Origin of the sequence: Streptomyces asoensis (genome assembly GCF_013085465.1) — a bacterium.
GTDB classification, from domain to species: domain Bacteria; phylum Actinomycetota; class Actinomycetes; order Streptomycetales; family Streptomycetaceae; genus Streptomyces; species Streptomyces cacaoi_A.
Window position 1 is genome coordinate 4,344,005 of the sequence record NZ_CP049838.1, and the last position, 115,035, is coordinate 4,459,039.

Genomic DNA, 115,035 nt, shown 5'->3' on the forward strand with positions numbered 1-115,035 from the left:
GCACCACGCTGGCGACCGACGAGGACGCGGTCGTCCTCCAGGTCCTGGCCGCCCAGGCGGAGGAGGCCCCGGCGGAGTCCGCCGAGGCCGAGGGCACCGAGGCCTGATTTCCCGGCACCTCATCCCGTCGGCCGCCGCTCCCCTCGGGGAGCGGCGGCCTGCGCGTATCAAGGAGACATGGACGTGACGACCGACGCCAATGCCCCCTGGCTGATCGTGGGTCTCGGCAATCCCGGCCCCGAGTACGCCATGAACCGGCACAACGTCGGTTTCATGGTGGCCGATCTGCTGGCCGAGCGGATCGGGGGGAGGTTCAAGCGCGCGGGCAAGGCGCAGGCCCAGGTCGTCGAGGGGCGGCTGGGTCCGCCGGGTACGGGCAGCCGGCGGGTGGTGCTGGCGAAGCCGATGTCGTTCATGAACGTGTCGGGCGGGCCGGTGAACGCGTTGCGGGACTTCTACAAGGTGCCGGTGGCGAACATCGTCGCGGTGCACGACGAGCTGGACATCGACTACGGCGTGCTGCGGCTGAAGCTCGGTGGTGGGGACAACGGGCACAACGGTCTGAAGTCGATGACGAAGGTGATGGGCGCGGACTATCACCGGGTGCGGTTCGGGATCGGGCGGCCGCCGGGGCGGATGCAGGTGGCGGACTTCGTGCTGAAGGACTTCTCCTCGGCCGAGCGCAAGGAGCTGGACTACTTCGTGGACCGCGCGGCGGACGCGGCGGCGGCCCTGGTGCTGGAAGGGCTGGAGCGGGCGCAAAGCACGTACAACTCCTGACTTGTCACCCACCCAGGTTGACGGGCCGTTCAGGCATGGCCAATGATCCCGGCCATGCCTGCCACCGCAGCCTCGTCCCACCGCCGCCGGGGTCACTCCCGCAAGAGCTCGGCCAAGAGCCCGGCCGGAGGCGCGGTCCCGGCCAAGGGCTCCGCCAAGGGTTCGGCCAAGAGCCCGGCCAAGGGCTCCGCCAGGAGCTCGGCTTCGGGGACCGCGTTGCGGTTCGGGCGGCTCGTGGCGATGGGTGCGGTCGCCGTGCTCATCCTGTTGGCGGGGGTGTGGGGTTCCTGGGGGTCCGCGCAGCACGTGATGCTGACGAAGGGCCGGGAGCAGGGCACGGTCGAGGTGACGCGGTGCGGTGAGGACACGTGTGCGGGGCCGTACACGCCGCTGTCCGCCGGGTCGACGGCACGCGCGCGCGTGGAGATCGAGAAGTCGGTGGCGGTGCGCAAGGGCGGGATCTACACCGTGGTGATCAAGCCGGGCAGTGACGAGGTGGTGCGGTCCGGTCCGGCCGGGGTCCTGTACGCGTGGGTGCCGTTGGGCGGGGCGCTGCTGCTGGCGTCGGTGGTGGTCGCGGGTGGTCTGGGGCGGGTGCGGGTGGGTTGGGTGCTGGCGGGGTCGGGCGTCGCGTTGCTGACGGCGGCGTTCCTCGCGGTGTGAGTGAGCGGCGTGCGTACGCGCACGAAGAGGCGCCCCGGTCCGCACGGACCGGGGCGCCTCTTCGTGCTGGGTGTGCGGGTCAGCCGGTGTTGCGCAGGCCCGCGGCGACGCCGTTGACGGTGAGGAGCAGGGCGCGGGCGAGGAGCGGGTCGGGCTCGGCTCCCGCGGCCGCGGCGTCACGCTGGCGCTTGAGCAGGGTGACCTGGAGGTAGGAGATGGGGTCCAGGTAGGCGTCGCGGATGGTGAAGGTCTGCTTGAGCACCGGGGTGGCGTCGAGCAGTTCCGGTTCGCCGGTGATCTTCAGTACCTCGGCGACGGTCAGGGCGTGTTCGGCCTTGATCCGGTCGAAGACGTGCTTGAGGTCGTCGGGGACGAGGGTGTCGACGTAGTGCTGGGCGATGCGCAGATCGGTCTTCGCGAGGGTCATCTCGACGTTGGAGATGAAGTTCTGGAAGAAGTGCCACTGTTCGCGCATCTCGTCCAGGACGGTGTCGAGGCCGGCGTCGCGCAGCGCCTTGAGCCCGGAGCCGACGCCGAACCAGCCGGGGACGATCTGGCGGGACTGGGTCCAGCCGAACACCCACGGGATGGCGCGCAGGCCGTCGAGCCCGGCACCGGAGTCGGGCCTGCGGGACGGGCGCGATCCGAGGTGCAGGTCGGCGAGCTGGTCGACCGGGGTGGAGGCGAAGAAGTAGGGCGGGAGGTCGGGGTCCTCGACGAGGGCGCGGTAGGCGTCGTGGGCGGCGTCCGAGACGACGTCCATGGCGGCGTCCCAGCGGGCGAGGGCCTCGTCGGACTGGCGGGGGGCGGTGTGCAGGGCGGAGGCCTGGAGAGTCGCGGCGACCGTCAGTTCCAGGTTCTCCCTGGCCAGGGAGGGGATGAGGTACTTGTCGGAGATGACCTCGCCCTGTTCGGTGACCTTGATCTCGCCCTCCAGGGTGCCCCAGGGCTGGGCGAGGATGGCGTCGTGGGAGGGGCCGCCGCCGCGGCCGACGGTGCCGCCGCGGCCGTGGAACAGCCTCAGCCGGACGCCGTAGCGGTGGGCGACGTCACGCAGCCGGCGCTGGGCGCGGTGGATCTCCCACTGGCTGGTGGTGATGCCGCCGAACTTGGAGGAGTCCGAGTAGCCGAGCATGACCTCCTGGACGTCTCCGCGCAGCGCGACCAGGCGCCGGTAGGAGGGGTCGGAGAGCATGTCCTCGAGGATGGTGTCGGCGGCCTTCAGCTCGTCCGTGGTCTCCAGGAGCGGCACGATGCCGATCTTCGCCCAGCCGGCGTGCAGGTCGACGAGACCGGCCTCGCGGGCCAGCACCGCCGCCGCGAACACGTCGTCGGCGCCCTGGCACATGGAGATGATGTACGACTCGATGACCTCGGGTCCGAAGACGGCGAGGGCCCGCTTGACCGTCCCGAAGACACCGAGGGTCTTCTCGCCGGCGGCGTCGACGGGCGCCGGGGTGGGGGCGAGCGGCCGGCGGGAGCGCAGTTCCTTGGCGAGGAGCTTCGTGCGGTACTCGCGGGGCATGTCGGCGTAGCGCCAGGACTCCTCGCCGAGGCGGTCGAAGAGCTGACCGAGGGCGTGGTGGTGGGCGTCGGCGTGCTCACGGACGTCCATGGTGGCGAGCTGGAGGCCGAACGCGGCGAGGGTGCGGATGGTGCGGTTCATCCGGCCGTCGGCGAACAGCCCGCCGCGGTGCTCGCGCAGGGACGTCTGGATGAGGGTGAGGTCCGCGAGGAGCTCGCTGGTGCCGAGGTAGTCGCGCCCGGTCTCGTGGGGGATGCCCTTGGCGAGGCGCAGCTTGGTGTTCTCGAGCTTCTGCCGGATGCAGGTGGCCTTGAGGCGGTAGGGCTCTTCGGCGTTGAGTCGCTTGTAGCGGGGGCTGATCTCGGGCAGCCGTTCGAGGTCGCCCTTCAGCGACTCCAGGAGTTCCTCGGTGGCACCGGTGTAGCGGATGGAGTTGGAGAGGAAGCCGCGGAGCTCGTCGATCATCTCCAGCGCGTCGTTGATGCCGTGTTCGTGCTGGAGGATGAGGACGTCCCAGGTCACCTGGGGGGTGACGTTGGGGTTGCCGTCGCGGTCGCCGCCGATCCAGGTGCCGAAGGTGAGCGGGCGGGTGTTCTCGGGGAGCTTGACGCCGACCCGCTCCAGTTCGGCGGTGAGGTCCTCCAGGACGTCGCCGACGGCGCCCGCGTGGAGTTCGTCGAGGTAGTAGATGGCGTTGCGGGCCTCGTCGGCGGGCTCGGGGCGTACGACCCGGAGCTCGTCGGTCTGCCAGACGAGGTCGATGTTCTCGGCCAGGCGGGTGTCGTAGCGGCGGCGGTCGGCCTCGATGACGGGGGTCTCGAGGAGCGCGGCGATGCGCCGGAGCTTGTTGAGTACCGACCGGCGCGCGGCTTCGGTGGGATGCGCCGTGAACACGGGGCGAACGTTGAGGTGGCGGACCGTCTGCTGGACGTGCTCGGGGTCGACGTCCTTGAGGCGGTCGGCGGTGCGGGCGAGCAGGCCGCCCTCGGCGGCACGGCGCTCGCGCAGTTCGCGGCCGCGGTGGACCTGCTCGGTGACGTTGGCGAGGTGGAAGTAGGTGGAGAAGGCGCGGACCAGCTTCGCCGCGGTCTCCAGTTCGATGCCACGCAGCAGTTCGGCGGCGGCTTCGCCGTCCTCGCGGGTGAGGCGGCGGACCTTCTCGACCAGGTCGAGGAGCTCCGGACCCTCCTGCCGGACGAGGGTCTCGCCGAGGAGATCACCCAGTCGGCGGATGTCGGCGCGCAGCTCGGTGCTGGTCGTTGTGGTGGCCTGGCCAAGGTCGTCGGCACTGCTCACAGGTGCGGCTCCTTGCAGTGTTGAAGCTCGTCCGGGAGGGAACCCGGACTCCGGCCCCGCGGCGGGCGTCGCATAGGGGCCGGACATCCGGGAAGAAAACAGAGCGGACCGCGCTGTCCGACTGTCTCCAAGGATAGGTGTCCATGGGGACGCGCAGGTTGGCGGGCTCTTGCCGCCGGCCAGGGCACTGCCATACTTACGATGCCGTAGGTTACGGAACCGTAGGGAGCGTGGCATTGGTTCGCTGCATGACCTTCCGCGGTGTGCGGGACAACGGCACCTCCCTCAATCCAAGACCCCCCAGGGGACGCGCATGACCACAGGCAGCTCCAACGTGATCGATGACCCTTTGAAGGCGCCCGACGGTACCCCCACGCCCTCCGCCACGCTCGGTGGCGAGCAGAAGCGTTCGATCGAGCAGATCATGCTGCTGATCTTCATCGTCGTTCCGTTCCTGGCGGTGCTGGCAGCGGTGCCGCTGGCGTGGGGCTGGGGGGTGAGCTGGCTGGACCTCGGTCTGCTGGTCTTCATGTACTTCCTCGGTTGCCACGGCATCACGATCGGTTTCCACCGCTACTTCACGCACGGTTCGTTCAAGGCCAAGCGGCCGCTGCGGATCGCGTTGGCGGTCATGGGGTCGATGGCGGTGGAGGGCCCGCTCGTGCGCTGGGTGGCCGATCACCGCAAGCACCACAAGTTCTCCGACGCGGACGGCGACCCGCATTCGCCGTGGCGGTTCGGCGAGACGCTCCCGGCCCTGATGAAGGGCCTGTGGTGGGCCCACATCGCATGGATGTTCGACGAGGAGCAGACCTCGCAGGAGAAGTACGCGCCGGATCTGATCAAGGACCCGGCGATCCGCGCGATCTCCCGGCAGTTCGTCTACTGGACGATCCTGTCGCTGGCGCTGCCGCCGCTGGTGGGCGGACTGGTGACGATGTCCTGGTGGGGCGCGTTCACGGCGTTCTTCTGGGGCTCGCTGGTGCGGGTGGCGATGCTGCACCACGTGACGTGGTCGATCAACTCGATCTGCCACGCGGTGGGCAAGCGCCCCTTCAAGTCGCGGGACCGCTCCGGCAACGTCTGGTGGCTGGCGATCCTGTCCTGCGGCGAGTCCTGGCACAACCTGCACCACGCGGACCCGACCTCGGCGCGGCACGGCGTGATGCGCGGCCAGCTGGACTCCTCGGCGCGGTTCATCCGGTGGTTCGAGATGCTCGGGTGGGCCTACGACGTGCGCTGGCCGTCACGCTCGCGTATCGATTCGCGTCGTAACACGGGTGAGGACGGTTCCCGACGGGGGAAGGCCACCGCCGAGGCGGCATGATTGACGGCGTGGCGACCGATCCCAGCAGCACCCCCAGTAACGAAGCGAAGCCGCGGCGCGCCCGGCGCACCCGTATGACGGGTGCGGAAAGGCGCCAGCAGCTGCTCGAGATCGGTCGCACCCTGTTCGCGGCGAAGGGTTTCGAGGGCACCTCGGTGGAGGAGATCGCGGCGAAGGCCGGGGTCTCCAAGCCGGTGGTGTACGAGCACTTCGGCGGCAAGGAGGGGCTCTACGCGGTCGTGGTGGACCGGGAGATGCGCCGGCTGCTGGACATGGTCACGTCCTCGCTGACGGCGGGCCACCCCCGTGAGCTGCTCGAACAGGCGGCGTTCGCGCTCCTCGACTACATCGAGGAGTACACGGACGGGTTCCGGATCCTGGTCCGGGACTCCCCCATCCCCCAGTCGACCGGGTCGTTCGCGTCCCTGATCTCCGATATCGCGACCCAGGTGGAGGACATCCTGGGCCGCGAGTTCAAGAGCCGCGGCTTCGACCCGAAACTGGCCCCGCTGTACGCCCAGGCCCTGGTCGGCATGGTCGCCCTGACCGGCCAGTGGTGGCTGGACGTACGCCGCCCGAAGAAGGCGGAGGTGGCGGCCCACCTGGTGAACCTGTCCTGGCACGGGCTGGACGGGCTGGAGGCCAAGCCGCACCTGATAGGACGCCGGAAGGCCTGACCGGCGCCGACGCCGTACACCCACTACGCGGGACACATGCGGGCGGGGCCCCGACCTTCGTGGTCGGGGCCCCGCCCGCATGTGTGCCGTCGGCGCCGCGGCGCATCAGTGCCACGTCACGCCCGCCTCGTCACGCCCTCAGTGCTTGAAGACGTCCTTGGTCTTCTCCTTGGCCTGACGGGCGTCGCCCTTCGCCTGCTCGGCACGCCCCTCGGCCTCCATCCGCTCGTTGCCCACGGTGCGGCCGATCGCTTCCTTCGCCTTGCCCTTGGCCTGTTCCATCTTCGCCTTGGACTTCTGCTCGCCTGCCACTGTCCATCACTCCCAGTCAGGTCTGCGTGTGGTCTCAACACTGCGAGTGACCCGTCCGGAGCCCCTCAAACCTCGCTGACAGGCTCCAGGAACTCCAGCCGGTTGCCGACGGGGTCCCGGGCGTAGAAGCGGCGGTGGCCCGGCAGGTCCGCGTCCCAGGTGACCGGTGTGCCGTGGGCCTCCAGCCGGGCGGCGTACGCGTCGATGCCGGTGACCCGCAGCCCGGGGTGGGCCTTCGCGGACGCTCTGAAGCCTGTCTCGATCCCCAGGTGCAGGTGTACGGCTCCCGCCCGGAACCAGCATCCTCCCTTCGCCGCGAGCACCGGCGGCTTGGGGATCTCGGTCATGCCGAGGGTGCCGGTGTAGAAGCGGCGCAGCAGGTCCTCGGAGCCGGGCGGGGCGGCGAGCTGCACATGGTCGACGGCGGCCAGCACGTCAGGCCCCCTTCACGGCCACCGCGAACAGGCGGCGGAACGGCAGGACGGTGCCGTACTCCGCGCTCGGGTAGGCCTCGCGGAGCAGGTCGCGGTATTCGGCGACGAAGGCGTCGCGGGCCTCGGGGTCGTCGGCGAGGGCGTCGAGGGCGGGGCGCAGGCCGGTGCCCTTGACCCAGTCGAGTACGGGGTCGTCGCCCTGGAGCACATGGAGGTAGGTGGTCGTCCAGACATCGGTGGCGCAGCCGAGACGGGCCAGCCGGTCGAGGTAGACGCCGGGGGCGTGGACGGAGTCCTCGTGGCGCAGGACATGACCGAGGCGGCCCTTCCAGCGGACGCTGTTGCCGAGCTCGCGCATGAGGGCGTGCAGGGGCGCGTCGATGTTGTGGGGGACCTGGAAGGCGAAGGTGCCGCCGGGGGCGAGGCCGTCCAGCCAGCCGGCGAAGGCGTCGAGGTGGCCGGGCACCCACTGGAGGGCGGCGTTCGAGACGAGCAGGTCGTACGTCTCCTGCGGCGCCCAGGTGGCGAGGTCGGCGTGGGCGAAGTCGAGGCGCGCGCCCGCGTGCGCGGCCGCGTCGGCGAGCATCTGCGGCGAGTTGTCGTAGCCGGTGACGCGGGCGGTGGTCCAGCGGTCGGCGAGGACGGCGGTGAGGTTGCCGGGGCCGCAGCCGAGGTCGGCGATGCGCGGCGGGTCGCCGGGCAGGCCGGGGACGCGGGCGAGGAGGTCGCCGAAGGGCCGGGCGCGGTGGCCCGCGTGACGCAGGTACTGGGCGGGGTCCCAGGAGGGGTTGGTCGTCATGTCTGGTTACTTTCCCCCCTCATTTATCTTGATGTCAAGAGACTCGACATCAAGAGACTTCACGTCGACACAACCACTACACTGATCGTCATGGAGGACGAGGTCGATCGGCTGGTCGCAGCGTGGCGCCGGGAGCGCCCGGACCTCGACGTGGAGCCGCTGGAAGTACTCAGCCGGGTGAGCAGACTGGCCCGGCACCTGGACCGCGCACGCCGTCTGGCGTTCTCCGAGCACCAGCTGGAGCCCTGGGAGTTCGACGTCCTGACGGCGCTCCGGCGCGCGGGGGCGCCCTACCAGCTCTCGCCGGGCCAACTGCTGACGCAGACGCTGGTGACCTCGGGCACGATGACGAACCGTATCGACCGGCTCGCGAAGAAGGGCCTGGTGGAGCGACTGCCGGACCCGAGCGACCGCCGGGGCGTACTCGTCCGCCTCACCGACGACGGCAAGGACCGCGCCGACCAGGCCCTCGCCGGCCTGCTCGACCAGGAACGAGCGATCCTGGCCGAGCTCTCGCACGCCCAGCGCGGCGAACTGGCGAGCCTGCTACGCCAGCTGACCGCCCCGTTCGACAACATCCCCGGCTAGGTCCACGGGTCCCACGCCCGCCCTCCGTGCGAGGGCGACAGCGGCGAGGGTGGAGTGCACGCCCAGCTTGCCGAGGACGTTCTGCATATGGGTGCGGACGGTGTGCGGGGAGAGGAACAGCCGGTCGGCGACCGCCTTCCTGCCCAGTCCGGCGACCATGCAGCGCAGCACTTCCCGCTCCCTCGGGGTGAGCGACTCGACGAGCCGCTCGCTCTCGGTGCGGTGCTTGCGGGCGGCCGTCAACTCCCGCAGGACGCCCGTGAGGAGCGCGGGCGGGAGGTGCGTCTCCTCGCGCAGCACGCCCCGGATGACGGTCAGCAGACGGGACAGCGAGCAGTCCTTCGCCACCCAGCCGGACGCCCCGGCCTGAAGGGCGAGGGCCGCGCGGCGTGGATCGTCCTTCTCGGCGAGGACGACGATCCGGACATGGGGCTGCGTGGCCCGGACCCCCACGACCAGCGAGATCCCGTCGACCAGCCCGTCCTCCCCCACCTCCTGCACGGGCACGGCAGGCCGTATGCCCGGCAGCGCGGCGCCCAGGTCGGCGTCGACGAGCAGCACGTCGTACCGGCGCCCCTCGGCGGCCGCGCGCTCCAGGCTGCGCAGTGCCGCCGGGCCGCTGCCGGCCGCGGACACGTCGACGTCGGGCTCGGCGGCCAGTGCCGCGGCGAGCGACTCGGCGAAGATACGGTGGTCGTCGACGACCAGTACACGAATGCGAACCACGAAACCCCCTCCCCCAAGCTCCTTGACAGAGCAGGGGATACCCCAAGGTCCGGAGACGGAGAACGACGACCAAGCGGATACGACGCCCGGAGGGGATGCCGCTACCGCAACGGCCGCCGCCGTGCAGAGACTGCTACCCCCACCGCGGGCGCCGTACCCGACTGTCTCGCCCCCTGATCAGCACCGGCCCCCACCGGCACTGTTCACAGGGTAGGGCCGCGGGCGTACAGCGGAAGGCAAATTGCAGGATTGGTTCGGCCACCGCGTTTATGGTGTGCCGCATGTTTCGTCTTGAGACAGAAGTCGACAGGACTCGCCGCGATCTTCTCCGTTCGCGGCTTCTCGCCACCAACACCGAGGCCTCCCCGGTCCTGCGCGCACTGCGCGGCACACCCGCGGAACGCGAGTCGGCGCTGCACGTCTGGGCCTCGGACCCCGGCGGCGATCTGGCCGGCGGCCTGGTGGGCCACACCTGGACGACCTGGCTGCACGTCACCTACCTCTGGGTCGACGCCCGGCACCGGGGCACGGGCCTGGGCAGCGCCCTCCTCGCCGAGGCGGAGCGCATCGCCCGCGAGCAGCGCGGCTGCGACCGCGTACGCCTGGAGACCTGGGACTTCCAGGCCCCGGAGTTCTACAGACGCCAGGGCTACGAGGTGGTGTGCACGATCGAGGACTACCCCCCGGGCCTGACGGAGTTCACCCTGACGAAGAGACTCGGGTAACTCAGCCCGTCCGGCGTTTGAGGACGAGGCCCTTTCGGGGCCGAAAGGGGGGTCTGGGGGCGGCAGCCCCCAGGGTCGGGAACGGGAAGGGGCGGCGGGGGCGAGATCCACTCGGCCACCCCCACCGCCCCGACGAGAAACCTCAGTTCAGCCGACGCGCCCCCGCCGCGGGCACCGCCTCGAACACCCGCGGAGCCTTGTACCCCGCGGCCGCGAACGCCTCTTCGACGGCCTTGGTGAGCGTCTCGACATCGGTGGCCTCGGCCAGCACGATCGCCGACCCCCCGAAACCCCCGCCGGTCATCCGCGCCCCGAGCGCCCCGTTGGCGAGGGCGGTGTCGACGACGAGATCCAGCTCGGGGCAGGAGACCCGGAAGTCGTCCCGGAGCGAGGCGTGCCCCGCCGTCAGGACCGGCCCGACCGCGCGGGTGTCGCCGCCCGACTCCAGGAGGGCGACGACCTGCTCCACACGCTGGTCCTCCGTCACCACATGACGGACCAGGCGGCGGACCTCCTCCTCGTCGCCGAGCCGGGCGAGGGCCGCGTCCAGGTCGTCGTACGCGATGTCGCGCAGCGCGTCGACGCCGAGGAGGGCGGCGCCCTTCTCGCAGCCGGCCCGCCGCCTGCCGTACTCACCACCGCTGTGGGCGTGCGTGACCTGCGTGTCGACGACCAGCAGGCGCAGGCCCTCGGCGGCCAGGTCGAGGGGGATCTGCTTCTGCGAGAGGTCGCGGGTGTCGAGGAACAGCGCGTGGCCGGCCTCGCAGCACGCGGACGCCGTCTGGTCCATGATGCCGGTGGGCGCGCCGACGTAGACGTTCTCGGCGCGCTGGCACAGGCGGGCGAGCTGCCAGCCCTGGAGCCCGAGGTCGTAGAGGTCGTTCAGCGCCAGGGCCACGACGACCTCGATGGCCGCGGACGACGACAGGCCCGCGCCCGACGGGACTGTCGAGGACAGGTGGATGTCGGCGCCGGTCACCGCATGGCCGGCCTCGCGCAGGGCCCACACGACTCCGGCCGGGTACGCCGTCCAGGCGTCGTCGGACTCGGGCGTCAGCTCGTCGAGCCGCAGCTCGGCGACGCCGCTGTCGAGGTCGGCCGAGTGCAGCCGCAGCACGCCGTCCGTACGCCGGGCGACCGCCGCGACCGCGATGTGCGGCAGCGCGAAGGGCATCACGAAGCCGTCGTTGTAGTCGGTGTGCTCACCGATGAGGTTGACCCGGCCGGGCGCCGCCCAGACGCCCTCGGGCTCGGTCCCGTACAGCCGGACGAAACCCTCGCGAACTTCCTGTGCCCCCACTACGACTCCCTTGCGCTGCTTGCGATGTGCTGCGCGAACTCCCACGCGTCCGCGACGATACCCGCGAGGTCCGCGCGGGACGGGTTCCAGCCCAACTGCTCACGGGCGGTGGCCGCCGAGGCGACCAGGACGGCCGGGTCGCCTCCGCGACGAGGGGCCACGACCTCGGGGATCGGGTGGCCGGTGACCTCGCGGACCGTCTCGATGACCTCGCGCACGGAGAAGCCGTTGCCGTTGCCGAGGTTGCAGATGAGGTGCTCGCCGGGCTTGGCGGCGGCGACGGCGAGGAGGTGGGCCTCGGCGAGGTCGGCGACGTGGATGTAGTCGCGGACGCAGGTGCCGTCGGGGGTCGGGTAGTCGTCGCCGAAGACGGAGATGGCCTCGCGGCGGCCCTGCGCGACCTGGAGGACGAGCGGGATGAGGTGCGACTCGGGGTCGTGGCGCTCACCCTGCTCGCCGTACGCGCCGGCCACGTTGAAGTACCGCAGGGAGACGGCGCCGAGCCCGTGGGCGGCGGCCTCGCCGCTGATCATGTGGTCGACGGCGAGCTTGGAGGCGCCGTAGGGGTTCGTGGGCTGCGTCGGCGCGCTCTCCACGATCGGGACCTGCTGCGGCTCGCCGTACGTCGCCGCCGTGGACGAGAAGACCAGCTTGCGCACGCCGGCCTCGCGCATGGCGCCGAGCAGGGCCATGGTGCCGCCGACGTTGTTGTCCCAGTACTTCTCGGGCTTGACGACGGACTCGCCGACCTGCGAGAACGCGGCGAAGTGGAGCACGGCGTCGAAGGAGGCGTCGAGCCACTTGGCGGCGTCGCGGATGTCGCCCTCGATGAACGAGGCACCCGCCGGGACACCCTCGCGGAAACCGGTGGAGAGGTTGTCGAGGACGACGACCTCGTGGCCGGCCTCCAGCAGGTGCTGGGCGACCACGCTGCCGACGTAGCCCGCGCCACCCGTGACCAGATACTTGCCGCTCGTGCCGGTGGTGCCGCTCATGAACTCGCTACCTCTCGCAGTCGCTGGGCCGCGAACTCCGGCGGCACGTCGTTGATGAAGACGTTCATGCCTGATTCGGAGCCCGCGAGGAACTTCAGCTTGCCGGAAGTGCGTCGAATGGTGAAAAGCTCGAGATGGAGCGCGAAGTCGTCCCGGTTGACACCCTCGAACTCCTCCAGCGCGCCGAACGGCGCCTGGTGCCAGGCGGAGATGTACGGCGTGGGCGGTTCACCTTCGCCGAAGATCCGGTCGAAGCGCCTCAAGAGTTCCAGATACACCTTGGGGAACTCTGTGCGCGCCTCCTCGTCGAGGCCCAGCAGGTCCGGCACCCGGCGCTTCGGGTAGAGGTGCACCTCGTAGGGCCAGTGCGCCGCGTACGGCACGAACGCGACCCAGTGTTCACCCTCCAGGACGACCCGCTCGTCGGCGAGTTCGCGCTCCAGGACGGCGTCGAAGAGGTTCTCCCCGCCGGTCGCCTCCTTGTGCGCGGCGACCGAACGCAGCATCAGGGCAGTGCGCGGAGTGGTGAACGGGTAGGCGTAGATCTGCCCGTGCGGGTGACCCAGAGTCACACCGATCTCGGCGCCGCGGTTCTCGAAGCAGAACACCTGTTCCACGGAGGGCAGATGAGACAGCTCGGACGTCCGGTCCGTCCATGCCTCGAGGACCAGTCGTGCCTGCTCCTCGGTGAGGTCGGCGAAGGACGCGTTGTGGTCGGAGGTGAAGCAGACCACCTCGCAGCGCCCGGAGTCGCCGGCCAGCGAGGGGAAACGGTTCTCGAAGACGACGGCGTCGTACGACGAGTCCGGGATCTCGCTGAGCCGGTCGCCCTGGGAGGGGCAGAGCGGGCACTCGTCGGCCGGGGGGTGGTAGGTGCGCCCCTGCCGGTGCGAGGCCACGGCGATGGAATCGCCGAGCAGGGGGTCCCGCCGTACCTCCGAAGTGGTGACCGTGGGGTCCAGCGGACGCCTGTCCACCGCGTCGCGCACCGAGTCGTCCCGCTGGTCGTAGTAGATCAGCTCACGACCGTCGGCCAAGCGGGTCGAGGTCTTCTTCACCGCGACTCTCCATCCGTACCTCTGGGTCCGCAGACCTAGATCCGTACACCTAGCGAAGCTTCCAACAGAACCAAACACATAAAACCATAAACCCCCACGCGAGTCACCACCACAACCAAACAAAGAACACCAAACGAAGTGAGCAGGGCATGCGAACCCCCACAGACCCGGCCTACACGGCAGTACAGCTGGCGGCAGAGCTGCGACTGCCGACGAACTGGCTCGACTACACGATCCTCGGCATCTACTTCGTCGTGGTCCTGGGCATCGGCTTCGCCGCTCGCAGATCGGTGAAGACCAGCCTCGACTTCTTCCTCTCCGGACGCTCCCTGCCCGCCTGGATCACGGGCCTCGCGTTCGTCTCGGCCAACCTGGCCGCCACCGAGATCCTGGGCATGGCCGCGAACAGCGCACAGTACGGCGCGTACACCGTCCACTGGTACTGGATCGGCGCCATCCCGGCGATGGTGTTCCTGGGCCTGGTGATGATGCCGTTCTACTACGGCAGCAAGGTCCGCTCCGTCCCCGAGTTCCTGCTGCTGCGCTTCGACCGAGGCGCCCACCTGCTGAGCTCGGCCCTGTTCGCCTTCGCGGCGATCCTGATCTCCGGCGTGAACCTGTACGCCCTCGCGATCGTCGTCGAGGCGCTGCTGGGCTGGCCGCAGTGGGTGGCGATCGTGGTCGCCGGCGCCTTCGTACTGGCCTACATCACGCTCGGCGGCCTCTCCTCGGCGATCTACAACGAGGTCCTCCAGTTCTTCGTGATCCTGGCCGCGCTCATCCCGCTGTCGGTGCTGGGCCTGAAGAAGGTGGGCGGCTGGGACGGTCTGACGGACTCCCTGACACAGGCCCACGGGGACGACTTCGTCACCGCCTGGGGCGGCACGGGCATCGGCAGCGACAACCCGCTCGGCGCGAACTGGCTGACCATCGTGCTGGGCCTCGGCTTCGTCCTGTCCTTCGGCTACTGGACGACGAACTTCGCCGAGGTGCAGCGCGCCCTGTCGGCGAAGAACCTGTCGGCGGCCCAGCGCACCCCGCTCATCGCCGCGTTCCCGAAGATCTTCATCGTCTTCCTGGTGATGATCCCGGGCCTGGTGGCGGCGGTCCTGGTCCCGAAGATCGGCACGTCCGACTCCGATCTCCAGTACAACGACGCGATCCCGTACCTCATGCAGGAACTGCTGCCGAACGGCGTACTGGGCATCGCGGTGACGGGTCTGCTGGCGGCGTTCATGGCGGGCATGGCGGCGAACGTCTCGTCCTTCAACACGGTGTTCACGACCGACATCTGGGCGAAGTACGTGGTGCGCGGGCGCGAGGACGCGTACTACGTCCGGTTCGGCCGCCTCATCACGGCCATCGGTGTGGCCGCGTCGGTGGGCACGGCGTTCCTGGCGTCGTCGTTCTCGAACATCATGAGCTACCTCCAGACGCTGTTCAGCTTCTTCAACGTGCCGATGTTCGTCGTCTTCATCGTCGGCATGTTCTGGAAGCGGGCGTCGAAGAAGTCGGGCTTCTGGGGCCTGCTCGCGGGCACGACGGCGGCGATGGTCAACTACTTCGTCCTCTACAAGCAGGACATCATCGGCATCCCCACCGACCAGGGCGCCAACTTCGTCTCCGCGATCGCGGGCTTCGTGGCGGGCGCGGTCGTGATGGTGGCGGTGTCGCTGTTCACGGCCCCGAAGACGGCCGAGGAGCTCCAGGGCCTGGTCTACGGCACCGTCTCCCCCGGCATGGCCGAGCCGCCGGCGGCGGGCGACGACGCGTGGTACCGGCGCCCGGCCCTGCTGGGCTGGAGCGCGATCATCCTGGCCGCCCTCTGCTACATCCCGTTCTCGTTCTGAGCCCGGTCGCGAATACCGCGGGAGACTGGAGAGACCATGTCCGAGCAATTCGAACCGTCCGAACGCGCCGAGGCTGCCGAGCGGCTGCGGCGGGCGGGGTACTCCGAGGCCGACCTCCAGCGGGAGGTGACGGAACTCGAGGAGAAGTCCACGACCGCGGCCCGCATCTTCGACCTGCGCCGCATCATCGGCGGCCTGTTCGTCGTCTACGGCGTGATCGTCACGATCGCCGGGATCACGGACGGCGACGCGGAGATCGACAAGGCCCAAGGGATCAATATCAACCTGTGGACCGGCCTGGCCATGCTGGCCCTGGGCATCTTCTTCCTGGCCTGGCTGAAGCTGCGTCCCGTGGCACCGGTCACCCCGACGCTGCCGCCGGAGGCGCTGGACGGGAAGCCCCGGGAGTCCCCGCGGGACGAGTAGCGGCGGAGGCGAGCAGCGGCGGCCGGAGGCGCGAGCGCAGGCGAAGGCGCAGGTCATGAAGCCGAGCCGGCTCCGGGATCCGAGGCATCGGATCCCGGAGCCGGCTCGCTTCGACTAGTCCTCGCGGTTGGCGACGTTCGCGTTGATGGCGTCGTCCCCGTTGTTGCAGATCTGCTGGGTCGCGTCCTGGTTGGACGAGAAGCCGAGCAGCGGGAGGTTCAGGTTCGGGATGTTGATGAGACCGAACGAGATGTTCTCCACCTGGTTGGAGCACTCCCTGGAGTCCCCGTCCGAGCCGTAGACGGCGGCGGAGGCGAATCCGGCGCCGGCCATGCCGAGGCTCCCGATCATGGCGGCCACGAGAGCGGTGTTGCGGAGCTTGCGCATTGCATACCCTTTTCCGTCTGGATGGCGTGCCTCGCTACAGAGCGAGACGTTACGGTTACGCACCGTATGTCGTGATTATCCGCTTTGCATCACAGACTGAGCCTTATGCCACCGCCAGCTCACACCACACGAGCTTGCCCCGGTGGCCCATCCGGGTCAGCGGCTGCCAGTGCCAGAGGTCCGAGCAGGCCCGGACGAGGGCCATCCCGCGGCCGTTCTCAGCGTCGGCGAGCCCCTCCAGCCGTCCCGGGGGCTCGGGCGGTTCGGGGTCCGCGTCCCAGGCGCCGATCTGGAGGACGCCGTCCCGGAAGCGGAGGCGCAGGCAGGCGGGGCCCTTGGTGTGCAGTACGGCGTTGGAGACCAGCTCCGAGGCGAGCAGCTCCGCGGTGTCCACGAGGTGGATCAGGCCGTGCAGGGTGAGGATCAGGCGCAGGGTGCGGCGGCAGACCGTCACGGCGCGTGGGTCGCAGGGGATGTAGAGGGAGTACTCCCAGGGATCGGACATGCGTCGACTCCGAGTGGCGTGAGGGGATTTACGCGCGGTGGCATTGCCGCAGCCGTCGCGGCCGGACGGAGCGGTGCACTTCCGCAGCGCGTGCGGTGCGTCACTGACGGTAAGGCAATAATTTTCGCCTCCGCAACCCACTGCCGTAATCTGACACTCGAACGAGGCACAACAACAAGGACGTTGGGGAACACATGGCGGCGAGGGCCCAACCCACCGCGCGACAGGCACGCCTGGGTACGGAACTGCGCAGACTGCGGGAGGCCGCAGGACTCAAGGCCCGCGAGGCGGCAGCGTTCCTGAACTCGACCTCGGCCCAGATGAGTCAGGTGGAGGCGGGCATCGCGGCCGTCAGCGCGGAGCGCATCCGCCGCCTCGCCGACTACTACGCCTGCACGGACGAGGCATTCATCGACGCACTCGCAGCCATGGCGGGCGACCGCTCACGCGGTTGGTGGGACGAGTACCGCGAGGTCCTGCCCCAGGTGAACCTGGACGTGGCCGAGGCCGAGCATCATGCGGCTTTCCTGCGCGAGATCGTCATCAACCGCGTCCCCGGACTCCTCCAGACCCCGGACTACGCCCGAGCGGTCTTCAGGTACATGCGCCCGGAACTGACCGAGAGCGAACTTGCGCCCCGGGTCGAGTACCGAACGAGGAGGCGCTGCGTCATCGAAGGCGAAGCGAGCACCCCGTACGAGACGATCGTCCATGAGTTCGCCCTGCGCATCAGAGTGGCGGACCGTCAGGTCTGCCACTCTCAACTCCGTTGGATTCTGGACCAGATCGAGCAGGGTCACGTCACCGTGCGGGTCATCCCCACCGATCAGGACGGCTTCGCCGGTGCCGGAGCCTCGATGGTGTACGCGGGCGGCCCGCTGCCCCGGCTGGACACAGGTCTACGGGACGCCCCGACCGGAGTCGTGTTCATTGATGAGGAAACGCAGTTGGAACGGCTCCGAACACTCCTTCGTAGAGTGGAGGACGCGTCGCTGGACCCGGTGGCGTCGCGGGACTTCATTCACCGCCTGACGAAGGAGCTGTGAGGCACCTCATGAACCACACCCTGAGCTGGCAGAAGTCGACGTTCTCCGACGGCGGCGAAGGAGACACCTGCGTCGAACTCGCCGCCTCCCCCGCCCCCATGACCCTCCACCTCCGCGAGAGCGACACCCCGGACACGGCCCTCAGGACCACGCCCGTCGCCCTCGCTCACCTCCTGGCAGGGATACGCACCGGCTCCCTGACCTCCTCCCCAGCGTGAAGTCAGCCCAAATCACTGCCAGAAGATCTCTTCCGCGACGACCTGAGGATCCTGGACACGCGGGATGAACGTGTACCGCAGCCAGCCGGGCTGTGACCAGTTCGGATGTGCTCCTTTGTACTCCTTTGGCGCGCCGTGCCTACGACGATAGCCCGCGACTGCGGAGGAAACGCGAGCAGCTCCTCGAAGCCGGCACCGACAAGAAGGCACTCCCACTCGACCACAGCTTCTTCGGGATCGAAGTTGCCGAAGGAAAGCGACTCGAACAGGCGTCCCGGCCCAGTCCGAAGCGCCGAAGCCGCTGACGTGTCCTCCGGCGCCAAGAAGAATTTGACGATGATGCTCACCAGACCACCCTGCGCCTCCGCGGGACCCGGACCTCACACCTCAGCGGACGACGTCGAAGACGTTCTTCTGAAGGCCGTTGGCGTAGGCCTCGTGCTCGACGAGCTTCAGCTTCTGGGTGTCCTTGTCCGCGGCGCTGAAGAGCCGCTTGCCCGCACCGAGCAGGAGCGGGAAGACGAGCAGGTGGTAGCGGTCGATCAGGCCGGCGTCCGAGAGGGCCTGGTTCAGGGTGGCGCTGCCGTGAACGATGATCGGGCCGCCCTCGGTCTCCTTCAGCGCGGTGACGTCGTCGAGTGAGCGCAGGATCGTCGTCTCGCCCCAGTTCGACACCAGGTCGTGCTCGGTGAGGGTGGTGGAGACGACGTACTTCGGCATCACCTTGTAGTCGGCGAAGTCCTCCATGTCGGGCCACACGGGGCTGAACGCCTCGTAGCTGGTCCGGCCCAGCAGCATCGCGGTGGCTTCGGTCTGCTCCCGGCCCTTGATCTCGAAGGCTTCGGGGAGGAACTCGATGTCCTTGAAGGTCCATCCGGCGTTCCGGTAGCCGGGCTCACCGCCCGGAGCCTCCACGACGCCGTCGAGCGAGATGAAAGCGGTGCTGATCAGGGTGCGCATCTGGGGTTCCTCAGGGTATTGGGGCCGGTTCGGTCATGAGCTCTGACCCCGGATCGCGGAGAAACTCATCGCCGCCCGTCAGTGATCGGTGCCGCACCCGGCGATGTCGCCGCTGCGGGCCGCCGCCACCAGGGCGATGACCAGGGTCGCCGACCAGGTGAGGAGGTGGATCGACGGCGGGTAGCTCGCGAGGGTGTAGCCGTCCCCGGTCAGGGCGGCGACGGAGAGTGCCGCGACCGGCAGGCCGGCCGTGAGTGCCGCCAGCAGGGCGCGCAGCGGGGCGCGAGCGAGCAGGCGGCGGGGCGCGAGCGCCAGGGCGAGGCCGGTGGCCGTGCCCAGGGTGACGCCCACCGCCATGCTGGCCAACACGGCGAAGGCGCCCGCGGATGTCAGCGCCCGAGCGGTGCCGTCGTGACCGCCGGTCAGGAAGACGAAAGCCGCGACCAGGCACAGGGCACCGGCGATGCCCGCGGGCCACGCGCCGATCAGCGCACCGAGGCGCATGCCCCGCCAGACCACCGTTCGTGCTCTCATGCGTTCCGCCCCCGTCGCGCTCGCCCACCCCTGGCAAACATACGCACCGGCGGGGTCAGCCGCGGAGTATTACCAGTTGGGCGTCCAGGACCGTGGTCGGGATCGACGGGGTGCCGCTGAGGCAGGCGATCGTGTTGCCCGAGCGGAGGATCACGGCCTTGGCCGGGGTCTTCTTGCCGGCCCGTTCCACCGTCGCCCTCAGGCCCATCGGCTGGTCCGTGCCCTCGGGGGCCAGTTCCGGAGCGACCTTGCCGACCTTGCGCTCGTCGTCGTCGACCGTTGCCGTGAAGCCGGCCGCGCACTCGTCTGCCGAGGTGAACCCCGCGGTACGGGGCCGGAGTTCGTCAGAACTCCGGCCCCGTACCCGTTTGCGTGTCCCGGGACATGTGCGGCAGCGCGCCCGCGCGGTCCAGCAGACCCGTGCGGGCCGCGAGTGCCGCCGCTTCCAGACGGGAGCCGACGCCCAGTTTCATCAGGACCCGCTGGACGTGCGTGCGCGCCGTGGACGGGGCGATGCCCATGCCGGCGGCGATCAGGCGGGTGTCCTCGCCGTCCGCGACCCGGACCAGGACCTCCACCTCGCGGGGCGTGAGCATCTGGAGCAGCCGCTGGCCCTCGTCGTCCGGCTGGGCCGCCGGGTTCAGGAGTTCGCTGAACGCGCCTTGCAGCAGCTGCGGAGCCACCGCCGCCTCACCCGCCCGCGCCTTCATGATGGCCCGCTCCACGCCCTCTATGCGCTCGTCGTGGCGTACGTAGCCGGAGGCGCCCGCGGCGAAGGCCGCCGCGATGCCGCGGGGGCTCGGTACCGGGCCGAGGACCAGGACCGCCACCTGTGGCCGCTCCCGCTTGATGCGGACCACCGGGTCGAAGATGCCCGGCTCGGCCGGGACCGCCGTGCCCAGCAGGCACACCTCCGGGGCGCGGGTGATCACCAGTTCCGCCGCGCCCGCGGCCGGTGCCGCCGCGGCGAGCACCCGGTGCCCCCGCAGTTTGAGCGCCGAGGCCAGCGCCTCGGCGAGCAGTCGGTGGTCGTCGACCACCATCAGCCGCACTCCCATCGAGCAACCCCCCAGTCCCCCCATGGATGCCCACACGGGCTCACACGGACCCACACGGACCAACAAAGGGTGCCCCCCGGCACCCCGTTCTTCATGCCCCCGGAAGCTACACGCTTGTTCGACGTTGCGCTCCCCCTACCGGTGAGAAGTGCCCGGATCGCCGAAATTCCTCACATTCGAGGGTCATGGGCGGTAAGTGCACGGCCCCGCCCCTGAGCAGGGACGGGGCCGTCACGGCGATTAAGACGATCAGCTGCCCGCGCCGTACGCGACCGCGAGGTACTGCGGGTCACCGCTGGAGAGCGAGCCGTCGTCGGCGTACACCTCGGACATGAACAGGCGTCCCTGGGAGAAGAGGACCTCGGAGTACTCCGGGGACATGCTGGTCTCCAGGTCGTGCACCGCGTCCGTGGCCGGGTTCTCCAGCAGCGTGGTCTCCTTGAAGGAGCCCCCGGCGATGCTGACGACCTGGCCACCCTTGTCGTACGGCGGCCGCTTGTAGGCGATCAGGTTGCTGCCGTCCATGCGCAGCGGGTAGATCGTGTAGCCGTCGCCGGCGTCCGCGCGCTGGCCGGTCTGCTTGCCGGTGGCCAGGTCGAAGGCGATGACCTCGTTGGTCCGGCTGTAGTCGCCGGTGCCGTCGTGCTCCTCGGTCGGGACGTAGATCCGGCCGTTGCCGACGGCCAGACCCGTGCAGGCCTCGACCTTGGTGATGCCGTCGCAGTCGGCCGCGTAGTCGTCGCCCGGGACCGAGATACGGGTGAGCAGCTTGCCGGTCTTGTTGTCGATGGAGAAGAAGTCCGAGATGCCGCTGCCGTCACCGGCGCTGTCGCCGACGTCGGCGGCCACCACCAGGGGGTCGCTGGACACGATGGACGCGTAGTCGATGCCCGTGGCCAGCTTGTACTCGGAGATCACCTTCCCGGACACCGGGTCGATGGTCTGGATGTGCAGCTCGGGGTTGTCGTACGCGCCGCACTTGCGCACGGCCACCAGCTTCGGGCCGCCGCCGTAGCCGGCGTCGTAGCAGGTGTCGGCCGGCTTCGGCGACCACAGCACCTTGCCGGAGCCGATGTCGAAGGCGGCGCCGCCGTTGGTGCTGCCGAGGGCGACCGTGTTCGCGCTGACCGTGACGTTATTGAAACTGATCGGGTAGTCACCGGAGTTGACGGTCTTCTTCCACAGCTGCTTGCCCGCGGCGAGGTCGATCGCCGCGACCTGGTCGCAGGCGGCCGTATCGGCGGCGCTCGCCTGGAAGGTGACCGCCGTGCGGTAGTCGTCGGTGGCGAACTTGCTGGCCTCGCACACCGGGCCGGGCAGCGGGACCGACCAGAGCTTGGTGCCCTTGTCCAGGTCGTAGCCGGCGACCTCGTTGACGCCCGTCTTCACGTACGCCTTGTCGGTCAGCCAGGAGCCCTTGACGCCGACGCTGTCGTCCTTCTTGATCACGGGCATCGGGATCTTGAAGAGCACGTCCGAGGCGGGGTCGGCCGGCACCTTCTCCTTGCCGCCGGAGGACGTGCCGCCGGTGCCTCCCGTGCCACCGGTGTCGCCACCGCCGCCGGTCGGACCGGCGGGGCCCGCCTCTTCCTTCTTCCCACCGTCGCCGGACTTCGCGTACCAGACGCCGCCGCCGACTATCAGCGCGATCGCGACGACCGCCCCGACGATGATCGCCACCTGCGCGTTGAACTTCTTGCCGACGCCGGCGCCCGGTCCCTGTCCGGGGCCGCCGGCCTGCGGGTGCATGGGCATGGTGGGCTGCCCCGGGTAGCCGTAACCCGGCTGAGCGGCCGGATACCCCGGCTGACCCGGCTGACCCGGGTAGCCGTAACCGGGCTGCTGGCCGTACGGGGGCGTCGGCTGGCCGTAGGGGCCCGGCTGCTGGGGCTGGCCGTAGGCGGAGGGCGCGGGCGTGCCCGGCTGGGCCGGGTAGCCGTAACCGGCGGCGGCGGCCGGGGGCGCCGGCTGTCCCGGGGCCTGCGGGTAGCCGTACCCCGGCTGGGGCTGCTGCGGGGGCCCGGACGGGGCCGGGGGCGGAGGCGTCTGCGGAGGCTGCGGAGCCTGGGGGTGCTGAGCCGCCTGGGCCGGAGCCTGGGGCACCTGGCCCGGCTGGGGTGCCTGCGGGTAGCCGTAGCCCGGCTCCGGGGTCTTCGCCAGGTCGGGGGCGGGAGGCTGCGGCGCGGCGTCCTGCGGGGCCGCGTCCTTGGGCACGGCGTCCTGCGGCGGCGTGTCCTGCGGCGGCTGCGGCGGGCCGAAACCGCCCTGCTGCGGCGGCTGCGGGGGCTGGTTCGGCGGCGGGGGCGGCGGCTGGGTCATGGTGTGGATACCTCGGGAGAACGCTCGGAAAGCTCGGGCGGACGGGCGGGGACGTCGACGGGGCGGGGAAGGCGGTGGGTCGCCTCACTTGCCGTAGGCGAGCATCAGCTTCTCCTTCGTGTCGTCGTTGCCCGTCAGCCGGGTGGAGGAGAGGTAGAGGCGCCCGTCGACCCAGGCGAGGTCACGCGAGTAGAAGCCGTCCTCGATCTCGGCCGTGCTCTCGGGCAGCTGCATCAGCGTCGTCGGCGTGTGGGCGGACCCGGCCGTCGGGATGCCCACCACCCGGCCGGCCGCGTCGTACGACGGCTCGACGTAGGCGACGAGGTTGCCGCCCTCGACCTTCACCGGGAGCATCGACTCGTCGGTCGGGGACTTCACGCGCCACTTCTCCTTGCCGGTGGAGAGGTCGATCGCCACGATCTCGTTGGGACCGCTGCTCGACTCGGTCGGCAGGTAGAGCGTGTTCGCGTCGGCGGCGGTGCCCGTGCAGCCCGTGAGGTTGCGCTGGAGGAAGCCGGAGTCGCAGTCGGGCGCGAAGTCCTCGTCGAAGCCGACCTGCGAGCGGTAGGAGCCGTCCGGCTTGAACGTCGCGATGTTCCAGGTGTTCTTGTCCTCGTTGGTGCTGTAGACCACCAGCGGGTCGACGGAGTACGTCTTCGCGACCGACCAGCCCTTGTCGAACTTCTGGGTCCACCTGGCCTTGCCGGTCGCCGGGTCCAGCTCCTGGATCTCGTCGTGCTCGTTGGCCTCGGTCGCGTCGCAGGACGCCACCGCGATCAGCCGGGTGCCGCCCGCGAACGCCGTCGGGAAGCAGGCGTCGCCGTACTTCTGCTTGTCGTACAGCTTCTTGCCGGTGCGGACGTCGTACGCCGTGCCGGACTGCGAGCGGCCCACCATCAGCGTGTTGCCGGCCAGCGACAGCTCGATGCTGATGGCGCTGTCGAACAGCGCGCCGTCCGCGACCACACCCGTCCAGCCCTTGGCTCCGGTGTTGAGGTCGATCTGCTGGAGCTGGTTGCACTTGGCGCGGTCGCTGGTGCCGCTCATGTACGCCACGACGACCTTGTCGTCCGCCGTCTTCTGCGGGGTGACCGCGCAGATCTTCTGCGGAAGGGCGATGGTGTCCCAGGTGGGCTTGCCGTCGCCGATGTTGTACGCGACGACCTCCTTGTACGCCGCCTTCACGGCCGTCTTGGAGGTGATCCACATGCCCGGGGCGTCGGCGCCGGAGGCGGGCGCGTCGGGCGCCTCCTTGTACCAGAGCACCTTCGCCTCGCCGGCCTTGCGGTCCGCGTTGAAGTCCTCGGTGTCCTCGCCGCCGTCGCCGCTGCCGTCACCGGGGTTGACCGGTGCGCCGCTCGACGTGGCCTTGCCGTCGTCGCTGGGTCCGGCGACCGGCTTCTTTCCGCCCTCGTCGTCGCCGTTCGTGACCGCGAACACCGTCCCGCCGATCACCAGCAGCGCCGCCACCGCGGCCCCGACCACCAGCGCGGGCCGCCCCTTGAAGGGGTTGCGCCCGCCCGGCGGCGTACCGGGAGCGCCGGGCGCGCCGGGGAACTGGGGCGGCTGCGGATAGCCGTAACCGGGCTGCTGACCGTAGGGCCCGCTCGGCTGGGCGTAGGGCCCCGGCTGGGCATAGGGGCCGGACTGTCCGGGCTGGCCGGGCTGGCCGTAGGGGCCCGGCTGCTGGGGCTGACCGTAGGGACCGGGCTGCGGCGGCTGACCGTACGGGCCGGGCTGCGGCGGCTGTTGCTGCGGATAGCCGTAACCGGGCTGCGGCGGCTGGGCGGGCGGGCCCTGGGGCGGCTGCGGCGGCATCTGGGGTGCGCCGAAGCCACCCTGTGGCGGCTGCGGCGCCTGTGGCTGTTGCGGCTGGTCCTGCGGTGCTCCGAAACCACCCTGCTGCGGCGGCTGATTGGGCGGCTGAGCCATCAGCGTGTTCCCCCTATGTCACTGGTTTTTAGCCACGCCCCCAGGTCAGTGACCCGCCCGGAGCCGTCCTCAGAAAGTTCTCAGACGGCTCTTTCTATCACCCGTGACGGACGGCTCCCGGGGGCGATCCACCCCTGTTCCCAAGGGAGGACCGGCCCGTGATGCCGTCGTTATGCGCCTTCACGCACCCTTCACGCGTCCTCGGCGAGTTCCAGCCACCGCAGTTCCAGTTCCTCGCGCTCGCCCACCAATTCCCGCAGCTCGGCGTCGAGTTCGGCGACCTTCCCGAAGTCGGTGGCGTTGTCCGCGATCCGGGCGTGCAGCTTGGACTCCTTCTCGGAGACCTTGTCCAACTGCCGCTCGATCTTCTGGAGTTCCTTCTTGGCGGCGCGCTGGTCGGCGGCGCTCTTCTCGGTCGCGGGCTTCGCGACGGCCGCCGGAGCCGAGGCGGCCGCGGTCTCCTCCATGCGCTGCCGGCGCTCGATGTACTCGTCGATGCCGCGCGGGAGCATCCGCAGGGCGGCGTCGCCGAGGAGGGCGAAGACCCGGTCCGTGGTCCGCTCGACGAAGAAGCGGTCGTGGGAGATGACGATCATCGAGCCCGGCCAGCCGTCGAGGAGGTCCTCGAGCTGGGTGAGGGTCTCGATGTCGAGGTCGTTGGTGGGCTCGTCGAGGAAGAGGACGTTGGGCTCGTCCATGAGGAGGCGCAGGATCTGGAGGCGGCGGCGCTCACCGCCCGACAGGTCCCCGACCGGCGTCCACTGCTTGTCCTTGTTGAAGCCGAACGTCTCGCACAGCTGCCCCGCGGTCAGTTCGCGCCCCTTGCCCAGGTCGACGCGCTCACGCACCTGCTGGACGGCCTCCAGGACCCGCAGACCGGGGTCGAGCTCGCCGACCTCCTGGGAGAGATAGGCGAGCTTGACGGTCTTGCCGACGACGACACGGCCGGCCACCGGCTGCACCTCGCCGCCGGTGCGGGCGGCCTCGGCCAGGGCCCGCAGCAGCGAGGTCTTGCCGGCGCCGTTGACGCCGACCAGGCCGATGCGGTCACCGGGACCGAGGTGCCAGGTGATGTGCTTGAGCAGCACCTTGGGACCGGCCTGGACGGTGACGTCCTCGAGGTCGAAGACCGTCCTGCCGAGGCGTGAGGACGCGAACTTCATCAGCTCGCTGCTGTCGCGGGGCGGCGGCACGTCCTTGATGAGCTCGTTGGCCGCCTCGACGCGGAACCGCGGCTTGGACGTCCGCGCGGGCGCGCCGCGGCGCAGCCAGGCGAGCTCCTTGCGGACCAGGTTCTGCCGCTTGACCTCCTCGGTCGCGGCGATGCGCTCACGCTCCGCGCGCGCGAAGACGTAGTCGGAGTAGCCGCCCTCGTACTCGTGGACGTCGCCGCGCTGCACGTCCCACATGCGGGTGCAGACCTGGTCGAGGAACCAGCGGTCGTGGGTGACGCAGACGAGCGCGGAGCGGCGCTCGCGCAGATGCCGGGCCAGCCAGGAGATGCCCTCGACGTCGAGGTGGTTGGTCGGCTCGTCCAGGACGATCAGGTCCTGCTCCTCGATCAGCAGCTTGGCGAGCGCGATCCGACGGCGCTCACCGCCGGAGAGCGGACCGATGACGGTGTCCAGGCCCTGCGGGAACCCGGGCAGGTCGAGCCCGCCGAAGAGCCCGGTGAGCACGTCCCTGACCTTGGCGTTGCCGGCCCACTCGTGGTCGGCCATGTCCCGGATGACCTCGTGCCGGACGGTCGCGGCCGAGTCGAGCGAGTCGTGCTGGGTGAGTACGCCCAGGCGTACCCCGCCGGAGTGCGTGACCCGGCCGGAGTCCGTCTCCTCCAGCTTGGCGAGCATGCGGATCAGCGTGGTCTTCCCGTCGCCGTTGCGGCCGACGACGCCGATCCGGTCCCCTTCGGACACGCCGAGCGAGATGCCGTCGAGGAGGGTACGGGTTCCGTACACCTTGCTGACGTTCTCGACATTGACCAGATTGACGGCCATTTCTCTCCTGCCACGGGGGATGCTCGACCCTCCAGGGTAGTCGGCGCGACCGACACCCTCGGGTGCCCGGCTTCTTTCGCGGTCATGAGGGCGTCAGCGGCTTCCGGCAGAGCGCGCGATCGTCGTGCGCGCCGTCCACGAACGGCGCGTGCGCGAGCTGCTCACGCCCCCGGCTGTCGGCGTACGGACGCTGCCTCCGGCCGCGCGACGAACGGTTGCGCGCGCCGGGCGGACACCGCCTCGCGCACGCCGGAGCGGACCGGGGCGCGGGCCGGGGCGCGGGGCACGGACCGGGGCGCGGACCGGACACAGGCGCGGACACAAGCGCGGGCGCGCCAGGCCGCCGGACGGGATCGTCTCCCCGGCTCGGAAAGGTCCTACTCGGAAGGATCCGACTCGGAAAGCTCCGGCTCGGAGGCCCTCGGTCCGGAGACACTCGGTCCGGAAAGCCTCGGCTCGGAGACCTCCGGGTGGTTCTCCTCGTAGCGCCATATCGCCCGCACAAGGCCGGAATCCGGCCAGCCGTCGGCGTCGAGGGGCCGCAGCCCGCGCTCGGCGGCCACACAGCGCGGGTCATCGCGCTGCGCGAGCCCGTAGGCGGCGTGCACCCGGGTGTCCCGCAGCTCGTCGTCGAGGAGTCCGGCGAGCACGTCGGTGACGCCGGGCGCCTCCGCGGGGCAGTGCGCCAGCCAGTGGACCGCGCGCTCGCGCACCCTGGGGTCGGCATCGCGCGCCAGCGCGTACAGGACGTCGAGCTTCTCGCGCTGCACGCGCGCGCATGCGGCTTCCGGTCTCAGGGTGTCGGGCACCTCCAGGCGTACGCGCGGGTCGGGATGACCGGCGTACGACAGACCGACGGGCTCGATGATCTCCCCGTTCCCGTCCGAGTCGCCCTCCTCGCTCAGCCCGGACAGCACCAGGGCGAGCACCTCGGGGTCCGGTTCCTCCAGGGCCCAGGGCAGGAACACCGCGGGCGCGGGTTTGTCGACCTCGGCCGACGGCCGCGCGAACAGGCTGCCGAACCCGATGACGAGGCACCGCAGCACATCCGCGGCGAAGAGGCGGCGCAGCCGGTCGGGATGCGCGCTCAGCGCCTGGGCGGCGGCCCAGGTCTCCTCGTCCCGCCGGCCGGCGAGGAGGACGACGGAATCGGACCAGACGTTGTGCTCCCGGTCCGGGCGGGTGAGCGCCCGCGCGAGCAGCTCGTCGAACGACGTACGGATCCGGAAGCGCTCCTCCAGCATGGTGAGGACGCCCAGGTGACCGTCCCACACGGTCTGCCCGCCGAGCGAGTGGCGCTCGTGCTCGGAGGACCAGGATTCGACCCGCACCGTGCCCCGCTCGACCGGCCCGGCCAGTCCGGTCCTGCGCCGCAGCTCGGTCTCGATGTCCGCCTCGGCCCAGTACCGCGCGCGTGCCAGCAGGTCGGCCCGCGCGTCGGCGTCGAGGCGGACGAGTTCGGGCAGCAGCCGGGCGGCCATCCAGGAGCAGCCGCCGTCCACCGCCCGGGTCAGCGCGCTGTCGCCGCCGGGCAGCCCGGGATCCCCTCCCGGGGCCCCGTCCGGCGAACGCAACGCGTCGGCGCCGGCCCTGATCAGCTCCTCGGCGACCGGTTCGTCGTAGGCCGCCACGGCCACGCAGAGCAGGGGAACGCCGTCGGCCGGGTCGCGGGCGTTCGGATCCTCCCCGCCGTCCAGCAGTTCATGAACGGCTTCGACGTCCCCCCGCCGAACGGCCGCGACCAGTTCCGCCGACCCCATGCGCATGCCTCCCCCACCCCGGCCTCCTGGTGGAACCGGCCGAGGGAGCCTAGAGGGCGCCGGTCGCCCGGGGCAGCCGAATTAAACGGGCGGGGCAGTCGAACCACAGCCTGGACAGGCGCCCTACGACCGGGGCAGCCGTGTCACGGCCGGTCCCCGACCACCGTCGCGCCCGGTGCCGGTCCCGCCGCCACCCGCACGCTCCGGCAGGTGCCCGACGTGCGCAGCGCCTCCGCGATCTTCGCCGCGGCGGCGGTGTCCCGGGCGAGGAAGGCGGTGGTCGGGCCCGAGCCCGAGACGAGGGTGGCGAGGGCACCGGCCGCGTGGCCCGCGGCGAGGGTGTCGGCGAGTTCGGGGAAGAGCGACAGCGCGGCCGGCTGGAGGTCGTTGGAGACGGTGGCCGCGAGAGCGTCGGGGTCACCCTCGGCCAGGGCGTCGAGGAGGTGCCGGGAGGCCACCGGTTCGGGGATGTCCCGGCCCTGCGCCAGCCGGTCGAACTCCCGGAACACCGACGGTGTCGACAGCCCCCGTTCGGCCATCGCGAACACCCAGTGGAACGTGCCGCCGACCTCCAGCGCCGTCAGCTTCTCGCCGCGCCCGGTGCCGAGGGCCGCCCCGCCGACCAGGCTGAACGGCACATCGCTGCCCAACTCGGCGCAGATCTCGAGGAGTTCGTCACGGGTGGCGCCGGTGCCCCACAGCGCGTCGCAGGCCAGCAGCGCGCCCGCGCCGTCCGCGCTGCCGCCCGCCATGCCCCCGGCGACGGGGATGTCCTTGGCGATGTGGAGGTGCACGTCGGGCGTACGGCCGTACCGCTCGGCCAGCGCGATCGCGGCCCGTGCCGCCAGGTTCGTACGGTCCAGGGGGACCTGGCCGGCGTCCGGGCCCTCGCAGGTGACGCGGAGTCCGTCGGCCGGGGTCACCGTGACCTCGTCGTACAGACCGACCGCGAGGAAGACGTTCGCCAGGTCGTGGAAGCCGTCCGCGCGGGCGGCGCCCACCGCGAGCTGCACGTTGACCTTGGCGGGCACCCGCACGGTGACGCTCACTCGGAGTCCTTCTGCTGCGGGGATTCGAGGGACGCCGGGGACTCGAGGGACGCCGGGGACTCGACGGACGCCGGCGGTTCGGCGGGCGTCTCCCGGTCCGGCGCGGCCTCGGCGATGCGGGCGAACTCCTCGACCGTGAGGGCCTCGCCGCGCGCCTGCGGCGAGACGCCGGCCGCCACGAGGGCCTCCTCCGCACGGGCCGCGGACCCCGCCCATCCGGCGAGCGCGGCCCGCAGGGTCTTGCGGCGCTGGGCGAACGCCGCGTCGACGACGGCGAAGACCTCGCGCCGCGACGCCGTGGTCTTGATCGGCTCGGTCCGCCGCACCAGCGACACCAGCCCGCTGTCCACGTTCGGCGCGGGCCAGAAGACCTTGCGCCCGATGGCGCCGGCCCGCTTGACCTCGGCGTACCAGTTGGCCTTGACCGACGGCACGCCGTACACCTTCGAGCCGGGCCCGGCGGCGAGCCGGTCGGCGACCTCCGACTGGACCATGACGAGGGTGCGCTCGATGCTCGGGAAGGTCTCCAGCATGTGCAGCAGCACGGGCACGGCCACGTTGTACGGCAGGTTCGCGACCAGCGCGGTCGGGGCGGGGCCGGGCAGTTCGGTCACCCGCATCGCGTCGGAGTGCACCAGCGCGAACCGCTCGGCGCGCTCCGGCATGCGCGCCGCGATCGTCGCGGGCAGCGCGCCGGCCAGGACGTCGTCGATCTCGACGGCCGTGACCCGGTCGGCGGTCTCCAGCAGCGCCAGGGTGAGGGAGCCGAGCCCCGGGCCGACCTCGACGACCACGTCGTCGGGCCGGACCTCCGCGGTACGGACGATACGGCGGACCGTGTTCGCGTCGATCACGAAGTTCTGGCCGCGCTGCTTGGTGGGCCGCACGCCGAGGACCGCCGCCAGCTCACGGATGTCGGCGGGGCCCAGGAGGGCGTCGGGGGCGGGGCTGGTACTCACGGGACAAGGGTACGGGGGCGCACGGACACCGTCCGCCGCCGCACCTCTCACCCGTGCAGCCGCGTCCCGCAGTGCGGCCAGGGACTCGCCCCGCGTCGCACGTACAGCTTCTTCGCGCGGAGCGTCTGTTCCGCCGCCGGGGCGTCCTGGGGCCGTCCGCTGCCGCCGAGGCTGTGCCAGGTGCGGGTGTCGAACTGGTACAGCCCGCCGTACGTGCCCGAGGGGTCGACCGCGTTCGGCCGGCCGCCCGACTCGCAGACCGCGAGGCCGTGCCAGTCCAGGCCGTCGGCGCCCCGCACGGAGGCCGGCAGCGGCTTCGTCCCGACCTTGACCACCTGATCGCGCGGTTCGCGCACGATCTCGTCGCGGATCCGCCGCGGTGTCTGCCGTACGCCGTTGACGGTGCGCAGGGAGTACGTGATCCGGCGCAGGCCGGGCTGTCCGGCCCGCTCCACCACCTCCGTGCCCTTGAACAGCGAGGAGTCGTCGGTGCGGTGCACACCGAACGGGATCGCCTCCTCCCGCACCTCCTTGGTGCCGGTGATCCGCAGCACGGTGACCGTCTGCCCGTCGCGCGGGAAGCTGCCGGACGCGACGGACGTGGTGTCCTGGCCGCGCAGGGTGATCCCGGCCGCCGCCACCGCCTCGCCCACGGTCGCCGCGTTGGTGCGGATGGTGCGGGCCCGGCCGTCGGCCATGACCGTGACCGAGCGCTCGGTGCGTACGTCCAGCGCGAGCCCCGCGCGTCCGATCGGCTGGGAGCGCGGGACGGACATGTACGCGCCCTCCGAGCGCACCCCGAGCTGCTGGAGCGCCTCCTGCACGGTGTGCGCCGTCGTCCACACCTCGTGCCGGTGTCCGTCCAGGGTGAGCCGGACGGGCCGCCCGTAGTGCACCGCGATCTCGTCGCCGCTGGTGAGGGCGGTGCCGGGGGCGGGCGCCACCACGTCGTGCGCGCCCACCCGCACGCCTTCCTCCGCGAGGAGCTCGGTCACGTCGTCGGCGAAGGTGTGCAGCGTGCGCGGCTTGCCGTCGACGGTCAGCTCGACCGCCTTGTCCTCGGCGACGAAGGCGGTGGTGCCGCCGGCCAGGAAGGCGACGACGAGTGCCTGCGGGACCAGCCGGCGGATCGTGGACTCCGGACGCTCGGCGGAGCGCGTCCTGCGCCGCCGCGCGGCCCGCCCCGCGTCCTGCCGCGGCAGCTGGGGCAGCACCGGTCCGGAGAGATGCACCGTCTCGGCGTACGGGGCGGTCCCGGTGAGCTGGACCGTCTCGGCGTACGGGGCGGTCCCCGTGAGCTGGACCGTCTCGGCGTACGGAGCGGTCTCGGTGAGCTGGACCGGCTCGGGGAGCTGGAGGGTCTCGGGAGGCTGGGGCGGTGCTTCGTACGTCTCGTACGCGGGCCGGTACGTGTCGTCGTACGTCCCGGGCGCCGCGTACACGCCGTACGCGATCGTCTCGGCGTTGTGCAGGTCGACGTACGACCCGCCGCCGCCGTACGGCTCGTACTCGGAGTACTGCGAGTTGCTCACGCCGACACTCCAGGGGAGGGGTCCGGATCGGGCCCCCAGAACCTAGCGGAGCGACGGTCACTCTCCAAAGTGGCGCGGCTACCGAGAGTTGTGTTCGACGGGTGTCGGGCGCGCTCAGTAGGCGAACGCGCGTGCGGTGTTGGCGGCGAGCGCGGTGGCCAGGGTGTCCTCGTCGATGTCCCGCACGGCGGCCATGGCACGCACCGTGACCGGGATCAGATACGGGGCGTTGGGCCGTCCGCGGTAGGGCGCCGGGGTCAGGAAGGGGGCATCGGTCTCCACCAGGAGCAGCTCCAGCGGGGCCACGGCGACGGCGTCCCGGAGGTTCTGGGCGTTCTTGAAGGTGACGTTGCCGGCGAAGGACATGAAGTATCCGGCGCGGGCGCAGATCTCGGCCATCTCGGCGTCGCCGGAGTAGCAGTGGAAGACGGTGCGCTCGGGGGCGCCCTCCTCCTTCAGGACGCGCAGGACGTCGGCGTGGGCGTCGCGGTCGTGGATGACCAGCGCCTTGCCGTGCCGCTTGGCCATCTCGATGTGGGCGCGGAAGGAGTTCTCCTGTGCTTCCTTGCCCTCGGGGCCGGTGCGGAAGTAGTCGAGTCCCGTCTCGCCGACGCCCTTGACGTGCGCAAGCGCGGCCAGGCGGTCGATCTCGGCGAGCGCCTCGTCGAGCGCCTGCGCGCCGCCCGGGGTCCGCGCGCCCTGGCGGGACCAGCCGTCGGGGTCGCCGTGCACGATGCGCGGCGCCTCGTTCGGGTGCAGGGCGACCGTCGCGTGGACACCGGCGTGGGCCGCCGCCGTCTCGGCCGCCCACCGGGAGCCCCGTACGTCGCAGCCGACCTGGACGACCGTCGTCACACCGACCGACGCGGCTTTCGCGAGGGCCTCCTCCACCGTGCCCGACTGCATGTCGAGGTGGGTGTGGGAGTCGGCGACCGGCACCCCGAGGGGGGCCGGAAGCGGCGGCGCGGCGCTCTTGTCGGCGTTCTTGTCGGCGTTCGAAGGCATGCCCCGATCCTACGGAAGGGGCACGCCCTCCTCGGCCGGCGGCGATCGGCCCGGCTAGCTCGCCTTGCGGAACGGGTGCAGAAGGTCGGACAGATGCCAGTGGTGCTGCGGCGGCACCTTGGACTGCGCGTCGGACTGGGCGTCGGACTGCGCGTCGAGCTGCTCCTCGGCCGCCGAGACCGGCGCCTGGACCGGTCCGGCCGGGGTCGCCTTGTGCTGACGGGCCGCGCTGAGCACCGACGAGACCTGCCCCGCCCGCATGATGCGCACGACGTGCCCGTCGCAGTTCTGGCACGCGGGGCGGCTCAGCGGCGAGGGCACGACCCGACCGTTCGCCACGTAGAGGACGAACTCGTGGCCGTCGGCGTCGGTGTGGTGCTCTATCTCGAAGGCCTGCTCCCAGCCGTGCCCGCAGCGCATGCAGGCGAAGGAGTACGACTCGTTGACGACGGCGCTCGCGCCGCCGCGGAGGCCGGTCTGCCCTGTGATCTCACTCATGACCGCTCCTGTTGGTCCGCTGGTGGAACCGCTCAAGTCCCGTCATCCAGTGGACGCCTCGCCCGGAGCGAATGCACCCGACCTGTGCACTGTTGAAGCCGATTTGGGCGTCCCTTGCCACAACGCCCGGCGTCCTTTGCCCGCACATGGGGCGCACGCTCAGACGACATGCGCCCTGCTCAGAGGGGGTGTGAGCCCCTTCACAACACCCGGGCAACAGCCGTCACAGATTCCCGCCGACGACCGTCACAGATTCCCGCCGACGACCGTGACGGAGCCCCGCCGACGACCCGTCACAGAGCCCCGGCGTTCTTCGCCGCCACCACCGCGTCGAACACGTCGCGCTTCGGCAGCCCCGCCTCCGCCGCCACCGCCGCGATGGCCTCCTTACGGCGCTCGCCCGCCTCCTCGCGCACCCGCACCCGCCGCACCAGCTCCGTCGCGTCGAGCTCCTCGGGCCCGCGCTCGGGCGCCCCGGTGACGACGACGGTGATCTCGCCCCGCACGCCCTCGGCCGCCCACTCCGCCAGCTCGCCGAGCGGACCGCGCTTCACCTCTTCGTACGTCTTGGTCAGCTCCCGGCACACGGCGGCCCGTCGGTCCGTGCCGAACACCTCGGCCATCGCGGCGAGGGTGTCGTCGAGCCGGTGCGGGGCCTCGAAGTACACGAGGGTCCTGCGTTCCTCCGCGACCTCCCGCAGCCGGGACAGCCGCTCCCCCGCCTTCCTCGGCAGGAACCCCTCGAAGCAGAACCGGTCGACGGGCAGCCCGGAAAGGGCCAGCGCGGTGAGCACCGCGGACGGGCCGGGGACGGCGGTGACGCGGATGTCCTGCTCGACGGCCGCGGCGACCAGCCGGTACCCGGGGTCGGAGACCGACGGCATCCCCGCGTCGGTGACGAGCAGCACCCGTGCGCCGCCCACCAGATCCGCGACCAGCTCGGGAGTACGGGCGGACTCGTTGCCCTCGAAGTAGGACACGACACGCCCCTTGGGCGTCACGCCCAGCGCCTGGGTCAGCCGCCGCAGTCGGCGGGTGTCCTCGGCGGCGATCACGTCGGCGCCGGTCAGCTCCTCGGCGAGACGGGGCGGGGCGTCGGAGACGTCACCGATGGGAGTACCGGCGAGAACGAGGATTCCGGGCGTAGCTGTCACGTTTCCATCCTCGCAGGGCCGAGCAGGGCCCATGCACGGGACTCACACAGACCTGTTCCCTACGATGGCGCGGTGACCAGTACCGCGTCCTCCATGGACTCCACGGACTACCGGCAGGGCCGGACGCCGCCCGACCAGCGGCCGTCGTGGCAGCAACGGCTGCGCCGCTTCGGATACACCGCGGAGCCGTCCGCCGACGTCCGGGAGCGGCTGGTGCCGCCGTTCGCGCAGCCCAGCCCGCGGTTGTGGCGGGCGCTGGGCCTTCCACCGCTGTGGACGGACCGGATCGCGCGCTGGTCGTCCTGGGGCGGTCCGCTGCTGGTCACACTGCTGGCGGGCGTGCTCCGGTTCTGGCACCTGGGCAGCCCCAAGGCGGTGATATTCGACGAGACGTACTACGCCAAGGACGCGTGGGCGGTCGTCCACCGCGGGTTCGAGGTCAACTGGGACAAGAACGCCAACGACGTCATCCTCTCCTCCGGCGGGCACGTCACGATCCCGACGGACGCGGCGTACGTCGTGCATCCGCCGGTCGGCAAGTACGTGATCGGGCTGGGCGAACTGCTCTTCGGGTTCGACCCGTTCGGCTGGCGGTTCATGACGGCGGTGCTCGGCACGCTCAGTGTCCTGCTGCTGTGCCGGATCGGCCGCCGGATCTTCCGCTCCACCTTCCTGGGCTGCCTGGCGGGCGCGCTGATGGCGGTCGACGGGCTCGCCTTCGTGATGAGCCGCACCTCGCTGCTCGACGGCGTGCTGATGTTCTTCGTGCTGGCGGCGTTCGGCTGCCTGGTGGTCGACCGGGACAAGGCACGCGAGAAACTCGCCGCCGCGCTCCCGCTCGACGCGGACGGCCGCTGCCGCCCCGACCCGCACATCGCGGAGACCACCCGCCTGGGCCGGCGGCCCTGGCGCTGGGGCGCGGGCCTGATGCTGGGCCTGGCCATCGGCACGAAGTGGAACGGCCTGTACATCCTGGTGGCGTTCTGCCTGATGGCCGTGTTGTGGGACGTCGGCTCGCGCAAGGTGGCGGGCGCCCGCCGCCCGTACCTGGCGGTGCTGAAGCGCGACACGGGCTTCGCGTTCCTGGCCACGGTCCCGGTCGCGCTGGTCACCTACCTGGTGTCGTGGACGGGCTGGATCCTGTCCGCCACCGACGGCAAGGGCGGCTACTACCGCAACTGGGCGGCCACCGACGGCAAGGGCGGCAACTGGACCTGGCTGTTCCCCGACTGGTGGCGCAGCCTGTGGCACTACGAGCACGAGGTCTACGAGTTCCACACCCACCTCACCTCGCCGCACACGTACCAGTCGAACCCGTGGAGCTGGCTCGTCCTCGGCCGCCCGGTCTCGTACTTCTACGAGTCCCCCACCCCGGGCCAGGACGGCTGTCCGACCGACGCGGGCGAGAAGTGCGCCCGCGAGGTCCTCGCGATCGGCACACCGCTGCTGTGGTGGGCGGCCTGCTTCGCGGTCCTCTACGTCCTGTGGCGCTGGCTCTTCCGCCGCGACTGGCGCGCCGGCGCGATCGTCTGCGGCATCGCGGCCGGCTATCTGCCGTGGTTCATGTACCAGGAACGCACGATCTTCCTCTTCTACGCCGTCGTCTTCCTGCCCTTCCTGTGCCTGGCGGTGGCGATGATGATCGGCGCGCTCGTCGGCCCCCCGGGTTCCAGCGACACCCGCCGCGTGGCAGGCGCCACCGGCGCAGGCGTCCTCGTCCTGCTCATCGCCTGGAACTTCATCTACTTCTGGCCCCTGTACACGGGGCAGGCGATCCCGATCGACGACTGGCGTTCACGTATGTGGCTGGATACGTGGGTCTAACGATTGCGGAAACTCTCGCCCCACACACCCCCCTTTCCGCTTACTGTGAGCCTGAGGGATTTTTCTGAACGCGTTCAGAAACGCCCGCGAGGGTGGGCGACGGGGACAACGGGGAGGGCGTACATGCGCAAGGGGGCCAAGGCAGCGATAGTCGGCTCGGTCTTCGCGGTGATGGTGGGCGGGGCCGGGTACGGGGCCTTCAACATCGTGAACGCGCTGAACGGGGGCGGGAGCGGGGCCGACGGGTCGGGGGGCAGCGAGCCGGTGGTCGTGAAGACCGGGCCGCCCAGCGGGTCCGAGGTGAAGGACACCAGCACCAAGTTCTTCGCGGCCTGGGAGAAGGGGCAGGCCGTGGCGGCCGCCGATCTCACCAACAACGCGGCGAAGGCCGAGCCCCTGCTGACCTCCTACAGCCAGTCGGCGCACATCACCGGCGTGAAGATCACACCGGGCGCGGCGGTGGGCGACAGCGTGCCCTTCACGGTCAAGGCGACGGTGTCGTACGAGGGGAAGTCCAAGCCGCTCACCTACAAGAGCGAGCTGACGGTCGTACGGGGCGTCACCACCGGTAAGGCGCTGGTGGACTGGGCGCCGTCGGTCGTCCACCCCGAGCTGAAGGCCATGGACGACACCCTGGTCACGGGCTCGTCGGCGGCGCCGTCGATCGAGGCCGTGGACCGTGACGGCAAGGTGCTCACGAAGGAGAAGTACCCCTCCCTGGGGCCGATCCTGGACCAGCTGCGCGCCAAGTACGGGGACAAGGCGGGCGGGACGGCCGGCGTCGAGCTGGCGATCAGACACGCCACCCCGGACACCGCCGACACCCCGCTGCTGACCCTCGCCGAGGGCAAGACGGGCAAGGTGCCCACCACCCTCAGCGCCGACGTGCAGGCGGCCGCGGAGAAGGCGGTGCAGAAGTACGACCAGTCCTCGGTGGTGGCCGTCAAGCCGAGCACCGGTGAGGTGCTGGCGGTCGCCAACAACCGGACGGACGGCTGGAACGCCGCGTTCCTGGGCGAGGTCGCGCCCGGCTCCACCATGAAGATCATCAGCGCGGCCACCCTCATCGACAACGGGCTCACCACCGCGAACGGCCCCGCGCCCTGTCCGCCCTCGGCCGTCTCCGAGAGCCAGACCTTCCAGAACATCACCGGCATGAAGCCGAACGAGAACGCGACCCTCGCCGAGAGCTTCGCCCGCTCCTGCAACACGGCGTTCGTGAAGTTCGCGGACGAGGTGAAGGTCGACTCGCTGACGAACGAGGCCCGGGACCGCTTCGGGATCGGCCTCGACTGGCAGACCGGCATCCCGTCCTTCGACGGCTCGGTCCCGGCCGCCGGCGGCCCGGACACCGCGGCCGGACTGATCGGCCAGGGCCAGGTCCAGATGAACCCGCTGAACATGGCGTCGGTCACGGCGACCGCGATGACGGGCACCTTCCGGCAGCCGGTGATCGTGCCGCTCGGCCTCGACGGCCGTGAACCGGCACACGCGCGTGGCCTGTCGTCGGGCACCGTGCAGCAACTGCGCTCCATGATGAACCGCACCGCGACCAGCGGCACCGCGGCCGAGGTGATGGCCGGGCTGAGCGGCCGGATCGGTGCGAAGACCGGTTCCGCCGAGGTCGACGGGCAGAACAAGTCCGACAGCTGGTTCACCGGGTACCGGGGCGATGTCGCGGCCGCCGCGATGACCCAGGACGGCGGTCACGGCGTCGACGCGTCCGGCCCGATCGTCGTGGACGTGCTGCGGGCGGGCTGAACCGGCTGGACGGTGGCTGACGTCACATGTGACGTCACCTCACAGGACGGGACTCTAGGGTGGTAACCGTCGTTGGGGTCAGTGAGGGCAACGAGGGCAGCGGGCTGGGGGGAGGCCCCTGGGGATCCGGAGGATCTGGCAGTGGGCAAGAGAAGGCGCGTCGAAGAGGGGCACAGGAAGCGGCGGCCCGCCGTCGTCGGCGGCATGATCGCCGTCGTGGTCGGCGGGGCGGGCATCGGCGTCTACGCGCTGTACGGGGGCGGAGCGGCGGCCGACGAGGGTTCGGCCGCGGCGGCCAACGGCAAGCAGGTGCCGCGGGTCAGGGCCGACGCGCCGTCGGCGACCGAGGCGAAGGCCACGGCCACCCGGTTCCTGACGGCCTGGCAGCAGGGCAAGGTGTCCGGGGCGGCCGCCGCCACGGACGACTCCGCGGCCGCCACCGCCCTCCTGACCGGCTACACCAAGGACGCTCACGTCACGGGCGTCACCCTCACCGCCGGCAAGGCCAGCGGCACCAAGGTCCCGTTCTCCGTGAAGGGCACGGTGAAGTACAAGGGCGTCAGCAAGGCGCTCACGTACGACAGCGCCCTCACCGTCGTCCGCAACCCCACGAACGGCAAGGCGCAGGTCGACTGGCACGCGTCCGTCGTCCACCCGGACCTCCAGGACGGCGACAAGCTCGTCACCGGCGAGTCCGGCACCCCGCCGGTCAAGGCCGTCGACAGTGCGGGCGGCGAGCTCACCGTCGCCAAGTACCCCTCCCTGGAGCCGGTCCTGGACGGGCTGCGGGAGAAGTACGGCAAGAAGGCGGGCGGCAAGGCGGGCGTGGAGCTCCAGGTCGTCCGCGGCAAGGCGTCGAAGGCGAAGAAGGCCTCCGACAAGACGCTGCTGGAACTCAGCAAGGGCACTCCGGGCACCGTGAAGACCACGCTGAGCCCGACCCTCCAGGCGGCCGCCGAGCAGCAGGTGGCGAAGACCGCGCGCTCGTCGGTCGTCGTGATGCGCCCCTCCACGGGCGAGATCCTCGCGGTGGCCAACGCGAGCCACGGCTTCAACACCGCGTTCAACGGCTCGCTCGCGCCCGGCTCCACGATGAAGGTCATCACCTCGTCGCTGCTCATCGAGAAGGACCTGGCGTCGGCGGACAAGGTGCACCCCTGCCCGAAGACGTTCACCTACGGCGGCTGGAAGTTCCACAACGACGACGACTTCCAGATCACCGGCGGCACCTTCAAGGCGAGCTTCGCGCGCTCCTGCAACACCGCCTTCATCAGCCAGGCGCCCGACCTGGACAACGACAGCCTGACCAAGCAGGCGCAGCAGGTCTTCGGCCTGTCGATGAACAACTGGGCGATCGGCGTCCCGTCCTTCGACGGCTCGGTGCCGGTGCAGTCGGCGGCCCAGATGGCGGCGTCGCTGATCGGTCAGGGCGGGGTCCGGATGAACCCGCTGAACATGGCGTCGGTCGCCTCCACCGTGAAGGCGGGCACCTTCCACCAGCCGTATCTGGTCGCCCCGTCCGTGGACGACCGCACGCTGGCGACGGCCTCGCGCACGATGTCGTCGTCCACGGTGTCGCAGCTGCGGGAGCTGATGAACTACACCGCCGCGGCCGGCACCGCCGCCGAGGCGATGTCCGGTCTGGGCCCCGACTACGGCGCCAAGACGGGCTCGGCCGAGGTCGACAACCAGGACAAGCCCAACGGCTGGTTCACCGCCTACCGCGGTGACCTGGCGGCCGCGGGCGTCGTGCAGGCGGGCGGCCACGGCGGCGACACGGCCGGACCGATCGTGGCGTCACTGCTGCGCCTGGGCGGCTGAGCCCCCGAACACCCACCGGGCCGGTCCCCGGCTAGTGCGTGACGGGCTGCTGCGCCGTGGCCATGTAGGTGCGGCGCAGGAACCGCAGCAGCGTCTTCGACTCGAACTGGACGACCGAGACGCCGTGCGGGGAGTGGAACTCGACGACGGCCTGGACGCGGCCGCACGGCCACACCCGTACCTCGCCGGTACCGGCCGGGGCGCGCAGCCCCTGTTCGAGGAGGGTGCGGGAGAACGTCCACTCGCGCCGGTCGGGAAGCCCGACGCGGACCGATCGGGGTTCCTCGGAGTCGTACCGCAGGACGACGGGTACGGCCGTGCGTTCTTCCTCGGCCTGGTCGGCGTCGGTGACGATGTGGGCTCGCGCGTACTGTTCGACTACGGACATCGGCCGACCCTCTCACGCAGCGTGACCTGTGCGGAAGCTGTGCGTCCACTCCCCTTCCAATGTCGCATATTTTGCGGATTGCGCTCCTCCGCGCAGGCATATCTCACATGTGCGATACGCGGGCCTGGCGCGAACCACGGCATCGGGCTGCCGCGAGACCGAAGAGACAAGCGACTCGCTCTTGCGAACCGTTCGCATTAAGCCACTATCATCGTCGGGTGCACGTACCCGACGGATTCATCAACGCCCCGACCTCCGCCGTGACCGGAGTCGTCGCCGCCGGCGCCATCGCCGTGAGCCTGCGCGGCGCGCGCCGCGAGCTCGACGACCGGACCGCGCCGCTGGCCGGCCTGGTGGCGGCGTTCATCTTCGCCGTGCAGATGCTGAACTTCCCCGTCGCGGCGGGGACCAGCGGCCATCTGCTCGGCGGCGCGCTCGCCGCGATACTCGTGGGCCCCTACACAGGGGTCCTGTGCGTGTCCGTGGTCCTGCTGATGCAGGGCATCCTCTTCGCCGACGGCGGTCTGACCGCGCTCGGCGTGAACATCACCGACATGGCGATCGTGACGACCGTCGTGGCGTACGCCGTCTTCCGCGGCCTGGTGAAGGTGCTGCCCCGCGGCCGCCGGTCCATCACCGTCGCGTCCTTCGTCGCCGCCGTGCTGTCCGTGCCCGCCGCCGCCGTCGCCTTCACGCTCATCTACTGGATCGGCGGCACCACCGACGTGTCGATCGGCAAGGTGGCGACCGCGATGATCGGCGTGCATGTGCTGATCGGCATCGGCGAGGCCGTGATCACCGCGCTGACCGTGGGCGCCGTCGTCGCCGTACGGCCGGATCTCGTCTACGGCGCGCGCGATCTGCGGCAGAAGCTCCGGCTGCGGGTGCACGGCGAGCTCGTCGACGCCCCGGCGGCCGAGGAGGCGCCGGCCGGCGCCCGCACGCCCGTGGCGGCGCGCACCTCGCGGCGCACGCTGTGGGTGACGGGCTTGGTCACCTCCCTCGTCCTGGCCGGCTTCGTCAGCTTCTACGCCTCCGCGAACCCCGACGGCCTGGAGAAGGTCGCCGCCGACAAGGGCATCGACAAGAAGGCCGAGGAGCACGCGTCCGCCGACTCCCCGCTCGCCGACTACGGCGTCAAGGACGTGACGAACGCCCGTCTGTCCGGCGGTCTCGCGGGCGTGATCGGGGTCGGCACGACCGTCGTCGCGGGCAGCGCGGTGTTCTGGGCGGTGCGCAGGCGCCGGACGGGCGACGACGTGTCACCGACGGCCGTAGAGAACGTCTGACGTCATGGGCGCAGGACACGCGCACCGGCTCTACCGGCACGGGCACTCGCCCGTGCACGGCCTGCCGCCGCACACCAAGCTCGCCGCCGTCTTCGCCTTCGTGGTGGTCGTGGTGTCGACGCCGCGGGAGGCGATGTGGGCGTTCGGCCTGTACGCGGTCCTGCTGGCCTTCGTCGCACGCCACGCGCGCGTGCCCGCCGGTTTCCTGCTCAAACGGCTGCTGATCGAGGTGCCTTTCGTCGCGTTCGCGGTGCTGATGCCGTTCGTGGCGGAGGGAGAGCGGGTGGACGTCCTCGGCCTGTCGCTCAGCGTCAACGGCCTGTGGGGCGCCTGGAACGTCCTCGCGAAGGGCACCCTGGGCGTCGCCGCCTCCGTACTGCTCGCGTCCACCACGGAGCTGCGTGAACTGCTCCTCGGCCTCCAGCGTCTGCGGCTGCCCCCGCTGCTCGTGCAGATCGCGTCCTTCATGATCCGCTACGGCGACGTCATCACGGACGAGATGCGGCGCATGCGGATCGCCCGGGAGTCTCGCGGGTTCGAGGCGCGGGGCGTACGGCACTGGGGGGTGCTCGCGAAGTCGGCGGGCGCGCTCTTCATCCGCTCCTACGAGCGCGGCGAGCGCGTGCATCTGGCCATGGTCAGCCGGGGCTACGCCGGTTCGATGCCGGTGATCGACGAGGTGACCGCGTCACGGGCGCAGTGGTCGTACGCGCTGACCCTGCCGTTCGCCGCCCTCCTGGTCTGCGTGTTGGGATGGTCCCTGTGACTGACGCTGTGACGCCTTCCGTGACGCCCTCGCCCTCCCTGGAAGTGGCCGGTCTGGCCTTCGCCTACCCCGACGGCCACCAGGCCCTGTTCGGCGTGGACTTCTCCGTCGCGCGCGGCGAGCGGGTCGCGCTGCTCGGCCCCAACGGCGCCGGCAAGACGACCCTCGTGCTGCACCTCAACGGCATCCTGACCGGCGGCGCGGGCACCGTGACGGTGGCCGGGCTGCCCGTCGGCAAGCAGCACATGGCCGAGATCCGCCGCAAGGTCGGCATCGTCTTCCAGGACCCGGACGACCAGCTGTTCATGCCGACGGTCCGCGAGGACGTGGCGTTCGGACCGGCCGCGGCCGGGCTGAAGGGGGCCGCCCTGGAGGCGCGGGTCGACCACGCGCTCGAGCAGGTCGGCATGGCGGAGTTCAAGAACCGTCCGCCGCACCACCTCTCCTTCGGCCAGCGGCGCCGGGTGGCCGTCGCCACGGTGCTCGCTATGGAGCCGGAGATCCTCGTCCTGGACGAGCCGTCCTCCAACCTCGACCCCGCCTCGCGCCGTGAACTGGCCGACATCCTGCGGTCGTTGGACGTCACCGCGCTCATGGTCACGCACGACCTGCCGTACGCCCTGGAGCTGTGCCCGCGCTCCCTCGTCCTGAGCGAGGGCGTGATCGTCGCGGACGGCCGGACCGGCGATCTGCTCGCCGACGACGCCCTCATGCGCGCGCATCGCCTGGAGTTGCCCTTCGGGTTCGACCCGCGCTCCGCAACAATGGGCGCGTGACGAACGAGGCACCTACCGTCGACGGCACGCTGCTCCTCGACGAGCAGCTGTGTTTCGCGCTGTACGCGGCCCAGCGCGCGGTGACCGCCGCGTACCGGCCGCTCCTGGACGAACTGGGGCTCACCTACCCCCAGTACCTCGTGCTGCTGGTTCTGTGGGAGCGCGGTGAGACGACCGTCAAGGAGCTGGCGTCGGCCCTGCGCCTCGACTACGGCACGATGTCGCCGCTGCTGAAGCGGCTGGAGGCGGCGGGGCTGGTGCGCCGGGAGCGCTCGGCGCGGGACGAGCGCTCGGTGCTCGTCGCGTGCACCGGGCGCGGTGAGGAGCTGAAGGGGCGCGCGGAGCGCGTACCCGGCACCCTGCTCGCGACGACGGGGCTCGGGACGGCGGAGGTCACGCGGTTGCGCGAGGAACTGTGGGGGCTCGCGGAACGGGCACAGGGCGCGGCGGACCGCACCCGCTGAAGCACCCCCCGTCGACCCCCTCTCAAGTTACCCACGGTTACTACCCCCTGGTAGGCGATCACCTCCCTACCGGCCGGTACCTTGTGCACAATGTAATTGGGCAAGTTCCCGGGGGAGGTCCCGCCGTGACCGAAGGCAGCGCCGTCGACACCGTCAGCACCGTCGACACCCGTCCGACGAAGATCACATATGTCGCCGAGGCCACCGCGCACGGCGGCCGCGACGGGTACGTGACCAGCCAGGACGGCCAGATCGAGCTGAAGGTGGCGATGCCGCCGGAGCTGGGCGGCGATGGCAACGGCACCAACCCGGAGCAGCTCTTCGCGGCCGGGTACAGCTCCTGCTTCCACAACGCGCTGATCCTCGTCGGCAACCGCGCGGGCTTCGACCTCACCGGGTCCACGGTGGCGGCGAAGGTCGGGATCGGCCCCAACAGGACCAAGGGCTACGGGCTCGCCGTCGCGCTCAGCGTCTCGCTCCCCGTCCTCGACCCGGAACTCGCCGGGAAGCTGGTGGACGCGGCGCACCAGGTGTGCCCGTACTCGAACGCCACCCGCGGCAACATCGATGTAACGATCATTCTCGGCTAGCGAAACGAAGGAATCGCAGGCTCGACGGGGGTGTTCCCCCGGGAGTTGAAGGCGATCTCCGAGAGGGCGTGCGGGCGTGAACGTGAGCGGTGCGGTGGCCGAGGGCTTCGAGCCGGTCCGGGAGGCGTTCGTACGGAACTTCGAGGTGCTCGGGGACCGGGGCGCGGCGGTGACCGTCTACCGGGACGGGCACAGGGTCGTCGACCTGTGGGCCGGGACGCGGGACGTGGACGGTGCGGCCGGCGAGGCCGCCCCCTGGGAGCAGGGCACCGCGCAGATCGTGCGGTCGGCGACCAAGGGCGTCGCCGCCGCCGCACTCCTGCTGCTGCACCAGCGCGGGCAACTGGACCTGGACGCTCCCGTGGGCACGTACTGGCCGGAGTACAAGGCCGCGGGCAAGGAGCGGACGCTCGTGCGGCACCTGCTCGCGCACCGCGCGGGCGTACCCGTGCTGGACCGGCCGCTGACACCCGCCGAGGCCACCGACCCCGACCTCGGTGCGGCGGCGGTCGCGGCGCAGGCGCCGGCCTGGGAGCCCGGGACGGACCACGGGTACCACGCGCAGACGTACAGCTGGCTGACCGGCGAGCTGGTGCGGCGGATCACCGGGCGGACCATCGGCGAGTGGATCGCCGACGAGATCGCCGGCCCGGTGGGGGCCGACCTGTGGCTCGGGCTGCCGCGGGCGCAGCGCGCGCGAGTGGGACGGGTGGGGCAGGTGGACGCGCCCGCGCAGAGCGGGGCGCTGAAGACCCGGCCCAAGCCCGCCGTCACCGCCGCCTACGCCGATCCCGCCTCCCTCACCCGCCGCGCCTTCGCCGCGATCACCCCGCTGCCCGACGAGAACGACCCCGCATACCGGGCCGCGGCGCTCCCCGCCTCCAACGGCATCGCCACCGCCGACGGCCTGGCCCGCTTCTACGCGTCACTGATCGGCGAGGTGGCGGGCGGGGTGCGGCTGCTGCGCCCGGAGACGCTGGAACTGGCGCGCGGCGAGCAGTCCTCGGGCCCCGACCGGGTGCTCGTCGTGAACACCCGGTTCGGCCTGGGCCACATGCTGCACGGAGCCGCGTCCCCGCTGCTGTCCCCCACCTCCTTCGGCCACCCGGGCCGCGGGGGCGCGCTCGGCCTCGCCGACCCCGAGTCGGGGATCGCCTTCGGCTATGTCACCAACGGCTTCCGGACGAGCGTGACGGCCGACCCGCGCGCGCAGGCGCTGCTGCGGGCGGTGCGGACGGCCCTGGCTGGCGGGCGCTGACGCTCACACGTTGATCGAGTGCGACCTGCGGCCCGAGTCGTCGTCGATCTCCACATGGGCCTTGGTCAGCAGTTGCATGGCGATCTCGTTGAGGGCCCGGGCGCCGGCGATCTCCTCGCCGACCCGCGGCTGGTTGATGTCCACGTTGTGCCGGGTGGCATGCCCCTGGGTCCTGATCTCGGTCCCGTCGGGCAGGCGTACCAGCGCGACCGCGCGCGTGTGCCGGCCGTCCTCCTCGAACTCCAGCTCGACATGCCATCCGACAGTGGTGTGCATAGTGGTCATGAGGTCACCTCCGGAAGTCCTCCTTCCAGGGTGCTCCTGAGAGCGGACGGACGCACCCAGTCGGGCTCAGGCCAGCAGCCGCGTTCCGTCCGGTACGGCGATGCCGAACTCCTCGTCGAGGACTCGGCGCGCCTCCGTCTCGTCGGTGAGCTCGCGCTGCTTGACGGTGCCGTCGGGGTGGGTCTCGATGAGCAGCGGACCGTTGAGGAGGAGGTGGCGGTCGGCAGTGCTGCGCTGGACGTAGACGCGGCTGCTGAACGGTGAGCGCGGGTTGGTGGCGATGTGCCAGTTGATCACCTCGAAGTCGGGCCGCTCGAAGGGTTCGAGAGTGAAGGCGTACTGCGCCTGCCAGACGCCCTCGCCGGACGCCCCGGAGGTCCCGGCCGCCCCGCTATCTCCGCTCGCCCCGCTCGCCGCGTGTGCCTGGAGCACCCACAGCTCCAGCGGGCCGCGGTGCGGGGCGTGGACGAGGCGATGGCGGCGGCCCGCGTCGTGGAACTCGACGTCCGCGGTGAGCGGGACGGCTTCCAGCAGCGCTCCCGGGGCGCCGAAACCGACGTCGGCGAGGTACGGCCGTGGGTCGCCCGGAACCTCGACGAGGAGCGCCATATGGGTGCGGGGCCGGTCCTCGACCCGCCGCGCGCCCACGACGACCCGCGCCGTCAGCAGGGTCACCCCGAAGCCCAGCGCCTCCAGAACACCCGCGAGCAGCATGTTGTGCTCGTAGCAGTAGCCGCCGCGCCGACCGCCCCGGACCAGCTTGGCGATCAGGTCCGCGGGGACGAGCGAGGGGACCGTGCCGCGCAGCGGGTCCAGGTTCTCGAAGGGGATGGCGCGAGTGTGGGCCAGATGCACACCCCGCAGGGTCGCCGCGTCGGCCCGGCGTTCCCCCTCCCAGCCGATCCTCCTCAGGTAGGAGTCGAGATCGTCAGGGCCGAACGCTGTTGTCTCGGGCATGACTTCACCCTAGCCAGCCGAACGTCGGACGAGCAGAGGAGGGGGTCAGCCGGTGTGCAGCATCAGGCCGATACCGACGACGAGGAGCCCGGCGGCGACGAGCCGCGGCGCGCCGAACCGCTCCTTGAAGAACAGGGCGCCGATGGCCGCTCCGACGATGATCGACGATTCCCGCAGCGCGGCGATCGGCGCCAGGTCGGCGCGGGTCTGCGCCCACAGGACGAGGGCGTACGCGAGGACGGACAGCGCGGAGCCGAGGAGGCCCACAGCGGCGTAGGGGCGGAGCACGGCGAGGGTCCCCCCGCGCCAGCGGTGGACGGCGTACGCCGGGATGACGAACCCCTGTACGGCCATCAGCCAGGCGATGTACCCCAGGGAGGACCCGGAGGCGCGGACGCCGAGCCCGTCGACGACGGTGTACGTGGCGATGGTCAGCCCGGTCGCCAGCGCGGCCCCGATCGCCGCCCAGTTCGGCCGCCCACCGCGCAGCCCCCACAGGGCGACGCCGGTCAGCCCCGCGCAGGACAGCGCGACACCGGCGGCCGCCCAGCCGTCCGGCACCTCGTGCGCGAAGACGGCGGCGAGGACGGTGACGACGAGCGGCGCGGAGCCGCGCGCGATGGGGTAGGCCTGCCCGAAGTCGCCGAGCCGGAACGACCGCATCAGCAGCACGTAGTAGGCGATGTGGATCAGGGCGGAGCACAGCAGGTACGGCCACGCGCGGGTCGCCGGGAACGCGGTGAAGGGCACGAGCGCGAGCCCGATGAGCATGCCGCCGCCGGCGATCAGCGTGAACCCGACGAGTTTGTCGGTGATCCGGTGGGCGATGGCGTTCCAGCCGGCGTGGGTGATCGCGGCGAACAGGACGGCCGCGGTGACCAGCGGGGTCACGCGGTGCGCTCGCGCACGTCCACGAGGGTCGCGTCGGCGTGCTCGACGAGGTCCTCGGGCGCGATGGGGAAGACGACGTGCGGGTTCCCGGCGGCGGCCCACACGATGTCGTGCGCGAGCAGGTTCCGATCGGCCAGCACCCGCGTCCTCGTCCGGTGCCCGAAGGGCGGCACACCCCCGATCGCGTACCCGGTGGTCTCCCGTACGACGTCGGCGGCGGCCCGGGTCACCTTCGCCACGCCGAGTTCCCTGCGCACCAGCTCCACGTCGACGCGCGAGGCCCCGTCCATCAGCACCAGCACCGGCACGCCGTCGGCCGCGAAGATCAGCGATTTGCAGATCTGGCTCAGCTCGCACCCGATCGCGGCGGCGGCCTCGGCGGCGGTCCGGGTCGCCTCGGGGAAGCGACGGACCCGGGTGTGCAGCTGGTCGAGGCCCAGGTCGTGCAGCGCCTCGGCGAATCGGGGATGCGCGGCTGTCGTCGTCATGCACGGCACGCTAGCGGTCGGTGTATGGGACACGCGAGCGGGTTGTCCGCGACGCGGGCGGCAGACGGGCGGCGCCCGGGTTCGTCCGGAGGCCCGATGCCACCGACATGGTGCGGGAGCCACTCCGTCGGTGAGGATCCGCGGACAGGGAAACATCGGTTCTCCGGATCGGGGTCGCAGCCGCGATCCTCGCAAGCGCTTCGTACGCGCTCGTGTGGGATGTACGCCGGCTCCGCAGGGCGCCGGCCCGCTGAGGCGCGGCGCGCCGCGGAAGCCGCGGAAAAGAAGCCGGTGAGGGCGCCCCGTCCCCACGGAGCCCTCACCGGCGGTCCTATCGGTGGACCGGTACGTCAGGCGCGTACCAGTTCCCGGTCCTCGTCGCCGTCACGGGACGAGGCGGCGTCGGCCTGGGTCTTCAGGCCCTCGCCCTCGACGTCCACGTTGGGCAGGGCGCGGTCCAGCCACTTCGGCAGCCACCAGGCCTTCTTGCCGAGCAGGGCCAGCACCGCCGGCACGATCGCCATGCGCACGACGAACGCGTCGAAGAAGACGGCGATCGCGAGGCCGAAGCCGATCATCTTGATCATCGACTCGGTGGAGCTGATGAAGCCGCCGAAGACGGCCATCATGATGATCGCGGCGGCGGCCACCACCTTGGCGCTGTGCCGGAAGCCGGTGACGATGGCCTGGCTCGGGCTCTCGCCGTGGACGTACGCCTCCCGCATCCGGGTCACGAGGAACACCTCGTAGTCCATCGCGAGGCCGAAGACCACGCCCACCATGAAGATCGGCATCATCGACATGATCGGGCCGGTCTCCTCGACGCCGATCAGGCCGCCGAGCCAGCCCCACTGGAAGACCGCGACCACGGCGCCGAGCGCGGCGAGCACGCTGAGCAGGAAGCCGAGGGCCGCCTTCAGCGGGACCAGGATGGAGCGGAAGACCACGATCAGCAGCAGGAAGGCCAGGCCGACGACCAGGCCCAGGTACGGGATCAGCGCGTCGTTGAGCTTCTGCGAGAAGTCGATGTTCATCGCGGTGGTGCCGGTGACCAGCACCTGCGCGCCCGTGTCGGCCCTGACGTCGACGCCCTGGTCACGGATGGCGTGCACCAGGTCCTCGGTCTGGGTCGAGGACGGCTTGGAGCCCGGGATCACGGTGATCGTGGCGGTGTCGCCGGCCTTGTTGAACATCGCCGGGGTGACCGTCGCGACGTCCTTGAGGTCCTTGATTCCGTCGGTCACCGTGGTGGCCGCCGCCTTGGGGTCGTCGCTGTTCTTGGCGTCGACCACGATCATCAGGGGGCCGTTGAACCCGGGGCCGAAGCCCTCCGACAGCAGGTCGTACGCCCGGCGCTGTGTCGTGGACGTCGGCTGCGAGCCGTCGTCGGGCAGGCCCAGCTCCAGCTGGGTGGCCGGGACGGCGATCGTGCCGAGACCGACCACGCCGAGCAGCAGCACGGCGGCCGGACGGCGGATCACGAAGCTCGCCCAGCGAACACCCAGGCCGGGCTTGGCCTGCTTGCCCGCCCGGCCGTTCTCACCGGTCTTCTCGCCGGTCGACCTGCGCTTCTCGCCCGTGGCCTTGACCTTCTTGCCGGCGTAGCCGAGCAGCGCCGGGATCATGGTCAGCGCGATGAGGACGGCCACCACGACCGTGCCCGCCGCCGCGAGACCCATCTTGGTCAGCATCGGCACGTTGACGACCGCGAGGCCCGCCAGGGCGATCACGACCGTGAGGCCGGCGAAGACCACCGCCGAGCCGGCGGTGCCGGTGGCACGGCCGACCGCCTCCTCGCGGTCGCGGCCCTCGGCCAGTTCACTCCGGTAGCGGGAGACGATGAACAGCGCGTAGTCGATACCGACCGCGAGGCCGATCATCAACGCGAGGGTGGAGGTGGTGTCGCCGAGGTCGAGCGCCTTGGCGAGGGCGGTGATGGTGGAGACGCCGATGCCGACGCCGATGATCGCCGTCAGCAGCGGCAGTCCGGCGGCGACCAGGGAACCCAGGGTGATGACGAGGACGACGGCGGCGATCGCGAGACCGATGACCTCGCCGATCGCACCGGGCTCGGCACCGGCCTGGAGGGCGTCACCTCCGACGTCGACGGTCAGTCCGGTGGCCCGGGCCTCGTCCCCGGCCGCCTCGAGGGCCTCCCTGGTCGAGTCCTTCAGCTCCATGCCGGGCGCGTCGTACTTCACGGACGTGTAGGCGACCGTTCCGTCCTTGCTCACGGCGTTGGTCGTGAACGGGTCGGTGACGGAGACGACCTCGGAGCCGTCGCCGAGCGCCTTGACGGTCTTCTCGACGGTCGCCTTGTTCGCGGCGTCCGTCATCTTCTGGCCCTCGGGCGCCTTGAAGACGATGCGCCCGGTCCCGCCGTCGGCGCTGGCTCCGGGGAAGCGCTGTTCCAGCAGGTCGAAGGCCTTCTGGGCCTCGACGCCGGGGATGGAGAAGGAGGTCGTGCCGGCGGCGGGCGCGGAGGCGGCGCCGACGCCGGCCAGGGTCAGCAGGGCCACCCATATCAGGGCGACGAAGTGGCGTCGCCTGAAGGCGAAACGGCCGAGTTTGTAAAGGAACGTGGCCACGGAGGCGTACTCCCGGTCAGGTCGTGGTGTGGGGCCACAGGCCCCAAGGGCAGGGTTGACCAACCCGGCGGGGAGGGCAGGGGTGATCGGCCCGACGACGTGAGCGGTGACGTCAGGGTGGGCGGACCGTGGGGACGGTCAGGTGGTGGTGGAGACGCCGAGGGCAGGGAGGACCACGGCGTCGATGTACGAGAGGAGGAAGGCCTGCGTCGGCGGTTGTTCGTCGAGCATGGTGCGGGCGGCGAACGCGCCGATCATCATGTGCGGCACATAGTCGAGCGCGGGGTTGTCCGCACGGACCTCGCCCCGGTCGATCGCCCGCTGGAGCACGTTGCGGAACTCCGCCATCTCCGGCTCGATGAGGTGTTCCTTGAACGCCTTCAGGAGGTCCGGGCTGCCATGGATCGCCATGGCCAGTCCTCGCATCAGCGCGGAGTTCTGCTCCATCTCGCAGTCGTCCGAACGCATCGTGAGGGCATGCAGGTCGCCCCTGAGCGATCCGGTGTCGACACCGCCGGCGGAGGCGCCCGGCTTGTCGTGCCGTACCGCCTTCGCCACCAGCTCGGCCTTGCCGCCCCACTGGCGGTAGAGCGTCGCCTTGCTGGATCGGGTGCGGGTGGCCACGGCGTCCATGGTGAGGGCGTCGTAGCCGACCTCGCGGAGCAGGTCGAGCACGGCCCGGTACAGCTCGGCCTCGCGCTCGGGCGTGATGCGACTGCGACGCGCCGTTGCGATCTCAGTCATGCCACTCACCTTCCGGCTCCGTCGTCGCCAACTCGTCTCGTACACCATGAAGATACCCTGAGGATCAGCGAAACGAAACCGTTTCGTACGTGTGCTGGCTCACGAACGTGAAGGACACATAAGAAGGACACATAAGGCGGCCCCACAAGTTGCCCGGCCCCATTTGCCGGAAAAGCATGGGGAGGTGAGCTATCTGCGTCTGCCCCACCTCAGTGGTGACCTGCTGTGCTTCGTGGCCGAGGACGACCTCTGGCTGGCCCCCCTGGCCGACCCCGGCCGCGCCTGGCGGCTCACCGTCGACCGCACCAAGGCCGGACACCCCCGGTTCTCCCCCGACGGGAGCCTGATCGCGTACACGAGCTGGCGCAGCCTCGTCCCGGAGATCCATCTGGTGCCCGTGGACGGCGGACCGGGACGGCGGCTGACCTACTGGGGCAGCTCCGACACCCAGGTCTGCGGCTGGACACCCCCCGACCAGGACGGGAACACCGACATCCTCGCCGTCGCCTCCCACGGCGAGCCCTTCTCCTACTTCACCTGGGCCTACAAGGTCCCCACCGACGGCGCCCCCGGCCGCAAGCTCCCCTGGGGCCCGGTCTCCGACCTCCAGACCGCGGACATCGACGGCGAAGGCAGGACCCTCCTGCTCACCGGCACCCCACCGCACGAACCCGCCGCCTGGAAGCGCTACCGGGGCGGGGCGACAGGCCGCCTGTGGCTGCACGGGCAACGGCTCCTGGCAGACCTCGACGGCCACCTGCACTCCCCCCTCTTCGTCGGCGGACGGATCGCCTTCCTCTCCGACCACGAGGGCGTCGGCAACCTCTACTCCTGCGCCCACGACGGCTCCGACCTGCGCCGGCACACCGACCACGACGCCTTCTACGCCCGGCACGCCTCCAGCGACGGCACCCGGGTGGTGTACCAGTGCGCCGGCGACCTGTGGATCGTCGACGACCTCGCCGCCGACTCCGAGCCGCGCCGGATCGACGTACGCCTCAGCGGACCGCGCGCGGGGCGGCGGCCGTACCAGATCCCGGCCGCCCAGCACGTGGACGGCATCTCCGTCGACGAGACGGGACGGGCGAGCGCCGTCGTCGTACGCGGCAGCCTGTACTGGCTGACGCACCGGGACGGCCCCGCCCGGACGATCACCGACACCCCCGGGGTACGGGTGCGGCTGCCGGAGATGCTCGGCTCGGGCGGCCAGGTCGCCTATGTGACGGACGCGGAGGGCGAGGACGCCGTCGAGATCGCCCATCTGCCCCGGGCCACCGGCGACCGCGCGCCCCGAAGGCTGGCCTCCGGGCGGCTCGGGCGGGTGCTGGAGATGGTGTCCGACCCCGACGGCGAGCGGCTCGCCGTCGCCGCGCACGACGGGCGGCTGCTCCTCATCACCGTGTCCGACGACATCACCCTGGCCGACGACATCACCGGGTCCGACGACGCGGGCACCGAGGAACCGGCCGACGCGGGCCCCGCCGACGCGGACCCGGCCGACGCGGACCCGGCCGACGCGGGCCCGGCCGGCGCGGACCCGGCCGGCGCGGTCACCGAGCTGATCTCGTCGGTCAACGGACCCGTGCGGGACCTGGCCTTCTCCCCCGACGGGAGCTGGCTGACCTGGTCGCATCCGGGGATCGGCCGGTCGCTGCGGCAGATCAAGATGGCCCGCATCAAGGACCGGCTCATCGTGGACGTCACCAACGGCCGGTTCGAGGACGAGAACCCGGTCTTCACCAGGGACGGCCGCTACCTGGCCTTCCTCTCCTGGCGCGGCTTCGACCCGGTGTACGACGTGCACACCGGGGACCTGTCCTTCCCGCTGGGCTGCCGCCCCTACCTGGTGCCGCTGTCGTCGGCGACCCCCTCCCCCTTCGCCCTGACCCCGGAGGGCCGGCCCGCCGCCGGAGGCCTGGACCCGGTGGAGGACGACGAGGGCGGCGACGGAACCGTGACCGTCGAGATCGAGGGCCTGGAGAGCCGCGTCACGCCCTTCCCGGTACCGGCGTCCAAGTACTCGGCGCTGTACCCGGTGGCGGGCGGCGGGCTGGTGTGGCTGCGCTGGCCGATCTCGGGGGCGCTGGGCGAGACCTTCGCCAACCCGGACGACACCAGCGGGCGGCCGACGCTCGAGTACTTCAACATCAGCAAGGCGAAGAAGTCCGAACTCGTCGACCACCTCGACTGGTTCGCGCTCAGCGGGGACGGCTCCCGGCTGGTCGTGGTCGACGAGGGCGACCTGCGCGCGGTGCCGTCGGCCGAGTCCGGCGACCTGGACTCCACGGTCTGGATCGACCTGCGGCGCATCCTGCACGAGGTGGACCCGGGCGCCGAATGGCGTCAGTCGTACGAGGAGGCCGGACGGCTGATCCGCGCCTACTTCTGGGACCCGGGGATGTGCGGCATCGACTGGGACGCGGTCCTCGACCAGTACCGGCCGCTGGTCGAACGGGTCGCGTCCCCCGACGAGTTCGCCGATCTGCTGCGGGAGGTGCTGGGCGAGCTGGGCACGTCCCACGCCTACGTCACCGCCGCCCGCCGCAACGAGGGCCCACCGCACTACCAGCGCCTCCAGGGCCTGCTGGGCGCCAACCTCGCACACCGGGACGCCGGTTGGACGGTCCGGCGGATCCTGCCCGGCGACTCCTCCGACTCCAAGGCGCGTTCCCCGCTGGCCGGGACCGGGATCCGGGACGGGGCGGTCCTCACGCACGTGGACGGACGGCAGGTCGACCCGGTCACCGGCCCGTATCCGCTGCTCGCCGGCGCGGGCGGCACCACGGTCGAACTCACCTTCACCCCGGCCCAGGGCGAGGCGGGCCGTCCGCGCCGGGTGGCCGTGGTCCCGCTCATCGACGAACGCCCGCTGCGCTACCAGGACTGGGTGGCCAAACGGCGGGCCGTGGTACACGAGTTGAGCGGCGGCCGGTGCGGCTATCTGCACATCCCCGACATGGGCGGCTCGGGCTGGGCCCAGTTCAACCGCGACCTGCGGATGGAGGTGTCCAGACCCGCGCTGCTCGTGGACGTGCGCGGCAACGCGGGCGGGCACATCAGCGAGCTGGTGGTGGAGAAGCTGACGCGCACCATCCTGGGCTGGGACCTCACTCGCGACGCCCAGCCGGTGTCGTACGCCTCGAACGCGCCGAGGGGCCCGGTGGTGGCCCTGGCCGACGAGGCGACGTCCTCGGACGGCGACATGATCACGGCCGCCTTCAAGCTGCTGAAGCTGGGCCCGGTGGTCGGCCAGCGCACCTGGGGCGGCGTGGTCGGCATGACCGGCCGCCACCAGCTCGGCGACGGCACCGTCATCACCGTCCCGATGAACGCGGCCTGGTTCGACGCGTACGGCTGGTCCGTGGAGAACAAGGGCGTCACCCCGGACCTCGAGGTGCTGCGCACCCCGCTCGACTGGGCCGAGGGCCGCCACGCCCAACTCGACGACGCCGTACGGCTGGCCCTGGACCTCCTCGGCACCCGCCCCCCGGCGACCCCGCCGACCTACGACGACGTCCCCGACCGCTCCCGGCCCCGACTGCCGCCCCGCCAAGGGCTATAGAGACCAGGGATCCGGAGACCAGGGATCCGGGGACAGCCGGAGACACGCAGGGGCGCCCTCCCGAGGGAGGGCGCCCCACGTCAACGGCGGTAGCCGAGCTCAGCTACACGTCGAAGTCCTGGCCGATGCGCTCGTCGTCCTCGCGCCGCATACGCTCCGACGGCTGGCCGGGACGCTCGCCGGGCCGCTCACCGGGACGCCCGTTGGAACGCTCACCGGGACGCTCGCCGGGCCGCTCACCGGGACGCTCGCCCGGACGCTGCTTGCCGCGCTGAGCCTGCTCCTTGGCCTGCTCGACCTTCTGCTTGGCCTGCTGCTTGAACTGCTCCGACTGGTCCTGGAACTTGTCCTTCATACCCATGTGGGTTCACTCCTGTGGGGAGATGAGGGGGGTTGGGGCCCCTTGGTGGGGCCTCGACCAGATTCACACGGGCACTCACGCGGCGCATGTCGATCAACTACGCTGCGTAGCCCTCGCCTGTTCGTCGGCGGAGCCACCCGCGCCCACCAGCCCCGTCCGCATCCCGTGCAGCCGGGGCGCGAACCGCTTCATCTCGCGCTGGCCCACCGTCCCGATGAGCGCGGGCAGATAGCCGCGCACCCCCTGCATCCCCCGCAGCCACCACTGCCCGTACACGTGCGACGAGCGCCGCTCGATCCCGGCCACGATCCGGTCGACGGCCGGCCCCAGCGGGTACGTCTTGTTCGACGGCCACGGCAGCCGCTGCCTCAACTCCCGCATCACCTCGTCCTGATCGGCGCCCCGCACCATGTCGGTGTCGGTCCAGGACAGGTAACCGACGCCGACGCCGACACCCTGGTGACCGACCTCGGCACGCAGACTGTGCGCGTACGCCTCCACGCCCGACTTGGACGCGCAGTACGCGGTCATCATCGGCGCCGGGGTGATCGCGGCGAGCGAGGCGATCTGGAGCAGGTAGCCGCGGCTCTCCCGCAGCAACGGCAGGAAGGCGCGGGCCGTGACCGCCGAGCCGATCAGATTGACCTCGATGACCCGGCGCCAGGCCTCCGGGTCGGAGTCGGCGAACGGACCGCCGTTGGCCACACCGGCGTTGGCGACCACGATGTCCACCTTGCCGAAGCGCTCCTTCACCTCCGCCGCGACCCGGGCCATCGCCTCGTGGTCGGTGACATCGGCGTACCAGTGGTAGCTGTCGCTGTGCAGCCGCTCGGAGACCTGCTTCAGCGCGTCCGGCTCCAGGCCGACCAGCGCCACCTTCGCACCGCGCGCGGAGAGCTTGCGGGCGAGCAGCTCCCCGACGCCCCGCGCGGCCCCGGTCACGACGGCGACCTGTCCTTCGAGACTGACCCTGCTCATGCGCCCTCCTTCAACTGTGCGTATGTGGTGACGAGTTCCCGGATCCGGCCGGTGACCAGGTCGGGTGCCTCGACCGGCGTCATATGGCCGAGGCCGGGCAGTTCGGTGAGGCCGACGCAGTGCGGGAGCGCGGCGGCGATCCGGCGGGCGTGCACCGGCGGGGTGAGCCGGTCGCCGCTGCCGACGATCACCGCCGTGGGCACCCGCAACTCCCGTACGCCGTGGTCGAGGTCGAGCAGGTTCAGCACGTGCGACCAGGTGTGCCGCACCTTGCGCGGGCAGGCGTGCACGATGCGGGCGCACGCGTCCACCATGTGCGGGGCCGAACCGGCGCCCATCGTGGCGTACTTGAGGATCCGCTTCGCGACCGGCGTGACCGGTCCGAGGGGCGCCCTCGACCCGAGGATGTGCCGGGTCAGCCAGGTCCGCAACGGGCCGGGCCGCAGGGGGAGGACGGTGGACTCGGCGACCAGTCCCGAGGCCCCGGTGCTGCACAGCAGGACGGCCACCGCGTGCTCCTGGAAGGCGACTCTGCCGGCTGCCGCCAGCACCGTCATACCGCCCATGGAGTGCCCGGCGATCACCGCCTTCTCCCCGGGCGCGAGCGTCGCGGCGAGGACCGCTTCCAGGTCGTCGGCGAGGGTGTCGGTGCTGCACGCCTGGCTCGGCAGGGTGCGTCCGTGGCCGCGCTGGTCGTAGGCGATGACCCGGTGGTCGGCGGCGAGGTCCCGGATCTGGGCCGCCCAGAACGCGGTCGAGCAGGTCCAGCCGTGGGCGAGGACGACGGCGGGCGCGGTCTCGGGACCGTGGACCTCGACGTGCAGGAGCGTGCCGTCGGCGGAGACGGCGGTGAGCTCACGCGAAGGCACGCGGGAGTCCTTGCCCGAGGGCTTGCCGGAGGAGGCCTTGCCGGAGGGCTCGGCGGAGGAGGGCTCGGCGGAGGAGGTCATGCCGTCACCTCGTCCGGCTCCTCGGCGGCCTTCTGCACGACGGGTGCGCGCAGGACCTCGTACTCCGCGAGGTCGACGCGCCGGGTGGCCCGCCGGAACTCGGCCGTGGTGCCCGGCCAGATGGTGGTGTTGCGGCCGCTCCCGTCCAGGTACCAGCTGGTGCAGCCGCCCGTGTTCCACACCGTCCGCTTCATCCGGTCCTGCACCCGGCGGTTCCAGGCGTGCACGGCGCTCGGCCGGGCGTCCAGCGCCGCGCGCCCTCCGAGTACGTCGAGCTGGCGCAGATAGTCGGCCATGTAGTTCAGCTGGGACTCGATCATCAGGATCATGGAGGAGTTCCCGAGGCCGGTGTTGGGGCCGATGATCGTCATCCAGTTGGGGAAGCCGGCGGCGGAGGCACCGCGCAGGGCCTCCATGCCGCCCTTCCAGCTCTCCGCGAGCGTCCGCCCGTCGGCGCCCACCACCCGGTCGGCGATCGGCATGTCGGTGACGTGGAAGCCGGTGCCGAAGACGATCGCGTCGACCTCGGCCTCGCTGCCGTCGGCGGCGACCAGCGTGGACCCGCGGATCTCGCTCAGCCCGCTCGCGACGACGTCCACGTTGGGCTGCGTGAGGGCCGGATAGTAGGTGCTGGACAGCAGGATCCGCTTGCAGCCGATGCGGTAGTCCGGGGTGAGCCTGGCGCGCAGGGCCGGGTCCTTGATGGCGCGGGCCATGTTCCGCCTGGCGAGCTGCTCGACGAAGCCGAGTTCGTTCGGGTGCTTGGTGAACGCCTGGACCTGGAGTTCCCGTATGCCCCACAACAGCCCGCGGCGCAGCTGGGTGGTGAAGGGCAGCGCGCGGTGCAGTGCGCGCTCCGCGCCGCTGATGGGCCGGTCCATGCGGGGCATCACCCAGGGCGGGGTGCGCTGGAAGAGCGTCAGCCGGGAGACGTCGGGCTGGACGGCGGGCACGATCTGGATGGCCGAGGCGCCGGTGCCGACCATGGCGACGCGCTGCCCGGTGAGATCGTGGTCGTGGTCCCAGCGGGCCGAGTGGAAGACCTTGCCGGGGAAGGTGTCGAGGCCGGGGATCTCCGGGATCTTCGGGTCGGACAGCGGCCCGGTGGCCGACACGACGACATCGGCGAAGTACCGCCCGCCGCTGGTCTCGATGTCCCAGCGCAGCTCCTGCGCGTCCCACGTCATCCGCAGCACCTCGGAGTCCAGCCGCAGATGCGGACGGAGCCCGAAGACGTCCGTGACGTGCTCCAGATAGGCGCGGATGTGCTCCTGCCCGGAGAAGGTACGCGGCCAGTCCGGGTTGGGCGCGAAGGAGAAGGAGTACAGGTGGGAGGGCACGTCACAGGCGCACCCCGGGTAGCTGTTGTCCCGCCAGGTGCCGCCGACGCTGCCCGCCCGCTCCAGGACGACGAAGTCGGTGATCCCCTCGCGGCGCAGCCGCACGGCCGCCCCCAGCCCACCGAAACCGGACCCGATCACCGCCACCCGTACGTGTTCGGTCATCCCGACACCTCCTAGCCGTGCGTGCGACTCTACGGACTCTGCCAGTGAACACTGGCGCAATGGGAGACTAGAGCAGCTCCGTACCGATGGGTAGGGGCCGGGAGAGGGAAAGCTACCGGCGGTACAACATAGGCTTCGCCCGTGACGGACAAGCGGGAGTACCGAACGGAGGAGCTGGCCACGGAGGCCGGCATCACGGTGCGCACCCTGCGCTTCTACCGCGAGCGCAAGCTTCTGGCGCCACCCCGCCGCGAGGGCCGTATCGCCTGGTACGACGACCATCACCTGGCCCGTCTGCGCACGATCGCGGCGCTGCTGGAACGCGGCCACACCCTCACCGGCATCGCGGAACTGGCGGACGCCCTCGACCACGGCCGCGGCGTGGCCGACCTCCTGGGCGTCGGCGGCCCCACCGAGGAGGAACCGGTCCGCCTGACCCCCGAGGAACTCGCCGCGCGCTTCGAGGGCCAGGTCACCACCGAGAACCTCGCCGCCGCCCTGGACCTCGGCTACCTGGGCACCGACGGCGACGAGATCGTCCACATCAGCCGCCGCCTGCTGGACGTCTCCTCCGCCCTGGTCCGCGAGGGCATCCCACTCGCCGAGGTACTCGCGGCCGGCGTCCGGGTCCGCGAACACGCCGACGCCCTCGCCACCCTCTTCACCGACCTGATCCTGCGCCACGCGACCGAGGACGACCTGCCCCGCCTGCGCCCCCTGGCCCGCAGCGTGGTCGAGGCAGAACTGTCCCTCGCCCTGGACCGACGGCTGCACAAGACGACCTAGAGGTCACGCCTGCCGTCGCGCTTGGCGCGCTTGCGGTCACGCCTGCCGTCGCGCTTGGCGCGCTTGCGGTCGCGCTTGCGGGTCATACCCAGGTCGTACTCGCGGTCGCCCTATAGGTTGTAGACCACCGTCACCGGAGCGTGGTCCGACCAGCGCTCGTCATGCGTGGCCGCCCGCTCGACGAGCCCCTTGACGGCCTTGTCCGCGAGGGTGGGCGTCGAGACGTGAAGGTCGATGCGCCATCCCGAGTCGTTGTCGAACGCCCTGCCCCGGTACGACCACCACGTGTACGGCCCCGCCACGTCCGGGTGCAGCGTCCGCACGACGTCCACGTAGCCGCCGTCCGTCGGGGCGAAGACCTGGGTCAGCCAGTCGCGCTCCTCCGGGAGGAAGCCGGAGTTCTTGGTGTTGGAGCGCCAGTTCTTCAGGTCGGCCTGCTGGTGGGCGATGTTCCAGTCGCCCACCACGAGGACCTCGCGGCCGTCGGCGGCGGCACGGACACGCAGGTCCTTGAGGTGAGCCAGGAACTCGCCCATGAAGCGGACCTTCTCGTCCTGCCGGTCGGTGCCGACCTCGCCGGAGGGCAGATAGAGGGAGGCGATCGTCACACCGGGCAGGTCGGCCTCGACGTAACGGCCGCTGCCGTCGAACTCGGACGAGCCGAAGCCGATCCGGACGGCGTCCGGCTCACGGCGGCTGTAGAGCGAGACGCCGGCCCGGCCCTTCGCGGCGGCCGGTGCGTGGGTGACGAACCAGCCTTCGGGGGCCCGGACCGCCTCCGGCAGCTGCCCCGGCTCGGCACGCACCTCCTGGAGGCACAGCACGTCGGCGGAGGTGTCCGCGAGCCACTCCACGAAGCCCTTCTTCGCGGCGGCACGCAGTCCATTCACGTTCACGGAGGTCACGGTCAGCACCCGGGCACGATACAGGCCGCTTCCGCGCCGAGCTCCGCCGGATACCGGCACACTGGACCAGGTCCAGAATCGACTTTTCCCAGAATGTGCATACAACTACTGTGAGCGGCATGAATATACGTCCGGTCGCCTTCGACCACCCCGACGCCGTCAAGCTCAACGACGAGGTCCAGGCCGAGTACCACGAGCGCTACGGCGACGGCGGTGACGCCACGGTCCTGGAGCCGTCCGACTTCCAGCGGCCGCGCGGGGTCTACCTCATCGCGTACGACGAGCTGGACCGGCCCGTGGCCACGGGCGGCTGGCGCAGCCAGGACGACGACGGCAAGGGGCACGAGGACGGCGACGCCGAACTCAAGCGGATGTTCGTGATCCGGGAGATGCGGGGCAGAGGACTGGCCCGGCGGATGCTCACCGCGCTGGAGGAGGACGCGCGGGAGGCCGGCCGCGTCCGGATGGTCCTGGAGACCGGCACCGAGCAGCCCGAGGCCATCGCCCTGTACACCTCCAGCGGGTACACGCCCTGCACGAAGTTCGGCTACTACCGCGAGTTCGAGAACAGCCGGTGCTACGCCAAGCCGCTCGGCTCCTGAGAAACCTCAGCTTCTGAGGTAGGCGAGCACCGCCAGGACGCGGCGGTGGGTGTCGTCCGCCGGGGGCAGGTCCAGCTTGGTGAGGATGCCGCCGATGTGCTTGCCGACGGCCGCCTCCGACACCACCAGCTGACGGGCTATCGCACCGTTGGACCGCCCCTCCGCCACCAGCGCCAGCACCTCGCGCTCGCGCGGGGTGAGCCGGGCCAGCGGGTCGCGGCGCCGGCGCAGCAGTTGCCGTACGACCTCCGGGTCGACGACCGTGCCGCCGGCCGCGACCTCGCGCAGCGCGTCCACGAACTCCTCCACCTGGCCGACCCGGTCCTTGAGCAGATAGCCGACGCCGGTGCCGTCGCCGGAGTCGAGGAGTTCGGCCGCGTAGGCGCGCTGCACGTACTGGCTGAGGACGAGCACCGGCAGTCCGGGCCGCTCCGCGCGCAGCCGGACCGCCGCCCTCAGCCCCTCGTCCTGGAAGGCGGGCGGCATGCGGACGTCGGTCACGACGATGTCGGGCGTGTGGTCGGCGACCGCCGCCAGCAGACCCGGCGCGTCGCCCACCGCCGCCACGACCTCGTGCCCGAAGCGGGTGAGCAGCGTCGTCAGGCCGTCGCGCAGCAGGACACCGTCCTCGGCGAGGACTACGCGGAGGCCTCGGTGACCGTTCCCGTCCGGTCGCTCGGCTCGTTCGGCGGGCTCGGCAGGCTCGGCAGGCTCGGCTGGCTCGGCTCGCAAGGGATCTCCACACGCAGCAGGGTCGGTCCGCCCGGCGGGCTGGTCAGGGTCAGTCTTCCATCGAGCACCGACACCCGGTCCGCGAGACCGGTGAGGCCGGTGCCGCGGGCGCTGTCGGCGCCGCCGCGGCCGTCGTCGGTCACCTCCAGGACGAGCAGCCGCCCGCCCCGGTGTTCCGCACGCACGCGTGCGCGCCGCGCACCACTGTGCCGGGCGACGTTGGCCAGCGCCTCGCGGACCACGAAGTAGGCGGCGGCCTCCACGGCCTGCGGGAGCCTCGGCACCGACCGGGCGAACTCCATGTCCACAGGGACGGGCGAGCGGTCGGCCGCGTCGGCGACGGCCGCCTCCAGGCCGTAGTCGGCGAGCACCTGGGGGTGGATGCCGTGGATCAGCTCACGCAGTTCCGCGAGGGCCGCGCCCGCCTCCTCGTGGGCACGGGCGAGCTGCTCGGCGAGGGGGCCGCCGGGCGGGGCGTCGAGACGTGCCAGACCGAGGTTCATGGTGAGCGCGACCAGACGCTGCTGGGCGCCGTCGTGCAGATCGCGTTCGATCCGCCGACGCTCTCCCTCGAACGCGTCGACCAACCGCGCGCGCGAGCGCGTCAGTTCGACGACCCTGGCCTGCGGGTCGCCCCCGCGCGGGGCGACGAGCAGCCGGGTCAGCGCGGCCCGGGCGCCCGCCGCCACCCCGAGGGCGTACCCGCCCACGGCCAGCAGCAGCACGCCCAGCGCGGCGGCGCCGAAGGCGGCCGGCCAGCCGGTGACCGTCCACACCTTGAGCACCTTCGTCTCACGGCCCCCGCCGACCGTCGCCAGCAGCAGCGGGGTCGCGACCGTCGCGAGGGGAACGAACAGGGCGACGGTCAGCAGGAGTGCCTCGGCCGGCCAGAGGAGGCATGCGACGAGGAAGGTGTGGCCGAGTTCGCGCCAGGTGGCCCGTTCCCGGAGCCGGGTGGTGAGCCAGCTGCGCAGGCCCGGCGCGGCGGGCTCGGCATGCGCGCCGGGCGCGTCGTCCGCGTCGACGAGTAGCAGCCGGCGCCGCTCCAGGGCAGCCACGGGCAGCCCGGCGAAGGCGACGGCCGCGAGCAGCGGCAGCCCGACGAGGACGACCGCGAGGACTCCGCCCACCGCCACCACCGCGACCAGTCCCACGAGGACGGCGGCTCCGGTGACCGCCCCCGTCAGCAGATAGGCGACGGCCCGCCAGGGCCACGGCGACAGCAGGTAACCCGGGCGGATCAAGGCCTGCCACACGTTTCGGGGTTGCATACGGATCACCGTAGAAGGGGCGCCACGCCGGGACCATCGGCCTGACCGGAGGCTCGGGGGTATGCCTGGCCCTACCCCAGGTCTCGGTCCTGCCCGAGAGACCGGACCGGGGTGCGCACGGTTTCGTAGGGCCATGACCACACACGCCGTCCAACTGACCTCCGTGAGCAGGCGATACGGTGCCGCGGGCACCGGGGTGACCGCGCTCGACGACGTCACCCTCACCCTCCCCCGGGGCTCCTTCACCGCCGTCATGGGGCCGTCCGGCTCGGGCAAGTCGACGCTGCTCCAGTGCGCCGCCGGGCTGGACCGGCCGACCTCGGGGTCGGTGCGGATCGGCGGTACCGAACTGACCGGGCTGAGCGAACGGCGGCTGACGCTGCTGCGCCGGGAACGGATCGGCTTCGTCTTCCAGTCGTTCAACCTGCTGCCCGCCCTCACCGCCGAGCAGAACGTCGCCCTCCCGCTGCGGCTCGCCGGCCGCCGCCCGCCCAGGGCACAGATCCGCGACGCCCTGCGGCAGGTCGGACTCGCCGACCGCGCGGGTCACCGCCCGGCTCGGCTCTCCGGCGGCCAGCAGCAACGCGTCGCCCTGGCCCGCGCCGTGATCACCCGCCCGGAGGTGTTGTTCGGCGACGAGCCGACCGGCGCGCTGGACTCCCGTACCGGCCGCGAGGTGCTGACCCTCCTGCGCTCCCTGGTCGACGAGGCCGGCCGCACGGTCGTCATGGTCACCCACGACCCGCTCGCCGCCTCCTACGCGGACCGGGTGGTCTTCCTGGTCGACGGCCGCGTCCACGGCGAACTCTGCGGCGCCGACGCGTCCGTGGAGGCGATCGCGACCCGGATGGCGGGGCTGGAGACCGCGGCCGACGGCGCCGCGCTCTCCCCGGCAGGTGCCGCGTGCTGAGCGTCGCGTGGCACACCCTGCGCGCCCGATGGGCCGCCTTCGTCGGCAGTTTCGTCGCCCTCGCGCTCGGCGTCGCGCTGCTCACCGTGATGGGACAGGCGCTGGCCGCGTCCCTGGATGCGCCGGTGCGCGCGCCGGAGCGGTTCGCGGCGGCGCCCGTGGTGGTCAGGGGCCAGGACACCCTGCGGGTGGCGACCCCCACCGGTGAGCGGACGAAGGAGCTGCCCCGGCCGCGCCCGGTGCCGGCCGAGGCCGTCGCCGCGCTCCGCGCGCTCGGCCCGGTCACCGAGGACCGCTCCTTCCCGGTCCGGACGTACGGCGCACCGGCCGCACCGGACGACCTGGTCGGCCACCCCTGGTCGACGGCCCGCTTCGCCCCCTACCGGCTGACCGCGGGCCGGGCCCCGGCGGCAACCGACGAGGTGGTGACGAGCGGTGACTGGGCGACCATAGGCACCCGACTGCGCACCGCGGACGGCCCGTTGCGCGTGGTCGGAACAGTCGAGACGGTCAGGACGATAAGCGAACCCGGACCCGGACCCGGACTCGAACACGGGCCCGGATCCGGCCCCGGCTTCGGCCCCGGCTTCGAGCACGCCGTGTTCTACCCGGACGCCCAAGCCGCCCGTCTCGCCCCGGAGTCGACCCAGTTGGTCGTGGAGGCGGACGCGGCGGCCGTACGGGCGGCGGTCACGGGCGAGGAGGGCGTACGGATCCTCACCGGGGACGCCCGCCGGCTGGCCGACGCCGACCCGGGCCGGGACGCCGAGGCCCTGACTGCGCTGAACGCCCTGTTCGGCACGGCGGGCGGCGTGACCGCCTTCGTGTCCGTCTTCGTCGTCGCCTCCACCTTCGCCTTCGCGGTCGACCGGCGGCGCCGCGAGTTCGGCCTGCTGCGCACCGCCGGGGCGACACCGGGCCAGATCCGGCGGACCGTTCTGGCGGAGGCTCTGCTGGTCGGCACGCTCGCCTCGGCGACGGGCTGCGTGCTGGGCACGTACGGCGCGCCGCTCCTGGCCGACCTGGTGGTCGACGGCGGGCTCGCGCCGAAGTGGTACGCGATCGGCGGCACATCGGCCGGGGTCTGGCCGTACCCTCTGGCCTTCTGGACGGGCCTGCTGGTCGCCCTGTGCGGTGCGCTCGCCGCGTCCTGGCGGGCCGGACGCACCGCCCCGGCCCAGGCGCTGCGCGAGGCCTCGGTGGACGGGCGCGCGCTGACCCCGGGACGGCGCGTGTGCGGTACGGCGCTGCTGCTCGCGGCGGTCGCGACCCTGGCGTACGCGCTGGTGACCGACCCGGGCGAGCTGCTGCACCGCAAGTCGTACATCAGCCGTCCGATGCTGCTCATCACGGCGGTGGCGCTGCTCTCGCCCCTGACGGTGCGTCCGCTGGTGCCCCGGCTGCCGGGCGCGGTGGGCCTGTTGGCGCGGGCCGGCGCGGTCGCGGCGGTCCGCCGTACCGCCGCGGTGGCCGCGCCCGTCCTGGTCACCGTCGCGCTCGCGGGCTCCCTGCTGGGCGCGACGGCCACGATCGGCGCGGCACGGGCGGCGGAGGTACGGCAGCAGACGGTCGCCGACTTCGTGGTGACCCCGCAGGACGGAACAACCCTGCGGACAGGGGCACTCGAGAAGCTCCGGCAGGTGCCCGGAACGATCGTGTCGGCCAGTTCCCCCACCGCCGTGTTCACGCTGGAGGACGGCGTGGCGCTGGTGAAGTCCGAGGCGCGGGCGGCCGATCCGGCGCTGCTCGACGCCACCGTACGGCTGCCGGTGACCGCGGGGCGGCTCGGCGACCTCGACGACGGGTCGATCGTCGTGACCGAGGAATGGGCGCGGCACCGGGTGGGACAACGGGTGCGGGTGTGGCTCGGGGACGGTACGCCGAAGACCCTCCGGATCGCCGCCGTACTGTCCATCGGCACCGGGGACAACGGTGCCTACGTCACCCCGGCCAACGCGGGCGGCGGGGGCGTGGACCGCGTGGACGTACGGGTGCGGGCGGGCGCCGACCCGACGGCGGTGGCGGCGCGGCTGCGGGCCGTCGACGGGGTGCGGGTGGTGGACAAGGCGCAGTGGGTGCGAGCCGCTCAGCCGCAGACCAACCGGACGACCCGGCTCGGCATGCTGCTCGTCCTGGGCATCGCGCTTCTCTACACCGGCATCTCGCTGGCCAACACCCTGGCCATGGCGGCGGCCGAACGCAGAGCCGACCTGACGGCCCTCCGGCTGGCCGGCGCCACAAGCGGCCAGATACTGCGACTGGCCGCCACCGAGGCACTGACCGCCGTAGCGGTAGGCGCGCTGCTGGGCCTCATCGTGACGGCCGTCAACCTGACCGGCCTGAGCGCCGCACTGCACCTGCTCTCGGCCCCGCCGACAATCGCCCTGCCCTGGCAGGCACTCACCTGGACAACAGCAGCATGCGCCCTGCTCGCCGTCACCACGGCACTGGCATCGACAACACCGGCACTACGCCGGCCCCGGCCGTGAACCACCGGACCTGTGGGGGATGGCGCGGAGTTGGTGACGGGGGAGGCCCTGCGCAGGCGTTCGGATGTCGGGTGGCCTGTGAGCGCGCCCCGCGCTCTACGGCTCACCCCACTCGGGGGACGCACATCATGCGGTGGGGGCAAACCAACTGGTCACGATCCCGAATCGCCCCCATGTGTTTGAGTGTGAGCGAATCTGACCGGATCCCAGTAGGTCGCGATTTGGCCGTATTCGACGATCAGGGGTGCAGACGGCCATCCACGCCCGATGGTGAGCTCGACCCGAGCCGGTGCCCTGAAGCGTCACCCCTCGAAAAGAAATGGGCTCGCCGGACTCCGAGTCGGTACGATCCGCCTGGCCATGAGTCGTTTTAGCGGCCCAAGACGTCGCACGGGGGTTCGCCCCTACGCGGAAACCCCGGTTCGAATCCGGGCCGTGGCCACACCCTTCCGCCGTCGATGTGCTCCCCCTGGGCTTCCGGCGCTGCGAAGCGCTCAGCCTCACCATCGAGGCGTCCACGGCCGTGCTGCCGCTTCCGGAGATCTGCTTTGCGGCTCTCCGGCTCGGGCAGAGGGAACGGGAGTTAACCAGGCAGGCGGCCGGCGAGCTGTGGTCGGACTTCGACTTCGTGTTCCGCACGCGCTACGGCACGCCGTTCGGACCCCGCACTTCAACCGCCGGTTCGTCGACCGCTCGACCCGGGCCGACGTCCGTCGGATCGGCCTCCTCGACACTCGGCACAGCAAGATCGCGGTGCCGATGGAGGTGTACACGCACGTGCCCTCGGAGGCCACCCGCCGGGCACTGCGCAAGCTCGGCAGGCACCTTGGGAACAAGATCCGGAGTAGTTGCCGTACTTCGCTGCTGTACGAGATGGCCAAAGCCCCGGTCGGGAATCCCGACCGGGGCTTTGAGCTGCGTGGACCTGTGGGGATTTGAACCCCAGACCCCCTCGATGCGAACGAGGTGCGCTACCAGACTGCGCCACAGGCCCTTGCAACGAGTGAAACTCTAGCATCCCGGTCGGCCTGCTTGGAAATCCGTTCCCCGAGGCCGGGCGGGGGGTGCCGGGGCTCTCATTCGTTGGCGGCCAGCGGTCGCTCGCCGTCCTCGTACTGGTCGAACAGCGGGGTGCGGCCGCGTTCGCGCGAGCGTCGGGCCGAGGCCGCGCGCCGGGCGTCGCTGCGCTCGTCGCCGTCCGCTCCCCTGTCCTCCGCGGGGTCCGCCTCCTCGCGTTCCCCGGCCGGTGCGTCCCCGGCGTCCGCCGCTTCGTGCTCCGGCGCCACCGAACTCGAGCGGGCCGAGCTCCAGGCGTCCGGCGCCCCGAGGTCCACGTCGGACGTCGCCCGGGGCGCGACCGGCGCGGTCACGTACGTCGGCAACGGAACCGGTACCGGGTCCCAGCTCTCACCGTGGCCGGGCCGGCGCTGCCGCTCGCGCTGCTGGTCGACCCACTCCGCGTGATCGGTCTGCTCGACGAGTGCCCTGCGGTCCGCGGCGAGCGCCAGCAGACCCGGGTCGGTCTCCGGCTCGGGGGCCGCGTGCGGCTCCTCTGCGCCGGCGTCGGGGCCGGCGTCGACGGACGAGGCGTTCGCCGAGGCGGGCGCGCGCCGGCGCGGCTGACGCTCCCGCAGCCGCTGCGCGGCGACCTCGGCGCGCCTGCGGTCCATCTGGAAGGCGAAGCGGCGTCGCTCCTGGGAGCGCAGGTACCCGATGTACGCGCTGAGCAGGACGGCAGGCACGCCGGGCGCCCACAGGAACGTGAGCCCGCCGACCGCCGCGACGATCGCGCCGAGCGTGAAGGCGAGGAAGAGCATCACGGTGGTGCGCCGACGGCGCGCGAGTGCCTTCGAGCGCTGGGCGCGCGCGGCGGACGCCTGCTCGGCGGGCGTCCGCCGGGCGACCGGCGCCCGTCGGCCGGCCGCAGCGGCGCCCCCTTCGCGTACGGATTCGCGTACGGGCTTGGCGCCCTGTTCACGGTGGTCGTGCGCGGGCTTGGCCGCCGGATCGCGCGCCGGTTCACGCGCTGCCTCCGGGCGCCCCGGCCCTCGTTCCTGGCCGCGCTCCTGGGATCGCTCCTGAGCTCGTTCCTGGCCGCGCTCATGAACCGGCACCTTCACCTGCGGGCGGGTCGGAGGCATGGCGAAGGACCGGACGTCCACCGATGCGGTGACGTCGTCCGGAACGTCGGCGTCGGACTCCCCCTCCTCGGTGGAGCGCGCCCGCAGGTCCTTGGCGTACCGGCGCTCCATTCCCGCCCGTCCGGACAGCAGCCGGATGGCGGTGCTGAAGCGTTCCGTCGGACGGGCCTCGTTCAGCTCGTCCTGCCTACGGAGCCACATAGGCACCAAGTAGGCGGCCCAGGCCCCGACAATGACTGCGTAGATGAGGCCGCTGCTGCTCACGCCTCACACGGTAGAGGGGTTTGCGTGAGGCCATCCGCCAATTGGGCCGGTGTGTCGCACGATCTGGCTGATATTTCGAACTTTTTTTGCGACCGGTGCGATCAACCGATCATTTTCGAACATCTATTCGGCTGGTCGGCTAATTCAATTGGACGCCTTCTGCGAGCGTGTGCGCCGCCACCGGTTCAGCAGGCCCTCCGGGACCTCCTCCGCCGTGAGCGCGAAGACGAGGTGGTCACGCCAGGCGCCGTCGATGTGGAGATAGCGCGGCCGCAGCCCTTCCTCACGGAATCCGAGTTTCTCCACGACCCGGCGGCTGGGCCCGTTCTCGGGCCGAATGCAGACCTCGATGCGGTGCAGTCCGACGGTGCGGAAACAGTGGTCCACGATGAGCGCCACGGCCGTCGGCATCACACCGCGGCCGGCCACCGACTCGTCCACCCAGTAGCCGACATGCCCGGAGCACATCGACCCCCAGGTGATCCCGGCGACCGTCAACTGCCCGACGAGCCGCCCCTGGTACTCGATCACGAACGGCAGCATCCGGCCCGCGTTCGCCTCGGACCGCAGATGCCGGACCATCTGGCGGTAGGTGGGCCGGTGGGCGATCGGCCCGCTGGGCGCGGGCGGCGGGATGGTCGCCTCCCAGGGGCGCAGCCAGTCCCGGTTGCGCCGGTTGACCTCGCGCCAGGCCCGCTGGTCGCGCAGCTTTATGGGCCGCAGGACGATGTCGCCCTCCACCAGTTCGACGGGCCAGGATGAGCTGTTCAGCTCGCACCTCCGTGGCTCGGTCTGGGGTGGTCGCCGCCACGGATCTGGTCGACGGCGTGGATCAGCAGGGGCTCCAGGACGGCCAGCCCGTCCTTCACCCCGCCGGTGGAGCCCGGCAGGTTGACGATCAGCGTGCCGCGCGCCACTCCGGCCAGGCCCCGGGAGAGCGCCGCGGTGGGCACCTTCTCCCGGCCGTACGCCCGGATGGCCTCGGCGATGCCCGGCACCTCGTGGTCGATCACCGCGCGGGTCGCCTCGGGCGTGCGGTCGGTGGGCGAGATACCGGTGCCGCCGGTGGTGACGACGGCGTCGTACCCGGCCTCGACGGCGGCCCGCAGCACCGCCTCCACCGGGTCCCCGTCGGGGACGACCTGCGGCCCGTCGACGGCGAAGCCGAAGCCGCGCAGGCCCTCGGCGATCAGCGGGCCGCCCCTGTCCTGGTAGACGCCGGCGGCGGCCCGGTTGGAAGCGGTCACGACCAGTGCGCTGTACGGAGCGAGCAGGGCACCGCCGACCGACCCGTCGAGTGTCATGCCCGGCTCCAGTCGCCCGACTTGCCGCCCGTCTTCTCCTCCACGCGCACGTCCGTGATGACCGCTCCCTTGTCGACCGCCTTCACCATGTCGATCACGGTGAGCGCGGCGACGGAGACCGCGGTGAGCGCCTCCATCTCGACGCCCGTGCGGTCCGTCGTCTTCACCGTGGCGGTGATCTCCACGGCGTCGTCCGCGACCGACACATCCAGTTTCACACCGGAGACGGCCAGGGGGTGGCACAGCGGGATCAGGTCCGGGGTGCGTTTGGCGCCCATGATGCCCGCGATCCGCGCGGTGGCCAGCGCGTCCCCCTTGGGTACCCCCTCGCCGCGCAGCAGCTCGACCACACGGGGCGAGACAAGGACCCGCCCGCTGGCACGCGCGGTGCGCGCGGTGACGTCCTTGCCGGAAACGTCGACCATGCGGGCGGCGCCCACGTCGTCGATGTGCGTCAGTCGGTCCTGCGTACTCATGGTGGTGTGGCGCTCCCGGTCCGGGCCTGTTGTGCGCGACACGGTACCCCCAACCAGGAGGACTCAGCCGAGGAGGACCACCTCGACGTCGGCGCCGGGCTCGACGGACTCCACGTCCTCGGGGACGACGATCAGCGAGTCGGCGTGCGCGAGGGCCGCGACCAGGTGGGAGCCGGCGCCCCCGACGGGCCGGACGGTGCCGTCGGCGTAGGTGGCGCGCAGGAACTGTCTGCGGCCCTTCGGCGAGGTCAGCGCCTTGTCGGCGACCAGCTTCGCGCGCGTGGTGGGCCGGTGGACGTCCTCGAGGCCCATGAGGGCACGGATGGCGGGGCGCACGAACAGCTCGAACGAGACGTACGACGACACCGGGTTGCCCGGCAGGGCCAGCAGAGGGATGTGGTCGGGGCCGATGGAACCGAAGCCCTGGGGCTTGCCCGGCTGCATGGCGAGCTTGCGGAACTCGACGCCGCTGCCCGCCTCGTCCTCGTCGCCGACGTGCTCCAGGGCCTCCTTGACGACGTCGTACGCCCCGACGCTCACCCCGCCGGTGGTGACGACGAGGTCGGCACGGACGAGCTGGTCCTCGATGGTGGAGCGGAGCGTGTCGGCGTCGTCGGCGACCGCGCCGACCCGGTAGGCGATGGCGCCGGCGTCCCGGGCGGCCGCGGTGAGGGCGAAGCTGTTGGAGTCGTAGATCTGGCCGCTGCCCAGCTCCTCGCCGGGCTGGACGAGTTCGCTGCCGGTGGACATCACGACCACGCGCGGGCGCGGGCGCACGCGTACGGCGCCCCGGCCGATCGCGGCGAGCAGGGCGATCTGGGGCGGTCCGAGGACGGTCCCGGCGTCGAGGGCGCGATCCCCCGCCTTCACGTCGCTGCCCTTCGCGCGTACGTGCGCGCGTGCCTCCGCGGGCCGGTACACGCGTACGTGCCCCGAGGCCTGCTCGGGGGCGAGGCTGCGGGCGCGCATCCCGCTGACCGGGCCCTCACCTAGTCCGCCGTCGGTCCACTCCACGGGGACCACGGCCTCGGCCCCGGCCGGGAGCGGGGCACCGGTCATGATCCGGGCGGCCTGGCCGGGTCCCACGTACAGCAGGTCGGCCGGCTGTCCCGCCGCGATGTCCCCCACGACGTCCAGCGCCGCCGGGAACTCCTCGCTCGCGCCCGCGACATCCGCGACCCGCACCGCGTACCCGTCCATGGAGCTGTTGTCGAAGGGCGGCAGCGAGACCGGCACCGTGACGTCGTCGACCAGGACGCAGCCCTGCGCGTCGGGCAGCTGGAGCTCGATGGGTTCCAGGGGACGGACGGTGGCGAGGATGTCCTCCAGGTGCTCGTCCACCGACCAGAGCTGGTCCTGGCCGGTGCGGCGGGGCGCGGCGGTGCTCAAAGTGGCTACATCTCCTCGGTGACGTAACTGCGAAGCCAGGACCGGAAGTCCGGACCCAGATCCTCACGTTCGCACGCGAGTCTGACAATGGCACGCAGGTAGTCGCCGCGGTCGCCGGTGTCATAGCGGCGGCCCTTGAAGACGACGCCGTGGACGGGGCCGCCGATCTTCTCGTCCTGCGCGAGCTGCTGGAGGGCGTCGGTGAGCTGGATCTCGCCGCCGCGGCCGGGCTCGGTCTGCCGCAGTATGCCGAACACGCTCGGGTCGAGGACGTAGCGTCCGATGATCGCGTAGTTCGACGGGGCGTCCGCCGGGTCCGGCTTCTCGACGAGGCCGATCACCTTGACCACGTCGCTGTCCACGGTGGCCTCCACGGCCGCACAGCCGTAGAGGTGGATCTGCTCGGGGGCGACCTCCATGAGCGCGACGACGCTGCCGCCGTGCCGCTCCTGCACCTCGATCATCCGCTGGAGCAGCGGGTCGCGGGGGTCGATCAGGTCGTCGCCCAGCAGGACGGCGAAGGGCTCCTGCCCGACGTGCGGGGCCGCGCACAGGACGGCGTGCCCGAGGCCCTTGGGGTCGCCCTGGCGCACGTAGTGCATGGTCGCGAGGTCGCTGGACTGCTGGACCTTGGCGAGCCGGGCGGCATCGCCCTTTTTCTGTAGGGCCGACTCGAGTTCGTAGTTGCGGTCGAAGTGGTCCTCGAGGGGGCGCTTGTTGCGGCCTGTGACCATGAGGACGTCGTCGAGGCCGGCGGAGACGGCCTCCTCGACCACGTACTGGATAGCCGGCTTGTCCACGACCGGCAGCATCTCCTTGGGAGTGGCCTTGGTCGCCGGCAGGAACCGGGTGCCGAGGCCGGCTGCGGGGATGACAGCCTTGCTGATCCTGGGGTGCGACTGCGTCATGTCGGCAACCTTATCCGGTGACTTTGAGAGGGATCTGTGGCTCTGGTTAATTGATGATCATATGAACGCATTGGAGCGGTGTGGGAGAAGTGCAGGAGCGACATATGAGCCACCTCGAAGGCGGACCAGAGTCTGACAAACCTATGTTGCGCCGAGGGTTCGTCGCCGTGAGAAACAGGTTGACGCCCGATGACGTGCGCGCGGCGGCCGTCGCCCTGGCCGAGCGGGCCCTGGAGCTGCCCGAGTTGACGCACGCGCGCACGGTGGCGGCGTACGTCTCCGTGGGTACCGAGCCCGGCACCCTGGCGCTGCTGGACGCGCTGCGCGCGCGGGGCGTGCGCGTGCTGCTGCCCGCGCTGCTGCCCGACAACGACCTGGACTGGGGCGCCTACACCGGCGAAGGCGCTCTCGCGCGGGTCCTGCACGGCGGGAAGATGGCCCTCCTGGAGCCGGCCGGCGAGCGCCTCGGCCCGGACGCCGTGACGGCCGCCGACGTGGTGCTGCTGCCGGGACTGGCGGTCGACGCGCGCGGCATGCGCCTGGGGCGCGGCGGCGGATCGTACGACCGCGTGCTGGCCCGGCTGGCGGACTCCGGGGCCCACCCCTCGCTGGTGGTGCTCCTGTACGACGCCGAGGTCGTCGAGCACGTCCCCGGAGAGGCGCACGACCGGCCGGTGCACGCGGTGGTGACCCCGACGAGCGTGCGCCGGTTCACCTGACATACGCGCCCTCATGCGGAAGGGGCCCTCCACGCGCGCGTGGAGGGCCCCTTCCGGACGGTCGGCAGCTCAGGGTTTGAGTACCAGGGTGTCGCTGGTGCTGTCGTCGACCGCCTTCTTCGAGAAGGACCAGTCGAGCAGTTCACCGTCGGCCCACTTGCTCGTCTGGTCGGTGTAGTGAGCGCTGAAGGCGTGCCCCGAGGCTCCGGTGAGGTTGATCCACTTCGACTTGTCGAGGTCGTCGAGGTTGACCACCATCCGCATCGACGGCACCCATACGACGCCGTAGCCGCCGGCCGCGTTCCAGCCGGTCGCGTTGACCGTCGCCTCGCCGCCGCCGAGCTTCCACGGGCCGCGGTTGAGGATGTACTGGAGGAAACCGGGGCCGCTGGTGCCCAGGGTCTGGTTCTTCAGGAACAGGCGGTGCAGCCGACCCCAGCTCCAGGTGTCGATGTCCTTGCCGAGCTTGGCGGTCAGCTCCCAGCGGGCGTCGATCATGGCACGCTCGAACAGCTTGTCGCGGTCGTGGTCGGCCTCGGGACGGGTACCCGAGGCGGGCGTCGTCCACCAGTCGCTGTCCGTCTTCGTCATGAGGTTGCGCACGACCTCGAACCAGCGGTCGCCGCCGTCCGGCTGCGCCTGGTCGGCGTCGCGCTGACCGCACTCGCGAACCTTCTCGGTGTCGTCGACCGGGCCGGTGGTGTTGACCGGATCGACCCACAGGCACTGGTCCTCGACGCGCAGCTCCTTGGGCAGCTTGTTGCCGAAGGCCAGCTTGAGGATGTTGCGCCAGACCGCGTTGAAGTAGGCGGCCGCGGCCGAGTCGGCGTCCTGGGTGAAGTCCCAGTTCTCCAGCAGCTTCTGCGCCTCGCGGACATCCGGGTCGTCGAGATTGAGCTTCTTCAGCACGGGCACGAGCAGCTTCGCGATCTCACTGTCGTCGTCCAGCTGCATCTGGCGCATGTCGTCGGTGGAGATCTTGCCGCCGCCCTTGATCTTGCTCTTGATCAGGTCGGTGATCCGCTGGCTGCGTGCGCCGTAGCCCCAGTCCGTGGTGAGCGTGTAGGGGTACTTGTCCTTGTCGACCACGGCCTGGTTGGCGGTGACGATGTAGCCGCGGTCGGGGTCGTACTCGTAGGGCAGCTCATCGAAGTCGATGTCGCCCTTCCACTTGTACTTGGAGTCCCAGCCCGGCGCCGGGATCGAGCCGTCGACGCCCTTCGCGCGCGTGGGGATCTTTCCGGGCAGCTGGTAGCCGATGTGGTTCGAGGTGTCGGCGTAGACGAGGTTCTGCGAGGGCACGTCGAATTTCTCGGCAGCCTTGCGGAAGCTGTCCCAGTCCTTCGCCTTGTCGAGGGCGAAGACGGCGTCCATGGAGGTGCCGGCGGTCAGCGCGGTCCACTTCAGGGCGACGCCGTAGCCGTCGCCTCGGTCGGGCGCCGCGGTGTCGTCGGTGTCGACGGTGGCCTTCTTGCCGACGTCGATGAGTTCGTCGTCACGGTCGGACAGAAGGGGCATCCCGTCCTCGGTCTGCCGGACGACGATCTTCTTGGACTCGCCGCCGGCGACCTTGATGGTCTCCTCGCGCGTGACGAACGGCTTCACCTTGCCGTCGTACTCGTAGCCGTCTTCCCCGGAGAGCTTCTCCAGATAGAGGTCGGTGACGTCGACGCCGGAATTGGTCATGCCCCAGGAGATGGTCTGGTTGTGGCCGATGATCACACCGGGCATGCCCGCAAAGGTATAGCCGGAGACGTCGTACTGGCACTTGCTGGAGACGGCACGGCAGTGCAGGCCCATCTGGTACCAGACGGACGGCAGTGACGCCGACAGGTGCGGGTCGTTGGCCAGCAGCGGCTTATTGGTGATCGTGTTCTTGCCGGCGACGACCCAGGAGTTCGAGCCGATGCCGTTGCCGTTCACACCGACGGCCGTGGGCAGGTCGTCCAGGACGTTGTAGAGGCCCGAGAGCTGGCTCTGGAGGGCCGAGCCTTCCGTACCGCCCGAGGACGAGTCCGAGGACGTGCCCGTGCCGTCCGTGGAGCTGTCGTCGGAGTCGCTCTGGCCGTCGCTCTGCTCGAACGTCTTGGTCAGCTCGTCGTACTGGCCGTCCTGGACGATCGCCTGGTTCCGGTCGTACGGGTACTGCGGGTACAGCTCGGCGATCTGGGCCGGGCCGAGACGGCTGGTCATCAGGGCGCGGTCGATCTCGTCCTGCATGTTGCCGCGCAGGTCCCAGGCCATCGCCTTCAGCCAGGAGACCGAGTCGACCGGGGTCCACTCGGTGGGCTTGTAGTCGTTGGTGAATCCCAGAGCCGCGTACTCCAGGGAGATGTCGGCGCCGTCCTTGCCCTTGAGGTAGGCGTTGACCCCCTTGGCGTAGGCCTGGAGGTACTTCTTCGTGTCGGCCGACAGCTCGCTGTCGTACTCCTTCTTGGCGACACGGTCCCAGCCCAGGGTGCGCAGGAACTCGTCGTTGTCGACCTGGCTCTTGCCGAACATCTCCGACAGTCGCCCGGAGGTCATGTGCCGGCGTACGTCCATCTCGTAGAACCGGTCCTGCGCCTGGACATAGCCCTGCGCCATGAACAGGTCTTCGTCGGAGTCCGCGTAGATCTGCGGGATGCCGTAGCCGTCCCGCTTCACGTCGACGGGCCCGGTCAGGCCCTCGAGTGTGATCGAACCCTTGGTCTGCGGGAAGGACGCGCGGACGGTACTGATGGACCAGTAGGCGCCGTAGGCGATGCCTCCGATGATGGCCAGCACCAGCACAAGCACGATCAAACGGGCTTTGCGCCCCTTCTTCCTGCCGGACTTGCCGGGCTTGTCACCCGATGTGGCGGTGGTGTTGGGGGGCATCGCTGTCCTTGCTGTCCTAACGCGAGCGGCAGGCGGTCCTGGAGTGCTGGAGCAACCATAGGCGCAGGGCCTTGTGCCACTTGACGCGGAGTCGGGTACCGGTACGGAGGGATGGTCGATCTTCCCTCGCCGAGCGTCAAGAAATCGTCAAGAGTTAGGTAAGGTAACGAAGTAGTTGGGCCCGAAGCTCGCAGCTTCGTGTCCGATGTATCCGAAGCACATGTGCGCCCGCGCGCAAGCCGCGCGCGCCGGTGAAGGGAACCGCCGCTGACTGTCCACCACCTCAACCAGCTCCTGCTCGTCTGCTCGCTCGTCCTGCTCGTCGCCGTCGCAGCGGTCCGGATCTCCTCGCGCAGCGGGCTCCCCAGCCTGCTCGTCTACGTGGGCATCGGCGTCCTCATGGGCCAGGACGGCATCGGCAACATCCACTTCGACAATGCCGAGATGACCCAGGTCATCGGCTACGCCGCCCTGGTCGTGATCCTCGCCGAGGGCGGTCTGGGCACGAAGTGGAAGGAGATCGAACCGGCCCTGCCGTCCGCCACGGCGCTGGCACTGGCCGGCGTCGCGGTCAGCGTCGGCGTCACAGCCACGGCCGCGCACTTCGTGACCGGGCTGGAGTGGAGACAGGCGCTGATCATCGGCGCGGTGGTGTCCTCGACCGACGCGGCGGCGGTCTTCTCCGTCCTGCGCAAGATCCCCCTCCCCTCGCGCGTGACGGGCACCCTGGAGGCCGAGTCCGGCTTCAACGACGCCCCGGTGGTCATCCTGGTCGTCGCCTTCTCCACGGCGGGCCCTGTCGAGCACTGGTACGTGCTGGTGGGCGAGATAGCGCTGGAGCTGGCCATCGGCGCCGCCATCGGCCTCACGGTCGGCTGGCTGGGCTCCTGGGGCCTCAGGCACGTCGCGCTGCCCGCCTCCGGCCTCTACCCGATCGCCGTCATGGCGATCGCGGTCACCGCATACGCGGCGGGCTCCCTGGCGCACGGCAGCGGCTTCCTGGGCGTCTATCTCGCCTCGATGGTCATGGGCAACGCGAAACTGCCGCACTGGCCCGCCACCCGCGGGTTCGCCGACGGCCTCGGCTGGATCGCCCAGATCGGCATGTTCGTGCTGCTCGGTCTCCTGGTGACCCCGCACGAGCTGGGCGACGACGTACTGCCTGCGCTCCTCATCGGCCTGGTGCTGACCATGGTGGCCCGCCCGCTCAGCGTCGTGCTGTGCCTGACGCCGTTCCGGGTGCCCTGGCAGGAGCAGACGCTGATGTCCTGGGCCGGGCTGCGCGGCGCCGTCCCCATCATCCTGGCGACGATCCCCATGGTGAACGGCGTCGACGGCAGCCGCCGCATCTTCAACATCGTCTTCGTCCTGGTCGTCGTCTACACCCTGATCCAGGGGCCGACGCTGCCCTGGCTGGCGCGCAAACTGCGCCTGGGCGGGGATCCCGAGGCCGCCGACCTCGGCGTCGAGTCGGCGCCCCTGGAGCGGCTGCGCGGGCATCTGCTGTCCGTGGCGATCCCCGAGGGGTCGAAGATGCACGGCGTCGAGGTCAACGAGCTACGGCTGCCGGCCGGGGCGGCCGTCACCCTCGTCGTGCGCGACGGGACATCGTTCGTGCCGCTGCCGACGACCGTGCTGCGACACGGCGACGAACTCCTCGTCGTCGCCACCGACCCGGTCCGCGACGCGGCCGAACGGCGACTGCGCGCCGTCGGGCACGGCGGCAAGCTCGCCGGATGGCTGGGCACGGGCGGCAGCGCGCGTTAAGTGCATGTTTCGCACCGTTCACACCCCCTTCATTCGGAGGCGGCCAGCCTTATGGTGCTCATTTTCACAGGGATGACGCACCTTGATCCCTGTACGATGAAGGCACACCTTGATCGAACCAACTCTGCCTGACGCAGAGCTGGCGCGACCGTATGGCGGCCGGGACACCTCGTGCGGCGAGCACCGGCATCTACCGCAGCACGCGCAAGAGGACAGCTCTCGGCGCCCCCGCCCAACCGGACGGGGTCGCGCTACCAGGCGGCAGAAAGGCACGGGCCGTGGCATCCACGGTCACCACCGAGCCGTCGAAGGACTCGTCGGCCTCCTCCCGCCCGGGATACGGGCAGCTGCTGCGCACCCGTGGCGCCTGGACGTTCCTGCTGCCCGGCTTCGCGGCCCGCCAGCCGTTCGCGATGCTCACCATCTCCATCGTGCTGCTCGTGCAGCACACCACCGGCTCGTACGGCGCGGCCGGTGCCGCCGCGGCCGTCACCGGTGTCTCCATGGCGCTGTGCGCGCCCTACAGCGGGCGGCTCGCCGACCGCTACGGGCAGCGCGCGGTGCTGATCCCCGGCGTGCTCCTGCACACGCTGTCGGGCCTCACCCTCACCGTGCTCGCCCTGACCCACGCACCCCTGTGGACGGTGTTCGCGGCGGCCGTGCCCACGGGCGCCTCGGTGCCGCAGATCGGGCCCATGGTGCGGGCCCGCTGGGGTGCGCGGCTGAAGGGCTCGCCCCTGATGACCACCGCGGCGGCCTTCGAGTCCGTCACCGACGAGCTCACCTTCGTCTTCGGCCCGCTGCTGGCGACCGCCCTGTGCACCGCCGTGAACCCGGCCGCCGGCCTGGTCACCGAGGCCGCGCTGACCCTGCTCGGCGGCCTGCTGTTCGCCGCGCGCAAGAGCACGCAGCCCCAGGTCGCCGTCGCCGGGCACGCGCGCGTGGAGCACGCCTCGGCTCTGCGCGTCCCCGGTGTGCGCGTGCTGATCGTGGCCTTCCTGGGCATCGGCACCGTCTTCGGAGGCATGCAGGTCTCGCTGGCCGCGTTCACCGAGTCCATCGGCGAGCCCGGCCTGAACGGCGTCCTGTACGGCACCTTCGCCGCAGGCAACATGCTCTCCGGCCTGGTCTGCGGCGCCATCGCCTGGAAGGTCGCCCCGCGGCGACGCCTGGTCGTCTCCTATGCCGCGCTGGCGCTCGTCGCCTCCGGCCTGTGGGCAGCGCACTCGGTGCTCGTCCTGGCGGGCCTCGGCCTCCTGGTCGGCATGTGCATCGCGCCCGCGCTGATCACCGGCTACACGCTGGTCGATGACCTGGTCCCGGCCGGCGCCCGCACCGAGGCGTTCACCTGGCTGACGGGCGCGGTCGCGCTCGGGCAGGCGGCCGCCGTCACGATCGCCGGACAGCTGGAGGACCGCTTCTGGGGCGGCGCCGGTTTCCTGGTGCCCATGGGGGGCACCGTGCTGGCCCTGGTGACCCTGCTGGCGCTGCGTTCACGGCTGGAGACGCGCCCCCGCGCGCGTACCGTCGCACGTGGCGTCGGTCACCGCGTGCCGGTGACAGTGGACTGATCCCCCGGAATACGTCAAGATAGACCGTCGTTAGCACTCACTGAGTGAGAGTGCCAGGAGGAAGACAGTGCCGACCTACCAGTACCAGTGCACCGAGTGCGGCGAGGGCCTCGAGGCGGTGCAGAAGTTCACCGACGATGCCCTGACCGAGTGCCCCAACTGCGGTGGCCGCCTCAAGAAGGTGTTCTCGGCCGTCGGCATCGTCTTCAAGGGCTCCGGCTTCTACCGCAACGACAGCCGCGGTTCCTCGTCGAGCAGCTCGCCGGCGTCGTCCTCGAAGTCGTCGACGTCCGGCTCCGACTCGAAGCCGTCGACCTCGACGTCCTCGACCTCGGACTCGAAGTCGTCGAGCACCGGCACCTCGAGCGGCAGCAGCTCAGCCGCGTAAGGCTCGCTCACAGGACCCTGTCGTCGTACGACGACGGGGTCTTCGGCGTTCCCGGGGCGGTTAGGGTGCGACGCATGGCGAACCAGGCGAACGCAGAGATCGGTGTGATCGGCGGCTCCGGCTTCTACTCGTTCCTCGACAACGTGACCGAGCTCCAGGTCGACACCCCCTACGGACCGCCCAGCGACTCGCTCTTCCTCGGCGAGATCGCCGGCCGGCGGGTCGCCTTCCTGCCCCGGCACGGACGCGGGCACCATCTGCCGCCCCACCGGATCAACTACCGGGCCAACCTGTGGGCGCTGCGCTCGGTCGGGGCGCGCCAGGTCCTCGGTCCGTGCGCGGTGGGCGGTCTGCGCCCGGAGTACGGGCCCGGCACGCTGCTCGTGCCCGATCAGCTGGTCGACCGCACGAAGTCGAGGAGCGCAACGTACTTCGACGGGCTGCCCCTGCCCGACGGCACGGTGCCCAACGTGGTGCATGTGTCCCTGGCCGACCCCTACTGCCCCGCGGGACGCTCGGCGGCCCTGAAGGCGGCGCGTGGCCGGGAGTGGGAGCCGGTGGACGGCGGGACTCTGGTGGTGATCGATGGGCCGCGGTTCTCGACCCGTGCCGAGTCGTTGTGGCACCAGGCGCAGGGTTGGTCTGTGGTGGGCATGACGGGTCACCCGGAGGCCGCGCTCGCCCGTGAACTCGAGCTCTGCTACACGTCGTTGAATCTGGTCACCGATCTGGACGCGGGCGCCGAGAGCGGTGAGGGCGTGTCGCACGAGGAGGTGCTGCGGGTATTCGCGGCGAACGTGGACCGGCTGCGGGGCGTGCTGTTCGACGCGGTGGCCGCGCTGCCCTCCGACGGCGAGCGGGACTGCCTGTGCGCGAACGCGCTGGGCGGGCTGAATCCCGGGTTCGAGCTGCCGTAGCGGGTGCGGGGGAGAGGCGGAAAAGGGGGCCTCGGGCGCGGAAGTTCTCCTTCGAGTGAGGGAGTTGTCCACAACCCGGCGGTGGTCCACCGGCTCCGGCGAGCGGCGGCGCGAAGGCTCATCGTGGCTTCGCAAACCCGTTCCTCCTCGCAGGTGGTGATCCCGTGTCCGACTCGCTCGTTCCTCCCTCTCCTCTCCCCCCGCTTCCTCCGCTTCCTCCGCTCCCCTCGCCCGCCCCGTCCCCTCTCCCCTTCGCGGCGCGCCCACCCGGCACGGACGCTCCGGCCACCTGCGAGGTGCCGCCCTTCGCTCCCGTGCGGGTCCGTCCCAGCCGGTACCGGCTGGGACGGCTCGTAAGGAGCAGGCGGCGGGCCCTCGCCCTGGGTCTCGCCATCACTGCCGCCGCGCTCGTGGCGTCCGGCCCACGGGACGGTGATCCGGGCCACGGACATCCCGGTGCGACTGCGCGCGCGGACTCGGGCGGGGGCTCGCACCCCCGCGCGCATGCTCCACTACGCGCCCCTGCGCACAGCCCTCGCGCCGGGGAGAAGGTGACGGCGCCGGTACGGATCGCCGACGCGGCCACGGTCCGACTGCTGCGCCCCGGTGACCGGGTAGATGTCATCGCCGCCGAGCCGACGACGCTGGGCGGTGTGGGCGGCGCGGGCGGCGACGCCCATGTGGTCGCGCGCGGGGCACTCGTGACAAAGGTGCCGGAGCCGCTGGACACCGACACGGCTGCCGGCACGGCTGACGACGGGGCGCTGGTCGTCCTGTCGGTGCCCCGGTCCACCGCCGCGCGTCTGGCGGGGGCGAGTGCGACGGCTCGGCTGGCGGTGACCCTGTGGTGACGTCAAGTCCCTCGCCCGAGGGACCGAATTGGACACGCCCACCTGGCGTTGACGTAGGTTGCGGAGCTGTTTGTTCCACAACCTGTACATGTGAGGAGTGTCCCCGAGGTGAGCGAAGAGAAGGCAAGCGTCTGGCAGGGCTTCAAGGCCTTCCTGATGCGTGGCAACGTCGTCGATCTGGCAGTCGCGGTGGTGATCGGCGCGGCCTTCACGAACATCGTCAACTCGGTGGTGAAGGGAATCATCAACCCGCTCATCGGAGCGGTCGGTACCAAGAACCTGGACAGCTACAGCGCCTGCCTCAAGGGCCCCTGCACCGGCACGGGGGACAGCGCGACGGGCGTCCGGATCCTGTGGGGGTCCGTCCTCGGCGCGACGCTCACCTTCGTGATCACTGCTGCGGTCGTGTACTTCCTGATGGTCCTGCCCATGTCGAAGTATCTGGCGAAGATGGAGGCCCGCAGGAAGGCCAAGGAGGGCACGCAGGAGATCATCGAGCTGACCGAGCTGGAGGTGCTCAAGGAGATCCGCGACGAGCTGGTCGCCCAGCGGGGCTCGGGGCGCAGCGAGCGGTAGAAGCCCTCGACGGGGCCCTGCGGGCGGTGCTCCGCCAGGGCTCCCGGGCCTGCCGGACCGGGCCGGCCCGTCGGGTTCAGACGTGGTGGGGCGGCTTCTCGTCGAGGAAGCGCTTCAGGTCGGCGACACTGTCGCCCTCGGCGGACGGCCGCTCGCCCCAACCGCGGTCGGTGTCGTCCGAGGACTGCCGGTCCAGCGGGTCGTCGAAGATCAGCGCGGACTTCGGGTCGCGCGGCTCGGAGGCGGAAGGGGTGCTCATCCCTCCAGAGTACGGCCCCGGCACCCGCTCGGGTCAGGGCCCGGCCGCCGGCCTCGCACCCCGCGAGACCGCGGATTCCGCACAAGATTTTCCGCCGGTTGTCTGCTGTGCTGGTACCCATGACGTCCAGTACGCCCCCGTCGGCCTCTCCCCCGCCCTCCGGGAGCCCCGTCTCCCCGGCGCCCACCCGCTTGAAGCCGCTGCGCAGTCTGACCGCGCGCGGGAAGGGCGAGACGCATCGGGTCGCCTCGCCGCTCGAGCTCCTCTTCGACCTGTGCTTCGTCGTGGCCATCGCCCAGGCGGGCATCCAACTGGTGCACGCCGTGGCCGAGTCCCACGCGGGCGAGGGAATCCTCAACTACGCGATGGTCTTCTTCGCCATCTGGTGGGCCTGGATGAACTTCACCTGGTTCGCGTCGGCGTACGACAACGACGACGTCCTGTACCGGATCGTCACGCTGGTGCAGATCGCCGGGGTCCTGGTGCTGGCGGCGGGCATCTCGCGGGCGTTCGAGGACCACGAGTTCGTGGCCGTCTGGTTGGGCTACGCGATCATGAGGTTCGCGCTGAGCTCGCAGTGGCTGCGAGTCGCGTGGTCCGCCGAGGGCGCGGAGCGGACGATGGCGCTGCGGTACGCGGCGGGCGTGCTGATCTGCCAGATCGGCTGGCTGGGGCTGCTGATTCTGCCCGAGGGCGGCAGGGCGTGGCTGTTCCTGGTGATGGCGCCGCTGGAGATGTGCGTGCCGATCTATGCGGAGAAGGACCACCCGACGTCCTGGCATCCGCATCACATCGCCGAGCGCTACGGGCTGTTCACGATCATCGTGCTGGGCGAGGCGATCGCGGCGGCGACGGTCGCCGTGAAGTCCGGCATCGACGAGAACGACGCGCTGGGCGAGCTGCTGCCGATCGCGACGGGTGGGCTGTTGATCGTCTTCGCCGCCTGGTGGATCTACTTCGTGGTGCCCATCCATGGGCATCTGCGCTCCAGCAAGCAGGCGTTTCTGTGGGGCTACGGGCACTACGTCGTCTTCGCCTCGGCCGCCGCGATCGGGGCGGGTCTGGAGGTGGCGGTCGAGCAGGCGGTCGGCGAGGCCCATATCTCGACGCTCGCCGCGTCGGCCGCGGTCACCCTGCCGACGGCGCTGTACCTGCTGGCGGTCTGGGTCCTGCACGCACGCCACTTCAAGGTGGGCCTGGCCCAGCAGTTGGTGCTGCCCGTCGCCGCGCTGCTGGTGATCTGCTGCACCTTCCTCGGCGAGTGGGCGGTCCTCACGGCCGGCCTGGTGTCGGCGCTGGCGGTGGCGACCGGGACGACCTTGACGGCGCGCCTGGTCGCGCGGGAGTCACGGGAGAGCCCCGCGCGAGCTTCGAGCGCGGTGATGTGACGGGGCGTGACACCGCCACGCACGACGCGGGTCGGGCGAGACTGACCCCCATGACAGTTGACGCTCTGACGGACGTCGCCGGTGTACGCGTGGGACACGCCACGCGGACCGGCGACGGTTGGCTCACCGGCACCACGGTCGTCCTCGCGCCGGAGGGCGGTGCCGTGGCCGCCGTGGACGTACGCGGCGGTGGTCCCGGCACGAAGGAGACCGACGCCCTCGATCCACGCAATGTGGTGCAGCGGGTCGAGGCGATCGTGCTGACCGGCGGCAGCGCCTATGGGCTGGACGCGGCGTCCGGCGTGATGGCCTGGCTGGAGGAGCAGGGGCGCGGGGTTCTCGTCGGCACGGAGCCGACGCACGTCGTGCCGGTGGTGCCCGCCGCCTGCGTCTTCGACCTGGCGCGGGGCGGCGACTTCCGGGCCCGTCCTGACGCCGCCACCGGCCGGGCGGCCGTGGAGGCGGCCGCGGCGAGCGCTGTGGGGGCTCGGGTGCGGGAGGGATGCGTGGGCGCGGGGACGGGCGCCGCTGTCGGGCCGATGAAGGGCGGGGTCGGCAGCGCGAGCGTGCTTCTCGACTCGGGGATCACGGTGGCCGCGCTGGTGGTGGCCAACGCGGCGGGGTCGGTGACGGATCCGGAGACGGGCGTGCTGTACGGGGAGTTGTTCCAGGGGCGTGCGGAGTATCCAGAGGCCCGCGTGCATGAGAGCGCGCGCTGGCGTCTCGCCGAGATCACGGCGAAGAACGCGCCTCCCCTGCTCAACACCACGCTCGCGGTGGTCGCCACCGACGCGGACCTGACGAAGGCACAGGCGCAGAAGGTGGCGGGCACGGCGCACGACGGAATCGCGCGGGCCGTGCGTCCGGTGCATCTGCTCAACGACGGGGACACCGTCTTCACGCTGGCGACGGGCGCGCGCCCGCTCGACCCCGACCACCCGCTCGCTCTGAACGACATCCTCGCGGCGGGCGCGGAGGTGGTGACGCGCGCGATCGTACGGGCCGTGCGCGCCGCCGAGTCGGTGTCCGGGCCGGGCGGGGCGTGGCCGTCGTACGAGGAGTTGTACGGGGGCCGGTGACACCGCGGGCCGGGGAGGGCGATTGTCCCGGTTCCGTCACGTGATGGTGCCAACGGCGACCGGAGGGAACCCCACCGGCCGTGGGATCCCTCCTTCTCCACGTACCAGAGCGGATCACTCACATCACACGAAGCTGGAGCAGCCCGTGACAACGGCGGACATAGCAGTGCGGCGCGCGGTCGGAGCCTGTGCCGTCCTGGTGGTCGGTGCCCTGACCCTGACCGCCTGCGGGGGCAGCGCCAACGCCAAGGACAAGGACGGGGACGCCAAGGGCGGCGCAAGCAGCGTCAAGACGTCCACGGCGAAGATCGTCATCTCGGCGAAGGACGGTTCGGCGAGCGCGTCGATCAACGCGACCGGCGTGAAGGTGAGCGACGGCCGGCTCACCGAGGTGAAGATGACGGTGGCCGGCTCGGGGCAGGCCGTCGAGGGCTCTCTGTCGGCCGACGGCAGCAGCTGGAAGCCGAAGGATCAGCTGGAGCGCGGGACGAAGTACCAGATATCGGCGACCGCGAAGGATGCGAACGGCAAGACGGCCGCCGCCAACTCCATCTTCACCACCGTCTCTTCGGCCAACAGCTTCATAGGGACGTACACGCCGGACAACGGCACCACGGTCGGCGTCGGAATGCCGGTGTCGTTCACCTTCGACAAGACCATCAGCGACACGAAGGCCGTGCAGTCGCACATCACGGTCACCTCCAGCAGCGGCCAGCAGGTGGTCGGGCACTGGTTCGGGGCACAGCGGCTCGACTTCCGTCCCGAGGAGTACTGGAAGGCCGGCTCCAAGGTGACGATGAAGATCGACCTGGACGGGGTCGAGGGCGCCAACGGCGTGTACGGGGTGCAGAAGAAGACGGTGACCTTCACCATCGGGCGGTCGCAGGTGTCCACGGTCGACGTCAACACGCAGACCATGACGGTGATGCGGGACGGACAGACCCTGAAGACGGTTCCGATCTCGTCGGGCAGCCCGGAGCACACGACGTACAACGGGCAGATGGTGATCTCCGAGAAGTTCACGCAGACCCGCATGAACAGCCGGACGGTGGGCCTGGGCGGTGAGTACGACATCCCGGACGTGCCGCACGCGATGCGCCTGACGCAGTCCGGCACCTTCATCCACGGCAACTACTGGTACAACAGGGGCAATCCGCCCTTCGGTCGCACCGGCACCAGCCACGGCTGCGTGGGGCTCGCGGACGCACAGGGCGCGCAGGGTGACACGCCCGCCAAGTGGTTCTACGACGAGTCGCTGATCGGCGATGTGGTGATCGTCAAGAACTCCCCCGACAAGACGGTGTCTCCGGACAACGGGCTCAACGGGTGGAACATGTCCTGGTCCGAGTGGACCGCGGGGAGCACCGCCTGATCGCCGGAGATGCCCTCTGACCGGCGATTTCTGATGGGCCGTCGGGCCGTGCGGGAATTTTTCGTGCGGCCCTGACGTTTTCACGGCGTACGTTTTCTCGGTTCCCGGACATGATGTCCGACCGAGGGGCTACGGTATGCACCCACAAGGTGACATGCAGCAACGCCGGGAGAAACCTTGAGCGTTCCGTACGAGACGACAGCGTACGAACCAGCCGAGTCGCCCGAGTCTCCGGAGGAGCACCTCGCGCGACTGCTCGGTCGCGCCCTGAACTCGTTCGAGCTGCCCGACGAAGCCCTGCGGCGGCTCGACTGCGCACTCGCGCATGACAGCTCCCTGCACTCCGCGCACCACAGCGCGGGCCTGCACCGGGAGACGTACCGGCACACCTGGCTGCTGGCCGACGGCTGCGCGCTCACGCTGTGGGAGCTCGTGCACAACACCGCGCCGGGCAGCGAGCCGCAGCACGAGGTGTACGTCGACGAGGAGGAGCTGCGGGCCGCCACGGCCCGGCTGCCACTGCCGTCGGACACTCCGGACTTCGAACTGCCGGTGCTGGTGCAGCTGTCGCCGATCCCCGGGCCCCGGCACGTGTACGTGCCGGACGACTCTGCGGACCACGCGCGCAGACTGCTGCGCCGCGCGGAGAACCCCGACCGGCCGGACGCGGACACGGCCGCACTGCTGAAGTCGGCGTTCGCGCACCAGATCACCCAGGCTTTCGGGCGCCCCTGCCGCGCGGGCCGGATCGGACTGGGCTACTCGCTCTACGAGCACGCGTTCCTGCTGCGGGACGGCCGGGAGATCTCCCTGTGGGAGGTCGAGCACACGGCGACGCCCGACGGGCGGCACATGTGCGAGGTGTACGTGTCCGAGGCCGCGGCCCGGGACGCGATGGAACGCCGGGCGGCGCAGGTCTCCTGAGGCGTTCAGCGGCCCGACGAGCCGTCGGTCAGCGGCCCCCGCCGAGCTGTCGTACGAGGCCGGCGAAGGCGTCCCTCTCCGCGGGGGTCAGTTCGACGACCTCCCGGCCTGGACCGGACTGCTGTTGGCTCGGGAGCGCGGGGAGCACCGGCGGGGCGGGGAGCACGGTGCGTGCCTCGCTACCTGAGCGGCTGCGCCGCAGGATGCGGGTCACGAAGATCAGCCAGGCGATGGACGCCACGGCGAGGACCGTCAGGGCCGCCAGCTGAGGGAACGTGAGATGCACGGGCATACCGACCAGTAGACACCACGGTCCGGAACTTATGTCCCGGACCGTGACGTATCTCGCATGCCACCCAGATCACGCAGATCACTCAGACCGCGCGACAGGCCTGTTCGGTGCGGAGATCCATGAATCACCGCGGATGGTCACCAGTAGCCGCACCCTGCGGCAGGCAGCCGCGGTCGGAGCCGGCCGCGGCCGTCGCAGGCTAGGCGGCCACCGGCTGCTTCGCCTCCGCCGCCGTGGCAGCCGCGGATTCCTCCGTCGTGCCGGGCTCGACGGCGCCGGGGACCGGCTTGCGCAGGCCCTTGAGGACGATGACCGCGGCCGTCGTCACGCACACGCCCGCCGCGATGGCGACCAGGTACAGGAACGGGTTGCCGATCAGCGGGACCACGAAGATGCCTCCGTGCGGGGCGCGGAGCGTGGCGCCGAAGGCCATCGACAGGGCGCCGGTGACGGCGCCGCCCGCCATCGAGGCCGGGATGACGCGCAGCGGGTCGGCCGCGGCGAACGGGATCGCGCCCTCGGAGATGAAGGAGGCGCCCAGGACCCAGGCGGCCTTGCCGTTCTCGCGCTCGGTCGGGGTGAAGAGCTTCTTGCGGACGGTGGTCGCGAGCGCCATGCCCAGCGGCGGGACCATGCCCGCGGCCATCACGGCGGCCATGACCTTCATCGCGGAGTCGCTGGGGTCCTGGACGGCGATACCGGCCGTGGCGAAGGCGTACGCGACCTTGTTGACGGGGCCGCCGAGGTCGAAGCACATCATCAGGCCGAGCAGCACACCCAGCAGGACGGCGTTGGTGCCGGAGAGGCCGGACAGCCAGTCCGTCATGCCCTTCTGGGCCTCGGCGATGGGCTTGCCGACCACGACGAACATCAGGAAGCCGACGATCAGCGAGGAGATCAGCGGGATCACCACCACCGGCATGATGCCGCGCAGCACCGGCGGGATCTTGATCCGCTGGATCGCGAGGACGATGCCACCCGCCAGCAGACCGGCGACCAGGCCGCCGAGGAAGCCGGCGGCGATGTTGGAGGCGATCATGCCGCCGACGAAGCCGGGCACGAGACCGGGCCGGTCCGCCATGCCGTACGCGATGTAGCCGGCCAAGACCGGGATGAGGAAGCCGAAGGCGACCCCGCCGATCTGGAACAGCAGGGCGCCCCAGCTGTCGACCTGGGTCCAGGAGAAGTGCTCCATGACCGAGGGCGCCTTGTTGATCTCCCAGCCGCCGATCGCGAACCCGAGAGCGATCAGCAGACCGCCCGCGGCGACGAACGGGACCATGTAGCTGACGCCCGTCATCAGCCACTTGCGCAGCTTGGTGCCGTAGTTGTCACCGGACTCACCGGTCCGCTCGACCGGTGTCCCGCCCTTGGCCGACGCGCTCACCTCACCGCGCGCCGCCTTCCCGCGCACCTCGGTGATGAGCGCGGCGGGCCGGTTGATGCCCGCCTTCACGCCGACGTCCACGGTGGGCTTGCCGCCGAAGCGGTCCTTTTCGCGTACGGGGACGTCGTGGGCGAAGATCACGCCGTCCGCCGCGGCGATGACGGCCGGGTCGAGCCGGGTGAAGCCGGCCGAGCCCTGCGTCTCGACGACCAGTTCGACGCCGGCCTCGCGGCCCGCGTTCTCCAGGGACTCGGCCGCCATGTAGGTGTGGGCGATGCCGGTCGGACAGGAGGTGACGGCGACGATCCGGAAGGGGCGCGCGGCCTCGGTGTCCGTGTCCTCGCCGGTGGCCGTGTCGGCGTCGGCGGAGGCCGCCGCCGACGCCGACACGGAGTCTGAGGGAGTGCCCTCGGCTTCGGCGACCGAGGCCTCGGCGACGGGGGCCTCGGCAGCCGCGGCTTCAGCGACCGGGGCGTCGGCAGCCGGAGCCGCGTCGCCGCGGATCAGCGCCGCCGCGGCCGCCGCGTCGCCGACCGAGCGCAGCGCGTCGGTGAACTCGGCGTTCATCAGCTGCCGGGCGAGCGACGACAGGATCGTCAGATGGGCGTCGTCCGCGCCTGCGGGGGCGGCGATCAGGAAGATCAGGTCGGCGGGGCCGTCGGCGGCGCCGAAGTCGATGCCGGCGGCGCTGCGTCCGAAGGCGAGCGTCGGTTCGGTGACGTGGGCGCTGCGGCAGTGCGGGATGCCGATGCCGCCGTCGAGGCCGGTGGGCATCTGGGCCTCACGGGCGGCCACATCGGCGAGGAAGCCCTCCAGGTCGGTCACCCGGCCCAGGGCGACCATGCGCTCGGCGAGGGACCGCGCCGCCGCTTCCTTTGTTTCGACGGACAGGTCGAGATCGACCAGGTCCGCGGTGATCATGTCGCTCATCGCGGGCTCCTTCGCACGCGTATCGCCCGGGGCATGGGGTGGTGGGCGAGGGTGGGGACGGGGACGGGGGTTGTTGCGGCGGTGCAGTGGGGGGTGGTGAGGGAGGCGGAGGCGGGGCCGGGGAAACCCCGCCTCCGCGGGGTGGCAGGCGGGTTCGGGCCATGCCTCCCCTGATCGGCAGGGCGGCTCAGGCGGCCCTGCCGACCATGTCGAGCGGCGAGTAACGAGGCACTTCGCCGCTCGACGACCTGATCGCCGGGCGGCTCGGGGAACGCGCGAGTCGTCGTCGGCATGGGCGACGCCGTGGTCGCCGTCAGCGCAGACAGCGCGCCAGTCGTCGTCGGCACGGAGGACACCGTGGTCGTCGTCGTCAGCGCAGACTGCGCGGGAGTCGTCGTCAGTACGGACGCCGTGGGGCTCGTCGTCATGACACCGGCTCCTTCAGTTCACGGTCCACGGGCACCTGCGCCGTGACCGTCACGGCCGCCGGGTCCAGGTCGTCCGGGGTCGGCATCACGCTGCCGGGCAGCTGGACGGCGGCCGCCCCGTGCGCGACGGCGGAGGCGAGTGCCGCGGGGCCGCTGCCGCCGGCGACGAGGAAGCCGGCGAGGGAGGAGTCGCCCGCGCCCACGTTGCTGCGTACGACGTCGACGCGGGCGCTCGCGAACCAGGTACCCGTGTCCTCCACGAGCAACTGCCCGTCGGCGCCCAGGCTCGCGAGCACGGCACGGGCGCCCATCTCACGCAGTTCCTCGGCCGCCTTCACCGCGTCGCCCACGGTGGCCAGGGGGCGCCCGACGGCCTCCGCGAGCTCCTCGGCGTTCGGCTTCACCACGTCGGGCCGCTCCCGCAGCGCCTCCAGGAGCGCACGCCCGGAGGTGTCCAGGGCGATGCGCGCTCCTCCGGCGTGCGCCCGCGCGACCACCTCGGCGTACCAGGAGGGCGCGAGCCCCCGGGGCAGGCTGCCGCAGCAGGCGATCCAGTCGGCGTCGCGGGACTGCTCGCGGACCGTCTCCAGGAGCAGTTCCTGCTCCTCCGGGGACAGCTCGGGCCCGGGTGCGTTGATCTTCGTCAGGACGCCGTCCGACTCCGCGAGCGCGATGTTCGAGCGGGTGGCCCCGGCGACCGGGACCGGCGCGACCTCGATGCCCTGCGCGTCGAGCAGGTCGGCGACGAGCGCGCCCGGCGCACCGCCCAGGGGCAGGACGGCGACCGTGCGCCGTCCTGCGGCCGCGACGGCGCGCGAGACGTTCACGCCCTTGCCGCCCGGGTCCATCCGCTCGCCGGTGGCGCGGATGACCTCGCCGCGGTCGAGGGACGGGACCTCGTAGGTGCGGTCCAGGGACGGGTTGGGGGTGACGGTGAGGATCATGCGCGTACTACTTCCGTGCCGCCGCGCTCGATGGCGGCCGCGTCGTCGGGGCTCAGCCCGCTGTCGGTGATCAGCAGGTCCACGTCGCTCAGGTCGCCGAAGCGGGCGAAGTGCTCCTGGCCGTGCTTGGCGGAGTCGGCGAGCAGCACCACGCGGCGCGCGGCGGCGACGGCCGCCCGCTTCACCGCGGCCTCGGCGAGGTCGGGGGTGGTCAGACCGTGCTCGGCGGAGAAACCGTTGGCGGCGACGAACAGGACGTCGGCGCGGATCTCGCCGTACGCGCGCAGCGCCCACGCGTCCACGGCGGCGCGCGTACGGTGCCGTACGCGCCCCCCGACGAGATGCAGCTGCATGCCCGGGTGGTCCGCGAGGCGGGCCGCGATGGGCAGGCTGTGCGTCACGACGGTGAGCGAGGCCTCCAGCGGGAGGGCGGCGGCCAGGCGGGCGACCGTGGTGCCGGCGTCGAGGATCACCGTGCCCTCGGTGGGCAGTTCCGTGAGGGCCGCCTTGGCGATGCGGTCCTTCTCGTCGGCGGAAGTGCCTTCGCGTTCGGCGAGGTCCGGTTCGAAGTCGAGGCGTCCGGCCGGTATGGCACCGCCGTGCACGCGACGCACCAGGCCGGCCCGGTCGAGGGCCTTCAGGTCGCGGCGGATCGTCTCCGCCGTGACCTGGAACTCCTCGGCCAGCGACAGTACGTCCACCCGGCCGCCGTCACGGGCGAGCCGCAGGATCTCCTGCTGCCGCTCCGGTGCGTACATGTCCGTTCTCCTCCGACCGTGACCAGTTTTATGCCCGAACTTGTGGTTTCGCCTCGGAGGCTACGCGCGGATTTCGGGAAAGTAAACAGGTTCGGACGTGATTCGGGCATGAACGGACTTCCGCCCTCTGCGCGCACCCTGCGCCCCTGCGCGAGGACACACGCGAGGGCACGCGCGAGGGCACGCGTGAGGACACACGCGAGGGCACGCGTGAGGGGCCCGTCACCACTCGGGTGACGGGCCCCTCACGCGGGAACGTCGGCTCAGGCGACGAGCTCGCGCTCCCGGTCCCCGGAGGGGGCCGCCTCCGGGGCGTCCTCGGCGGCGCCCTCCACGTGCTGGGCCGGCCGCTTCGGCAGGGCGAACATCAGCAGGAAGATCGCGAACATCACCAGGGCCACCCAGCCCAGAGCGTGCTCGAAGGCGTTCACGAAGGCGGGGCCCACCTCGGCAGGGGTCAGCCGGTCGCCGATCCGGCCGAAGAAGACGACCGCGACCAGACCGAGCCCGAGCGCGTTGCCCATCTGCTGGACGGTGTTGATCAGCCCGGACGCCGAACCGGCGTGCTCACGCGGCACGTCCGACAGCACCGCGTCCGTCAGCGGGGCGACGATCAGCCCCATGCCGACACCCATCACGACCAGCGGAAGCGCCATCTGCCACGGGGCGATGCCGAGGCCGTACCGCTCGGACTCCCAGATGTAGAGGAGTACACCGATGGCCATGGTCAGGGCGCCCGTCTGGAGCACCTTGCGCCCGAAGCGCGGGACCAGTTTCTGCACGGACAGCCCGGCGGCCGTCGAGACGGCGAGCGAGAACGGGACCCCGGTCAGACCCGCCCGCAGCGGGCTCCAGCCCAGGCCGGTCTGCATGTACAGGGTCCAGACCAGGAAGAACACGCCGAGACCGACCCCGAAGACGGTCTGCACGGCGACACCCGCCGCGAAGCTGCGCACCCGGAAGAGGGAGAGCTCGATCAGCGGCGAGCCGTCCCGCGCGCCCTTGCGCCGCTCGTACGCGACCAGCGCCCCGAAGACACCGATCGAGCCGGCCATCGACACGTACCCCCACACCGGCCAGTCCAGCTCGCGGCCGCGGGTGAGCGGGTAGAGCAGCATGAGCAGGCCGAGGGTGACCAGGACGACGCCGACGAGGTCCAGCTTCAGCGCCTTCGGCGCCTTGGACTCCGTGATGAAGCGGCTGCCGAGGATCAGTCCCGCGATGCCGACCGGCAGGTTGATCAGGAAGATCGGCCGCCACTCCAGACCGAACAGGTTCCACTCCGTCAGCAGCGCGCCGAGCAGCGGCCCGGAGACGGCACCCAGCCCCACGATCGCGCCGAAGAGCCCGAAGACCTTCCCCCGCTCGTGCGCCGGGAAGGTGGCGTGCACGATCGACAGCACCTGCGGCACCATCATCGCCGCCATGGCCCCCTGGAGGATGCGGGAGGCGACCAGCATCTCCGGGTTCGCGGCGAAGCCGCACAGAGCGGAGGCGAGGGTGAAGCCGCCGATGCCGAGGAGGAACAGCCGCTTGCGGCCGTGGATGTCACCGAGCCGACCGCCGGTGATGAGCCCGGCGGCGAAGGCGAGCGCGTAACCGGCGGTGATCCACTGGATCTGGCTCCAGGAGGCGCCCGCGTCCTCCCGGATGGACGGGATCGCGATGTTGACGATCGTGACGTCGACGAGGTCCATGAAGGCCGCGGTCATCACGATGGCGAGCGCGAGCCAGCGACGACGGTCGCCCGGCGCCGCCTGGGCTGTTCGAGGGTCGGGCGAGGACTCGGGCGAGGTCTCGAGGGAGGTCTCCGTGGAGGTCATGGTGTGACAGTAGGACCGCAATAGGTCAGATCGTGTCCTAGTTCTGCGGCATCCTCGAATGCATGACGACGGACACTCCGGCTCGGCTGCTCCAGCTCCTCTCACTCCTCCAGACGCCCCGCGAATGGCCCGGCGGCGAACTCGCAGACCGGCTCGGGGTCTCCCGCCGCACGGTCCGACGGGACATCGACCGGCTGCGTGAGCTGGGCTATCCCGTGCAGGCGACCCTCGGCTCGGACGGTGGGTACCGGCTGGTCGCGGGCAAGGCGATGCCGCCACTGGTGCTCGACGACGAGGAGGCCGTGGCGATCGCGGTCGGGCTGCGGGCGGGGGCGGGTCACGCGCTGGAGGGCGTCGACGAGGCGTCCGTACGGGCCCTGGCCAAACTGGAGCAGGTGCTGCCGGCCCGGCTGCGCCACCGCGTCTCCACCCTCCAGGCCGCGACCACACCGCTGACCAGCGGGGACGGCGCGAGCATCGCACCCGAGACGCTGACCGCCATCGCCTCGACGGTGGCCGGGCAGGAACGGCTGCGGTTCGCCTACCGTGCGAAGGACGGCACGGAGTCGCGCCGTCTGACCGAGCCCTACCGGCTCGTGTCCACGGGCCGACGGTGGTACCTCGTGGCGTACGACCTCGACCGCGAGGACTGGCGGACCTTCCGGGTGGACCGGGTCGAGGACCCGTTCGCGACCGGGGCCCGCTTCACTCCGCGCGAGCTGCCGACGGGAAGCGCGGCGGAATACCTCCGGCGGTCCATCCAACTGCGCCCGGACGCCTACGAGTACGAACTCGACGTCACGCTCGAGGCATCGACGGAGTTCGTGACGGCACGCCTGCCGAGGTGGCTGGGAACGCCGGTCGCGAACCCTGGCGCGGCGGCGGGCACCGACGGCGAGGGCGGATGCCGGCTACGGGGCACGACCAGCAACCCGGTGGAGTGGGTGGCGATGCGTCTGGCGACGCTGGGCTGCGAGTTCTCGATCCAGGGGCCGCCGGAACTGGTGGAGTGCGTACGGGAGTTGGGCGGGCGGTTGAGCCGATCGGCAGGCGCGGAGGGCGCGTCAGGGAGAGGCGAGCGGGGAGGGGACGCGCACGGGAAGGACGCGCGCGGAGGGGACGCGCGCGGGAGGGGCGAGCGCGGAGAAGGCGCGGGTTAGGCCTCCTCCGCCGGGCCCTCTTCCCACGCGAACCCGTGCAGGGCCCGCAGATTGCGCAACGCCAGCTCTGCCGGACCCTGCCGACCGGCGGGAGGGGAGTCGGTAACCGCCCAGCTTTCGACCGCGACCCGAACCGCGGCCCCGGCCACCGCCGCGGTGAAGCGCTGACAGGGGGAGGCAACGTTGTCGGAAGCGGCGGCGGAAGTGACATCGGGAGCGGCGGCGGAAGTGACGTCGGAAGCAGGTGTACGGGACGACGCCGCCGTCCGCTCCGCCAGCACCTCCATGAGCGTCGCCTCCGAGGTGTGGCACACCTCCGCCCAGACCTTGCCCAGGGCGGGGCTGGTTCCGGCCAGTCGGATCAGGGTGCGGACCCACTCCCAGGACGCCGCCGACACTCCACGGCCGGGGACGAGGGTGTGTCGTACCGCGTGCTCCAGGGCCTCCGGCACGGTCAGTTCGGCCGGGGCCTCGCGTACCGCCTCCGCCCAGCGCTGCGCGCCCGCCGCGTAGAGCGGGGCGACGGCCTCTTCCTTGGTCGCGAAGTACCGGTAGAAGGTGCGCGGGGCGATGCCCGCGGCCTGGGCGATGTCCTCGGCCCGGGTGGCCTTCAGGCCCCGGCTGACGAAGAGGCCTGCCGCCGCACGGGCGATCTCCATGCGGGTCGCCGCTTTGCGCCGCTCGGTCAGCGAAGCCGAGGCGGAGTGGGAGGTCGAGCTGATCACGTCGGCAGGCTATGCCCATGTGGCACAATCTGCCATTCGGGCGGGCCACCCCGTGGTTCAGGTACGGGGTGCCCCGCCCTCCCAGCGTGCCCGTCAGCTGTGTCATATGCCCGGCGGCACGTGTGCGCCCGCAATCCCCGCCCGTACCGGAAGTCGGACCGCCCGGGTACGAAGAGGAGCCGGGCCCCGGCGCCTGGGGGGAGAGGCACCGAAGCCCGGCTCGGGGAAAGTCCCGGCGCCGGGGGGATGTGCGTCGGGACTTGGCTCATGTGCGGCGGAGATCTCGGGAAGGGCTGCAAGGTCCGGTCGGCCCGAACTCCTGTGCCGACTCGGACTCCCGTGCCCAGAAGTCTTGTTCCCGCGCTTCTCCTCATTGAAGCGGCGTTCCTTCGCCATGTTTGCGCGGCTCTCCACCACCCGGCGCACGCGGGCGGGAACCCGGCACCACGAGGCGCCTGAAGCCCACTCGCCGCAGCTCCGGGCCGTGACGCAGGCGCCCATTCGGCCGCGGGCCTCGCGCCGACTCCGACACGGCCCCCCGCATCAACGCGGCGAAAACGCCGACTCCAGCGCCAGACACTGCACGCGCTCGAGGTACTCGAGGCACCCGAAGCACGTCCGCCGAATGACTCACGCGGCGCGCCCCCGGCCAACAGGCGGCCCCCGGCGGGGTGATGGCCTGATGGCCACCGACGCCGCTGATGGCCACCGACGCCGACGACACCCCGCCCCGGAAGCCCCCGCGACTCGGCCGGCACACGAACGACGTCCCGCCCCGCCCCGCCCGAGCCCCGGTCAACCACCGACCGCCGGCCGTCGTCCACCGGCAACCGGCAACCGGCAGACCATCGGCAGGCCATGGACCGCCGGTCGCCCGACGGAGCGTCACGCTCCGGTCGGCCGAGGGAGGTTCAAGCGCCTTACGCCGCTGCCTCGAAGCCCGTGTCGCGGGCCAGCTTCTTCAGTTCCAGCAGGGCGTGCTTCTCGATCTGGCGGATGCGTTCCCTCGTCAGACCGTGTTCCTTGCCGACCTCGGTCAGGGTGCGCTCACGGCCGTCGTCGATGCCGTACCGCATCTTGATGATGGAGGCGGTGCGCGGCTCGAGGCGGTCGATCAGGCCGTCCAGTTCCTCGCTGCGCAGCAGGGTCAGGACGGACTGCTCCGGCGAGACCGCGGACGTGTCCTCCAGCAGGTCGCCGAACTGGGTCTCACCCTGGTCGTCGACCGCCATGTTCAGCGAGACCGGGTCGCGTGCCCAGTCCAGGACGTCCGTGACGCGCGCCGGCGTCGAACCGAGCTCGGTCGCGATCTCGGCGGGCTCCGGGTCGCGGCCGTTCTCACGGTTGAACTCGCGCTGCACACGACGGATCCGGCCGAGCTCCTCCACGAGGTGGACGGGCAGGCGGATCGTGCGCGACTGGTCCGCTATCGAGCGGGTGATGGCCTGACGGATCCACCAGGTCGCGTACGTCGAGAACTTGAAGCCCTTGCGGTAGTCGAACTTCTCGACCGCGCGGACCAGACCGGCGTTGCCCTCCTGGATGAGGTCGAGAAGCGGGAGACCGCTGCGGGGGTAGCGGCGGGCCACCGCGACGACCAGCCGGAGGTTGGAACGGATGAAGACATCCTTGGCGCGCTCGCTGTCGGCGACCAGGGCCTCGAGTTCCTCGCGCGATGCCTCCGCCCGGGACTCCTCGTCGCCGTCGAGGACCTGCTGCGCGAATACACCCGCCTCGATGATCTGTGACAACTCGACTTCCTTGGCGGCGTCGAGCAGAGGTGTGCGCGCGATTTCGTCGAGGTACATGCCGACCAGGTCGCGGTCGGCGATCTCGCCGCCATGGGCGCGAACACTGCGGGCCGCGTCGGTCGTCTCGCCGTTGGCGGACTTGCGACGGGCGACGGCACGGGTTGCCATGCGTGCTCCCTTGCGATGGAGGTTCAGCGGGTGGCCCTTCAGACACCAGGCACTCTCGGACTCGGACTCTCCTCGGGTGCCCTGCATCTGATGGAAACAACGACTGGAATCAGGACAGAATTCCCAACCCGCACCCCGATTTTTATGATCTTGCAGTACCCTGTCGGACCACGCGGGGAGGCGCGATGTTGTCGGAACGTACAGAGGTGCAGGTCAGGCCGGGAGTCGAGGGTGACCTCGAAGCCCTCACGAGCCTCTACAACCACTATGTACGTGAGACGCCCATCACATTCGACACCGTGGCCTTCACTCCGGAAGAGCGACGTCCTTGGCTGCTCTCCCACCCTGAAGACGGGCCGCACCGCCTGATGGTTGCCACGGAAGCGGACTCACAGGGCATCCAGGGGACCTCACAGGAAATCCTGGGTTACGCCACATCCAGCGCTTACCGGCCGAAGGCGGCCTACTCCACCTCCGTGGAGGTGACGGTCTATGTCGCCCCGCACGCCGGCCGGCGCGGCATCGGCACGCTCCTCTACGAGGCGCTCTTCGAGGCGCTGTCCGGCGAGGACCTGCACCGCGCCTACGCGGGCATCGCGCAACCGAACGAAGCGTCCGCGCGGCTGCACGAACGCTTCGGTTTCCGGCACGTCGGGACGTACCGCGAGGTGGGCCGCAAGTTCGACCGCTATTGGGACGTGGCCTGGTACGAGAAGGAGCTCCGACCCCGGAAGGAGCCCTGACCTACCCCATGAGGAGCGTCAGCCGAACTGCACGGACCGCTTCGCCATCCCCATCCAGAACCCGTCGATCACGGACTTCTGCGCGTCCAGCTCGCCGGACATCTCCGCCGCGCCCATGGTCACGAAGAGCGGGGCGAAGTGCTCGGTGCGCGGGTGGGCGTACCGGCCGGCCGGGGCCTTGTGGAGGAAGTCCAGCAGGCCGTCCCAGTCGCGGGTCTCCAGCGCGCGCCGGCCCCAGTCGTCGAACTCCGAGGACCAGGTCGGCACTCCCCCGCCGGTGTGCCGCAGTGCGGCCAGGTTGTGGGTGAAGAAGCCGGAGCCGACGATCAGGACGCCCTCGTCGCGCAGCGGCGCGAGCTTGCGGCCGATCTCCATCAGCTTCACGGGGTCGAGGGTCGGCATGGAGATCTGGAGGACCGGGATGTCGGCGGCCGGGAACATCTCGACGAGTGGCACGTAGGCGCCGTGGTCGAGGCCGCGGTCGGGGATGTCCTGCACGGGGATACCAGGGGCGCGCAGCAGCTTCCGTACGCTCTCGGCGAGCTCGGGTGCGCCGGGGGCGCCGTACGTCACCTGGTAGTAGTGCTCGGGGAAGCCCCAGAAGTCGTAGACGAGGGGGACCGGGTCGACGGCACCGAGGGCGAGGGGGGCCTCTTCCCAGTGGGCGGAGACCATCAGGATCGCCTTGGGGCGGGGCAGGTCGGCGGACCAGGCGGCGAGTTCGCCGGGCCAGATCGGGTCGTCCGCGAGGGGCGGGGCGCCGTGGCTGAGGTAGAGCGCGGGCATGCGCTCCTGGGGGAGGGCACGCTCCTGGGATGCGGCGGACATGGCGGCTGCTCCTTCCGGGACCTCGGCCCCTGACTCCGGATACGTCTGGCTCCGGATGCGTCTGACTCCGAATACCTGGTGACGCTTGATTGAAATCTAAAACGTCAACATCGCTCAGCGTATTCCCGATTGGTTTAAATTTCAAGGAGCAGACGTTTACAGTGGAGTACATGACGAAGGCACCCGCATCCGCCGACGAGCCCCAGTGGCTCACCGCCGAGGAGCAGCGCATCTGGCGCTCCTACGTGCACGCCACGACCCTCCTCGAAGATCACATGGATCGCCAGCTCCAGCGTGAAGCGGGTATGCCGCACATCTACTACGGTCTCCTCGTCAAGCTCGCCGAGTCCACCCACCGGCGCCTGCGGATGACCGAGCTGGCCAAGTACGCGAAGATCACCCGCTCCCGTCTCTCCCACGCCATCGCCCGGCTGGAGAAGAACGGCTGGGTGCGCCGCGAGGAGTGCGACTCCGACAAGCGCGGCCAGTTCGCCGTACTGACCGACCAGGGCCTGGAGGTGCTGAAGCGCGCCGCGCCGGGCCATGTCGCCGTCGTACGCCACGCGGTGTTCGACCGGCTCACCCCCGAACAGCAGAAGTCCCTCGGCGAGATCATGCAGATCGTCGCCGAGGGACTTCAGCCCGATGAAGCGGGTGCGGACCTGCCCTGGCTCCGCTAGTTCCGTAGCCGGGTCAGTGGACCATCACCGGCACCGCCGCTTCCTCGCCGTCCTCCGCTCCCGAGCCCGCGACCGGGCCCATGTCCGGCTTGCCGGCGTTGACGAGGGTCAGGGCGATCGCGGCGGCGGCGACCAGGATGCCGACGGCGAACCAGATGGCGCTGGTGTAGCCGTGCACCATGCCCTCCAGCTGCACCAGCTGCTGCTGGGGCTTGGAGGTGGCACCGGCGACGTGGTCCTTGATGTACGAGGTCGTCGCGGACGCGGCGATCGTGTTCAGCAGGGCGGTGCCGATCGCGCCGCCCACCTGCTGCGAGGTGTTGACCATCGCGGAGGCGACACCGGCGTCCCGCGGCTCGATGCCGTACGTGGCCAAAGACATGGCCGGCATGAACGCCGTACCCATACCGAGGCCGAGCAGCAGCATCGCCGGCATCAGCACGGCCGCGTACGAGGAGTCGATCTCCAGCCGGGTCAGCAGCAGCATGCCCAGGGCGGCGACCAGGAAGCCGGGGCCCATCAGCAGACGCGGGGCGACCCGGGTCATCAGGCGCGTGCCGATCTGGGTGGAGCCGGTGATCATGCCCGCGATCATCGGGAGGAAGGCGAAACCGGTCTTGACCGGCGTGTAGCCCTTCACGATCTGGAGGTAGTAGGTCAGGAAGAGGAACAGACCGAACATCGAGATGATCGCGAGGCCGAGGGAGAGGTAGATCCCCCCGCGGTTGCGCTCGGTGATCACGCGCAGCGGCAGCAGCGGGGCCTTGACCTTCGACTCGACGATCACGAAGGCGGCCAGCAGCACGGCGGACGCGACGAACATGCCGATCGTCACGGAGTCGCTCCAGCCCTCGGACTCCGCGCGGGTGAAGCCGTAGACCAGGGAGACCAGACCGAGGGTGGACAGGATGACGCCCGGGATGTCGAGAGCGGACCGGTTGCGGCCGCCCTCGGGCTCACGGATGACGAAGTAGGCACCGGCCGCGGCGATGATCGCGAACGGGATGTTCACGAAGAACGTCCAGCGCCAGTCCAGGTACTCGGTGAGGAAACCGCCGAGGATGAGGCCGACGGCGCCGCCGCCACCGGCGATCGCGCCGTAGATGCCGAAGGCCTTGGCGCGCTCCTTCGCGTCCGTGAACATCACGGCGAGCAGGGAGAGCGCGGCGGGCGCGAGCAGGGCGCCGAACGCGCCCTGGAGGGCGCGGGCACCGAACATCATCGCCTCGTTGGCGGCGGCGCCGCCGAGCGCGGAGGCCGCGGCGAAGCCGCCCAGACCGACCACGAAGGCGCGCTTACGGCCCCACAGGTCGGCTATACGGCCGCCGAAGAGCAGCAGACCGCCGAAGGCGAGGGCATAGGCGGTGACGATCCACTGCCGGTTGCCGTCGGAGATGCCCAGGTCCTGCTGGGCGGAGGGCATCGCGATGTTCACGATGGTGGCGTCGAGGACGACCATCAGCTGGGCGAGGGCGATGAACGCCAGCGCTTTCCAGCGGTTGGCGTCCGGGCCGCCCGTCTTACCGGGGGCCTTCTGGGCTGTTTCAGACATGGGGATACCCGCTTCGGGACTTCGTGACGGAAAAGAAGTGAGGTAAAAGGTGGCTCGTCGGCACTGACGGGCCGTTGCTCGACAGGCGTGATGACTCGTGGGGATCGGCGATGGCCGCCTGCGGTCGCCGACGGCAAGTGAGGGCGACCGAGGCCACCAGGGATCACCGAGGACTGGCGACCACCGGTGAGGGTGATGACGACTGCTGCTGCGGTTCCATGAACCGATCGTTCAGGCCTGGCGCAGATCCTCCATGGTCACGGCCGAACCCGGCAGGACCGAAGGGGCCGGGGCCCGCAGTCCGTCCAGGAAGAGCTGAAGATGGCGGTGGACGAAGCGGTCGGCGTTCAGGCAGCCGGTACCGGCCGGGGGTCGGCTGAGCTGGGCCACCGCGATCATCACGTCCCCCACGCCGACGTCGGGCCTGAGCTGCCCGGCCGCCTTCGCACGGTCCATGACTTCCTCGATGATCCGCTCGACCCGTTCGCGCGCGGCTTCGAGGTCGGGGTGGTGCTCGTCGAAGGTGCTGGAGATCATCGGGCACAGCGCGCTGAGCCGCTCCTCGGCGGAGGCGTGCACGAACCGTTCCAGCGCCCCGAACGCGTCGCTCTCGGCGAGGGCGACCTGTCCGGCCTGGACCATGCGGTCCAGCACCGAGCAGACGACCTCACGCACCAAGGCGTCACGGTCGGGGAAGTTGCGGTACACCGTGGCATTGCCGACGCCGGCCCGGCGGGCGATCTCGTCGAGCGGCACATCGGCACCGAACTCGACGAACATCTCGCGGGCGGCGATGACGATCCGCTCCCGGTTGCGCAGAGCGTCGGCACGGGGCCGGTTCACCTTGCGCACGGTGGGGGTGGCGGTCGCGGTCTGCACGGCGCACTCCTTCTGACGTGTCGGGACGTTTCGAGACTGAAGACGATCCGGGGATCGACTCCCCGTTTCGCTCGGACACATGGCTAAACGGGGATGGCGTCCCCGGATATTTCCCAAACCCAGAAGTTTCTCGATGTGACGTGGGTCACACCTCGAGCAGGGCAGCCGCGGGCGGGCTGCACAGCCGGGGCCGGGGCGGCCAGGAACGGGTGTGACCAGGGGATGTGGGCGCTCGGACGGGACCGCCGCGGCCGTACCGGTCGGTAATCCACGATCGGTCTCCTCCAGCGCGCGCCCGCGTGCACCCCGTCGGAGGGTGATCGAAAGGGTGCAGCCGGTGATCGGTGGCTGCCTGGAGCGAAAGGCCCCTGCATGCAGCCGCAGCCCCTGCGCACCACCCCGGCCCGCGCAGGCGAGCCACTCCGCCGTCGGATACGCCCGCGTCGCGTCGCCGCCCTCGCCTCCGTCTCCGTGCTGACGCTCGCGGTCAGCACGTCGGCCGGGTCCGGACACCTCGCGCCGGCCCCCGGTGCGAGGACGGCCGGCGCGGGTCCCGTCTCCCTGGCCCGCTCCTCCGCCCTCGCCCCCTGCATGATCAACGGCCGCGCCACCGTCCAGATGTCCGAGGGCCTGCCCACGCCGGGCGGCTACTCCCGCTCCACCGGCACCGTCCGCGCCCTCACCCTGATGATCGACTTCTCCGACGCGCCCGGCCGGGGCAGCGCGCTGAGCCGCTATCACGAGTTCTTCCCGCAGACCGAGGAATGGTTCCGCACGGCGTCCTACGGCCGCCTCGACTACCGCGCCGAGACTCCGATCCGACGCTGGCTGCGCATGCCCAAGTCGTTCCGCGAATACGGCATAGAGCGCGGCGCGCCCTTCGACCCCGGCTACCGCCAACTCGTCCAGGACATCGTGGCCTCCGCCGACCCGAAGGTGGACTTCCGCTCGTACGACCTCCTGAACGTGCTGGTCACCCCGAACGCGGGCCCCTCCGCCCTCGACACGGTCCTTTCGGTGACGTTCGCCGGCAACGGTGAGGCCCCCGTCGCCGACGGGGTCACCGTGGCGAACGCGTCCTTCGTCTACTCCCGCCAGGACGACGGCTCAGGCACCTACGACCGCACCGGCTACCGCGTCCTCCCCCACGAGAACGGCCATGTCTTCGGCCTGCCCGACCTCTACACCCAGGAGGGCGGAGGCGCCGTCGGCCACTGGGACATCATGAGCGAGGACTGGGGCGCCAACAACGATCTGCTCGGCTGGCACAAGTGGAAACTGGGCTGGCTGGACGCCTCCCAGATCTCCTGCGCGGCCTCACCGGGCACGACGGAGTACCCCCTGACCCCCCTCTCCCGCACGGTCGGCCCGAAGCTGGTCTTCGTCCCGCTCAGCGACCGCACCGGTTACGCCGTCGAACTGCGCGCCCGCGGCGGCAACGACGAGACGGTGTGCCGCCCCGGCGTCCTCATCTACAAGGTCGACGCCGACGTCGACACCGGCATGGGCCCGGTCACGGTCTACGACTCCCACACCGACAGCGGCGGCTGCACCCGCAGCCCCAACGTCCACGCGGAACTCTCCGACGCCCCCTTCGCACCGGGCGAGACGTTCAAGGACCCCAAGCGGGGCATCCGCATCTCGGTGGTGGCTGCGGACCTGAAGGGCGACTACCGCGTACGGGTGAGCCGGGGGTAGCGGACAGGAGACGCGGACGGGCGGTCGGATGGGCGGGGCGTGCGGTCCGCAGACCGACCGGGGCTACCGTAGGCCTGCCGCGACGCCGTACAACCGCGCACGTACACGCAAACAACCACGCGCGTACACGCGCGCGCGTGTCTGCACCCGGCCGGTACCCACCGCCACCGCACACCGCCAGTCCACCGCCAGTCCGCCGCCGTATCGGAGAGCCGAGCAGCCATGTCCGCGAAGACGACCGCATCCGCCCCGGGCCCGGCTCCGGTCCCGACCCCGGAGGCAGGGCAGGCGCCGGCGGAGGCGGTCTCGCCGCTGATCCGCGGGGTCGCCGTGTTGCGGCAGCTGACCGAGGCGGGCGGCACGATGAGCCTGAGCGCGCTGGAGCGGACCACCGGCCTGGCCCGCTCCACGGTCGACCGCATCACCGCGACCCTCACCCGCATGGGGTACGTCCGTCTCGACGGCCGGGACGCGATCCTGACCCCCCACGTCATGGAACTCGGCAACGCCTACCTGGCCGCGCTGCGCCTGCCCGCGCTGCTGTCCGCCCGCGCGGACCGCCTCGCCGACGACCTGGACGAGTCCGTGTCCCTGGCGGTCGCCGACCGAGACGGCATCCGCTTCATCCACCAGGCGACCCGCCGCCGCGCGATGTCCCTGAGCTTCCGCATCGGCGACCTGCTCCCGGCCGAACGCACCGCGCCGGGCCAGCTGTTCGCGACGCAGTGGACGGACGAGGAGTGGCGGGCCTGGCGCGCCCGCAGGACGAGGGACCCGCGGAACCGCGACTTCCCGACCGTGCCGCCGCCGCCCCCACAGAGCGCGTGGAGCGACGAGGACTTCACCCGCAGGGCCGCGCGGGCGGCGGAGGAGAACTGCGCGCTGGACGACCAGTTGATCGAACCGGGCCTGGTGGCCGTCTCCGTCCCCGTACGGGATCCGCGCACCGCCCGGATCGCGTGCGTGGCGAACGTCGTCAGCCATACGAGCCGGCACACGTCGGCGGATCTGCGCGAGACTCTCCTGCCCCGCCTTCGTCTGGCCGTGGCGACGATGGAGGAGGACCTGCGCCGGGCACCGCGCCCCGAGCCGGGCCCGTCCCCCGCGGGACTGGCGACCTGGACGGGCGCGTCGAAGCAGGAACTGGGCCGCGAGTTCATCGAGTCCCTCGCCCGGGGCCTGACCGTCCTGGCGGCCTTCGACGAGGGCCGGGCGGAGCTGACCCTCACGGAGGTCGCGAAGGCGACCGGCCTGGCGAGGGCGACGGCCCGCCGCGCCCTGATCACCTACGAACACCTGGGCCTGGTGACCCCCACCCCCCACCGCACGTTCGCCCTCACCCCCCAGGTCCTCTCCCTGGGCTTCCCGCCCCTCTCCCGCACGTCCCTCCCCCGGATCGCGGCTCCCCACCTGACGACACTGACGGACGCCATCCAGGAGACGACCTCCCTGGCGGTCCTGACCGAACGCGGCGACGAGATCCAGTACACGGCCCGGGCGACCGCGAACCACGTCATGAGCGTGGACATCGCAGTGGGCACACGCCTCCCGGCCCCCTCCACATCACTGGGCCGCCTCCTCCTGACCGACCACGCAGCGGCGGGGGCCCACGCCCTCGTCGACGAGGAACTGGAACAGGGCGTACGCGCGATCGCGGTCCCGATCCACGACCGGGACGGCCGGGTGATCGCCGCCCTCAACGCGGCGACCCACGTCGCCCGTCGCACGGCCGAGGAGTGCGTCCACGACATCCTCCCGGCCCTGCTCTCCACCGCCTCCCACATCGAGACAGACCTCCACACAGCCGCCCGCTTCACCCACGTCCCCCTGACCTGACCCCTGCACCCCAACTCGACGCCCCCAGGCAGGCCGACCACAGGCACGGTGGTCCGACGGCACGGGTGCGCCGTGCCGTCGTACTACCTAGGATGAAGGCACTGCGGCACAGGGGGGACTGATGACCACACTGGGCGAAGCGGGTCCGGGGGCCGTGAACGGGCCGGTGTCGTTGGGCGGCGACCGTCTCAAGCATCTGGAGTTCTTACAGGCCGTCATCACGCGATTGTCGAACCATTCCTTTCTGGTCAAAGGATGGGCTCTGACACTGGCGGCCGGGTTCTTCGCCGTCTCCTCCAGCCAGCAGAGCTGGCAGGTGGCCGCGAGCGGGCTGGTGCCGCTGGCATGCTTCTGGTTCCTGGACGGCCTGTTCCTCCGCCAGGAACGCCTCTTCCGGTTCCTGTACGACGACGTACGGCGCCCCGAGGTCGAGGTGGAGAACCTGTCCATGAACGTGGGACCGTACCTCGGGCGGATCAGCTGGCTCGAGGCGACGTTCTCCCGGACGCTCCAACTCTTCTACGGGGCCTTGCTGGTCGCCGACTCGGCGCTCGTCGCCGTCAACCTGTGACGAGCCGACTCCGCCCCGCTCCTCCCGGCATCATCGCGGTGCTCGGGGCGCCTTGCTCTTGACGTAGTCGACGAGTTCCGGCAGATCCCCCTCTCCCGTCTCCGGATCCACGGTGTAGAGGGTCGGACCGCGCAGGAAGTCGGGCACGTACGCCCTGCCGTGCTCGGGGAAGGACACCAGCAGTATGCGCTCGTACCACTGACGGTCGGTCACCCGCTCGTCGAGGATGAAGTCGGCCTCGTACCCCACCCCGTCTCCCTTGCCCGGCGCCTCTTCGTGCTCGGCCCGGCGCTTGTAGGCGGGTGAGACGACCGCGAGGACGAAGTCCACCTCGTTGAACTGCTTGCGCATCCACCGCGGCCAGTGCTGAGGCCCCTTGCGGTGCGCGGCCGTGTCCATGCGCGCGTCGATCCCCTCGGCGTGCAGCCGGTGGTACAGGGCCTCGACCTTGCCTTTGTGGACGTCGCCGTCCTCCTCGTGGGCGTAGGAGAGGAACACGGACGGTCTGTCCGGGTCCTCCTCCGCTCTCCGCGGCTGGGGCACCTTCGCTTGAGAAGCCCGCGCGACGGCCGCGTCGCGGGGGAACGGTATTGCCAGCTCGGGCAGTTCGCCCAACAGCACCTCGGGCGGGCTGCATTCGCGTCCGACGCAGACGGCGGCGGCGATGTCGTCGACGGCGTCGCGGTACGCCCTGGAGCGCGCGCCCTCCTCGCGGAGGATGCCGTAGACGCCCTTGGAGGCATAGCCGTCCGTGACCTCGCCGCTGATGATGGGGGCGAGGGGGAGGCGGGAGGGCGGGTCGGCCGGCTGCCAGCGCACCAGGACACGGGAAGGCGGGCAGGAGGGGCGGAACTGGGCCGGCACCAGGTGCAGCCGGTGTTCGAACACCGCCCAGTCGGATCCGCAGCCCTGGTCCTGGTAGTACGCGCCCGAGCACAGGGCGACGAAAACCCGGGTCTCGGCGATCAGCGGGCTGTTGATGTCGCCCTGACCGCCAGGGCACATGGCCGCCTCGACCGCGCGGCCCCTGCGCCGTGTCACCGCCTCGGCCAGGTCCGTGTGGAATCGCGCCGCATAGGCCCGGTGCTCCTCGGCGGCGAAACTCGTGATGAAGTCGTTGACCATGCGCAACCCTTCACTGCCTTTGCCCCGCGACAGGCGTGGTCACGCCAAAAAGGGCCTGACGTTGGCCAGTTGGCTGCTCATGGGACACCGGTCGTTCCTCGTACGCTGAGCGGGGGGACCCATGTCGCTGCGCCGTCCGCCGCTCCGGCGTGGTACCGAGCCGACCCCCGGACGACGATCGGGGGGTCGGATGCAGGGAACTTCGCCGAGCCTTGACACTACGACATCGGCGGCCGTCCGGAACAGTCGGCAGGGGCCGACTTGGGACGACTCCACACCACCCCCAAATCATTGGCCAGAACCTCGGATTTCCGTTACCGAGGACGGCAGGACGACGCTCCGGGCATTCGATCAATTCATCGTCAAGCTGTGCAGCCGGTGCAATCTTTCCTGCGACTACTGCTATGTCTATGAATTACGTGACTCGGGATGGCGGGAACGCCCGCGGATCATGTCCCTGCCGGTCCGCGAACGGCTCGTCTCCCGAATCGCCGAGCATGCGCGACGGCATCGCCTCGACCGCGTCCGGGTGCTCCTGCACGGCGGGGAGCCACTGCTCGCCGGACCCCGGGTGATCGTCGACTTCGTCACGGCGGTCCGCCGGGCCCTGCTCGGGACCGGAACCGAGGTGGACCTGGCGCTTCAGACCAACGGCGTCCTGCTCAGCGAGGAGCTACTGGACCTGCTGCTGGAGCTGGACGTGCGGGTGGGGGTCAGCCTGGACGGCTACGTCGAGGCACACGACCGGCACCGGCATCGGCGCGGGCGGGGCTCCGGCGCCGACAGGGGCAGTCATGCCGGGGTGACCGCCGCGCTCGGTCTGCTGGGCAGTGCGCGCTACCGGCCGCTGTTCGGCGGTCTGCTGTGCACGATCGACCCGGCGAACGATCCGGTGCGCACCTTCGACGCCCTCGCCGCCCACCGCCCACCCGCCGCCGACTTCCTCCTGCCACACGGGACTTGGGACCATCCACCGGCCGGCGCGGGCGGTGACGCAGTGCCGTACGGGGCGTGGCTGTGCGCCGTCCACGACCGGTGGCGGGAGACCGGGCGGCCGATGCGGGTCCGGCTCTTCGAATCGGTCGACGCACTGTCCCGGCACGACGGCGGAAGCAGCAGCGAGGTGCTGGGCACCCTGCCGGCGGCGGCCGTGGCGATCGAGACCGACGGAACGGTTGCGTGGACCGAGTCGCTCAACGCCGTCGCGGAGGGAGCGGCCCACACGGGCGGCACGGTATTCAGCCACTCCTTCGACGCCCTGCTGGGTCTCGCCTGTGCGCCGGAGTACGGCGTGGGGTCCCTGTGCCGCGTATGCCGCGAGTGCCCTCTGGTGCAGGTCTGCGGTGGTGGACTGCGCGCCCACCGCTTCGGACGCGGCCGGGGATTCGCCAACCCGTCCGTCTACTGCAAGGACATCTCCACCCTCATCCGGCACATCGGAGCCCGGACGGATCAATGACCGTGAATTCCCGGAACGCGCGACCGAAAGGGGCGGCTACCAGCGCAGATGTACGACGCTGTGCGCTCTTTCGAGCGAGAGTATAGGCGATGTCGTGTTTTCGAGGGCGCCCGGAGGGCAAAACCCCATAGCATAGAGGCCAATTGGTGTGGGGGCGACGCACAACTGAAACCTACCTGCGCACTCCACGTCGATGTGGCTCCATAGGCAAAGACCACATCATGGTTGCAGCAGGAGGAAGGCCCTTGGGGGGATGCGATGGGGCCGTTGTTCTTTACCAGCTACGCCGGCTCGACCGGTGACAGGGGGCCGGTCCAAAGGTTCCACATCGATGTCCAGAACGAGATCTACAGCGTGCTGGGCCGCACCCCCTCCGCCGAGGGCCGGCTGAAGCACCCCGAACCCGCCTCGGGACCCGGTCCCGCGGTTCTGGACTGCCGCGCCCTCCTGGTCCTCTACTCGGCGGAGTATGTGGACGACGCGCAGTGCGCCAAGGAGTGGTCCGTCTTCGCCGAGCGCATGGACCGCCGTACACGACGCACCGGGGAACGGCCCGACTCGCTGGTCGGCATCGTGTGGCGCACCGACGCGCTGGTGCTTCCCCGTCCCGTCACCGCCGTACGGCACATCGTCGACGAGGAGTATCAGGGGCCCGGCCTGCTGGGCCTCCAACAGGATCCGCGCGGCCGCGACCGCTACCAGGGGATCGTGCGCCGTGTCGCCGCGCGCCTGATGCGCGCCGCCGAGTTACCGCCGCCGGTGATGTCCGAGCCGGAGAGCCGTACGGTCGCCCCACGGTTCGGGCCGAGTCACGCGGTGCCGTGCAGACGGCGTGATGTCGTGGAGCCGGCCACCGAACCGCCCAAAGCCCCGGCGGCGGCTTCGGGCCGCGACGCCCGGCACATGATGCTCCTCCTGGTGGCCGGCACCGCCGACCGGATGCGGCACCTGCGCGGCCAGGTCGCCTGCTACGGGGGGTCCGCCGAGGAGTGGCGCCCCTTTCACCCGTACAGCGAGGAGACCGTGACATCCACCGTCGGTTGGGCGGCGCGGGCTTGCGGGGTCGACCGGCTGGCCGTCGTCGCTCCAGGCCCGGACGACCCGTTGCCCTACGACATCGACGAGTCGGCGACGGTCCTCGTCGTGGTCGACCCCTGGCTGACGGGCGATCCGGCGTTCCGCGCACTGTGGGAACGGATCGCGTGGTCACGGGCGCGCGTCGCCGCCGTGGTCGTCGTACTCGCCCGTACGGACGAGGAGAGCACGGCCGAGGCGACCCGGCTGCGCGAGGCGGTCTCCCGGACGCCGACGCGGATGCTCGACGCGGCACATCACGAGGCGGGCAGCCGGGAAGCGCTCGCGCACATCGTGGTGGCCGTCATGGCCGACTCCGTCGCACGTCCCGATGACGACATGGGAGGCGCACGGGCCAGAACAGGCGAGCTGACCATCGAGAGTCCGGCGGAGCGGCGCGTCCGCAGACAGCGGGAACGCGTCGGCTGGCTCAGGCGCGGGGCGAACCCGTGGCCTCCGGTAATGAGCAGAACGCCCGGCGAGTCGCTGGGCCCGGGCTGAACGCATGAGGCGGGGGATGAACACCACAGGTTCAGCAAGGGCGGCGGATTCATCGGGTTCGGCGAAGATCATTTCCTTCTACTCGTTCAAGGGCGGAGCCGGCCGCACCATGGCCCTGGCCAACGCCGCCTGGATCATCGCCAGTCAGGGCAAGTCGGTGCTGGTCATCGACTGGGATCTGGAGGCGCCCGACCTCCACCTCTACTACGGCGCGTTCCTCCCGGTCTCCGACTTCAGCTACTCCGACGGTGTGCTGGACATGTTCTCCGCCTTCGCCGACGCAGCCGCCGTCGTGCACGACGACGACCTGCGGGCCCTGCACCCGCAGCACACCGACTTCGAGCGCTACCAGGTCGACCTCGACCGCAAGTTCCCGAACGGCGGCCGGCTGCACTACATGGGCCCTGGGCGGATGGACGACGAGTACGCCAACCGCCTGGCCGCCTTCAACTGGACCGGGTTCCACACCAGCGACGACGGTCAGGACTTCCTGGAAGCGCTGCGGGAGCGGCTGCACGACAGCGACTACGACTACATCCTGATCGACAGCCGTACCGGCTTCTCCGACGGCGCCCGGATCTGCACGCTGGCCCTCCCCGACAAAGTCGTCATCGCGCTCACCATGAACCCGCAGGCCATCCAGGGCGCGCGCAAGATCGCCGAGCTCATCCGCCAGTACCGTCCGACCACCGAGCTGGACTTCGTACAGATGCGGGTCGACCAGAACGAACGGGACCGGCTGGACCAGCGCTTCGTCGAAGCACGTCAGGCCCTCGACCCGTATCTGGGCATCACCGACGAGAACGCGCTCGCCACCTACTGGGGGCAGATGAGGGTGCCGTACGTGCCCTACTACACGTACGGCGAGGAACTCGCGGTGATGCGGGAGGACCCCCGCGTCAGCGGCAGCATCGTCGCGGCGTACGTGCAGCTCGCCGACCGGATCACCGGCGGTGACATACGGGACGTCCAACCGCCGACGGCCGCCGAGTACCACGCCTATCGCCGGCTCCTCTCGCAACGCGAACGGCTCCAGGCCGAGCAGGAGAGCGTGCCCTGCACGGTCACCCTGCTGCACGCGCCCAATGACCAGCTGTGGGCCGACTGGATCGGCGAGCTGTTGCGGCCCACCCGGATCCAGATCGTCCCGCCCGGCGACAAACCCGCCGACGCCCTGCCCGACACCACCTACGTCCTCGCCCTGCTCTCCCCGCACCTCGCGGGGACGCGGGCCGGTGAGACCGTCGCGCGTCTGACGACCAGCGCACCCGTCGGCAGCGGGCCCGGCGACCAGCGGGTCATCGGCGTGCGGGTGGGCACCGCACGGTTCGCGCCGCACTTCGAGTTCGGCCGGCAGAACACCATCACGCTGGACGGCCAGAGCGAGGACATGGCCCGACAGGAACTGCTCGGCCACTTCGGGCTGCACGTCGACGCCGAGCCGGAGCCCGCCTGGACCGCTCTGCGCTTCCCCGGACTCCGGCCGACGGTCTGGAACCTGTCGATGCGCAACGCCGGGTTCGTCGGGCGGGTCGACCAACTCGACGCTCTTCAGCAGGGGTTCGACTGCTCCGGCGTGGGCTACTCCCCGCCCCAGGTGCTGTGCGGCCTGACCGGGGTGGGCAAGCGGCAGATCGCGCTCGAGTACGCCCACCGGTTCGCCTCGCAGTACGACCTGGTGTGGTGGGTGTCGGCCGCGACCGCCGAGAGCATCCAGGACTCCTTCACCAAGCTGGCCAGGGCGGTCAACGACAGGAGCGACGGCCGGCGCAGCGGCGAGGACCGGCAACCGCTGCTGGACGACCTGCGTCAGGGACGGCATCCGGAGCTGCGCAGGTGGCTGCTCGTCTTCGACGGCGCGGTGAACCAGCAGGAGATCGAGGAGTACATCCCGACCGGTGGCACCGGCCATGTCCTGATCACCTCGAACAGCATGGAGTGGGCGTCCGAGTACGCGAAACACGCCGTCGCCCCCTTCACTCCGCAGGAGAGCCTCGCCCTGCTCAGCCACAGGCTGCCCGGCCCTGCCGACGAGGAACTGCTGCGGCTCGCCGAACGACTGGGGCACCTGCCGATCGCGGAGGAGGCGGCCGCGGCGGTGTTGCGGGCCTGTCCCCAGGACATCGACCCCTACATCGAAGTGCTCGACAGCGGTCAGATGGCCTCCCAGGAGGCGGTCCTGCCCGAGTACCGGGACTTCACCCAGGTCTGCCGACTGGCCTACGACGACCTGCGGGACCAGTCCCCGGCCGCCGCCCGGCTGCTGGACCTGTGCGCTTTCCTGTCACCGGACGGCGTGGGTATGAACGTCGTGCAGTCGGACGGGATGGTGGAGCTGCTGAAGCCCTTCGATCCCGAGCTCGGCGACTCCGTCTTCACCCTGTACCGCCACCTCCACCTCCTCGGCAAGCAGGCGCTCGCCGTCCAGGACCTCCCCTCCCAGACGCTCAGGATCCAGCGCGTGGTGCAGGATCTGGTACGGAGCTGGATGTCCGAGGAGGAACGGGACTCCACCCGCGCCGCGGCTTTGGGGATCCTCGCCTCGATGGTGCCGAACGACCTGGAACGCCACAGGCCGAAGCACCACGACACCTTCATGGAGCTCGACAAGCACGTCATCGTCTCAGGGGCCGTGGACAGCGCCGATCCGGAGGTCCACCGCTGGCTGGTCAGCCAGGTGTACCACCGCTGGATGTCCAATGACTGGAAGGGCGCCCGCGAGCTCGGTGAACGCGTCCTGGAGCGCTGGAGGCAGACCCCGGGCCCGGACGACCTCATGACGCTGCGCATGGAGTCTCAGCTCGGCGCGGCCTGTCGGCTCCTCGGCGACTACCGCACGGCGCTCGCCCTCACCACCCACGCCGCGACCACCCTGCGCAGGAACGGGAGCAACCAGGCCGACATCCTGCTGGCCCGCCGCGGCTACGCTGCTGATCTGCGCGCCGCGGGCAGGTTCGGGGAGGCGTTCGACGAGGACCGGGGGACCTTCTCGGGACTTCAGGAGGCCATCGGCGAGAACGCCAACGGAACACTGGCCGCCTCCCACAACCTCGCCCTGTCGAAGTTCTACGTCGAGTCGGTCCCGGCCGCCATCCTCCAGGAGCAACAGGCGCACGAGCGGCGCGAACAGGGCGCGCCCGACAAGGACCCCGACCCCAAGCGGTGGGTGTCGTACGCGCACCTCGGCACCTACTACCGGGAGATCGGCGACCTGGACACCTCGGTGCGGTATCTGACCGAGGCCCGCAACCACCTGAACAAGCTGCTGAACTCCGGCTCCCACCACACGCTGGGCGCGGTCGCCAGTCTGGGCATGACCATGGTGCGCCAGGGCGACGCGCTGCACGGCCTGCCGCTGCTCAAGGACGCGTACGTCGCCTACCGCGACCGGTGGGGCGAGGAGCATCCCCGCACGATGTCCTGTCGCGTGTCCATCGCCATCGGTCTGCACGCCCAGGCCCGGACCGCCGACGCTGTGGCCTACACGCGGGATGTGCTCGGCCACTACGTCGACGTGTTCGGCGACGACCACCCCTTCACCGGCATCTGCCGCAGCAACCTCGCGATGTACCTGCTGGGCTGCGGGGAGGCGGAGGAGGCGGAGGAGCACGCGGGCAAGGCGGTGCTCCAGCTGAAGGACGCTTTCGACCGCAAGCACCGCTACACGCTGGTCGCCCGGATGAACCAGAACAACTGCGTGGCCGCGCTCGGCCTCGTGCCCGTCGGGGAGCTCGCCCGCGAGGACCAGGACATCCACGACGGCTGCAAGAAGCCGTCCGCGTGGGGGGAGAGCCACCCGGTCACGCTGACCGCCATGGCGAACCTGCTCGCCTCCCGTCCCCCGGCGGACGGCGAACTCGCGGCAAGCCTCGAGCGCAAGGTCACCGAATACTTCCCGAAGGACCACGGGCTCGCCAGGGCGCTGCTTGCCGAGCCGTATCAGAGGATCGGTGCCGATCTGGAGGTGCAGGGTGTCTGACCCTTCCACGGCACCGGCGTACGCCCCGGCACACGGACTGGACGGAGTGGATCGGCAGATGGGCGAACTCGAATTACAGCTCCGGCAGTTACTGCATTCGTGCGGCCTGGCACATCTCGCGTTCTACGATCGGGACCGGGCGAGAATGTTCGCCGCCGACACCCCGAAACCGTCGGAGGAATTCCCGACCGAACTGGCATCACGCCGTCTGGAACGCGCCGGACGGCAACTCTTCTACATCCTCGAGGAATCGGCGC

At 71.0% G+C, this 115,035-nt stretch carries 103 protein-coding genes and 1 tRNA gene (2 of these 104 only partly in view); 46 read left to right on the top strand and 58 right to left on the bottom strand.

The window, feature by feature from the left end; translation table 11 throughout:
• The 3 genes from G9272_RS19270 to G9272_RS19280 all read left to right on the top strand — a co-directional run.
• Positions 1-107 carry the end of a 50S ribosomal protein L25/general stress protein Ctc gene (locus tag G9272_RS19270; protein ID WP_054244131.1) on the top strand. 481 nt of this gene lie to the left of the window's left edge, so the window shows 107 of its 588 coding nt (coding positions 482-588); its start codon lies off the left edge, out of view; its stop codon occupies positions 105-107.
• A 70-nt stretch (positions 108-177) separates the two neighbouring features.
• The gene (pth, locus tag G9272_RS19275; protein ID WP_171397737.1) at positions 178-780 is read left to right on the top strand and encodes an aminoacyl-tRNA hydrolase; all 603 of its coding nucleotides are present in this window, start codon (positions 178-180) and stop codon (positions 778-780) included.
• A gap of 54 nt (positions 781-834) precedes the next feature.
• Positions 835-1,443 (top strand): hypothetical protein, encoded by a 609-nt coding sequence (locus G9272_RS19280; protein ID WP_253267856.1) that lies wholly within the window; start codon positions 835-837, stop codon positions 1,441-1,443.
• Between the two features lie 79 nt (positions 1,444-1,522).
• Here the strand turns inward: G9272_RS19280 and ppc are convergent, their stop codons facing one another.
• The gene (ppc, locus tag G9272_RS19285; RefSeq protein ID WP_171397739.1) at positions 1,523-4,264 is read right to left on the bottom strand and encodes a phosphoenolpyruvate carboxylase; all 2,742 of its coding nucleotides are present in this window, start codon (positions 4,262-4,264) and stop codon (positions 1,523-1,525) included.
• 313 nt (positions 4,265-4,577) lie between these two features.
• On the opposite strand from ppc, the gene G9272_RS19290 reads away from it, so the two are divergent.
• Positions 4,578-5,591 (top strand): acyl-CoA desaturase, encoded by a 1,014-nt coding sequence (locus G9272_RS19290; RefSeq protein ID WP_171397740.1) that lies wholly within the window; start codon positions 4,578-4,580, stop codon positions 5,589-5,591.
• Positions 5,588-6,268, top strand: a complete 681-nt coding sequence (locus G9272_RS19295; RefSeq protein WP_062645257.1) for a TetR/AcrR family transcriptional regulator — start codon at positions 5,588-5,590, stop codon at positions 6,266-6,268. Before G9272_RS19290 ends, G9272_RS19295 begins: the two co-directional genes overlap by 4 nt.
• Before the next feature lie 138 nt (positions 6,269-6,406).
• Here G9272_RS19295 and G9272_RS19300 read toward each other — a convergent pair whose 3' ends face one another.
• The 3 genes from G9272_RS19300 to G9272_RS19310 form a co-directional block, all read right to left on the bottom strand.
• Positions 6,407-6,580, bottom strand: a complete 174-nt coding sequence (locus G9272_RS19300) for a CsbD family protein (protein ID WP_171397741.1) — start codon at positions 6,578-6,580, stop codon at positions 6,407-6,409.
• Between the two features lie 65 nt (positions 6,581-6,645).
• A complete protein-coding gene (locus G9272_RS19305; RefSeq protein ID WP_171397742.1) occupies positions 6,646-7,014 on the bottom strand; it encodes a VOC family protein in 369 nt (122 codons plus the stop codon).
• 1 nt (position 7,015) lies between these two features.
• Entirely contained in the window at positions 7,016-7,813 is a 798-nt protein-coding gene (locus tag G9272_RS19310) for a trans-aconitate 2-methyltransferase (protein ID WP_171397743.1), read from the bottom strand.
• Between the two features lie 90 nt (positions 7,814-7,903).
• On the opposite strand from G9272_RS19310, the gene G9272_RS19315 reads away from it, so the two are divergent.
• Positions 7,904-8,401 (top strand): MarR family winged helix-turn-helix transcriptional regulator, encoded by a 498-nt coding sequence (locus G9272_RS19315; protein WP_067251132.1) that lies wholly within the window; start codon positions 7,904-7,906, stop codon positions 8,399-8,401.
• Here the strand turns inward: G9272_RS19315 and G9272_RS19320 are convergent.
• On the bottom strand, positions 8,360-9,127 hold the full coding sequence (locus tag G9272_RS19320) for a LuxR C-terminal-related transcriptional regulator (protein WP_171397744.1): 768 nt from the start codon (positions 9,125-9,127) through the stop codon (positions 8,360-8,362). The two genes, G9272_RS19315 and G9272_RS19320, sit on opposite strands and share 42 nt — an antisense overlap.
• A 269-nt stretch (positions 9,128-9,396) precedes the next feature.
• Between G9272_RS19320 and G9272_RS19325 the strand changes: the two genes are divergently transcribed.
• Positions 9,397-9,852 carry a GNAT family N-acetyltransferase gene (locus G9272_RS19325; RefSeq protein ID WP_171397745.1) on the top strand — a complete coding sequence of 152 codons (456 nt, stop codon included), beginning with the start codon at positions 9,397-9,399 and terminating at the stop codon, positions 9,850-9,852.
• Positions 9,853-9,994: 142 nt separating this feature from the next.
• Here G9272_RS19325 and galK read toward each other — a convergent pair whose 3' ends face one another.
• Genes galK through galT form a run of 3 tightly spaced genes read right to left on the bottom strand, consistent with a single transcriptional unit; the run spans position 9,995 to position 13,205 of the window.
• Complete coding sequence (gene galK, locus G9272_RS19330; RefSeq protein ID WP_171397746.1) at positions 9,995-11,152, bottom strand: galactokinase; 1,158 nt, start codon at positions 11,150-11,152, stop codon at positions 9,995-9,997.
• Positions 11,152-12,147, bottom strand: coding sequence for a UDP-glucose 4-epimerase GalE (galE, locus tag G9272_RS19335; RefSeq protein ID WP_171397747.1), 996 nt, complete (start codon positions 12,145-12,147; stop codon positions 11,152-11,154). Before galE ends, galK begins: the two co-directional genes overlap by 1 nt.
• The gene (gene galT, locus G9272_RS19340; RefSeq protein WP_171397748.1) at positions 12,144-13,205 is read right to left on the bottom strand and encodes a galactose-1-phosphate uridylyltransferase; all 1,062 of its coding nucleotides are present in this window, start codon (positions 13,203-13,205) and stop codon (positions 12,144-12,146) included. Before galT ends, galE begins: the two co-directional genes overlap by 4 nt.
• A gap of 149 nt (positions 13,206-13,354) precedes the next feature.
• Here galT and G9272_RS19345 point away from each other — a divergent pair, with 149 nt between their 5' ends.
• Positions 13,355-15,055, top strand: a complete 1,701-nt coding sequence (locus G9272_RS19345) for a sodium:solute symporter family protein (RefSeq protein ID WP_171397749.1) — start codon at positions 13,355-13,357, stop codon at positions 15,053-15,055.
• A gap of 36 nt (positions 15,056-15,091) precedes the next feature.
• The gene (locus G9272_RS19350) at positions 15,092-15,481 is read left to right on the top strand and encodes a hypothetical protein (RefSeq protein ID WP_171397750.1); all 390 of its coding nucleotides are present in this window, start codon (positions 15,092-15,094) and stop codon (positions 15,479-15,481) included.
• A 114-nt stretch (positions 15,482-15,595) separates the two neighbouring features.
• On the opposite strand, the gene G9272_RS19355 is transcribed toward G9272_RS19350, so the two are convergent.
• Both G9272_RS19355 and G9272_RS19360 read right to left on the bottom strand, forming a co-directional pair.
• A complete protein-coding gene (locus G9272_RS19355; protein ID WP_171397751.1) occupies positions 15,596-15,868 on the bottom strand; it encodes a hypothetical protein in 273 nt (90 codons plus the stop codon).
• Positions 15,869-15,971: 103 nt separating this feature from the next.
• The gene (locus G9272_RS19360; RefSeq protein ID WP_171397752.1) at positions 15,972-16,373 is read right to left on the bottom strand and encodes an ATP-binding protein; all 402 of its coding nucleotides are present in this window, start codon (positions 16,371-16,373) and stop codon (positions 15,972-15,974) included.
• Positions 16,374-16,567: 194 nt separating this feature from the next.
• On the opposite strand from G9272_RS19360, the gene G9272_RS19365 reads away from it, so the two are divergent.
• On the top strand, positions 16,568-17,419 hold the full coding sequence (locus G9272_RS19365) for a helix-turn-helix domain-containing protein (protein ID WP_171397753.1): 852 nt from the start codon (positions 16,568-16,570) through the stop codon (positions 17,417-17,419).
• 8 nt (positions 17,420-17,427) lie between these two features.
• Complete coding sequence (locus G9272_RS19370; RefSeq protein WP_171397754.1) at positions 17,428-17,637, top strand: DUF397 domain-containing protein; 210 nt, start codon at positions 17,428-17,430, stop codon at positions 17,635-17,637.
• 387 nt (positions 17,638-18,024) lie between these two features.
• On the opposite strand, the gene G9272_RS19375 is transcribed toward G9272_RS19370, so the two are convergent.
• The 14 genes from G9272_RS19375 to rsmI form a co-directional block, all read right to left on the bottom strand.
• The gene (locus tag G9272_RS19375; protein WP_171397755.1) at positions 18,025-18,597 is read right to left on the bottom strand and encodes a dihydrofolate reductase family protein; all 573 of its coding nucleotides are present in this window, start codon (positions 18,595-18,597) and stop codon (positions 18,025-18,027) included.
• Between the two features lie 78 nt (positions 18,598-18,675).
• Positions 18,676-19,131, bottom strand: coding sequence for a hypothetical protein (locus G9272_RS19380; RefSeq protein WP_171397756.1), 456 nt, complete (start codon positions 19,129-19,131; stop codon positions 18,676-18,678).
• 55 nt (positions 19,132-19,186) lie between these two features.
• A complete protein-coding gene (locus tag G9272_RS19385) occupies positions 19,187-19,339 on the bottom strand; it encodes a hypothetical protein (protein ID WP_171397757.1) in 153 nt (50 codons plus the stop codon).
• Between the two features lie 136 nt (positions 19,340-19,475).
• Entirely contained in the window at positions 19,476-20,189 is a 714-nt protein-coding gene (locus G9272_RS19390; RefSeq protein WP_171397758.1) for a helix-turn-helix transcriptional regulator, read from the bottom strand.
• 249 nt (positions 20,190-20,438) lie between these two features.
• Complete coding sequence (locus tag G9272_RS19395) at positions 20,439-22,508, bottom strand: outer membrane protein assembly factor BamB family protein (protein ID WP_171397759.1); 2,070 nt, start codon at positions 22,506-22,508, stop codon at positions 20,439-20,441.
• 84 nt (positions 22,509-22,592) lie between these two features.
• Positions 22,593-24,440, bottom strand: a complete 1,848-nt coding sequence (locus G9272_RS19400; protein ID WP_171397760.1) for an outer membrane protein assembly factor BamB family protein — start codon at positions 24,438-24,440, stop codon at positions 22,593-22,595.
• A gap of 191 nt (positions 24,441-24,631) precedes the next feature.
• Complete coding sequence (locus tag G9272_RS19405; protein ID WP_171397761.1) at positions 24,632-26,437, bottom strand: ABC-F family ATP-binding cassette domain-containing protein; 1,806 nt, start codon at positions 26,435-26,437, stop codon at positions 24,632-24,634.
• 377 nt (positions 26,438-26,814) lie between these two features.
• Positions 26,815-28,197 carry a HEAT repeat domain-containing protein gene (locus G9272_RS19410; protein ID WP_171397762.1) on the bottom strand — a complete coding sequence of 461 codons (1,383 nt, stop codon included), beginning with the start codon at positions 28,195-28,197 and terminating at the stop codon, positions 26,815-26,817.
• 143 nt (positions 28,198-28,340) lie between these two features.
• Positions 28,341-29,246 (bottom strand): 4-(cytidine 5'-diphospho)-2-C-methyl-D-erythritol kinase, encoded by a 906-nt coding sequence (locus G9272_RS19415; RefSeq protein WP_171397763.1) that lies wholly within the window; start codon positions 29,244-29,246, stop codon positions 28,341-28,343.
• Positions 29,243-30,205, bottom strand: coding sequence for a 16S rRNA (adenine(1518)-N(6)/adenine(1519)-N(6))-dimethyltransferase RsmA (gene rsmA / locus G9272_RS19420; RefSeq protein WP_171397764.1), 963 nt, complete (start codon positions 30,203-30,205; stop codon positions 29,243-29,245). The genes G9272_RS19415 and rsmA overlap by 4 nt, the downstream gene beginning before the upstream one ends.
• A 47-nt stretch (positions 30,206-30,252) precedes the next feature.
• The gene (locus G9272_RS19425; RefSeq protein ID WP_301272138.1) at positions 30,253-31,737 is read right to left on the bottom strand and encodes a resuscitation-promoting factor; all 1,485 of its coding nucleotides are present in this window, start codon (positions 31,735-31,737) and stop codon (positions 30,253-30,255) included.
• Between the two features lie 114 nt (positions 31,738-31,851).
• Positions 31,852-32,742, bottom strand: a complete 891-nt coding sequence (locus G9272_RS19430) for a TatD family hydrolase (protein ID WP_171397765.1) — start codon at positions 32,740-32,742, stop codon at positions 31,852-31,854.
• A gap of 54 nt (positions 32,743-32,796) precedes the next feature.
• Entirely contained in the window at positions 32,797-33,240 is a 444-nt protein-coding gene (locus G9272_RS19435; RefSeq protein WP_171397766.1) for a hypothetical protein, read from the bottom strand.
• Positions 33,241-33,533: 293 nt separating this feature from the next.
• Positions 33,534-34,427: a 16S rRNA (cytidine(1402)-2'-O)-methyltransferase gene (rsmI, locus tag G9272_RS19440; protein WP_171397767.1), complete on the bottom strand. Its 894-nt coding sequence runs from the start codon at positions 34,425-34,427 to the stop codon at positions 33,534-33,536.
• Positions 34,428-34,466: 39 nt separating this feature from the next.
• Here rsmI and G9272_RS19445 point away from each other — a divergent pair, with 39 nt between their 5' ends.
• From G9272_RS19445 to G9272_RS19455, 3 genes are all read left to right on the top strand, one after another.
• Positions 34,467-36,218, top strand: coding sequence for a dolichyl-phosphate-mannose--protein mannosyltransferase (locus tag G9272_RS19445; RefSeq protein ID WP_171397768.1), 1,752 nt, complete (start codon positions 34,467-34,469; stop codon positions 36,216-36,218).
• Positions 36,219-36,341: 123 nt separating this feature from the next.
• The gene (locus G9272_RS19450; protein WP_171397769.1) at positions 36,342-37,979 is read left to right on the top strand and encodes a penicillin-binding transpeptidase domain-containing protein; all 1,638 of its coding nucleotides are present in this window, start codon (positions 36,342-36,344) and stop codon (positions 37,977-37,979) included.
• Between the two features lie 141 nt (positions 37,980-38,120).
• Positions 38,121-39,800 (top strand): penicillin-binding transpeptidase domain-containing protein, encoded by a 1,680-nt coding sequence (locus G9272_RS19455; RefSeq protein ID WP_171397770.1) that lies wholly within the window; start codon positions 38,121-38,123, stop codon positions 39,798-39,800.
• Between the two features lie 31 nt (positions 39,801-39,831).
• Here G9272_RS19455 and G9272_RS19460 read toward each other — a convergent pair whose 3' ends face one another.
• Positions 39,832-40,188 carry an SsgA family sporulation/cell division regulator gene (locus tag G9272_RS19460; RefSeq protein ID WP_171397771.1) on the bottom strand — a complete coding sequence of 119 codons (357 nt, stop codon included), beginning with the start codon at positions 40,186-40,188 and terminating at the stop codon, positions 39,832-39,834.
• Positions 40,189-40,406: 218 nt separating this feature from the next.
• On the opposite strand from G9272_RS19460, the gene G9272_RS19465 reads away from it, so the two are divergent.
• The 6 genes from G9272_RS19465 (at position 40,407) to G9272_RS19490 (ending at position 45,331) form a co-directional block, all read left to right on the top strand.
• Complete coding sequence (locus G9272_RS19465; RefSeq protein WP_171397772.1) at positions 40,407-41,477, top strand: energy-coupling factor ABC transporter permease; 1,071 nt, start codon at positions 40,407-40,409, stop codon at positions 41,475-41,477.
• Between the two features lie 4 nt (positions 41,478-41,481).
• On the top strand, positions 41,482-42,243 hold the full coding sequence (gene cbiQ / locus G9272_RS19470) for a cobalt ECF transporter T component CbiQ (RefSeq protein ID WP_171397773.1): 762 nt from the start codon (positions 41,482-41,484) through the stop codon (positions 42,241-42,243).
• A complete protein-coding gene (locus G9272_RS19475) occupies positions 42,231-43,019 on the top strand; it encodes an energy-coupling factor ABC transporter ATP-binding protein (RefSeq protein ID WP_171397774.1) in 789 nt (262 codons plus the stop codon). The genes cbiQ and G9272_RS19475 overlap by 13 nt, the downstream gene beginning before the upstream one ends.
• Positions 43,016-43,483 carry a MarR family winged helix-turn-helix transcriptional regulator gene (locus G9272_RS19480; protein ID WP_171397775.1) on the top strand — a complete coding sequence of 156 codons (468 nt, stop codon included), beginning with the start codon at positions 43,016-43,018 and terminating at the stop codon, positions 43,481-43,483. The genes G9272_RS19475 and G9272_RS19480 overlap by 4 nt, the downstream gene beginning before the upstream one ends.
• 125 nt (positions 43,484-43,608) lie before the next feature.
• Positions 43,609-44,073: an organic hydroperoxide resistance protein gene (locus G9272_RS19485; RefSeq protein WP_171397776.1), complete on the top strand. Its 465-nt coding sequence runs from the start codon at positions 43,609-43,611 to the stop codon at positions 44,071-44,073.
• Between the two features lie 76 nt (positions 44,074-44,149).
• Positions 44,150-45,331 carry a serine hydrolase domain-containing protein gene (locus tag G9272_RS19490; RefSeq protein ID WP_171397777.1) on the top strand — a complete coding sequence of 394 codons (1,182 nt, stop codon included), beginning with the start codon at positions 44,150-44,152 and terminating at the stop codon, positions 45,329-45,331.
• 3 nt (positions 45,332-45,334) lie between these two features.
• Here G9272_RS19490 and G9272_RS19495 read toward each other — a convergent pair whose 3' ends face one another.
• The 6 genes from G9272_RS19495 to G9272_RS19520 form a co-directional block, all read right to left on the bottom strand.
• Positions 45,335-45,607, bottom strand: coding sequence for a DUF1876 domain-containing protein (locus G9272_RS19495; protein ID WP_171402066.1), 273 nt, complete (start codon positions 45,605-45,607; stop codon positions 45,335-45,337).
• Positions 45,608-45,682: 75 nt separating this feature from the next.
• The gene (locus tag G9272_RS19500; protein WP_171397778.1) at positions 45,683-46,573 is read right to left on the bottom strand and encodes an arylamine N-acetyltransferase family protein; all 891 of its coding nucleotides are present in this window, start codon (positions 46,571-46,573) and stop codon (positions 45,683-45,685) included.
• Positions 46,574-46,618: 45 nt separating this feature from the next.
• Complete coding sequence (locus tag G9272_RS19505) at positions 46,619-47,464, bottom strand: EamA family transporter (protein ID WP_171397779.1); 846 nt, start codon at positions 47,462-47,464, stop codon at positions 46,619-46,621.
• Positions 47,461-47,952 carry a YbaK/EbsC family protein gene (locus G9272_RS19510; protein WP_171397780.1) on the bottom strand — a complete coding sequence of 164 codons (492 nt, stop codon included), beginning with the start codon at positions 47,950-47,952 and terminating at the stop codon, positions 47,461-47,463. Before G9272_RS19510 ends, G9272_RS19505 begins: the two co-directional genes overlap by 4 nt.
• A gap of 350 nt (positions 47,953-48,302) precedes the next feature.
• On the bottom strand, positions 48,303-50,540 hold the full coding sequence (locus G9272_RS19515) for an MMPL family transporter (RefSeq protein WP_171397781.1): 2,238 nt from the start codon (positions 50,538-50,540) through the stop codon (positions 48,303-48,305).
• A gap of 138 nt (positions 50,541-50,678) precedes the next feature.
• Positions 50,679-51,284 (bottom strand): TetR/AcrR family transcriptional regulator, encoded by a 606-nt coding sequence (locus G9272_RS19520; RefSeq protein WP_171397782.1) that lies wholly within the window; start codon positions 51,282-51,284, stop codon positions 50,679-50,681.
• Positions 51,285-51,468: 184 nt separating this feature from the next.
• Between G9272_RS19520 and G9272_RS19525 the strand changes: the two genes are divergently transcribed.
• A complete protein-coding gene (locus tag G9272_RS19525) occupies positions 51,469-54,846 on the top strand; it encodes a S41 family peptidase (RefSeq protein WP_171397783.1) in 3,378 nt (1,125 codons plus the stop codon).
• A gap of 103 nt (positions 54,847-54,949) precedes the next feature.
• Here G9272_RS19525 and G9272_RS19530 read toward each other — a convergent pair whose 3' ends face one another.
• The 4 genes from G9272_RS19530 to G9272_RS19545 form a co-directional block, all read right to left on the bottom strand.
• Positions 54,950-55,207: a hypothetical protein gene (locus tag G9272_RS19530; RefSeq protein ID WP_171397784.1), complete on the bottom strand. Its 258-nt coding sequence runs from the start codon at positions 55,205-55,207 to the stop codon at positions 54,950-54,952.
• Positions 55,208-55,300: 93 nt separating this feature from the next.
• Positions 55,301-56,185, bottom strand: coding sequence for an SDR family oxidoreductase (locus G9272_RS19535; RefSeq protein WP_171397785.1), 885 nt, complete (start codon positions 56,183-56,185; stop codon positions 55,301-55,303).
• Positions 56,182-57,135: an alpha/beta fold hydrolase gene (locus G9272_RS19540; protein WP_171397786.1), complete on the bottom strand. Its 954-nt coding sequence runs from the start codon at positions 57,133-57,135 to the stop codon at positions 56,182-56,184. Before G9272_RS19540 ends, G9272_RS19535 begins: the two co-directional genes overlap by 4 nt.
• The gene (locus G9272_RS19545; RefSeq protein WP_171397787.1) at positions 57,132-58,640 is read right to left on the bottom strand and encodes a flavin-containing monooxygenase; all 1,509 of its coding nucleotides are present in this window, start codon (positions 58,638-58,640) and stop codon (positions 57,132-57,134) included. Before G9272_RS19545 ends, G9272_RS19540 begins: the two co-directional genes overlap by 4 nt.
• A 141-nt stretch (positions 58,641-58,781) precedes the next feature.
• On the opposite strand from G9272_RS19545, the gene G9272_RS19550 reads away from it, so the two are divergent.
• Positions 58,782-59,426: a MerR family transcriptional regulator gene (locus tag G9272_RS19550; RefSeq protein WP_171397788.1), complete on the top strand. Its 645-nt coding sequence runs from the start codon at positions 58,782-58,784 to the stop codon at positions 59,424-59,426.
• 110 nt (positions 59,427-59,536) lie between these two features.
• Here the strand turns inward: G9272_RS19550 and G9272_RS19555 are convergent, their stop codons facing one another.
• Positions 59,537-60,340: an exodeoxyribonuclease III gene (locus G9272_RS19555; protein WP_171397789.1), complete on the bottom strand. Its 804-nt coding sequence runs from the start codon at positions 60,338-60,340 to the stop codon at positions 59,537-59,539.
• A gap of 110 nt (positions 60,341-60,450) precedes the next feature.
• Between G9272_RS19555 and G9272_RS19560 the strand changes: the two genes are divergently transcribed.
• A complete protein-coding gene (locus tag G9272_RS19560; protein ID WP_171397790.1) occupies positions 60,451-60,933 on the top strand; it encodes a GNAT family N-acetyltransferase in 483 nt (160 codons plus the stop codon).
• A 6-nt stretch (positions 60,934-60,939) separates the two neighbouring features.
• On the opposite strand, the gene G9272_RS19565 is transcribed toward G9272_RS19560, so the two are convergent.
• Both G9272_RS19565 and G9272_RS19570 read right to left on the bottom strand, forming a co-directional pair.
• Positions 60,940-61,551 carry a response regulator gene (locus G9272_RS19565; RefSeq protein WP_253268218.1) on the bottom strand — a complete coding sequence of 204 codons (612 nt, stop codon included), beginning with the start codon at positions 61,549-61,551 and terminating at the stop codon, positions 60,940-60,942.
• A 20-nt stretch (positions 61,552-61,571) separates the two neighbouring features.
• Positions 61,572-62,936 carry a sensor histidine kinase gene (locus G9272_RS19570; protein ID WP_253267857.1) on the bottom strand — a complete coding sequence of 455 codons (1,365 nt, stop codon included), beginning with the start codon at positions 62,934-62,936 and terminating at the stop codon, positions 61,572-61,574.
• A gap of 133 nt (positions 62,937-63,069) precedes the next feature.
• On the opposite strand from G9272_RS19570, the gene G9272_RS19575 reads away from it, so the two are divergent.
• Together G9272_RS19575 and G9272_RS19580 are read left to right on the top strand one after the other, a co-directional pair.
• Complete coding sequence (locus tag G9272_RS19575) at positions 63,070-63,846, top strand: ABC transporter ATP-binding protein (RefSeq protein ID WP_171397792.1); 777 nt, start codon at positions 63,070-63,072, stop codon at positions 63,844-63,846.
• Complete coding sequence (locus G9272_RS19580; protein WP_171397793.1) at positions 63,840-66,335, top strand: ABC transporter permease; 2,496 nt, start codon at positions 63,840-63,842, stop codon at positions 66,333-66,335. Before G9272_RS19575 ends, G9272_RS19580 begins: the two co-directional genes overlap by 7 nt.
• Before the next feature lie 920 nt (positions 66,336-67,255).
• Here the strand turns inward: G9272_RS19580 and G9272_RS19585 are convergent.
• From G9272_RS19585 to galU, 7 genes are all read right to left on the bottom strand, one after another.
• Positions 67,256-67,329, bottom strand: a tRNA-Ala gene (locus G9272_RS19585).
• An 82-nt stretch (positions 67,330-67,411) separates the two neighbouring features.
• The gene (gene sepX / locus G9272_RS19590; protein ID WP_171397794.1) at positions 67,412-68,740 is read right to left on the bottom strand and encodes a divisome protein SepX/GlpR; all 1,329 of its coding nucleotides are present in this window, start codon (positions 68,738-68,740) and stop codon (positions 67,412-67,414) included.
• Positions 68,741-68,884: 144 nt separating this feature from the next.
• The gene (locus G9272_RS19595; RefSeq protein ID WP_020128382.1) at positions 68,885-69,481 is read right to left on the bottom strand and encodes a GNAT family N-acetyltransferase; all 597 of its coding nucleotides are present in this window, start codon (positions 69,479-69,481) and stop codon (positions 68,885-68,887) included.
• Between the two features lie 26 nt (positions 69,482-69,507).
• The gene (locus tag G9272_RS19600; RefSeq protein WP_171397795.1) at positions 69,508-70,044 is read right to left on the bottom strand and encodes a MogA/MoaB family molybdenum cofactor biosynthesis protein; all 537 of its coding nucleotides are present in this window, start codon (positions 70,042-70,044) and stop codon (positions 69,508-69,510) included.
• A complete protein-coding gene (moaC, locus tag G9272_RS19605) occupies positions 70,041-70,520 on the bottom strand; it encodes a cyclic pyranopterin monophosphate synthase MoaC (protein WP_020128380.1) in 480 nt (159 codons plus the stop codon). The genes G9272_RS19600 and moaC overlap by 4 nt, the downstream gene beginning before the upstream one ends.
• Positions 70,521-70,583: 63 nt before the next feature.
• The gene (gene glp, locus G9272_RS19610; protein WP_171397796.1) at positions 70,584-71,909 is read right to left on the bottom strand and encodes a molybdotransferase-like divisome protein Glp; all 1,326 of its coding nucleotides are present in this window, start codon (positions 71,907-71,909) and stop codon (positions 70,584-70,586) included.
• Positions 71,910-71,914: 5 nt separating this feature from the next.
• The gene (galU, locus tag G9272_RS19615; RefSeq protein WP_171397797.1) at positions 71,915-72,817 is read right to left on the bottom strand and encodes a UTP--glucose-1-phosphate uridylyltransferase GalU; all 903 of its coding nucleotides are present in this window, start codon (positions 72,815-72,817) and stop codon (positions 71,915-71,917) included.
• A 104-nt stretch (positions 72,818-72,921) separates the two neighbouring features.
• On the opposite strand from galU, the gene G9272_RS19620 reads away from it, so the two are divergent.
• The gene (locus tag G9272_RS19620) at positions 72,922-73,536 is read left to right on the top strand and encodes a 5-formyltetrahydrofolate cyclo-ligase (protein WP_171397798.1); all 615 of its coding nucleotides are present in this window, start codon (positions 72,922-72,924) and stop codon (positions 73,534-73,536) included.
• Between the two features lie 69 nt (positions 73,537-73,605).
• On the opposite strand, the gene G9272_RS19625 is transcribed toward G9272_RS19620, so the two are convergent.
• The gene (locus G9272_RS19625; RefSeq protein WP_171397799.1) at positions 73,606-76,395 is read right to left on the bottom strand and encodes a penicillin acylase family protein; all 2,790 of its coding nucleotides are present in this window, start codon (positions 76,393-76,395) and stop codon (positions 73,606-73,608) included.
• 267 nt (positions 76,396-76,662) lie between these two features.
• On the opposite strand from G9272_RS19625, the gene G9272_RS19630 reads away from it, so the two are divergent.
• The 6 genes from G9272_RS19630 (at position 76,663) to mscL (ending at position 82,465) form a co-directional block, all read left to right on the top strand.
• Entirely contained in the window at positions 76,663-78,162 is a 1,500-nt protein-coding gene (locus G9272_RS19630) for a potassium/proton antiporter (RefSeq protein ID WP_171402069.1), read from the top strand.
• Between the two features lie 278 nt (positions 78,163-78,440).
• Positions 78,441-79,733 carry an MFS transporter gene (locus G9272_RS19635; RefSeq protein ID WP_171397800.1) on the top strand — a complete coding sequence of 431 codons (1,293 nt, stop codon included), beginning with the start codon at positions 78,441-78,443 and terminating at the stop codon, positions 79,731-79,733.
• Positions 79,734-79,800: 67 nt separating this feature from the next.
• Positions 79,801-80,121, top strand: coding sequence for an FmdB family zinc ribbon protein (locus G9272_RS19640; RefSeq protein ID WP_171397801.1), 321 nt, complete (start codon positions 79,801-79,803; stop codon positions 80,119-80,121).
• A gap of 74 nt (positions 80,122-80,195) precedes the next feature.
• The gene (locus G9272_RS19645; RefSeq protein WP_171397802.1) at positions 80,196-81,038 is read left to right on the top strand and encodes an S-methyl-5'-thioadenosine phosphorylase; all 843 of its coding nucleotides are present in this window, start codon (positions 80,196-80,198) and stop codon (positions 81,036-81,038) included.
• 296 nt (positions 81,039-81,334) lie between these two features.
• Entirely contained in the window at positions 81,335-81,889 is a 555-nt protein-coding gene (locus G9272_RS19650; protein ID WP_171397803.1) for an RcpC/CpaB family pilus assembly protein, read from the top strand.
• Between the two features lie 108 nt (positions 81,890-81,997).
• Positions 81,998-82,465, top strand: coding sequence for a large conductance mechanosensitive channel protein MscL (gene mscL, locus G9272_RS19655; protein ID WP_171397804.1), 468 nt, complete (start codon positions 81,998-82,000; stop codon positions 82,463-82,465).
• Between the two features lie 76 nt (positions 82,466-82,541).
• Here mscL and G9272_RS19660 read toward each other — a convergent pair whose 3' ends face one another.
• Positions 82,542-82,724, bottom strand: a complete 183-nt coding sequence (locus tag G9272_RS19660; protein ID WP_171397805.1) for a hypothetical protein — start codon at positions 82,722-82,724, stop codon at positions 82,542-82,544.
• Between the two features lie 119 nt (positions 82,725-82,843).
• On the opposite strand from G9272_RS19660, the gene G9272_RS19665 reads away from it, so the two are divergent.
• The 4 genes from G9272_RS19665 to G9272_RS19680 all read left to right on the top strand — a co-directional run bounded on the left by G9272_RS19665 (position 82,844) and on the right by G9272_RS19680 (position 87,487).
• Positions 82,844-84,112 carry a low temperature requirement protein A gene (locus G9272_RS19665; protein WP_171397806.1) on the top strand — a complete coding sequence of 423 codons (1,269 nt, stop codon included), beginning with the start codon at positions 82,844-82,846 and terminating at the stop codon, positions 84,110-84,112.
• Between the two features lie 50 nt (positions 84,113-84,162).
• A complete protein-coding gene (locus tag G9272_RS19670) occupies positions 84,163-85,191 on the top strand; it encodes a P1 family peptidase (RefSeq protein WP_171397807.1) in 1,029 nt (342 codons plus the stop codon).
• Between the two features lie 145 nt (positions 85,192-85,336).
• The gene (locus tag G9272_RS19675; protein WP_171397808.1) at positions 85,337-86,563 is read left to right on the top strand and encodes a L,D-transpeptidase; all 1,227 of its coding nucleotides are present in this window, start codon (positions 85,337-85,339) and stop codon (positions 86,561-86,563) included.
• 177 nt (positions 86,564-86,740) lie between these two features.
• A complete protein-coding gene (locus G9272_RS19680; RefSeq protein WP_171397809.1) occupies positions 86,741-87,487 on the top strand; it encodes a DUF6227 family protein in 747 nt (248 codons plus the stop codon).
• Positions 87,488-87,515: 28 nt separating this feature from the next.
• On the opposite strand, the gene G9272_RS19685 is transcribed toward G9272_RS19680, so the two are convergent.
• The 5 genes from G9272_RS19685 to G9272_RS19705 form a co-directional block, all read right to left on the bottom strand.
• On the bottom strand, positions 87,516-87,779 hold the full coding sequence (locus G9272_RS19685; RefSeq protein ID WP_171397810.1) for a hypothetical protein: 264 nt from the start codon (positions 87,777-87,779) through the stop codon (positions 87,516-87,518).
• A gap of 199 nt (positions 87,780-87,978) precedes the next feature.
• On the bottom strand, positions 87,979-90,096 hold the full coding sequence (locus G9272_RS19690; RefSeq protein ID WP_171397811.1) for a PTS fructose transporter subunit IIABC: 2,118 nt from the start codon (positions 90,094-90,096) through the stop codon (positions 87,979-87,981).
• Between the two features lie 424 nt (positions 90,097-90,520).
• Positions 90,521-91,468: a 1-phosphofructokinase gene (pfkB, locus tag G9272_RS19695; protein ID WP_171397812.1), complete on the bottom strand. Its 948-nt coding sequence runs from the start codon at positions 91,466-91,468 to the stop codon at positions 90,521-90,523.
• Positions 91,465-92,226, bottom strand: a complete 762-nt coding sequence (locus tag G9272_RS19700) for a DeoR/GlpR family DNA-binding transcription regulator (RefSeq protein ID WP_062645330.1) — start codon at positions 92,224-92,226, stop codon at positions 91,465-91,467. Before G9272_RS19700 ends, pfkB begins: the two co-directional genes overlap by 4 nt.
• A 263-nt stretch (positions 92,227-92,489) precedes the next feature.
• The gene (locus G9272_RS19705) at positions 92,490-94,049 is read right to left on the bottom strand and encodes an MFS transporter (RefSeq protein ID WP_171397813.1); all 1,560 of its coding nucleotides are present in this window, start codon (positions 94,047-94,049) and stop codon (positions 92,490-92,492) included.
• A gap of 62 nt (positions 94,050-94,111) precedes the next feature.
• Between G9272_RS19705 and G9272_RS19710 the strand changes: the two genes are divergently transcribed.
• Complete coding sequence (locus G9272_RS19710) at positions 94,112-95,209, top strand: helix-turn-helix transcriptional regulator (protein WP_253267858.1); 1,098 nt, start codon at positions 94,112-94,114, stop codon at positions 95,207-95,209.
• On the opposite strand, the gene G9272_RS19715 is transcribed toward G9272_RS19710, so the two are convergent.
• Both G9272_RS19715 and G9272_RS19720 read right to left on the bottom strand, forming a co-directional pair.
• Positions 95,206-95,868 (bottom strand): TetR/AcrR family transcriptional regulator, encoded by a 663-nt coding sequence (locus G9272_RS19715; protein WP_171402070.1) that lies wholly within the window; start codon positions 95,866-95,868, stop codon positions 95,206-95,208. The genes G9272_RS19710 and G9272_RS19715 overlap by 4 nt on opposite strands.
• 986 nt (positions 95,869-96,854) lie before the next feature.
• Entirely contained in the window at positions 96,855-97,853 is a 999-nt protein-coding gene (locus G9272_RS19720) for a sigma-70 family RNA polymerase sigma factor (RefSeq protein WP_171397814.1), read from the bottom strand.
• 185 nt (positions 97,854-98,038) lie between these two features.
• Between G9272_RS19720 and G9272_RS19725 the strand changes: the two genes are divergently transcribed.
• Positions 98,039-98,596 (top strand): GNAT family N-acetyltransferase, encoded by a 558-nt coding sequence (locus G9272_RS19725; protein ID WP_171397815.1) that lies wholly within the window; start codon positions 98,039-98,041, stop codon positions 98,594-98,596.
• A gap of 18 nt (positions 98,597-98,614) precedes the next feature.
• On the opposite strand, the gene G9272_RS19730 is transcribed toward G9272_RS19725, so the two are convergent.
• Positions 98,615-99,424, bottom strand: a complete 810-nt coding sequence (locus G9272_RS19730; protein WP_171397816.1) for a dioxygenase family protein — start codon at positions 99,422-99,424, stop codon at positions 98,615-98,617.
• 170 nt (positions 99,425-99,594) lie between these two features.
• Between G9272_RS19730 and G9272_RS19735 the strand changes: the two genes are divergently transcribed.
• On the top strand, positions 99,595-100,104 hold the full coding sequence (locus G9272_RS19735) for a MarR family winged helix-turn-helix transcriptional regulator (protein ID WP_171397817.1): 510 nt from the start codon (positions 99,595-99,597) through the stop codon (positions 100,102-100,104).
• 13 nt (positions 100,105-100,117) lie between these two features.
• On the opposite strand, the gene G9272_RS19740 is transcribed toward G9272_RS19735, so the two are convergent.
• Entirely contained in the window at positions 100,118-101,656 is a 1,539-nt protein-coding gene (locus G9272_RS19740; RefSeq protein WP_171397818.1) for an MFS transporter, read from the bottom strand.
• 231 nt (positions 101,657-101,887) lie between these two features.
• The gene (locus G9272_RS19745; protein WP_171397819.1) at positions 101,888-102,535 is read right to left on the bottom strand and encodes a TetR/AcrR family transcriptional regulator; all 648 of its coding nucleotides are present in this window, start codon (positions 102,533-102,535) and stop codon (positions 101,888-101,890) included.
• 372 nt (positions 102,536-102,907) lie between these two features.
• On the opposite strand from G9272_RS19745, the gene G9272_RS19750 reads away from it, so the two are divergent.
• From G9272_RS19750 to G9272_RS19760, 3 genes are all read left to right on the top strand, one after another.
• On the top strand, positions 102,908-104,233 hold the full coding sequence (locus tag G9272_RS19750) for a M6 family metalloprotease domain-containing protein (protein WP_171397820.1): 1,326 nt from the start codon (positions 102,908-102,910) through the stop codon (positions 104,231-104,233).
• A 222-nt stretch (positions 104,234-104,455) separates the two neighbouring features.
• Entirely contained in the window at positions 104,456-106,069 is a 1,614-nt protein-coding gene (locus G9272_RS19755) for an IclR family transcriptional regulator domain-containing protein (RefSeq protein WP_171397821.1), read from the top strand.
• A 121-nt stretch (positions 106,070-106,190) separates the two neighbouring features.
• Positions 106,191-106,640: a hypothetical protein gene (locus tag G9272_RS19760; RefSeq protein ID WP_171397822.1), complete on the top strand. Its 450-nt coding sequence runs from the start codon at positions 106,191-106,193 to the stop codon at positions 106,638-106,640.
• A 30-nt stretch (positions 106,641-106,670) separates the two neighbouring features.
• Here the strand turns inward: G9272_RS19760 and G9272_RS19765 are convergent, their stop codons facing one another.
• A complete protein-coding gene (locus tag G9272_RS19765) occupies positions 106,671-107,765 on the bottom strand; it encodes a toll/interleukin-1 receptor domain-containing protein (RefSeq protein ID WP_171397823.1) in 1,095 nt (364 codons plus the stop codon).
• 358 nt (positions 107,766-108,123) lie between these two features.
• Here G9272_RS19765 and G9272_RS19770 point away from each other — a divergent pair, with 358 nt between their 5' ends.
• The 4 genes from G9272_RS19770 to G9272_RS19785 form a co-directional block, all read left to right on the top strand.
• Complete coding sequence (locus G9272_RS19770; RefSeq protein ID WP_301272173.1) at positions 108,124-109,224, top strand: FxsB family cyclophane-forming radical SAM/SPASM peptide maturase; 1,101 nt, start codon at positions 108,124-108,126, stop codon at positions 109,222-109,224.
• Between the two features lie 267 nt (positions 109,225-109,491).
• Positions 109,492-110,799 carry an FxsC protein gene (gene fsxC, locus G9272_RS19775; RefSeq protein WP_171397825.1) on the top strand — a complete coding sequence of 436 codons (1,308 nt, stop codon included), beginning with the start codon at positions 109,492-109,494 and terminating at the stop codon, positions 110,797-110,799.
• A gap of 16 nt (positions 110,800-110,815) precedes the next feature.
• The gene (gene fxsT, locus G9272_RS19780) at positions 110,816-114,778 is read left to right on the top strand and encodes an FxSxx-COOH system tetratricopeptide repeat protein (RefSeq protein WP_171397826.1); all 3,963 of its coding nucleotides are present in this window, start codon (positions 110,816-110,818) and stop codon (positions 114,776-114,778) included.
• Between the two features lie 145 nt (positions 114,779-114,923).
• Positions 114,924-115,035, top strand: partial view of a hypothetical protein gene (locus G9272_RS19785; protein ID WP_171397827.1) — the 5' end (the start) only. The gene runs 734 nt beyond the window's last position; 112 of the gene's 846 nt are visible here — the first part of the coding sequence; its start codon is at positions 114,924-114,926; its stop codon lies off the right edge, out of view.

Bases quoted from the DNA above. Each gene is read 5' to 3' on its own strand.
- pth (WP_171397737.1), top strand. From the start codon at position 178: ATGGACGTGACGACCGACGCCAATGCCCCCTGGCTGATCGTGGGTCTC.
- G9272_RS19280 (WP_253267856.1), top strand. From the start codon at position 835: ATGCCTGCCACCGCAGCCTCGTCCCACCGCCGCCGGGGTCACTCCCGC.
- G9272_RS19290 (WP_171397740.1), top strand. From the start codon at position 4,578: ATGACCACAGGCAGCTCCAACGTGATCGATGACCCTTTGAAGGCGCCC.
- G9272_RS19295 (WP_062645257.1), top strand. From the start codon at position 5,588: ATGATTGACGGCGTGGCGACCGATCCCAGCAGCACCCCCAGTAACGAA.
- G9272_RS19310 (WP_171397743.1), bottom strand. From the start codon at position 7,813: ATGACGACCAACCCCTCCTGGGACCCCGCCCAGTACCTGCGTCACGCG.
- G9272_RS19315 (WP_067251132.1), top strand. From the start codon at position 7,904: ATGGAGGACGAGGTCGATCGGCTGGTCGCAGCGTGGCGCCGGGAGCGC.
- G9272_RS19325 (WP_171397745.1), top strand. From the start codon at position 9,397: ATGGTGTGCCGCATGTTTCGTCTTGAGACAGAAGTCGACAGGACTCGC.
- galE (WP_171397747.1), bottom strand. From the start codon at position 12,147: ATGAGCGGCACCACCGGCACGAGCGGCAAGTATCTGGTCACGGGTGGC.
- G9272_RS19345 (WP_171397749.1), top strand. From the start codon at position 13,355: ATGCGAACCCCCACAGACCCGGCCTACACGGCAGTACAGCTGGCGGCA.
- G9272_RS19350 (WP_171397750.1), top strand. From the start codon at position 15,092: ATGTCCGAGCAATTCGAACCGTCCGAACGCGCCGAGGCTGCCGAGCGG.
- G9272_RS19355 (WP_171397751.1), bottom strand. From the start codon at position 15,868: ATGCGCAAGCTCCGCAACACCGCTCTCGTGGCCGCCATGATCGGGAGC.
- G9272_RS19360 (WP_171397752.1), bottom strand. From the start codon at position 16,373: ATGTCCGATCCCTGGGAGTACTCCCTCTACATCCCCTGCGACCCACGC.
- G9272_RS19365 (WP_171397753.1), top strand. From the start codon at position 16,568: ATGGCGGCGAGGGCCCAACCCACCGCGCGACAGGCACGCCTGGGTACG.
- G9272_RS19370 (WP_171397754.1), top strand. From the start codon at position 17,428: ATGAACCACACCCTGAGCTGGCAGAAGTCGACGTTCTCCGACGGCGGC.
- G9272_RS19375 (WP_171397755.1), bottom strand. From the start codon at position 18,597: ATGCGCACCCTGATCAGCACCGCTTTCATCTCGCTCGACGGCGTCGTG.
- G9272_RS19380 (WP_171397756.1), bottom strand. From the start codon at position 19,131: ATGAGAGCACGAACGGTGGTCTGGCGGGGCATGCGCCTCGGTGCGCTG.
- G9272_RS19385 (WP_171397757.1), bottom strand. From the start codon at position 19,339: ATGGGCCTGAGGGCGACGGTGGAACGGGCCGGCAAGAAGACCCCGGCC.
- G9272_RS19390 (WP_171397758.1), bottom strand. From the start codon at position 20,189: ATGGGAGTGCGGCTGATGGTGGTCGACGACCACCGACTGCTCGCCGAG.
- G9272_RS19395 (WP_171397759.1), bottom strand. From the start codon at position 22,508: ATGACCCAGCCGCCGCCCCCGCCGCCGAACCAGCCCCCGCAGCCGCCG.
- G9272_RS19400 (WP_171397760.1), bottom strand. From the start codon at position 24,440: ATGGCTCAGCCGCCCAATCAGCCGCCGCAGCAGGGTGGTTTCGGAGCA.
- G9272_RS19405 (WP_171397761.1), bottom strand. From the start codon at position 26,437: ATGGCCGTCAATCTGGTCAATGTCGAGAACGTCAGCAAGGTGTACGGA.
- G9272_RS19410 (WP_171397762.1), bottom strand. From the start codon at position 28,197: ATGGGGTCGGCGGAACTGGTCGCGGCCGTTCGGCGGGGGGACGTCGAA.
- G9272_RS19430 (WP_171397765.1), bottom strand. From the start codon at position 32,742: ATGCCTTCGAACGCCGACAAGAACGCCGACAAGAGCGCCGCGCCGCCG.
- G9272_RS19435 (WP_171397766.1), bottom strand. From the start codon at position 33,240: ATGAGTGAGATCACAGGGCAGACCGGCCTCCGCGGCGGCGCGAGCGCC.
- rsmI (WP_171397767.1), bottom strand. From the start codon at position 34,427: ATGGGCCCTGCTCGGCCCTGCGAGGATGGAAACGTGACAGCTACGCCC.
- G9272_RS19450 (WP_171397769.1), top strand. From the start codon at position 36,342: ATGCGCAAGGGGGCCAAGGCAGCGATAGTCGGCTCGGTCTTCGCGGTG.
- G9272_RS19460 (WP_171397771.1), bottom strand. From the start codon at position 40,188: ATGTCCGTAGTCGAACAGTACGCGCGAGCCCACATCGTCACCGACGCC.
- cbiQ (WP_171397773.1), top strand. From the start codon at position 41,482: ATGGGCGCAGGACACGCGCACCGGCTCTACCGGCACGGGCACTCGCCC.
- G9272_RS19475 (WP_171397774.1), top strand. From the start codon at position 42,231: ATGGTCCCTGTGACTGACGCTGTGACGCCTTCCGTGACGCCCTCGCCC.
- G9272_RS19495 (WP_171402066.1), bottom strand. From the start codon at position 45,607: ATGCACACCACTGTCGGATGGCATGTCGAGCTGGAGTTCGAGGAGGAC.
- G9272_RS19500 (WP_171397778.1), bottom strand. From the start codon at position 46,573: ATGCCCGAGACAACAGCGTTCGGCCCTGACGATCTCGACTCCTACCTG.
- G9272_RS19510 (WP_171397780.1), bottom strand. From the start codon at position 47,952: ATGACGACGACAGCCGCGCATCCCCGATTCGCCGAGGCGCTGCACGAC.
- G9272_RS19520 (WP_171397782.1), bottom strand. From the start codon at position 51,284: ATGACTGAGATCGCAACGGCGCGTCGCAGTCGCATCACGCCCGAGCGC.
- G9272_RS19530 (WP_171397784.1), bottom strand. From the start codon at position 55,207: ATGGGTATGAAGGACAAGTTCCAGGACCAGTCGGAGCAGTTCAAGCAG.
- G9272_RS19535 (WP_171397785.1), bottom strand. From the start codon at position 56,185: ATGAGCAGGGTCAGTCTCGAAGGACAGGTCGCCGTCGTGACCGGGGCC.
- G9272_RS19540 (WP_171397786.1), bottom strand. From the start codon at position 57,135: ATGACCTCCTCCGCCGAGCCCTCCTCCGCCGAGCCCTCCGGCAAGGCC.
- G9272_RS19545 (WP_171397787.1), bottom strand. From the start codon at position 58,640: ATGACCGAACACGTACGGGTGGCGGTGATCGGGTCCGGTTTCGGTGGG.
- G9272_RS19560 (WP_171397790.1), top strand. From the start codon at position 60,451: ATGAATATACGTCCGGTCGCCTTCGACCACCCCGACGCCGTCAAGCTC.
- G9272_RS19570 (WP_253267857.1), bottom strand. From the start codon at position 62,936: ATGCAACCCCGAAACGTGTGGCAGGCCTTGATCCGCCCGGGTTACCTG.
- G9272_RS19575 (WP_171397792.1), top strand. From the start codon at position 63,070: ATGACCACACACGCCGTCCAACTGACCTCCGTGAGCAGGCGATACGGT.
- G9272_RS19600 (WP_171397795.1), bottom strand. From the start codon at position 70,044: ATGACACTCGACGGGTCGGTCGGCGGTGCCCTGCTCGCTCCGTACAGC.
- moaC (WP_020128380.1), bottom strand. From the start codon at position 70,520: ATGAGTACGCAGGACCGACTGACGCACATCGACGACGTGGGCGCCGCC.
- galU (WP_171397797.1), bottom strand. From the start codon at position 72,817: ATGACGCAGTCGCACCCCAGGATCAGCAAGGCTGTCATCCCCGCAGCC.
- G9272_RS19620 (WP_171397798.1), top strand. From the start codon at position 72,922: ATGAGCCACCTCGAAGGCGGACCAGAGTCTGACAAACCTATGTTGCGC.
- G9272_RS19625 (WP_171397799.1), bottom strand. From the start codon at position 76,395: ATGCCCCCCAACACCACCGCCACATCGGGTGACAAGCCCGGCAAGTCC.
- G9272_RS19645 (WP_171397802.1), top strand. From the start codon at position 80,196: ATGGCGAACCAGGCGAACGCAGAGATCGGTGTGATCGGCGGCTCCGGC.
- G9272_RS19660 (WP_171397805.1), bottom strand. From the start codon at position 82,724: ATGAGCACCCCTTCCGCCTCCGAGCCGCGCGACCCGAAGTCCGCGCTG.
- G9272_RS19665 (WP_171397806.1), top strand. From the start codon at position 82,844: ATGACGTCCAGTACGCCCCCGTCGGCCTCTCCCCCGCCCTCCGGGAGC.
- G9272_RS19670 (WP_171397807.1), top strand. From the start codon at position 84,163: ATGACAGTTGACGCTCTGACGGACGTCGCCGGTGTACGCGTGGGACAC.
- G9272_RS19685 (WP_171397810.1), bottom strand. From the start codon at position 87,779: ATGCCCGTGCATCTCACGTTCCCTCAGCTGGCGGCCCTGACGGTCCTC.
- G9272_RS19690 (WP_171397811.1), bottom strand. From the start codon at position 90,096: ATGAGCGACATGATCACCGCGGACCTGGTCGATCTCGACCTGTCCGTC.
- pfkB (WP_171397812.1), bottom strand. From the start codon at position 91,468: ATGATCCTCACCGTCACCCCCAACCCGTCCCTGGACCGCACCTACGAG.
- G9272_RS19700 (WP_062645330.1), bottom strand. From the start codon at position 92,226: ATGTACGCACCGGAGCGGCAGCAGGAGATCCTGCGGCTCGCCCGTGAC.
- G9272_RS19705 (WP_171397813.1), bottom strand. From the start codon at position 94,049: ATGACCTCCACGGAGACCTCCCTCGAGACCTCGCCCGAGTCCTCGCCC.
- G9272_RS19710 (WP_253267858.1), top strand. From the start codon at position 94,112: ATGACGACGGACACTCCGGCTCGGCTGCTCCAGCTCCTCTCACTCCTC.
- G9272_RS19715 (WP_171402070.1), bottom strand. From the start codon at position 95,868: ATGGAGATCGCCCGTGCGGCGGCAGGCCTCTTCGTCAGCCGGGGCCTG.
- G9272_RS19720 (WP_171397814.1), bottom strand. From the start codon at position 97,853: ATGGCAACCCGTGCCGTCGCCCGTCGCAAGTCCGCCAACGGCGAGACG.
- G9272_RS19725 (WP_171397815.1), top strand. From the start codon at position 98,039: ATGTTGTCGGAACGTACAGAGGTGCAGGTCAGGCCGGGAGTCGAGGGT.
- G9272_RS19730 (WP_171397816.1), bottom strand. From the start codon at position 99,424: ATGTCCGCCGCATCCCAGGAGCGTGCCCTCCCCCAGGAGCGCATGCCC.
- G9272_RS19735 (WP_171397817.1), top strand. From the start codon at position 99,595: ATGACGAAGGCACCCGCATCCGCCGACGAGCCCCAGTGGCTCACCGCC.
- G9272_RS19740 (WP_171397818.1), bottom strand. From the start codon at position 101,656: ATGTCTGAAACAGCCCAGAAGGCCCCCGGTAAGACGGGCGGCCCGGAC.
- G9272_RS19750 (WP_171397820.1), top strand. From the start codon at position 102,908: ATGCAGCCGCAGCCCCTGCGCACCACCCCGGCCCGCGCAGGCGAGCCA.
- G9272_RS19755 (WP_171397821.1), top strand. From the start codon at position 104,456: ATGTCCGCGAAGACGACCGCATCCGCCCCGGGCCCGGCTCCGGTCCCG.
- G9272_RS19760 (WP_171397822.1), top strand. From the start codon at position 106,191: ATGACCACACTGGGCGAAGCGGGTCCGGGGGCCGTGAACGGGCCGGTG.
- G9272_RS19765 (WP_171397823.1), bottom strand. From the start codon at position 107,765: ATGGTCAACGACTTCATCACGAGTTTCGCCGCCGAGGAGCACCGGGCC.
- fxsT (WP_171397826.1), top strand. From the start codon at position 110,816: ATGAACACCACAGGTTCAGCAAGGGCGGCGGATTCATCGGGTTCGGCG.